The 115,024-nt window shown below is 41.1% G+C and carries 133 protein-coding genes, 2 riboswitches and 1 other annotated feature (1 of these 136 running past the window's edge); of the genes, 114 read left to right on the top strand and 19 right to left on the bottom strand.

Going from position 1 to position 115,024, the window contains the following annotated elements:
- Window positions 1–41: 41 nt before the first annotated feature.
- Complete coding sequence (gene namA, locus NST01_RS10895; protein ID WP_017367553.1) at window positions 42–1,058, bottom strand: NADPH dehydrogenase NamA; 1,017 nt, start codon at window positions 1,056–1,058, stop codon at window positions 42–44.
- A gap of 140 nt (window positions 1,059–1,198) precedes the next feature.
- Here namA and NST01_RS10890 point away from each other — a divergent pair, with 140 nt between their 5' ends.
- Together NST01_RS10890 and NST01_RS10885 are read left to right on the top strand one after the other, a co-directional pair.
- Entirely contained in the window at window positions 1,199–2,812 is a 1,614-nt protein-coding gene (locus NST01_RS10890; RefSeq protein ID WP_341041923.1) for a M20/M25/M40 family metallo-hydrolase, read from the top strand.
- A 114-nt stretch (window positions 2,813–2,926) separates the two neighbouring features.
- On the top strand, window positions 2,927–3,418 hold the full coding sequence (locus tag NST01_RS10885) for a DinB family protein (RefSeq protein WP_035390754.1): 492 nt from the start codon (window positions 2,927–2,929) through the stop codon (window positions 3,416–3,418).
- Between the two features lie 35 nt (window positions 3,419–3,453).
- Here NST01_RS10885 and proC read toward each other — a convergent pair whose 3' ends face one another.
- Window positions 3,454–4,281, bottom strand: coding sequence for a pyrroline-5-carboxylate reductase (proC, locus tag NST01_RS10880; protein WP_008342285.1), 828 nt, complete (start codon window positions 4,279–4,281; stop codon window positions 3,454–3,456).
- A 41-nt stretch (window positions 4,282–4,322) separates the two neighbouring features.
- Window positions 4,323–4,534, bottom strand: a binding site (T-box leader).
- A 168-nt stretch (window positions 4,535–4,702) separates the two neighbouring features.
- Between proC and NST01_RS10875 the strand changes: the two genes are divergently transcribed.
- A complete protein-coding gene (locus NST01_RS10875) occupies window positions 4,703–5,665 on the top strand; it encodes an MBL fold metallo-hydrolase (protein ID WP_076822173.1) in 963 nt (320 codons plus the stop codon).
- A complete protein-coding gene (locus NST01_RS10870) occupies window positions 5,666–6,442 on the top strand; it encodes an SDR family NAD(P)-dependent oxidoreductase (protein WP_058214170.1) in 777 nt (258 codons plus the stop codon). It abuts the gene before it with no gap.
- Window positions 6,443–6,458: 16 nt separating this feature from the next.
- Here the strand turns inward: NST01_RS10870 and NST01_RS10865 are convergent, their stop codons facing one another.
- Together NST01_RS10865 and NST01_RS10860 are read right to left on the bottom strand one after the other, a co-directional pair.
- Window positions 6,459–6,881: a VOC family protein gene (locus NST01_RS10865; protein WP_227820666.1), complete on the bottom strand. Its 423-nt coding sequence runs from the start codon at window positions 6,879–6,881 to the stop codon at window positions 6,459–6,461.
- A gap of 8 nt (window positions 6,882–6,889) precedes the next feature.
- Window positions 6,890–8,218 carry a CoA-disulfide reductase gene (locus NST01_RS10860; RefSeq protein ID WP_035390747.1) on the bottom strand — a complete coding sequence of 443 codons (1,329 nt, stop codon included), beginning with the start codon at window positions 8,216–8,218 and terminating at the stop codon, window positions 6,890–6,892.
- 188 nt (window positions 8,219–8,406) lie between these two features.
- On the opposite strand from NST01_RS10860, the gene coaA reads away from it, so the two are divergent.
- Window positions 8,407–9,366, top strand: a complete 960-nt coding sequence (gene coaA / locus NST01_RS10855; protein ID WP_008342294.1) for a type I pantothenate kinase — start codon at window positions 8,407–8,409, stop codon at window positions 9,364–9,366.
- Window positions 9,367–9,395: 29 nt separating this feature from the next.
- Here the strand turns inward: coaA and NST01_RS10850 are convergent, their stop codons facing one another.
- From NST01_RS10850 to NST01_RS10835, 4 genes are all read right to left on the bottom strand, one after another.
- Window positions 9,396–10,631, bottom strand: coding sequence for an MDR family MFS transporter (locus NST01_RS10850; protein ID WP_008343828.1), 1,236 nt, complete (start codon window positions 10,629–10,631; stop codon window positions 9,396–9,398).
- A 231-nt stretch (window positions 10,632–10,862) separates the two neighbouring features.
- Window positions 10,863–11,207 (bottom strand): YolD-like family protein, encoded by a 345-nt coding sequence (locus NST01_RS10845; protein WP_035390743.1) that lies wholly within the window; start codon window positions 11,205–11,207, stop codon window positions 10,863–10,865.
- 15 nt (window positions 11,208–11,222) lie between these two features.
- Window positions 11,223–12,455, bottom strand: coding sequence for a DNA polymerase IV (locus tag NST01_RS10840; RefSeq protein WP_035390741.1), 1,233 nt, complete (start codon window positions 12,453–12,455; stop codon window positions 11,223–11,225).
- 141 nt (window positions 12,456–12,596) lie between these two features.
- Window positions 12,597–13,046: a YfmQ family protein gene (locus NST01_RS10835; protein WP_024718948.1), complete on the bottom strand. Its 450-nt coding sequence runs from the start codon at window positions 13,044–13,046 to the stop codon at window positions 12,597–12,599.
- 281 nt (window positions 13,047–13,327) lie between these two features.
- Here NST01_RS10835 and NST01_RS10830 point away from each other — a divergent pair, with 281 nt between their 5' ends.
- Window positions 13,328–13,807 carry a GNAT family N-acetyltransferase gene (locus NST01_RS10830; RefSeq protein WP_007501073.1) on the top strand — a complete coding sequence of 160 codons (480 nt, stop codon included), beginning with the start codon at window positions 13,328–13,330 and terminating at the stop codon, window positions 13,805–13,807.
- Window positions 13,804–14,778, top strand: coding sequence for a GNAT family N-acetyltransferase (locus tag NST01_RS10825; RefSeq protein WP_046527212.1), 975 nt, complete (start codon window positions 13,804–13,806; stop codon window positions 14,776–14,778). The genes NST01_RS10830 and NST01_RS10825 overlap by 4 nt, the downstream gene beginning before the upstream one ends.
- A gap of 17 nt (window positions 14,779–14,795) precedes the next feature.
- On the opposite strand, the gene NST01_RS10820 is transcribed toward NST01_RS10825, so the two are convergent.
- On the bottom strand, window positions 14,796–15,503 hold the full coding sequence (locus NST01_RS10820) for an expansin EXLX1 family cellulose-binding protein (RefSeq protein WP_017357929.1): 708 nt from the start codon (window positions 15,501–15,503) through the stop codon (window positions 14,796–14,798).
- A gap of 212 nt (window positions 15,504–15,715) precedes the next feature.
- Between NST01_RS10820 and NST01_RS10815 the strand changes: the two genes are divergently transcribed.
- The 3 genes from NST01_RS10815 (at window position 15,716) to NST01_RS10805 (ending at window position 17,857) form a co-directional block, all read left to right on the top strand.
- Entirely contained in the window at window positions 15,716–16,042 is a 327-nt protein-coding gene (locus NST01_RS10815; protein WP_017367540.1) for an iron-sulfur cluster biosynthesis family protein, read from the top strand.
- 12 nt (window positions 16,043–16,054) lie between these two features.
- Window positions 16,055–16,294 carry a YqkC family protein gene (locus NST01_RS10810; protein WP_008343836.1) on the top strand — a complete coding sequence of 80 codons (240 nt, stop codon included), beginning with the start codon at window positions 16,055–16,057 and terminating at the stop codon, window positions 16,292–16,294.
- A gap of 300 nt (window positions 16,295–16,594) precedes the next feature.
- Entirely contained in the window at window positions 16,595–17,857 is a 1,263-nt protein-coding gene (locus tag NST01_RS10805) for a response regulator aspartate phosphatase (protein ID WP_024718943.1), read from the top strand.
- A 24-nt stretch (window positions 17,858–17,881) separates the two neighbouring features.
- On the opposite strand, the gene NST01_RS10800 is transcribed toward NST01_RS10805, so the two are convergent.
- The gene (locus NST01_RS10800; protein WP_079919587.1) at window positions 17,882–18,811 is read right to left on the bottom strand and encodes an alpha/beta hydrolase; all 930 of its coding nucleotides are present in this window, start codon (window positions 18,809–18,811) and stop codon (window positions 17,882–17,884) included.
- Between the two features lie 119 nt (window positions 18,812–18,930).
- Between NST01_RS10800 and NST01_RS10795 the strand changes: the two genes are divergently transcribed.
- Window positions 18,931–19,155 (top strand): YqkE family protein, encoded by a 225-nt coding sequence (locus NST01_RS10795; protein WP_008343840.1) that lies wholly within the window; start codon window positions 18,931–18,933, stop codon window positions 19,153–19,155.
- A 178-nt stretch (window positions 19,156–19,333) separates the two neighbouring features.
- On the opposite strand, the gene NST01_RS10790 is transcribed toward NST01_RS10795, so the two are convergent.
- A complete protein-coding gene (locus NST01_RS10790; protein WP_046527214.1) occupies window positions 19,334–20,260 on the bottom strand; it encodes an aldo/keto reductase in 927 nt (308 codons plus the stop codon).
- Between the two features lie 168 nt (window positions 20,261–20,428).
- Between NST01_RS10790 and NST01_RS10785 the strand changes: the two genes are divergently transcribed.
- The 23 genes from NST01_RS10785 to lysA all read left to right on the top strand — a co-directional run bounded on the left by NST01_RS10785 (window position 20,429) and on the right by lysA (window position 38,396).
- Window positions 20,429–20,986 carry an NUDIX hydrolase gene (locus NST01_RS10785; RefSeq protein ID WP_024718940.1) on the top strand — a complete coding sequence of 186 codons (558 nt, stop codon included), beginning with the start codon at window positions 20,429–20,431 and terminating at the stop codon, window positions 20,984–20,986.
- Window positions 20,983–22,164, top strand: coding sequence for a TIGR00375 family protein (locus NST01_RS10780; RefSeq protein WP_035390730.1), 1,182 nt, complete (start codon window positions 20,983–20,985; stop codon window positions 22,162–22,164). The genes NST01_RS10785 and NST01_RS10780 overlap by 4 nt, the downstream gene beginning before the upstream one ends.
- Window positions 22,151–22,603, top strand: a complete 453-nt coding sequence (locus tag NST01_RS10775; RefSeq protein WP_046527215.1) for a GNAT family N-acetyltransferase — start codon at window positions 22,151–22,153, stop codon at window positions 22,601–22,603. Before NST01_RS10780 ends, NST01_RS10775 begins: the two co-directional genes overlap by 14 nt.
- Before the next feature lie 68 nt (window positions 22,604–22,671).
- A complete protein-coding gene (locus NST01_RS10770; protein WP_008344413.1) occupies window positions 22,672–22,893 on the top strand; it encodes a hypothetical protein in 222 nt (73 codons plus the stop codon).
- A 111-nt stretch (window positions 22,894–23,004) separates the two neighbouring features.
- Entirely contained in the window at window positions 23,005–24,135 is a 1,131-nt protein-coding gene (locus NST01_RS10765; RefSeq protein ID WP_008344415.1) for a S8 family peptidase, read from the top strand.
- 115 nt (window positions 24,136–24,250) lie between these two features.
- Window positions 24,251–24,895 (top strand): stage II sporulation protein M, encoded by a 645-nt coding sequence (spoIIM, locus tag NST01_RS10760; RefSeq protein ID WP_008344417.1) that lies wholly within the window; start codon window positions 24,251–24,253, stop codon window positions 24,893–24,895.
- A 121-nt stretch (window positions 24,896–25,016) separates the two neighbouring features.
- On the top strand, window positions 25,017–25,469 hold the full coding sequence (gene fur / locus NST01_RS10755) for a ferric iron uptake transcriptional regulator (RefSeq protein ID WP_003215577.1): 453 nt from the start codon (window positions 25,017–25,019) through the stop codon (window positions 25,467–25,469).
- Between the two features lie 117 nt (window positions 25,470–25,586).
- The gene (locus NST01_RS10750; protein ID WP_008344420.1) at window positions 25,587–25,814 is read left to right on the top strand and encodes a YqzK family protein; all 228 of its coding nucleotides are present in this window, start codon (window positions 25,587–25,589) and stop codon (window positions 25,812–25,814) included.
- Window positions 25,815–25,820: 6 nt separating this feature from the next.
- The gene (gene xerD, locus NST01_RS10745; protein ID WP_017357921.1) at window positions 25,821–26,711 is read left to right on the top strand and encodes a site-specific tyrosine recombinase XerD; all 891 of its coding nucleotides are present in this window, start codon (window positions 25,821–25,823) and stop codon (window positions 26,709–26,711) included.
- 160 nt (window positions 26,712–26,871) lie between these two features.
- Window positions 26,872–28,056, top strand: a complete 1,185-nt coding sequence (gene deoB, locus NST01_RS10740) for a phosphopentomutase (protein WP_341041922.1) — start codon at window positions 26,872–26,874, stop codon at window positions 28,054–28,056.
- An 11-nt stretch (window positions 28,057–28,067) separates the two neighbouring features.
- Complete coding sequence (locus tag NST01_RS10735) at window positions 28,068–28,880, top strand: purine-nucleoside phosphorylase (protein ID WP_019743098.1); 813 nt, start codon at window positions 28,068–28,070, stop codon at window positions 28,878–28,880.
- A gap of 159 nt (window positions 28,881–29,039) precedes the next feature.
- Window positions 29,040–30,194 carry a D-alanyl-D-alanine carboxypeptidase family protein gene (locus NST01_RS10730; RefSeq protein ID WP_207209295.1) on the top strand — a complete coding sequence of 385 codons (1,155 nt, stop codon included), beginning with the start codon at window positions 29,040–29,042 and terminating at the stop codon, window positions 30,192–30,194.
- Window positions 30,195–30,350: 156 nt separating this feature from the next.
- A complete protein-coding gene (spoIIAA, locus tag NST01_RS10725) occupies window positions 30,351–30,704 on the top strand; it encodes an anti-sigma F factor antagonist (protein WP_007501053.1) in 354 nt (117 codons plus the stop codon).
- Complete coding sequence (spoIIAB, locus tag NST01_RS10720) at window positions 30,701–31,141, top strand: anti-sigma F factor (RefSeq protein WP_007501052.1); 441 nt, start codon at window positions 30,701–30,703, stop codon at window positions 31,139–31,141. Before spoIIAA ends, spoIIAB begins: the two co-directional genes overlap by 4 nt.
- 12 nt (window positions 31,142–31,153) lie before the next feature.
- Complete coding sequence (gene sigF / locus NST01_RS10715) at window positions 31,154–31,921, top strand: RNA polymerase sporulation sigma factor SigF (protein WP_007501051.1); 768 nt, start codon at window positions 31,154–31,156, stop codon at window positions 31,919–31,921.
- A 114-nt stretch (window positions 31,922–32,035) separates the two neighbouring features.
- Window positions 32,036–32,656: a stage V sporulation protein AA gene (locus tag NST01_RS10710; protein ID WP_024718931.1), complete on the top strand. Its 621-nt coding sequence runs from the start codon at window positions 32,036–32,038 to the stop codon at window positions 32,654–32,656.
- A complete protein-coding gene (locus NST01_RS10705; protein WP_045034337.1) occupies window positions 32,646–33,062 on the top strand; it encodes a stage V sporulation protein AB in 417 nt (138 codons plus the stop codon). The genes NST01_RS10710 and NST01_RS10705 overlap by 11 nt, the downstream gene beginning before the upstream one ends.
- Window positions 33,063–33,082: 20 nt before the next feature.
- Complete coding sequence (gene spoVAC / locus NST01_RS10700) at window positions 33,083–33,535, top strand: stage V sporulation protein AC (RefSeq protein ID WP_024718929.1); 453 nt, start codon at window positions 33,083–33,085, stop codon at window positions 33,533–33,535.
- Window positions 33,536–33,547: 12 nt separating this feature from the next.
- Window positions 33,548–34,564 carry a stage V sporulation protein AD gene (gene spoVAD, locus NST01_RS10695; protein WP_341041921.1) on the top strand — a complete coding sequence of 339 codons (1,017 nt, stop codon included), beginning with the start codon at window positions 33,548–33,550 and terminating at the stop codon, window positions 34,562–34,564.
- Window positions 34,564–34,914 (top strand): stage V sporulation protein AE, encoded by a 351-nt coding sequence (gene spoVAE / locus NST01_RS10690; protein WP_007501045.1) that lies wholly within the window; start codon window positions 34,564–34,566, stop codon window positions 34,912–34,914. Before spoVAD ends, spoVAE begins: the two co-directional genes overlap by 1 nt.
- Window positions 34,915–34,920: 6 nt before the next feature.
- On the top strand, window positions 34,921–35,529 hold the full coding sequence (locus tag NST01_RS10685) for a stage V sporulation protein AE (protein WP_007501044.1): 609 nt from the start codon (window positions 34,921–34,923) through the stop codon (window positions 35,527–35,529).
- Window positions 35,483–36,955: a spore germination protein gene (locus NST01_RS10680; RefSeq protein WP_007501043.1), complete on the top strand. Its 1,473-nt coding sequence runs from the start codon at window positions 35,483–35,485 to the stop codon at window positions 36,953–36,955. The genes NST01_RS10685 and NST01_RS10680 overlap by 47 nt, the downstream gene beginning before the upstream one ends.
- A gap of 115 nt (window positions 36,956–37,070) precedes the next feature.
- The gene (lysA, locus tag NST01_RS10675; protein WP_008344445.1) at window positions 37,071–38,396 is read left to right on the top strand and encodes a diaminopimelate decarboxylase; all 1,326 of its coding nucleotides are present in this window, start codon (window positions 37,071–37,073) and stop codon (window positions 38,394–38,396) included.
- Window positions 38,397–38,436: 40 nt separating this feature from the next.
- Here the strand turns inward: lysA and NST01_RS10670 are convergent, their stop codons facing one another.
- On the bottom strand, window positions 38,437–39,321 hold the full coding sequence (locus NST01_RS10670; RefSeq protein ID WP_017359791.1) for a DUF1002 domain-containing protein: 885 nt from the start codon (window positions 39,319–39,321) through the stop codon (window positions 38,437–38,439).
- A 321-nt stretch (window positions 39,322–39,642) separates the two neighbouring features.
- Between NST01_RS10670 and NST01_RS10665 the strand changes: the two genes are divergently transcribed.
- Entirely contained in the window at window positions 39,643–40,080 is a 438-nt protein-coding gene (locus tag NST01_RS10665) for a peptidylprolyl isomerase (RefSeq protein ID WP_007501040.1), read from the top strand.
- 30 nt (window positions 40,081–40,110) lie between these two features.
- Here the strand turns inward: NST01_RS10665 and NST01_RS10660 are convergent, their stop codons facing one another.
- The gene (locus NST01_RS10660) at window positions 40,111–41,373 is read right to left on the bottom strand and encodes an MFS transporter (protein ID WP_341041919.1); all 1,263 of its coding nucleotides are present in this window, start codon (window positions 41,371–41,373) and stop codon (window positions 40,111–40,113) included.
- A gap of 239 nt (window positions 41,374–41,612) precedes the next feature.
- Between NST01_RS10660 and NST01_RS10655 the strand changes: the two genes are divergently transcribed.
- The 7 genes from NST01_RS10655 (at window position 41,613) to NST01_RS10625 (ending at window position 45,962) form a co-directional block, all read left to right on the top strand.
- Window positions 41,613–42,194 (top strand): TetR/AcrR family transcriptional regulator, encoded by a 582-nt coding sequence (locus NST01_RS10655; RefSeq protein ID WP_050827369.1) that lies wholly within the window; start codon window positions 41,613–41,615, stop codon window positions 42,192–42,194.
- Window positions 42,195–42,394: 200 nt separating this feature from the next.
- The gene (locus NST01_RS10650; RefSeq protein ID WP_017359788.1) at window positions 42,395–42,631 is read left to right on the top strand and encodes a DUF2164 domain-containing protein; all 237 of its coding nucleotides are present in this window, start codon (window positions 42,395–42,397) and stop codon (window positions 42,629–42,631) included.
- A gap of 234 nt (window positions 42,632–42,865) precedes the next feature.
- Window positions 42,866–43,210 (top strand): hypothetical protein, encoded by a 345-nt coding sequence (locus NST01_RS10645; RefSeq protein WP_008344451.1) that lies wholly within the window; start codon window positions 42,866–42,868, stop codon window positions 43,208–43,210.
- A 114-nt stretch (window positions 43,211–43,324) separates the two neighbouring features.
- A riboswitch (FMN riboswitch) is annotated at window positions 43,325–43,466 on the top strand.
- Between the two features lie 252 nt (window positions 43,467–43,718).
- Window positions 43,719–44,369 carry a riboflavin synthase gene (gene ribE, locus NST01_RS10640; protein ID WP_026050106.1) on the top strand — a complete coding sequence of 217 codons (651 nt, stop codon included), beginning with the start codon at window positions 43,719–43,721 and terminating at the stop codon, window positions 44,367–44,369.
- Between the two features lie 11 nt (window positions 44,370–44,380).
- Window positions 44,381–45,004: a 3,4-dihydroxy-2-butanone-4-phosphate synthase gene (gene ribB, locus NST01_RS10635; protein ID WP_017359786.1), complete on the top strand. Its 624-nt coding sequence runs from the start codon at window positions 44,381–44,383 to the stop codon at window positions 45,002–45,004.
- A 26-nt stretch (window positions 45,005–45,030) separates the two neighbouring features.
- Window positions 45,031–45,495 carry a 6,7-dimethyl-8-ribityllumazine synthase gene (gene ribH / locus NST01_RS10630; protein ID WP_007501031.1) on the top strand — a complete coding sequence of 155 codons (465 nt, stop codon included), beginning with the start codon at window positions 45,031–45,033 and terminating at the stop codon, window positions 45,493–45,495.
- A gap of 113 nt (window positions 45,496–45,608) precedes the next feature.
- Entirely contained in the window at window positions 45,609–45,962 is a 354-nt protein-coding gene (locus NST01_RS10625; protein ID WP_008344455.1) for a GNAT family N-acetyltransferase, read from the top strand.
- A 224-nt stretch (window positions 45,963–46,186) separates the two neighbouring features.
- On the opposite strand, the gene NST01_RS10620 is transcribed toward NST01_RS10625, so the two are convergent.
- Together NST01_RS10620 and NST01_RS10615 are read right to left on the bottom strand one after the other, a co-directional pair.
- Window positions 46,187–46,711 carry a DUF309 domain-containing protein gene (locus NST01_RS10620; RefSeq protein ID WP_060781159.1) on the bottom strand — a complete coding sequence of 175 codons (525 nt, stop codon included), beginning with the start codon at window positions 46,709–46,711 and terminating at the stop codon, window positions 46,187–46,189.
- Window positions 46,712–46,799: 88 nt separating this feature from the next.
- Window positions 46,800–46,892: a YjcZ family sporulation protein gene (locus NST01_RS10615; protein WP_008359694.1), complete on the bottom strand. Its 93-nt coding sequence runs from the start codon at window positions 46,890–46,892 to the stop codon at window positions 46,800–46,802.
- Between the two features lie 210 nt (window positions 46,893–47,102).
- Here NST01_RS10615 and NST01_RS10610 point away from each other — a divergent pair, with 210 nt between their 5' ends.
- From NST01_RS10610 to NST01_RS10540, 15 genes are all read left to right on the top strand, one after another.
- Window positions 47,103–47,861, top strand: coding sequence for a segregation/condensation protein A (locus NST01_RS10610; RefSeq protein ID WP_007501021.1), 759 nt, complete (start codon window positions 47,103–47,105; stop codon window positions 47,859–47,861).
- On the top strand, window positions 47,851–48,444 hold the full coding sequence (gene scpB, locus NST01_RS10605) for an SMC-Scp complex subunit ScpB (RefSeq protein WP_008344462.1): 594 nt from the start codon (window positions 47,851–47,853) through the stop codon (window positions 48,442–48,444). The genes NST01_RS10610 and scpB overlap by 11 nt, the downstream gene beginning before the upstream one ends.
- A gap of 113 nt (window positions 48,445–48,557) precedes the next feature.
- Window positions 48,558–49,037, top strand: a complete 480-nt coding sequence (locus NST01_RS10600) for a YpuI family protein (protein ID WP_060781158.1) — start codon at window positions 48,558–48,560, stop codon at window positions 49,035–49,037.
- A gap of 113 nt (window positions 49,038–49,150) precedes the next feature.
- Window positions 49,151–50,302, top strand: coding sequence for a D-alanyl-D-alanine carboxypeptidase family protein (locus tag NST01_RS10595; RefSeq protein WP_060781157.1), 1,152 nt, complete (start codon window positions 49,151–49,153; stop codon window positions 50,300–50,302).
- Window positions 50,290–50,877 carry a nucleoside recognition domain-containing protein gene (locus NST01_RS10590; protein ID WP_007501015.1) on the top strand — a complete coding sequence of 196 codons (588 nt, stop codon included), beginning with the start codon at window positions 50,290–50,292 and terminating at the stop codon, window positions 50,875–50,877. Before NST01_RS10595 ends, NST01_RS10590 begins: the two co-directional genes overlap by 13 nt.
- 4 nt (window positions 50,878–50,881) lie before the next feature.
- A complete protein-coding gene (locus NST01_RS10585) occupies window positions 50,882–51,418 on the top strand; it encodes a spore maturation protein (protein WP_017359781.1) in 537 nt (178 codons plus the stop codon).
- Between the two features lie 134 nt (window positions 51,419–51,552).
- The gene (gene rluB / locus NST01_RS10580; protein WP_007501012.1) at window positions 51,553–52,287 is read left to right on the top strand and encodes a 23S rRNA pseudouridine(2605) synthase RluB; all 735 of its coding nucleotides are present in this window, start codon (window positions 51,553–51,555) and stop codon (window positions 52,285–52,287) included.
- Window positions 52,288–52,377: 90 nt separating this feature from the next.
- The gene (resA, locus tag NST01_RS10575) at window positions 52,378–52,908 is read left to right on the top strand and encodes a thiol-disulfide oxidoreductase ResA (protein WP_017359780.1); all 531 of its coding nucleotides are present in this window, start codon (window positions 52,378–52,380) and stop codon (window positions 52,906–52,908) included.
- A gap of 1 nt (window position 52,909) precedes the next feature.
- Complete coding sequence (resB, locus tag NST01_RS10570; RefSeq protein WP_100325358.1) at window positions 52,910–54,589, top strand: cytochrome c biogenesis protein ResB; 1,680 nt, start codon at window positions 52,910–52,912, stop codon at window positions 54,587–54,589.
- Window positions 54,573–55,751 carry a c-type cytochrome biogenesis protein CcsB gene (ccsB, locus tag NST01_RS10565; RefSeq protein ID WP_017359778.1) on the top strand — a complete coding sequence of 393 codons (1,179 nt, stop codon included), beginning with the start codon at window positions 54,573–54,575 and terminating at the stop codon, window positions 55,749–55,751. Before resB ends, ccsB begins: the two co-directional genes overlap by 17 nt.
- An 86-nt stretch (window positions 55,752–55,837) precedes the next feature.
- Entirely contained in the window at window positions 55,838–56,560 is a 723-nt protein-coding gene (locus NST01_RS10560) for a response regulator transcription factor (protein ID WP_003215596.1), read from the top strand.
- The gene (locus NST01_RS10555) at window positions 56,557–58,338 is read left to right on the top strand and encodes an ATP-binding protein (RefSeq protein WP_272511677.1); all 1,782 of its coding nucleotides are present in this window, start codon (window positions 56,557–56,559) and stop codon (window positions 58,336–58,338) included. Before NST01_RS10560 ends, NST01_RS10555 begins: the two co-directional genes overlap by 4 nt.
- A gap of 202 nt (window positions 58,339–58,540) precedes the next feature.
- Window positions 58,541–59,101 carry an RNA polymerase sigma factor SigX gene (gene sigX / locus NST01_RS10550; protein WP_007501006.1) on the top strand — a complete coding sequence of 187 codons (561 nt, stop codon included), beginning with the start codon at window positions 58,541–58,543 and terminating at the stop codon, window positions 59,099–59,101.
- The gene (locus NST01_RS10545; RefSeq protein WP_079920138.1) at window positions 59,061–60,167 is read left to right on the top strand and encodes a sigma X negative regulator; all 1,107 of its coding nucleotides are present in this window, start codon (window positions 59,061–59,063) and stop codon (window positions 60,165–60,167) included. Before sigX ends, NST01_RS10545 begins: the two co-directional genes overlap by 41 nt.
- A 297-nt stretch (window positions 60,168–60,464) precedes the next feature.
- The gene (locus NST01_RS10540; RefSeq protein ID WP_241511247.1) at window positions 60,465–61,112 is read left to right on the top strand and encodes a M23 family metallopeptidase; all 648 of its coding nucleotides are present in this window, start codon (window positions 60,465–60,467) and stop codon (window positions 61,110–61,112) included.
- Window positions 61,113–61,145: 33 nt separating this feature from the next.
- Here the strand turns inward: NST01_RS10540 and serA are convergent, their stop codons facing one another.
- Window positions 61,146–62,720, bottom strand: coding sequence for a phosphoglycerate dehydrogenase (gene serA / locus NST01_RS10535; RefSeq protein ID WP_008344488.1), 1,575 nt, complete (start codon window positions 62,718–62,720; stop codon window positions 61,146–61,148).
- Between the two features lie 287 nt (window positions 62,721–63,007).
- Window positions 63,008–63,140, top strand: a riboswitch (FMN riboswitch).
- A 149-nt stretch (window positions 63,141–63,289) separates the two neighbouring features.
- Between serA and NST01_RS10530 the strand changes: the two genes are divergently transcribed.
- On the top strand, window positions 63,290–63,871 hold the full coding sequence (locus NST01_RS10530) for an ECF transporter S component (protein WP_008344490.1): 582 nt from the start codon (window positions 63,290–63,292) through the stop codon (window positions 63,869–63,871).
- A 34-nt stretch (window positions 63,872–63,905) separates the two neighbouring features.
- Here the strand turns inward: NST01_RS10530 and NST01_RS10525 are convergent, their stop codons facing one another.
- Window positions 63,906–64,154 carry a ferredoxin gene (locus tag NST01_RS10525; protein ID WP_008361239.1) on the bottom strand — a complete coding sequence of 83 codons (249 nt, stop codon included), beginning with the start codon at window positions 64,152–64,154 and terminating at the stop codon, window positions 63,906–63,908.
- Window positions 64,155–64,422: 268 nt separating this feature from the next.
- On the opposite strand from NST01_RS10525, the gene NST01_RS10520 reads away from it, so the two are divergent.
- From NST01_RS10520 to fni, 17 genes are all read left to right on the top strand, one after another.
- On the top strand, window positions 64,423–65,475 hold the full coding sequence (locus NST01_RS10520) for a helix-turn-helix domain-containing protein (RefSeq protein ID WP_025207558.1): 1,053 nt from the start codon (window positions 64,423–64,425) through the stop codon (window positions 65,473–65,475).
- Entirely contained in the window at window positions 65,468–66,976 is a 1,509-nt protein-coding gene (locus NST01_RS10515; RefSeq protein ID WP_025207557.1) for a RecQ family ATP-dependent DNA helicase, read from the top strand. Before NST01_RS10520 ends, NST01_RS10515 begins: the two co-directional genes overlap by 8 nt.
- Entirely contained in the window at window positions 66,973–67,614 is a 642-nt protein-coding gene (locus tag NST01_RS10510; protein ID WP_017359770.1) for a CPBP family intramembrane glutamic endopeptidase, read from the top strand. Before NST01_RS10515 ends, NST01_RS10510 begins: the two co-directional genes overlap by 4 nt.
- Window positions 67,559–68,323 (top strand): LysM peptidoglycan-binding domain-containing protein, encoded by a 765-nt coding sequence (locus NST01_RS10505; RefSeq protein ID WP_072368261.1) that lies wholly within the window; start codon window positions 67,559–67,561, stop codon window positions 68,321–68,323. The genes NST01_RS10510 and NST01_RS10505 overlap by 56 nt, the downstream gene beginning before the upstream one ends.
- Window positions 68,324–68,387: 64 nt before the next feature.
- The gene (locus NST01_RS10500; protein ID WP_007500988.1) at window positions 68,388–68,840 is read left to right on the top strand and encodes a DUF2663 family protein; all 453 of its coding nucleotides are present in this window, start codon (window positions 68,388–68,390) and stop codon (window positions 68,838–68,840) included.
- Between the two features lie 87 nt (window positions 68,841–68,927).
- Window positions 68,928–69,716, top strand: a complete 789-nt coding sequence (locus NST01_RS10495; RefSeq protein WP_017367513.1) for a metallophosphoesterase — start codon at window positions 68,928–68,930, stop codon at window positions 69,714–69,716.
- A gap of 164 nt (window positions 69,717–69,880) precedes the next feature.
- The gene (locus tag NST01_RS10490) at window positions 69,881–70,459 is read left to right on the top strand and encodes a genetic competence negative regulator (RefSeq protein ID WP_007500984.1); all 579 of its coding nucleotides are present in this window, start codon (window positions 69,881–69,883) and stop codon (window positions 70,457–70,459) included.
- 196 nt (window positions 70,460–70,655) lie between these two features.
- Window positions 70,656–71,930, top strand: a complete 1,275-nt coding sequence (locus NST01_RS10485) for a Glu/Leu/Phe/Val family dehydrogenase (RefSeq protein ID WP_007500982.1) — start codon at window positions 70,656–70,658, stop codon at window positions 71,928–71,930.
- A gap of 124 nt (window positions 71,931–72,054) precedes the next feature.
- A complete protein-coding gene (locus NST01_RS10480) occupies window positions 72,055–73,026 on the top strand; it encodes a YpdA family putative bacillithiol disulfide reductase (RefSeq protein WP_017367512.1) in 972 nt (323 codons plus the stop codon).
- Between the two features lie 155 nt (window positions 73,027–73,181).
- The gene (gene prsW / locus NST01_RS10475) at window positions 73,182–73,838 is read left to right on the top strand and encodes a glutamic-type intramembrane protease PrsW (RefSeq protein WP_008344507.1); all 657 of its coding nucleotides are present in this window, start codon (window positions 73,182–73,184) and stop codon (window positions 73,836–73,838) included.
- Window positions 73,839–73,970: 132 nt separating this feature from the next.
- Window positions 73,971–74,882, top strand: a complete 912-nt coding sequence (sleB, locus tag NST01_RS10470; protein ID WP_341041914.1) for a spore cortex-lytic enzyme — start codon at window positions 73,971–73,973, stop codon at window positions 74,880–74,882.
- 16 nt (window positions 74,883–74,898) lie between these two features.
- The gene (ypeB, locus tag NST01_RS10465) at window positions 74,899–76,248 is read left to right on the top strand and encodes a germination protein YpeB (RefSeq protein ID WP_213406835.1); all 1,350 of its coding nucleotides are present in this window, start codon (window positions 74,899–74,901) and stop codon (window positions 76,246–76,248) included.
- Between the two features lie 102 nt (window positions 76,249–76,350).
- The gene (locus NST01_RS10460) at window positions 76,351–76,998 is read left to right on the top strand and encodes a flagellar brake protein (RefSeq protein WP_046343862.1); all 648 of its coding nucleotides are present in this window, start codon (window positions 76,351–76,353) and stop codon (window positions 76,996–76,998) included.
- Between the two features lie 63 nt (window positions 76,999–77,061).
- Complete coding sequence (locus tag NST01_RS10455; protein WP_008344514.1) at window positions 77,062–77,244, top strand: YpfB family protein; 183 nt, start codon at window positions 77,062–77,064, stop codon at window positions 77,242–77,244.
- A gap of 71 nt (window positions 77,245–77,315) precedes the next feature.
- Window positions 77,316–77,993 carry a (d)CMP kinase gene (gene cmk, locus NST01_RS10450; RefSeq protein WP_017359766.1) on the top strand — a complete coding sequence of 226 codons (678 nt, stop codon included), beginning with the start codon at window positions 77,316–77,318 and terminating at the stop codon, window positions 77,991–77,993.
- A gap of 223 nt (window positions 77,994–78,216) precedes the next feature.
- Complete coding sequence (gene rpsA, locus NST01_RS10445) at window positions 78,217–79,368, top strand: 30S ribosomal protein S1 (RefSeq protein WP_008344519.1); 1,152 nt, start codon at window positions 78,217–78,219, stop codon at window positions 79,366–79,368.
- Between the two features lie 14 nt (window positions 79,369–79,382).
- On the top strand, window positions 79,383–80,450 hold the full coding sequence (fni, locus tag NST01_RS10440) for a type 2 isopentenyl-diphosphate Delta-isomerase (RefSeq protein ID WP_050827353.1): 1,068 nt from the start codon (window positions 79,383–79,385) through the stop codon (window positions 80,448–80,450).
- A 174-nt stretch (window positions 80,451–80,624) separates the two neighbouring features.
- Here the strand turns inward: fni and NST01_RS10435 are convergent, their stop codons facing one another.
- Window positions 80,625–80,756, bottom strand: coding sequence for a YpzI family protein (locus NST01_RS10435; RefSeq protein ID WP_008344525.1), 132 nt, complete (start codon window positions 80,754–80,756; stop codon window positions 80,625–80,627).
- 118 nt (window positions 80,757–80,874) lie between these two features.
- Here NST01_RS10435 and NST01_RS10430 point away from each other — a divergent pair, with 118 nt between their 5' ends.
- The 36 genes from NST01_RS10430 to ypjB all read left to right on the top strand — a co-directional run bounded on the left by NST01_RS10430 (window position 80,875) and on the right by ypjB (window position 112,633).
- Complete coding sequence (locus tag NST01_RS10430; RefSeq protein ID WP_432414178.1) at window positions 80,875–81,477, top strand: YphA family membrane protein; 603 nt, start codon at window positions 80,875–80,877, stop codon at window positions 81,475–81,477.
- Window positions 81,474–82,358, top strand: a complete 885-nt coding sequence (locus NST01_RS10425) for a YIEGIA family protein (protein WP_007500964.1) — start codon at window positions 81,474–81,476, stop codon at window positions 82,356–82,358. The genes NST01_RS10430 and NST01_RS10425 overlap by 4 nt, the downstream gene beginning before the upstream one ends.
- A gap of 6 nt (window positions 82,359–82,364) precedes the next feature.
- On the top strand, window positions 82,365–82,559 hold the full coding sequence (locus tag NST01_RS10420) for a capping complex subunit for YIEGIA (protein WP_008344527.1): 195 nt from the start codon (window positions 82,365–82,367) through the stop codon (window positions 82,557–82,559).
- A gap of 159 nt (window positions 82,560–82,718) precedes the next feature.
- The gene (gene der / locus NST01_RS10415; RefSeq protein WP_144740008.1) at window positions 82,719–84,029 is read left to right on the top strand and encodes a ribosome biogenesis GTPase Der; all 1,311 of its coding nucleotides are present in this window, start codon (window positions 82,719–82,721) and stop codon (window positions 84,027–84,029) included.
- A 14-nt stretch (window positions 84,030–84,043) separates the two neighbouring features.
- A complete protein-coding gene (locus NST01_RS10410; RefSeq protein WP_008344529.1) occupies window positions 84,044–85,081 on the top strand; it encodes an NAD(P)H-dependent glycerol-3-phosphate dehydrogenase in 1,038 nt (345 codons plus the stop codon).
- Window positions 85,082–85,347: 266 nt separating this feature from the next.
- The gene (locus tag NST01_RS10405) at window positions 85,348–85,551 is read left to right on the top strand and encodes a DUF2768 domain-containing protein (RefSeq protein WP_017367508.1); all 204 of its coding nucleotides are present in this window, start codon (window positions 85,348–85,350) and stop codon (window positions 85,549–85,551) included.
- 18 nt (window positions 85,552–85,569) lie between these two features.
- The gene (locus tag NST01_RS10400) at window positions 85,570–86,295 is read left to right on the top strand and encodes a hypothetical protein (RefSeq protein ID WP_007500961.1); all 726 of its coding nucleotides are present in this window, start codon (window positions 85,570–85,572) and stop codon (window positions 86,293–86,295) included.
- 205 nt (window positions 86,296–86,500) lie between these two features.
- Window positions 86,501–87,979: a stage IV sporulation protein A gene (gene spoIVA / locus NST01_RS10395; protein ID WP_008344534.1), complete on the top strand. Its 1,479-nt coding sequence runs from the start codon at window positions 86,501–86,503 to the stop codon at window positions 87,977–87,979.
- A 374-nt stretch (window positions 87,980–88,353) separates the two neighbouring features.
- The gene (hbs, locus tag NST01_RS10390; protein WP_003215863.1) at window positions 88,354–88,632 is read left to right on the top strand and encodes a non-specific DNA-binding protein Hbs; all 279 of its coding nucleotides are present in this window, start codon (window positions 88,354–88,356) and stop codon (window positions 88,630–88,632) included.
- 190 nt (window positions 88,633–88,822) lie between these two features.
- Window positions 88,823–89,392 carry a GTP cyclohydrolase I FolE gene (gene folE / locus NST01_RS10385; RefSeq protein ID WP_203085341.1) on the top strand — a complete coding sequence of 190 codons (570 nt, stop codon included), beginning with the start codon at window positions 88,823–88,825 and terminating at the stop codon, window positions 89,390–89,392.
- Window positions 89,393–89,415: 23 nt separating this feature from the next.
- Window positions 89,416–89,646 carry a trp RNA-binding attenuation protein MtrB gene (gene mtrB, locus NST01_RS10380; protein ID WP_008344541.1) on the top strand — a complete coding sequence of 77 codons (231 nt, stop codon included), beginning with the start codon at window positions 89,416–89,418 and terminating at the stop codon, window positions 89,644–89,646.
- A gap of 115 nt (window positions 89,647–89,761) precedes the next feature.
- Window positions 89,762–90,529 carry a heptaprenyl diphosphate synthase component 1 gene (locus NST01_RS10375; RefSeq protein ID WP_007500958.1) on the top strand — a complete coding sequence of 256 codons (768 nt, stop codon included), beginning with the start codon at window positions 89,762–89,764 and terminating at the stop codon, window positions 90,527–90,529.
- Window positions 90,530–90,532: 3 nt separating this feature from the next.
- Window positions 90,533–91,237: a demethylmenaquinone methyltransferase gene (locus NST01_RS10370; protein ID WP_007500957.1), complete on the top strand. Its 705-nt coding sequence runs from the start codon at window positions 90,533–90,535 to the stop codon at window positions 91,235–91,237.
- Window positions 91,238–91,261: 24 nt separating this feature from the next.
- Window positions 91,262–92,224, top strand: coding sequence for a heptaprenyl diphosphate synthase component II (hepT, locus tag NST01_RS10365; protein WP_203085342.1), 963 nt, complete (start codon window positions 91,262–91,264; stop codon window positions 92,222–92,224).
- A 129-nt stretch (window positions 92,225–92,353) separates the two neighbouring features.
- Window positions 92,354–92,800: a nucleoside-diphosphate kinase gene (ndk, locus tag NST01_RS10360; RefSeq protein ID WP_003216015.1), complete on the top strand. Its 447-nt coding sequence runs from the start codon at window positions 92,354–92,356 to the stop codon at window positions 92,798–92,800.
- Window positions 92,801–92,944: 144 nt separating this feature from the next.
- On the top strand, window positions 92,945–93,721 hold the full coding sequence (locus NST01_RS10355) for a CheR family methyltransferase (protein ID WP_008344547.1): 777 nt from the start codon (window positions 92,945–92,947) through the stop codon (window positions 93,719–93,721).
- 76 nt (window positions 93,722–93,797) lie between these two features.
- Window positions 93,798–94,970 carry a chorismate synthase gene (gene aroC, locus NST01_RS10350; RefSeq protein ID WP_008344548.1) on the top strand — a complete coding sequence of 391 codons (1,173 nt, stop codon included), beginning with the start codon at window positions 93,798–93,800 and terminating at the stop codon, window positions 94,968–94,970.
- Window positions 94,970–96,061: a 3-dehydroquinate synthase gene (gene aroB, locus NST01_RS10345; RefSeq protein WP_007500945.1), complete on the top strand. Its 1,092-nt coding sequence runs from the start codon at window positions 94,970–94,972 to the stop codon at window positions 96,059–96,061. The genes aroC and aroB overlap by 1 nt, the downstream gene beginning before the upstream one ends.
- Window positions 96,058–96,441 (top strand): chorismate mutase, encoded by a 384-nt coding sequence (aroH, locus tag NST01_RS10340; protein WP_017367506.1) that lies wholly within the window; start codon window positions 96,058–96,060, stop codon window positions 96,439–96,441. The genes aroB and aroH overlap by 4 nt, the downstream gene beginning before the upstream one ends.
- Before the next feature lie 232 nt (window positions 96,442–96,673).
- Complete coding sequence (gene trpE, locus NST01_RS10335; protein ID WP_065460638.1) at window positions 96,674–98,221, top strand: anthranilate synthase component I; 1,548 nt, start codon at window positions 96,674–96,676, stop codon at window positions 98,219–98,221.
- Window positions 98,193–99,215, top strand: coding sequence for an anthranilate phosphoribosyltransferase (gene trpD, locus NST01_RS10330; protein ID WP_039963973.1), 1,023 nt, complete (start codon window positions 98,193–98,195; stop codon window positions 99,213–99,215). The genes trpE and trpD overlap by 29 nt, the downstream gene beginning before the upstream one ends.
- Window positions 99,208–99,960: an indole-3-glycerol phosphate synthase TrpC gene (trpC, locus tag NST01_RS10325; RefSeq protein ID WP_341041910.1), complete on the top strand. Its 753-nt coding sequence runs from the start codon at window positions 99,208–99,210 to the stop codon at window positions 99,958–99,960. The genes trpD and trpC overlap by 8 nt, the downstream gene beginning before the upstream one ends.
- The gene (locus NST01_RS10320; protein ID WP_341041909.1) at window positions 99,957–100,625 is read left to right on the top strand and encodes a phosphoribosylanthranilate isomerase; all 669 of its coding nucleotides are present in this window, start codon (window positions 99,957–99,959) and stop codon (window positions 100,623–100,625) included. The genes trpC and NST01_RS10320 overlap by 4 nt, the downstream gene beginning before the upstream one ends.
- Window positions 100,606–101,805, top strand: coding sequence for a tryptophan synthase subunit beta (gene trpB / locus NST01_RS10315; RefSeq protein WP_007500937.1), 1,200 nt, complete (start codon window positions 100,606–100,608; stop codon window positions 101,803–101,805). The genes NST01_RS10320 and trpB overlap by 20 nt, the downstream gene beginning before the upstream one ends.
- Entirely contained in the window at window positions 101,802–102,605 is an 804-nt protein-coding gene (gene trpA, locus NST01_RS10310) for a tryptophan synthase subunit alpha (RefSeq protein WP_017359752.1), read from the top strand. Before trpB ends, trpA begins: the two co-directional genes overlap by 4 nt.
- A gap of 11 nt (window positions 102,606–102,616) precedes the next feature.
- The gene (gene hisC, locus NST01_RS10305) at window positions 102,617–103,714 is read left to right on the top strand and encodes a histidinol-phosphate transaminase (protein WP_136944843.1); all 1,098 of its coding nucleotides are present in this window, start codon (window positions 102,617–102,619) and stop codon (window positions 103,712–103,714) included.
- Window positions 103,715–103,831: 117 nt separating this feature from the next.
- Entirely contained in the window at window positions 103,832–104,947 is a 1,116-nt protein-coding gene (locus NST01_RS10300) for a prephenate dehydrogenase (RefSeq protein WP_136944844.1), read from the top strand.
- A 10-nt stretch (window positions 104,948–104,957) separates the two neighbouring features.
- Window positions 104,958–106,244 carry a 3-phosphoshikimate 1-carboxyvinyltransferase gene (gene aroA / locus NST01_RS10295; protein ID WP_017359749.1) on the top strand — a complete coding sequence of 429 codons (1,287 nt, stop codon included), beginning with the start codon at window positions 104,958–104,960 and terminating at the stop codon, window positions 106,242–106,244.
- Window positions 106,245–106,533: 289 nt separating this feature from the next.
- The gene (locus tag NST01_RS10290) at window positions 106,534–107,805 is read left to right on the top strand and encodes a tetratricopeptide repeat protein (protein WP_035702924.1); all 1,272 of its coding nucleotides are present in this window, start codon (window positions 106,534–106,536) and stop codon (window positions 107,803–107,805) included.
- 75 nt (window positions 107,806–107,880) lie between these two features.
- Entirely contained in the window at window positions 107,881–108,420 is a 540-nt protein-coding gene (locus NST01_RS10285) for a ReoY family proteolytic degradation factor (RefSeq protein WP_008344562.1), read from the top strand.
- 61 nt (window positions 108,421–108,481) lie between these two features.
- The gene (locus NST01_RS10280) at window positions 108,482–108,928 is read left to right on the top strand and encodes a YpiF family protein (protein WP_007500913.1); all 447 of its coding nucleotides are present in this window, start codon (window positions 108,482–108,484) and stop codon (window positions 108,926–108,928) included.
- A gap of 144 nt (window positions 108,929–109,072) precedes the next feature.
- Window positions 109,073–109,579 (top strand): ubiquinol-cytochrome c reductase iron-sulfur subunit, encoded by a 507-nt coding sequence (locus NST01_RS10275; protein ID WP_007500911.1) that lies wholly within the window; start codon window positions 109,073–109,075, stop codon window positions 109,577–109,579.
- A 2-nt stretch (window positions 109,580–109,581) separates the two neighbouring features.
- Complete coding sequence (gene qcrB / locus NST01_RS10270; protein WP_003215804.1) at window positions 109,582–110,256, top strand: menaquinol-cytochrome c reductase cytochrome b subunit; 675 nt, start codon at window positions 109,582–109,584, stop codon at window positions 110,254–110,256.
- A 41-nt stretch (window positions 110,257–110,297) separates the two neighbouring features.
- Entirely contained in the window at window positions 110,298–111,065 is a 768-nt protein-coding gene (locus NST01_RS10265; RefSeq protein ID WP_008344567.1) for a menaquinol-cytochrome c reductase cytochrome b/c subunit, read from the top strand.
- Between the two features lie 102 nt (window positions 111,066–111,167).
- The gene (locus tag NST01_RS10260) at window positions 111,168–111,761 is read left to right on the top strand and encodes a DUF1405 domain-containing protein (protein ID WP_007500909.1); all 594 of its coding nucleotides are present in this window, start codon (window positions 111,168–111,170) and stop codon (window positions 111,759–111,761) included.
- Between the two features lie 65 nt (window positions 111,762–111,826).
- Window positions 111,827–112,633, top strand: coding sequence for a sporulation protein YpjB (gene ypjB / locus NST01_RS10255; protein ID WP_008344572.1), 807 nt, complete (start codon window positions 111,827–111,829; stop codon window positions 112,631–112,633).
- Between the two features lie 31 nt (window positions 112,634–112,664).
- On the opposite strand, the gene NST01_RS10250 is transcribed toward ypjB, so the two are convergent.
- Window positions 112,665–113,537 (bottom strand): YitT family protein, encoded by an 873-nt coding sequence (locus NST01_RS10250; protein WP_003215598.1) that lies wholly within the window; start codon window positions 113,535–113,537, stop codon window positions 112,665–112,667.
- Between the two features lie 137 nt (window positions 113,538–113,674).
- Here NST01_RS10250 and NST01_RS10245 point away from each other — a divergent pair, with 137 nt between their 5' ends.
- The 3 genes in view from NST01_RS10245 to mgsA are tightly spaced (at most 17 nt apart) and all read left to right on the top strand, a layout consistent with a single transcriptional unit that may run on beyond the window.
- Complete coding sequence (locus tag NST01_RS10245) at window positions 113,675–114,010, top strand: nucleotide pyrophosphohydrolase (RefSeq protein WP_008344575.1); 336 nt, start codon at window positions 113,675–113,677, stop codon at window positions 114,008–114,010.
- Between the two features lie 5 nt (window positions 114,011–114,015).
- Window positions 114,016–114,819, top strand: coding sequence for a 4-hydroxy-tetrahydrodipicolinate reductase (dapB, locus tag NST01_RS10240; RefSeq protein ID WP_008344578.1), 804 nt, complete (start codon window positions 114,016–114,018; stop codon window positions 114,817–114,819).
- A 17-nt stretch (window positions 114,820–114,836) separates the two neighbouring features.
- A protein-coding gene (gene mgsA / locus NST01_RS10235) for a methylglyoxal synthase (protein WP_008344580.1) crosses the window boundary here: on the top strand, window positions 114,837–115,024 show its start. 232 nt of this gene lie beyond the right edge of the window; 188 of the gene's 420 nt are visible here — the first part of the coding sequence; the start codon lies at window positions 114,837–114,839; the stop codon falls past the right edge of the window.

Raw genomic sequence — 115,024 nt, 5'->3', positions numbered from 1 at the left:
ATGCCTATTTCAAAAAATAGACACCTTTTTGCTTAGAGATGTTACCAAGCACGATCGTATTGGCGCGGGCTTTCGATGGATGTACGAAGCTCTTTAGCGGCTGTTTTTGGGAAATACGGATCCCGTAAAAATTCTCTGCCGATAAAGATCAAGTCAGCACGCTGATTTTGTAAAATTTCTTCGGCCTGTATACCAGATGTGATCATACCGACAGCGGCTGTTTGGATGCCGGCACCTTCTCTTATTTTCTCAGCAAAGGTGACTTGGTAGCCGGGGAATGTGTTAATGCTGGCTTGCACCACAGCGCCTGAGCTCACATCAATTAGATCGACTCCTTGCTCTTTCAGCCATGCGGCAATGCCAATATAATCTGCAATATCTAGTCCCTTTGTTGTGTAATCAGAAGCGGATACACGGACAAATAATGGTCCATCCCACACTTCATTGACTGCATCAACCACTTCTCTCAAGAAGCGATAACGATTTTCTGGTGAACCGCCATATTCATCTGTCCGGTGATTGGCAAGCGGTGAGAGAAATTCGTTAATCAAATAGCCATGCGCACCATGAATCTCAATGATGTCAAATCCAGCTTTCTTGGCGCGGACAGCGGCATCTTGAAACGCCTGAACTGTGTCTTTTATTTGATCGATAGACATCTCAAGAGGTGTTTTAGATTGCTCGTCAAATGGAATGCTGGATGGAGCAAGAATGTCACCATCTAGCTCAGCCTTGCGTCCTGCATGGGCTAGCTGGATGGCCGTTTTTGTTCCGTACGCTTTGATTTGTTCGTTTAATGAGGCAAATCCTTCAATGTGCTCATCACTCCAAATTCCGAGGTCCTGATCACTAATTCTTCCCTCAGGTGAAACAGCACTTGCCTCGACCATAATTAATCCGGCCTGACCTTGCGCACGGGAAATATAATGTGCAAAGTGGAAAGGCTGTAATTTTCCATCACGGTCATAGGATGAATACATACACATCGGGGACATGACGATGCGGTTTTTGAGTGTGACACCTTTTAATGTCCAAGGTGAAAAAAGCTTTGTTTCCAATTACCTTCGCCTCCTCATAGAATGGTATAGCCGATTATAACAGCCATTCAAACATTCGTCATAAAAGGTGCTCAAACCATATAGCTTTTGTACATGATTTTGTATAATGAAAGATATGGACATCAAAGGGGGATAAACGGATGAAATGGCAAACGGAAAGTGAACTAAAGGAGCTACTCACAGCTCTTATGCAGTATGAAAGCATATCTGGTACAACGGGAGAAGTCGCATTAGCGGAATATTTATATTACTTGCTGAGGGAGCGGCCGTATTTTGAACAGCATCCTGATCACTTGGCTTTGCATCCAATGAAAGATGGCCGGTATTTTTTAACGGCACTTGTCAAACGAAGTACGTTGCCACGTACTGTTTTACTCCTCAGCCATTTTGATGTCGTGGATACAGAGGATTACGGAGAATTTCAAAATATGGCGTGTAAGCCCGAAGAGTTAATGGCGTCCTTTTCTCAAAAAAGTGCACTTCTTCCAAAAAGGGCAAGAGAGGATTTAGCTTCAGGTGACTGGCTGTTTGGACGAGGGTCCATGGATATGAAAGCAGGCCTGACTGTCCAGCTTTCCATGCTAGAAAGAGCCATGGCGGGGAGGTTTGAAGGAAATATTCTGCTCGTCACAGTGCCAGATGAAGAAGTGAATTCACAGGGGATGCTGGAGGCTGTTCCGAAACTAAAGGAGCTCAAGCAGAAGTATGACCTTGATTATACCGCGTGTTTAAACAGTGAGCCGATGTTTGAAAAGTATCCCGGGGATGCGCACCAATACATCTATACAGGTAGTATAGGGAAGGTACTTGCGGGATTTTTCTGCAAAGGAATTGAAACACATGTAGGTGAGCCCTTCTCAGGATTAAATGCAAATTTTATGGTATCTGAATTAAACAGGCTGTTAGAACTGAATAGTGATTATTGTGAGGAAGTAGATGGTGAAGTGACACCACCTCCGACCAATTTGATGCAAAAGGATTTGAAAGAAGCTTACTCTGTTCAAACGCCTCACACGGCTGTTTCTTTATTTAATGTGCTGATGATGAACCGCTCTAGTGAAGAGCTTCACGGGCTCCTCTATGAAACTGCGAAACAAGCAGCAGCCCAAATCGAAGCCAATCTCAAACAGAAAACCGCTGCATTTCAACGCTTTAAACATTTTACACCCATCGATACAAACATCACGGTGTTAACGTATCATGAGCTGTACGAAAAAGCTGCTGAACGATCCGGCAAGCAGGAGGTCGAGCGAATTGTCAACTACGCCTTTGCCAACCGGGGTGAGCTAGGGGATCGTGATTTTTCAACCAAAATTGTATCAGAACTGACGACCCTTTGTAAGGAAGATGGAGCACTGATTGTGTTGTTTTATAGTCCGCCATTTTACCCATCTGTTTCTTCAACAGATAATCTGCATATTCAAACGACCTTAAAGAAGATTCAAAGAGAAGCAAAAGAGATCTATGGAATCGAAGTAGAAGAAGTCAAATATTTTCCTGGTTTATCTGATTTAAGCTACTTACAGCTTGAAAATCAAGATATAGAGGATTATACAGCCAACATGCCGCTATACCAAAAAGGTTACTCGTTACCACAAGGAGAAAAAGAAGCTCTTAACGTTCCTGTCATCAACGTTGGTCCATTAGGAAAGGATGCGCACAAATGGACAGAACGGCTGCATGTCCCATTCTCTTTTGGCGTTTTGCCGTCGCTCTTACAATCAACAATTCATGCTTTATTAGAAAAGAATTAAGTGAAAGCTCTATCGTCATGATAGGGCTTTTCTTGATATCAATCACCTTCTGTCTAAAGAAATAGAGTATGATATAGAATAATACTTACATATATTTGAAGGGGGATTGTGAGAGTGAAAACAGGAGTACTAACAAAAACAGAGATCATGAGATCACTTCATGAGAGTTTGCGTAAGCTTGAGGAGTTAGTATGGACATGTGATGAGGCTACATTAGATGAATCTTTTGGGGAAGGCAAGTGGTCGATTAAACAAATTGTTGGACATTTGTATGATACAGAAGAAGTCTGGTCAGAGCGGATAGAGCAGGCAATATCAAATGAGCACACGCTTTTCGCATCATATGATCCAGAGATATATGTGAAGGGAAGAGCTTATGAAATGTATACCGCACAAGAGGTCAGTGCATTGATTGAACGCCTAAAAGAAAGCAGAAACAAAACACTGCAGCTATTAGAAAAGGATACATGGGATTTTTCAGGCCTCCATCCTGAAGAAGGGATGATGACAGTCCAAATTTTAGCTGAAACCATTGCTTTACATGAAATTCATCACCTCGATCAAATCAAAGCCATCATGTCCATGAGAGCATCGAGTGATAGATGAAAAGCACCTGTCATCAAGGCAGGTGCTTTTCTCACTTACTTATACGTACTCGCTGAAAACATGTCGTTTAATTCTGCTGCGCGTTTTGTCGCTGTTTTCACACAATCGACAATCGCTTCTTCAAATTGATAGGAAGCAAGGGTATTAAGTCCTGCTTCTGTCGTTCCACCTTCGCTCGTAATTTCTTTGCGCAATTCAGCAGGTTCCTTACCGCTATCCTGAAGCATATTTGCAGCGCCTGCAATCATTTGACAAATGAGCAATTTCGCTGTTTCTTGGTCCATCCCAAGTTCCGATGCACCTCGCTCCATTCCTTCAATCAAATGATAAATAAAGGCAGGACCGCTGCCTGCAATCGCTGTGACCGCATTCAGTTGTGATTCATCTAAAACCGTCACATGACCGATCGTTTCAAACAGCTGAACTGCTTTTTCCTTTTGCGCCTCTGTGACTTCATCACTGACAGCAATGCCAGTAGCTGATTGTTGTATGGCCGCTGATGTATTTGGCATGGCACGAACCACCGCCGTTTTTGCGCCAGCATAATGCTGAATGGTTTCAATAGAAATGCCCGCTAAAATAGAAATAATCAGCTGTCCATTTAAATGGGGCCTTACTTCAGAAATGCCACTTTCCGCATCTTTTGGTTTTAAAGCAAACACCAGCATATCGGCTTCTTCATAAATAAAGGAACGAGCGAAATCTGTTTTGACTCCATAACGTGCATGTAATTCTTCTAATCGTTTTTCATTTGTTTTATTTGTGACAATGATATCTTCATTTGACATAATGCCGCTCTTTAAAAGACCTTTAATCATAGACTCGGCCATTGAGCCTGCACCAATAAATCCAATTTTACTCATAAGCTGCTCCTCCTTGTAGAAAATAAAAAAACCTCTCGTCTGCAAAGGACGAAAGGTTTTTCGCGGTACCACCCTCAATTAGCATGCAATCATACATACTCAGCTCTAGTCCCTTAACGCGGGAAACGTTTAGGTTTGCCTAACAGCTCAAAGGGCAGGTTCAGCAAATAAGAGGATGGTGAAGTCTTACAGCCGGCGGACCTCACTCTCTTGCATCGTTATTTTGCTTACTAATCCTTGTCATCGCGCATCTTATATTTGTTGTTCATTATGCAACGATGGACAAGTTTGTGTCAATAGGGAAAGATAAAAAAATGACCATCTAAACCGCATGACAGTCTGCCCTTTGCAAGATACAATGAATAAAGAAGAGGAAGTTCAGATGATCTATGAGTCAAAAATCAGGAGATGACGTATAAAAGTGAAAGAAGAAATGATTCAATTATCCATCCCTACACCGTTTGCGGTGGGGGATGTCCATGCATATGTATTAAAAGGCGATGCCGTGACCTTAGTTGATTCCGGACCGATGACACAAGAGGCGCAGCATGCCTTTGTCACGCAATTAAAGGAACATCATTTATCAATAGATGATATTGATCAAGTGGTTTTGACACATCATCATGCAGATCATGTCGGTCTTTTAGATCTGATGAAACCCCATGTCCGTGTCATCGGACACGAGTTGAATGAGCCCTATATTAGTCAGGATGCAGCGTTTAAACAGCGTCAAATCCATTTTATGAATGATTTTTTTCAGCAGTTAGGTGTCCCACTTCGTCAAGGTGAGTGTGAAAGAATGGTGAGGCAGTCCTATACATATTCATGTACGGCACATGTCGATGACGTCATAAAAGAAGGTGATCGTTTGAAGGGACATGAGCATTTCCAAGTGCTGGAGACCCCAGGACATGCACAATCTCATCTTTCTTTTTTAGATGAAACAACAGGGAATTTCATCGGCGGTGATCTGCTGCTTACGACCATTTCTTCCAATCCGTTAATGGAAGCGCCGGTGAAAGGAACAGAACGTCAAAAATCGCTGCTTCAATATAAAGCATCACTCAAGCGTTTATTGCATTTGCCCATTCAGGCGATTTATCCAGGGCATGGCCAGCTCATTACCTCTCATCACGAATTGATCGAAGAAAGATTTAAAAAACAGGAAAAACGGGCAAATACGATGTATCAGCTGCTTCAACTAAAGGAAATGACCGCCTTTCATCTTTGCCGCACCTTATTTCCGGGCCTGTATGAAGAAGCATTATTTCTGACAATGTCTGAGACAGTCGGGCAGCTTGATGTGCTTTTAGCGGCTGGACAAATTGAAGAAGTGCAAAAAGACGGAACCCTCTATTATCGAGCAAATGAAGGAGTGAAATAAATGGGGCGACTAACAGGAAAGAGAATATGGATTACAGGTGCTTCAGGCGGTATTGGTGAAAAGATGGCGTACTTGGCAGCAGCTGAAGGAGCAGAAATCATTGTGTCAGCAAGACGAATTGAAAAGCTCACAGGTGTAAAAGAAAAGATTATAAGTGCTGGCGGCGTATGTCACATCGTTCAGCTTGATGTCAGTCGGCTTGAGGACATTGATCAAGCCTATCAACAAGTGGGAGCTGTTGATATTTTGGTGAACAATGCCGGCTTTGGTGTGTTCGATCTCGTCGAGGACGCATCCATTGAGGAAATGGTGTCGATGTTTGAGGTCAATGTCTTTGGTTTAATTGCCTGCACAAAAAAGGTCCTTCCTGAGATGAAACAAAGAGGGAAGGGACATATTATCAATATTGCGTCACAGGCAGGCAAAATTGCCACCCCTAAATCCGCCATCTATTCCGCATCAAAGCATGCGGTTCTCGGATTTTCAAACAGCCTCAGAATGGAGCTGGCAGACAGCGGAATTCATGTCACAACCGTCAATCCAGGACCGATTGCCACAGACTTCTTTACCATTGCAGACCGCAGTGGTGAATATGTGAAAAATGTTGATTTTATGATGCTCAGTGCTGACAAGGTAGCAGGGAAGATCGTATCCGCCATGATGACGAAAAAAAGAGAGATTAATTTACCAGGATGGATGAATGCTGGTAGTAAATTGTATCAATTATTCCCGTTTTTATTTGAAAAAGCAGCACGGAAAGCGATGATGAAAAAATAACAAAAAAAGAAACCGGTCACAGGCTGGTTTCTTTTTTTGTTTGATGGGGCTTAATATTGGTGACGCCAAAGACATTGCCATTAACATCTTCGAAGCTAAAACCGCCTAAGTCTGGGTCAGCTAATATTTGAATATCCGATACGGTGACGTTATGCTCGCTTAAATACTGGTGAAAGTTTTTTAAATCCTTCACAAATAAATCAATCATACTATGCCGAACTCCTGTAAAAGAGTTCATAAAGTAGATTCGTTTCTCGTGTTTTGTTTTGACGAGATAAAAAGAAGGTCCCTCGCCATGAGTAAAAGTGAGCATGGCGGCTTCTTCTGATTGATGTAGAACGATCATCTCTAAAATCTGTTCATACCAAGAGACAGCCCGGGGGATATCAGTCACAGGAATTTCAATAGTAGCAATTTGTTGAATGGTCAATGGCTTCACTCCTTTTTCTATATTCGTCTTGCCGCTTGCTGAAGTGGGTCCCATACACTGTTAAAAGGAGGGGCATAGCTAATATCTAAATCTTCAAGGTCTGTCACAGTCAGCCCTTGATAAAGAGCCGTTGCCATGACATCAATTCGTTTATCAACACCTTCTTTACCGATGATTTGTGCGCCAAGCAAGGTGTGATCATCGCTTCTGTAAATCAGTTTCACTTTCATTTTCTCTGCATCTGGGTAATATCCAGCGTGGTCAGTGCTGTCGATGGTGATGGTGGAGAAAGGAAGGCCCGCGTCTTTTGCTTCTTTCTCTGATAAACCCGTTCGCCCTGCTGTCACGTCCATAAATTTCATCACCGCTGTGCCGGTGACGCCTTGAAACGCGCGGTTTGTTCCTGTCATATGAAAGCCTGCGATTCTTCCTTGTTTATTTGCTGTCGTGCCGAGCGGAATATAGTCCAGTTCTTTTTTGATACGGTGATAGGTCGCTGCGCAGTCCCCCGCCGCATAGATATCTTGTACATTCGTCTGCATGTATTCATTCACAACGACTGCACCATTTTGAAGTCGCTGAATTCCTGTGCTGTCTAAAAAGGATGTTTGCGGAGTGACGCCAACGGCAATGATGACCATATCTGTTTCAATGGTCTGTTTGTCTGTTTGAACAGCTGTTACATGTGTCTTGCCCTTTAATTTTTGCACTGTTTCACCAAGTACCACGTGAATGCTTTGATTGTCCGCTTCTTCTTTCAGATATTTTGCCATATCGGGATCAAAGCCTGGCCCAAGTGTTGCACCCCGCTGAATGATATGAACGTCTTTGCCTAGCGCTTTTAAATTTTCTGCCATTTCTAAACCGATATATCCTCCGCCGATGATCGTGATATGTGTGACGTCTTTTTTGAGATTGTCTAAAATAGACAGCGCATGCGGGATTGTTTTTAATACGTGGACACCTTCTAATGAATGACTGTCTAGATCAAGTGTGACGGGGCTTGCTCCTGTCGCAATTAACAGACGGTCATACGTTTCTGTAAAGGGCTCTTTTGTTTTAGAATGAATACCCGATACTGTTTTTTGCTCTGGATCAATTGAGGTCACTTCGTGTAAGCATCTGGCATCAATTCCGTATTTGTCACGAAAGGTGTCAGCGCTGCGTGCGATGAGTTTTCTGTGATGATCAATGAGACCGCCGATCAAGTAGGGGAGTCCGCACTGTCCATATGAGAAAATCTCTCCTTTTTCAAAAGCTACAATTTGCGCGTCTGGATCCTCCCTATATATTTGCATAGCGCAGCTCATTCCTGCTGCATCTCCGCCAATCATCACATATTTCATTTGGTATGCTCCCTTCTATCTATCAAACTGAATACTCTTATTTACCCTCATTTTCCTTTATTTAATGCTTTTTTTTCGCAAAAGAAGCAAACTTTCGTTGAAAAATAAAGACAGCGCCTTCATTTTAAGCTACAATCGGATTATCGTCTTTTTGGTTATGAGTTTAGTTTAGATTGGTGGGAAAGACTTTGGGTGACGAACGACTAGATTTTAATACATTATATACACGCCATACGAGAGAGGCATGGGCGGCTCTTGGAGAATATATGCCGGTATCTGTTTCAGAAGAAGAAGTGAGAGCACTTCAAGGATTAAACGACTACTTATCGCTAGAAGAAGTTCGAGATATTTACATACCGCTTATTCGTTTTCTGACATTACACGTTTTTGCAGAAAAACAAAAAAATCAGCATGTAAATGCTTTTTTAAACTACCCGCATCATGCGAAAATCCCCTTTTTAATCGGGATTGCAGGAAGTGTGGCCGTCGGAAAAAGCACGACAGCACGTATCATTGAAACACTTTTATCAAGGCTTGGAGATGGACTGAAGGTGAGTCTCGTGACAACGGACGGCTTTTTGTATCCACAAAAAGAATTAAAAGATCGAGGGCTGATGGAAAAGAAAGGCTTCCCGGAAAGCTATGATGTTAAAGCGCTACTTTCGTTTTTAAATGAATTGAAATCAGGGAAACAAACTGTGCATGCACCTGTATATTCACATCTGACCTATGACCGTCTTGAAGGGGTGTATGAGACAGTAGAAGATGCAGATATTGTGATCATTGAAGGGATCAATGTGTTGCAATCACCGGCACTGGATGATCTGAAGGATGAGCCGCGCGTGTTTGTATCAGATTACTTCGATTTTTCGATTTATGTAGATGCCGCTGAGACGCAAATTCAATGCTGGTATAAAGAACGGTTCCGTTTGCTGCGGGAAACAGCCTTCCAAGACCCTGAATCTTTCTTTCATCAATACAAAGATTTGACGGATGAAGAAGCAGATCAGATGGCAAGCACGATTTGGAATACAGTGAACCGGCCAAATTTATATGAAAATATTTTGCCGACAAAATATAGAGCCGATTTGATTTTAAAAAAAGGCGATCAGCATAAGGTGGAAGAGATCGCCATCCGCAGGGTATAAAGAAAACCGCTCAATTGAGAGCGGTTTTTTTAATGACCTCCACTTACTTTCACAGCCACGGCAGCCGCCGTTCGTTTTTTTAGGCGGTAGTATCCGATAAGTAAAAACGGAACGCCTGCAGCGGTGACAATCGCCAAGACTGAAAAAATAGAAAGGGGATGGGCTGCGCCAAATAAGTCAATACACAATCCTCCGACAAACGGTCCGACGACGCTGCCGAGCTGAGAAAACCCCATTGCGCCGAAGTATGATCCTTTCACTTCAGGTTTTGCAATATTGTCTACAAACAGATCCATCATTGCAAAGAGCAGCACTTCACCAATCGTAAACACGACAATAATAAAAGCAAGCGTACCGAGACTTTGTGAAAAAGCAATGGCAAACAAACTGCCTGCTAGAAGCACGTTTCCAGTCGTTAACGACAAAATCGTTGAATAGCGCTTAGCGATCATAATCAGCGGGTACTGAACGACAATGACAACCACTGCGTTTAAGGATAAAAGATACCCAAACAGTTTAGGGCCATCCTCAATCATAGGGGATGCCGATAAATATTGAGGCAGTGTTGAGCTTAGGTGTGAATAGCCAAATGAACATAAAGTAACGCCAATGAGGATGATGCTAAAGACCGTATCTTTCTGAATAATGGAAAGAGCTTTTTTGACACCGATTTGTTTGGTGCTTTCTGGAGCAGCCACTGGATGCTTTTGAAATTGCCATGCCAGCGTTAACCCATACAACAAGTAAATGAGGGCAGCGACGAGAAATGGAAAAGTCGTTTTTGATGACCCGAGATATAAGCCAAGCAGCGGGCCGAAAATGACACCAATGTTAATGGCCGTATACCGTAAGTTAAAGACAAACAACCGAATGCTCGATGGGGTGACATCGGATAAGAGTGCTTTAGACGTTGGTTCAAACAGCGCCCGGCACAGTCCATTTAAAGCATTCATAAAAAAGAAGACCCAAATGGCATCTGCAAATGCGAAGCCAACAAAGACAAGTGTCCAGCCAAAGATGGATAAAAGCATGACCTTTTTTCTGCCGATTCGGTCGGAAACATAGCCGCCGTAAAAACTCGCAACAATCCCAATAAGAGAGCTGACGGCAATGATCAATCCAGCTGAAGAGGCTGAGGCGCCTTTGACTTGTGTCAAATAAACGGCTAAAAAGGGAATGCTCATGGATGTCGCCATTCGGCCAAATATCGTGCCGATGATGATCGTCCAACTAAGTGGATGTAAAGTGCGTAAGTTATTTTTCATGCTGTGTCTCCCCTGAGTTTGTAAGATGTTCCAATCATACATGAAAAATTGTGCAAATTAAATACACAATTTGATGGAGGAGTCATCCGTCAAATGACAGAGAAGCTTGAACCGTTCCGTTCATTCGAAGAGCATATGCCTCGTTTTCAAGGTTTTAAGCCTTGATGGATCATAATTTTTTCAGAAAAACGAAGCGTGTTTTTCAATGATCATGTTTTCGTTTTGCGAAAATCAATTGAGGTCGATGGCGATAATTTGATGTAAGGAAAGGTCTAGCACATCTTCGTCATTCACGATTTTCATTCGGCGTGTTTCATAATGAATGGCTTTCACCCAGCCCCAAAACTGTGCTTTCATGCCTGATGAGACATATGTCACGCAAATCGCTTGATCCTCGGTAATCGACTGTGTGATCAAAACATTCATTTCCTCTAGCTGATCGGAGCTGAGCGGTAGAGGTGTATATTCTTTTTTCTTTCGTTTTTGAGCAAGTAGTTGCTCTCGGTGCTCTGGTAGCATCATTCGGCTTGATTCCCACATGATGTTGTATCCAGGTGTTAATTTATTGGGATTCATGCTTGTTCGCCTCCGTTATTTGTAATGCCCGCCAATTTTCTCGGCGCGGTGATATGCCTGCCCTGCGCTTGTCAGTGACGAAGCATGCAATAATGCCGCAGGTCCATATTTCAGATGGATTTCATCAAATACTTTGCTGAGTTGATCTTTCTTCAAATGATGATCAAATAAAGTCAGCTGATAGTGGCTGTCAGGCTGCAGCTGTGAGAGGGTAATGCCTACACTGCGAATGGGCTGACCATCCCAGTGCTGCTGGCATAGCTGAATCGCTGCCTCTGCAATATCTGAGCCATACTGTGTCGGTGAATGAAGCTTCATTTGTCGATGAAAGCCTGTTGGATGTGAAAAATCAGCCCCTCTTACACCAACAGACACTGTTTGACCGAGATAATGCTTAAAACGTGCCCGCCGAGCGACTTCCTCACTCAATTCAAGAAGAGCGACTTTGATCTCCTCAAGAGATGCGTAATCACGGGGAAGGGTCATATGATGCCCAACGGCTTTTTGTTGATCATGTGTGTGAATAGTGACTGGAGAGGGATCGTGTCCTAAAGCTGTTCGCTGCAGAAGCTCCCCATTGATTCCCCAGCGTTTTTTTAATCGGTCTAACGGATAAGTAGCAAGTGTGCCAATAGTACTGATGCCCATTCGTTTCAAATGATGCTCCATTCGTTTGCCGACGCCAAATAATTTCCCAATGGGAAGCGGCCATAAATCAGTGGCAACCCGGTCGGCACTCAGTTCATAGATGCCGGATCTGTTTTTTTTGGCAAAATGGTCACAGGCCATTTTAGCGAGCACTTTATTAGGGCCTATGCCCACACGTGCGTAAATGCCAGTCTGGTTCATAATCGTTGTTTGTATATGTTGAGCGATCTCATGTGGAGAGCCGAATAGTGTAAGACTGCCTGTAATATCAAGAAACTGTTCATCAATGGAATATGGCTCGACAAGGTCTGTGTATTGTTCAAGCAGTTCTGTAATCATGACAGAGACATCGAGATAGCGCTGCATACGTGGACGTACGACCACTGCTTCAGGACATTTCTCCTGTGCTTCCCATAACCTTGATGCATTTTGTACGCCACGTTTCTTCGCGAGAGGGCAGGCTGCCAGGACGACTCCGCTTCTTCGTTCTGGATCTCCAGAGACAATGAGCGGCACATTCTCCAAATGAGGCGCCTCCACCTTCTCAACTGATGCATAAAATGACTGCATATCCACAAGCAGAATGGCTCGTTCATTCATTGTACTTCACCTCTTAGAACGTATGTTCTGTATCTATTGTAAACAACATGAGGTGAAATTCATACTGGTAAATCATTCAAAAGCTGTCCATACAAAAAAGACGAAGTGATGAACACTTCGTCTCGTCTGCTGCAACGATTGTTAGGCATGTGCCATGTTGTGGAATGTTTGGAGCGGTTCAGAACGCAGACGATAAGCCATCAGCTTTTTCTTTGGCTTATGTGTAAACTGCCGAACCACATCCACATGGTCATCATAATGGAATAGATAAAGGGTGACATCATGTTTCCCATGCTTTGTTTGCATAGTAAGCGGCGCTGGCCCTTCATTCGGATGAAGAAAGCGCTCTTCATCACCAGGGTAAATATAATAGCGTTCAATAAAGATCGCATCATTAAAATGTTGAATGATTTCAGATGCTCGCTGCTCATCAAGCGAACGACCTTGAAAAGTAATATTTGTTTGCTCACTTGTTACTTTAGCATGTACGGCGTAGCGGCTAAAAAGGCGCTCAACAACACCAGAAGGCAAAGAGGTGACAAGCAGCTTTAAAAGACTAAACACAACAAGCGAAATAACAACCCAAACCAATCTCATCATCTCCAATAAACATTTGTACCATTTCCTATATGAACCATCTTAACATAACAAATGAATGAAACTTTCGCACAAAAAGTGAACTTTTTGAAATAAGTGTGAAGATTTAAAAGGAGATGACGGCTGAAAGACGAAGAACCAACAAGTGAACATGAAAAAGACGGGCATACTGTCTTTACAACCATTTGATCAGACAGTAGACTATTGAAACAATCGCATTTTTGAGAAAAAACGAATCAAAGGAAAGCCAAAATGGAAAAAGGGGCGAGGCCATCATGATACGTCAAGTGAAACCGTCAGATTTTTACGCAGTCACATCCGTCATTCAAAGCTGGTGGGGAGGCAGAGATTTGCGTGCAAAATTGCCAAAGCTCTTTTTTGAACATTTCCAGCAAACAAGTTTTGTTGTCGTTGAAAAGGGAGAGCTGATCGGCTTTTTGGTTGGCTTTTTATCGCAATCTCATTCGGATGAAGCCTATATTCACTTTGTTGGCGTCCACCCAGATCACCGTAAATTAAAGATAGGCAAAATCCTCTATCAAGCTTTTTATGAAGCGGCTGAAAAGGAAGGAAGAACAACCATTAAAGCTGTCACAGCTCCTATCAATAAAGTCTCCATTGCTTATCATACAAAACTCGGGTTTCAGATAGAAAAGGGAGATAAAACAGTAGATGGCATCTCAGTCTTTTCAGATTACGATGGCATTCATGAAGACCGTGTGTTATTTGTGAAGAAGCTGGAGGCAATGAAATGATTGTTCATTTAGATCACACAATAAGTGATGTAGCAAAGCAGATCTTACATATTCAACTAGCTGCATACCAACAAGAAGCTGAACAAATTGGCTATGCTGATCTTCCGCCATTAAAAGAGAATATTCAAGATGTCATGAGAGCAAAAGAGCAATTTATTGGTTTTCAGCAAGATGATCTCTTATTAGGTGTAGTCTCCTATGAAGAGCTGAAAGATTGTTTGATCATTAGTCGATTGGCTGTGCATCCAAAAGCGCTAAAGCAGGGGATTGGAACAAGACTTATGTCGACAATTATGGAGAAGAATGTCCCGATAGAACTGACCACAGGGCAAGAAAACACCCCTGCAAAAAGGCTATATGAAAAATTGGGGTTTTTTGAAACAAATGTGATTCATGTGGCAAAAGAGCTCACCCTATCAAAAATGAAATGGACACCGCGACGCAAGGTTGAGGTTGTCGAATTCAAAAAAGAATGGCATGAAGAATTCCGTCAAGAAAAGCAGCGACTCAAGCAAATCATTCAAAAGAGCTGGATAGAAGGATACCATATTGGCAGCACGTCAGTTACAGGACTTGTTGCCAAACCAATTATAGATATATTAATAGAAGTAAGCGATATAGAAGAGATTGATAGGAAAAAAGAGAGATTTGAACACCTTGGATACGAAGTGCTTGGTGAAAATGGTATAAAAGGGAGACGTTTTTTTCAAAAGGGTGGCTTGAATCGTACGCATCATGTCCATGTTTATGAAAGAAATCATCCTGATGTGAAAAGACATTTATTGTTTCGAGATTACTTAAGAGTCCACCCAGAACGAGCTGTAGCGTATGCGTCTGTCAAGGAACAATTAGCAAATCAGTATCCGGAAGATATACAAAGCTATATGGCAGGAAAGAATGAAATCATAAAAGAAATAGAAAATGAGGCATATCGCTGGGATAGAGAAGGAAGAGAGGAAGCTCTTAAATAAGCTGCCTCTTCTCCTCGTTAATTAGGAAGCTGAACATTGCCTTTTACAATATAGGCCTGTGAAGCAGCAGTAGACGGAAGAGCGGGTAATTGATCCTTTACTATGACCCCGCGGATATCTGTGATTCGAACAGGAAGAGATGTAGACCCCATATGAAAGCCAAGGAAATGGTTGTAGTCTGTCTTTTCCATGTTCACCCATTTTCCATCTTTGTAATATTCCATTTTCATAATCGGATATTTATGATTGCGTACTTGAATCGCAGCCCACCACTCACTGCTACCTTCTTTTATTCTGTAAGCTACATTTCCGCTAATCGGTGCTTTTATAATTTTCCAACTAATTGGGATTTTCCCATCTGCCATATTTCCGATTTTGGCAAAGGCATTAGGTGAAAGATCAAGAGCTCCTTTTGCTCCTTCTGGATATTTATCGGTTACATACACAACGGTTTTTCCTTTTGGTCCCGTTACTTCAAGGTAAGCCCCTGCAAGTGCCGCATTTACCCCTTTATAGTTATAGTCATGGGGATTTAAAGCCGTAATTTTCATGTCAGATGGAATAGGATCTAATAAAGCGGCGCCCCCTGAGTAACCAGATCCCGTATAAGTCGCATAGCTTTCTCGTACTTCATCAAGGATAGATGCCGCTTTCATGTTTGGCATAGTGAAACTCAACATCAATATCAGCGCCCCGATGAAGCAGAGAGATAATCTTTTTTTCACGATCTAAAACCTCCTGTTTCTTCTTTTAAAATTGATAGCGTCATCAGTATAATTCTAAAAAACAGGATGCAGAAAGAGCCAATAGATAGATATAATCCTAGTGAGAAGAGCGTGTATTTCAAAGAGTATGACTTTCGGATTTAGTCGTGTGTCATGTTTTATGGTGTTTTATGTGTTACAATGTAAGCATCAATTTAAAAAGGATGTTCGCCATGTATATTCACATCACAGAACTGGCTAAAACATATATAGAAAAACAGCAAACAGGAAACGAAACGAAAGAATTACTGCTTCGCTACGATTCAGAAGGTTGTGGCTGTGCAGTGAGTGGCGTACCAATGCTTTGGTTAACAAGTGAAAGAACAGGTGAATGGGAACCACTTAATAATAGCCAAGATTTAAAACTATATATACACACAGCACAAAAGGTGTTTTTTGACGAGGAAATGACGATTGATTTTAATGAAAAAGCCAATACACTTATGTTGAAAAGTCCTCAACAAATACTCAGCCCGAGAATGGGTATACTTGTAAAGTAAGGTGGAAACGTAGTGGATCAAAAGCTGAAAGTGATACAAAATACGGCACAAAATAAAACGTGGGTGTCGTTTTTAAATAATAATCATCCATATAGCCTTTTGCACTGGTCAATCGGTGGAATGGATTCAGTAAAAAAGGACGTCTGGCTTCTCCAAGATGAAGTCACATTTGAAACGGAAGAATTTCCAACGCTTGAATTAGCAGTCAGTTGGATAAAAGAGAATATGGAACACGTAACAGATGTGTTATAAGCCCTTTGCTGAAGAGGGCTTTTTTTGTGCCATCATCATCTCATCAAACAGAAGAACTGTCTAATTTGAAAAATGAGATTTTTCAACGATAAAAAGTCATTTTTAACAAACATTTCGACAAAATGAGAAAAGTAGAAAGAGAAAAATAGAGACTGTTAATGCCGAAAAATCGGCAATGGAAGCGGTTATTGCGGGATACCGAAAACTTTACGAAAAACGACATTTCATATTTCTTCCATTCGAGGAAATATGATAGAATACAACATGTATCGTACATGAGGAGGGAGGTGCTAAGGTGAATTGAAGCTCAAGCTGTCATCGCCTCAGGTTGGAATCAAAATAAACGAATGGTATAGGCAGATTTGCGGATTTCATGTCATGAAAGCAGAGAAGCTAAAGGCCGAGATCGAGCAGGAAATCCTTGAGATGGAGCAAGATCAGAACTTGCTGCTTTTTTACCAGCTAATGGATTTTCGACATAAGGTCATGCTTGAATATTTTGAACCGGCAAAAAAAGCCTCAAATGATGAGGAGATTAAGAAGCTTCTAGAAACAATTGAACATTCGCAGACCAAATTAACAGATATGCTTGAATACTATGTTCATTTTTTTACAGGAATGTTTGAATTTGAACAGAGAAACTATTTGAGCGCCATTGCTTATTACCGTTCCGCAGAAAAAAAGCTCAATCTCATATCAGATGATATAGAAAGAGCAGAATTTTATTTTAAATTAGCAGAAATATACTACCACATGAAACAAACCCACTTTTCGATGCACTATGCTTTGCAAGCGTTAGATACGTACTCTGCCTACAGAACGTACACGCTGAGAATCATCCACTGTGAATTTGTCATCGGTGCAAACTATGATGATTTGAAATGCTATGAACATGCATTGCCCTACTTTAAAAATGCTCTAAAGCGAGCACGCTCAATTGGAAACCCTCGAGTCATAGGTTCGGCCCTTTTCAACTTAGGTAACTGCTATTACCAAATGAACGATCTTGCTACAGCAAGTCGCTATCTCAAAGACTCTCTTGAAGTGTTTGAAAAGGAGAATTTAACCCATCTGAATCGCTCTCTAGACCCACTATTTATGCTGACCCAAATCCTGTTTAAACAAAAACAAATAGAAGAGTCGTTAACCCTCTATCAACAAGGTATTATGAAAGCCTGTGAATTAGAAGATGAAATTTACATCTGCAAGTTTCAGTTTTTAAAAGCATTATACGTTGATGCAGAAATAAAAATCATAGACGATACATTAGATTTGTTGGAGGACAAGCGTTTATACCCAGATATTGAGGAACTGGCACTTGATGCAGCTCATTATTATAATGAGCTTGGATTATTTGAAGTTTCTACCCGGTATTACGAAAGGAAAATTCAAGCCATATCAAAAATTCAAAATGGAGGTCATTTATATGAAAATGAGTTTGATAGTTCTTTTATTGGCAGCAACTGCAGGGTTATCGGTCATGAGTCAGCAGCAATCGGAAGAGAGCCATATGGAGCTGGCGGGCAGACACCATACAACAGTGGTGACTATCGTATAAGTTAGCAAAAAGAGGAGACGAACGGCTGTTCATTCTCCTCTTTCATTTTGATTGAATTGAAATGCTTCCAGAAATGCTTCGACCTCTTGTTCATAGACTTCCTTATTGTCACTATAAGACATCGCATGCGCACCATGTGGCGCAATAAATAGCCGTTTATCACCTTTTTTGCGTGCGTATAACTGCTCGCTTTGCTCACAAGGGATATAGTCATCATGGAGACTATGAATAAAAAGGATAGGTTCTTTCACCTGATCGATTACATCAAGTGGAGAAACTTGTCGAATGCTGTATCCGTCCCGCCATTTCAACACTTGATCACTTAGTGGAAGAATCCACTGTCCTGAAAGACGAAAATCCGTTTTTAATCGATACAGAAGCTGATCCTCAAAAGAAGCAAAAGGACAATCAGCGATGTAAAAATTGGCGTTTGCATCCGGTTTAGCAGCATATAATAAAGTTGTGACTGCGCCCATCGATTCTCCGTGTATCCCAATGATTGCTTTTTCCCCAAGCTTTTTTCTCAGCCACTTGACGACTTGAGCCAAATCTTCTTTTTCATAATATCCATAGCTCGTTGTTTTTCCGCCGCTCATCCCATGTCTTCTATGATCATAAAGCAGCACATTCCATCCAAGCTTTTGGAATAATTTCATATACTTCACGGAATTGATCAAACTGACGGTAACCCCGTGACAAAGAACGATGGTGCGTGTTGTATGAGGGAGCGGTACAAAATAGCCATGAAGATCGTAACCAAATGCTGAAGGAATACAAACTTTCTCTTTTTGCAGCTGTTGAAACTCCTCGTGATGATAGTGCCCTTCATCTGATTCTCGTTTGATGAGCTCTTCATCCGTTAATTTTCGTATATACATCATTTTATTGGTAAAAAAAATGCCGATTGCAGCGAGTGGAAATAATACTAAGGCGAGTATAGCGAGCCATTTCTTCTTCAAGCTGATTCTTCCTTTCCGAAGGGTTTCTATGAAGATCATACCACATGTTGGGAGTTTGGCGTGACTCTTGCTGAGCAAATAAAACGGATGATACACTAAAGCAAAAGGAGAGAGGCAAAGTGAAAAAGACCAATCAAGATCAAGCAAAGCTAAAGGACGGCATAAAGGATGATGTGAAACAGCAGCTCCTTCAAATGAAGCAGAACCTGGCCGCTGAGACAGAAAAAAGAGAAGAACAAAAACGACAAGACCTCCTTCGGCAACAGAAAGAAAAAGAAAAAAATAAAAGCTTCTCAGAGCTGCTAGATGAAAGTCATTTAGACTGGAGAAAGTATAAAAGTTAAAAAAGGGAGCTACGATGCTCCCTTTTTTATGTTATATCATTGAGATGAATACATACTACATGAGCCTGAGAGAAAACACGTCTAACTCCCTCGTATCACTTCATTTCAGAATCGCACCATCAATAGGGTTGTACATTAAAACAAAACATAAGTGGCAAGCTGTTCTTCCATTTGTCTTCTATTGATTCAAACGATGCGTCTCATACACAGACTGTTTTGTGAAATATGACAAAGCTTTTACTTCTTGGTCGCTTAATGAACGTGCATTTGCCGCTGCCACATTTTCTTTTAACTGTTTCACCGAGCTTGCGCCAAAAACAACAGAGCTGACTGCAGAATGCTTGAGCAAGTATTGAATGGACAGCTCTGTAAGTGATAGGTCATAAGCGACATTCTTTAACGAAGGAATGACCTGCTGGAGCTCTTCAAATGAATATTCAAGATACCCATTCTTTTGAATCGCAGCACTTGCTTGCGAAAGGGGTTTTTCAGTTAATAATCCTTTTGCTAAAGGACCTCTTGCCACGACACTAATGCTTTGTTCTTCAAGAAGAGAAAACCATTCTTCTGGGCGGCGATCGAGTAAACTATATTGCATCATCACACTCACGATGTTTGATTTTTTGGCGTATTCTTTAATGACATTTGGACGGATCGACGATATGCCGTAATAGCGAATGACACCTTCTTCAACCAATTCTTCAAATGCCTCGATGGTTTCGTCAATTGGATCGTCAATTGTGCCGCCATGCAATTGATATAAATCAATATAATCTGTTTGAAGTCGTTTCAGGCTTTGTTTCACTGCCTCTTTTATGTATGCTTTTGAAGGATCCCAGTCCCATCCAGATTTCCCTTTTTCAAAGCGGTTGCCACCTTTTGTGGCCAAAATCAGATCTTGGCGTCTGTTCTTAATGGCTTCCCCGACGATTTCCTCATTTGTTCCAAAATCATATAAATCAGCTGTATCCAAATAGTTAATCCCAAGATCAATGGCTTCATCTAATAAAGAGAGCGCTTTTTCTTTTTCAGTCCCAAGGGACATACATCCTAGTGCCGCCTCACTAACCAAGAGATCAGAGGTGCCAATTCGTCTTTTTTTCAATTCAATCACACTCCTATCCTTTCACATTAAGTGAAACAATTCTGGAATTCAAGCTAGGTGATTTCAAAAGGCGCATTGAAGCAGGCATCCGCATTTTGGCTTCTCCTAAAACATCTATGTTAAAATGAATGAAGTAAAAAGTGAAAGTAGAACGAGGAGCTGACAAAATTGAAAGACTTTGAAGAAAAAACATTATCGTCAAAAACATTATATAACGGAAAAATCATTGACTTGGTTCTTGAAGATGTAGAATTGCCGAACGGAAAACCAGGCAAACGCGAAATCATTAAACATCCAGGTGCAGTAGCAGTCATTGCACGTACAGACGAAAATAAAATCATTTTGGTCAAGCAATACCGTAAAGCACTGGAGAGAGCCATCGTTGAGATTCCGGCTGGAAAATTAGAAAAAGGAGAAGAGCCGGCACATACAGCACTGAGAGAATTAGAAGAAGAAACAGGTTATACAACTCAGGCGCTCCAAAAGCTGACCGCCTTTTATACATCACCAGGGTTTGCGGATGAAATTGTTCATATCTACCTTGCCGATCAGCTCGTCCCACTTGAAGAGAAACGAGAGCTGGATGAGGATGAATTTGTCGAAGTGATGGAAGTTTCACTAGAAGAAGCACTGCACCTCATCGAAAAACAACATATTTATGATGCGAAAACAGCCTATGCCATTCAATACTTACAATTGCAAGAGGTACTTAAGTCTACAAAATGAGGGAATTCTTTGCAGATATCCATATTCATATTGGTCGAACAAGAACAGGCAGGGCTGTCAAAATTACAGGTGCAAGGTCACTGACCATTGACCAAATTCTCATTGAAGCGTCTCAAAGTAAAGGGATGGGGATGATTGGTGTGATTGATGCACAATCTCCTGAAGTCCTAGAAGAATTGATAGAAGGTGTAGAGGAAGGCACGTACACTGAACTAAGCGATGGCGGTTTATCATTTGGAAAGACCGTTTTGCTTTTAGGCAGTGAGCTAGAAATCAATGATGACCAATCAAAAGGTCCGATTCATGTGCTTGCCTTTATGCCCACGCTTCGTAAAATGTCTGAGTTTTCCGCATGGCTTTCTCTTCATATGAAAAATGTGCATTTGAGTTCACAGCGGTTATATGTGGATGGGAGAACGCTTCAGCATAAGGTGAAGGAACTAGGGGGATTATTTATTCCTGCCCATATTTTTACGCCGCATAAAAGTTTATACGGTAAAGGGGTCAATACGTCTTTAACCGAAGTATTCGATCCAGAACTCATTGATGCTGTTGAGCTTGGCCTTAGCTGTGATACATCTATGGCCTCCCAGCTAAGTGAGCTAAACCGTTATCCTTTTTTAACAAATTCAGATGCCCATTCTTTAGGGAAAATTGCGCGGGAATATACGAAGATCCGAATGGATCATGCCTCCTTTGCTGAATTCGAGCTAGCGCTTCAAGGAAAAGATGGCAGAAACATCACTGGAAATTATGGGCTCGCTCCGCGGCTCGGAAAGTATTATCATACGACCTGTGAGAAATGCGGGGTAAGACCTGACAGTCAGGAGCAAGAAAAGTGCCAAGCATGCGGCCATACCCGAATGACAAAAGGGGTGAGTGAGCGGTTAAAGGAGCTTGCTGACCAAGAAAGTGACAAAGGAATAAGGCCTCCTTATGTTCACCAGCTTCCCCTTCATTTTATTCCGGGTGTTGGAGCCAAAACGTTAGAAAAGTTAAAAGCTGTCTTTCATACAGAGATGAATATTCTTCATCAAGCAACAGAACAAGAATTAAAAGCGGTCCTGCCTGAGAAAACAGCCGATTACATCATCAAAGCAAGAAGAGGTGAAGTTGGACTGATCGCTGGCGGAGGCGGAGTCTACGGTAAGGTGGATATCAATCATGAATCAACTTAAATGGACATGTCACACATTTGAACAACTGTCTAAAGAGGACCTTTACCTGATTTTAATGGAAAGAGTGAATGTGTTTGTTGTAGAACAAACATGTCCTTATCCTGAAATTGATCATCGTGATCAAGAGGCGCTGCATGTCATCGCCAAAGAGAACGGCACGATTGTCGCTTATTGCCGCATTTTCCAAAGCGGGATCATGTACAAAGAGGCGTCCATTGGTCGTGTCCTTGTGACGAAGGCCGGCCGGAAAAAAGGTTACGGGAAGATCCTGCTCGATCAGGCGATAAAAAAGCTCAGTGTATTAGGCGAAACAAAGATTAAAATCCAAGCACAGGCTTATTTGAAATCGTTCTACGAATCGTTTGGCTTCGAAGCTGTCTCAGATTGTTATGATGAGGATGGAATTCCGCATCTTGATATGGTGAGAAAAGAAAGATAGGCGTGTATACGTCTATCTTTTTTAGATGCGTTCATGTATCATAACGACAACGAAAGGGGTTTTGCGAAATGGGAAAAAGCAAAGCAAAGAAAAAGAGAGAACACCTTCAAAGGCAGCACAGCCGAAATCCAGAACAATCGAGAGGAAATATGCCGCATTTTAGTACACACGAAAGAAAGACAAAAACAAAACAAGAAGCCTTGCAGCATATGATGAAAAAACATAAAGGTAGGAATGCTTATGATCGCTATGAACAGGATCATAAGCATTTTTATTTTGCTTTTTTGTGACAAGTAGATCAAATAATTGGAAAAATTTTAAAAAATAGGACAAACGGTCGTTTCTTTTTGTCTAAAAATGTAGTTAAATGACAAAAAGAAATGAAAGGGAGAGTGGGTATCGTGAAGGTCAAATCATTTGGAGCAGGGCTTTGTATGGCAAGTATGCTACTGGCATCGATGACATTCGGCGCATCAGATGTATCTGCAAAGGATCAAGCAAAAAAAGAGTATATGATCGGTTTTTCTTCTTCCGTTCAAGACAAAACACAAAAACAGCTTGTTGAAAAAGCCGGCGGTCATGTGAAAGAATCAATAGAGAAAATAGATATGATGAAAGTTTCGTTGAACGAAGCATCAAAAGAAAAACTACATCAAGCAAAAGAAGTTACTTTTATTGAGGAAGACCAAAAAGCAAAAACAAGCGGTCAAAGCGTTCCTTATGGCATCAAAAGCATCAAAGCACAAAAGGTACATAAACGAGGATATGCCGGACAGAATGTCAAAGTAGCTGTTCTTGACAGTGGAATCGACGGCAAGCATGAAGATTTACATGTAACTGGTGGTGTCAGCTTTGTTCCAACAGAGTCCGATCCGCTCGTTGACCCGCATGAACACGGAACTCACGTTGCAGGCACGATCGCAGCATTAGATAATAAAGTAGGCGTCGTTGGTGTGGCACCAAAAGCTTCGATCTATGCGGTGAAAGTGGCAGATGAAAATGGTGACGGCTACTATAGCTGGATCATTAAAGGCATTGAATGGGCGATTGAGAATGAGATGGATGTTATCAATATTAGTATGGGGGGAGCAAGTGAATCGGAGGCGCTGAAAGAAGCGGTAGATCGAGCTTATGACAACGGGATTCTCATTGTCGCATCTGCAGGAAATGCTGGGAGCTACGGGTCACTTAATACGATAGATTACCCGGCCAAATACAGCTCTGTCATGGCAGTCGCATCTGTGGATCAACGAAAGCAAAGAGCCTTTGATTCCTCTGTTGGGGAAGAAGTGGAAGTATCAGCACCAGGTGTTTCAACATTAAGTACCATTCCTCATAACGAATATGGATATAAGAGTGGAACGTCTATGGCATCACCTCATGTAGCTGGTGCTGCGGCAGTCATTCTATCAAAACATCCGAATCTGACAAATGATGAATTGCGTGAAAGGCTGACAAAAACGGCAACAAAACTTGGCGAACCTTTTTATTATGGCGCTGGGCTTGTGAACGTACAAAAAGCTGCACGATAAAGGAAACGAGAGAGCGGTGTACAGCTGCTTTCTCGTTTTTCTTTTTATAAAACTGTCATGTTTCGTCTGCTCTCTCATAGAATCTAGTAACCTTTACTATTTGGGAGGAAGGCGCATGCGGAAAAAGTCTTGGAAAGAACATCTTCTTCAGCACGTGAAAGATCATGTATCGATTTATTTGTTTGTTTCTGTACTATTTTTAATGGGCGTCATTTTTGGAGCCATTATCGTCAATAGTATGACAATGAGTCAGAAAGAGGATTTATTCTACTATTTAAATCAATTTTTTGGTCAACTGACGAATGAGAAAGCAGCAGAATCAAAAGAAATGTTTTTGCAAAGCTTTTTACATCATATGAAATATTTGGGCCTCATGTGGATACTCGGAATTTCCATCATTGGCCTGCCGCTTATTTTTCTTATGATTTTTTTAAAAGGGATTGTAGTTGGGTTTACTGTCGGTTTTTTGGTCAATCAAATGGGGCTTAGCGGTTTTTTTCTATCTTTTGTCTCGGTGCTTCCTCAAAATATCTTGCTCATTCCAGCGTATTTAGTGATCGGAACTTGTGCGATTGCGTTCTCCATTCGTTTAATTGGTCAGCTTTTTATGAAAAAAACCATCAGTCAAGCGCCAATCCATTGGTTTGGCCGGTATGCTTCTGTTCTACTGATGATTTTAACCCTCGCTGCTCTTTCGTCCTTTTTTGAATCATACTTATCATTCATGCTGATGAAAAAGCTGGCAGGTGTTCTGTTTTGATGATTTTATAATCGTTATTAAATAATAATCAATTTATTTATCAATTTAAAATGATTATAGTTGGCTCTCTGCACATCATTTGATATAATGATCAAGTAATGTGGCGTAGGAGGGAAAGTCAATGGAAAATCGGATTGATCGAATTAAGAAACAGCTTCATTCTTCCAGCTATAAGCTCACGCCACAGCGTGAAGCAACAGTAAGAGTACTGCTTGAGAATGAAGAAGACCATTTAAGTGCAGAAGATGTATACCTCCTCGTAAAAGAGAAGTCTCCTGAAATTGGTCTTGCTACTGTTTATCGGACGTTAGAATTGCTTACTGAACTGAAAGTTGTTGATAAAATTAACTTTGGAGACGGCGTTTCGCGATATGATCTTCGCAAAGAAGGAGCCGCTCACTTCCATCACCATCTTGTCTGCATGGAATGCGGTACAGTCGATGAGATAGAAGATGATTTATTAGAAGATGTTGAAGAGATTATTGAACGCGACTGGAAATTTAAAATTAAGGATCATAGATTGACATTCCATGGTATTTGCCACCGGTGTCATGATGATGAATCCGGCAAATAATCCGAATTGGAACCTTTTCATTCAAAATGAAAAGGTTTTTTGCATGTTCGCTGTATATTCCTTGTCCCACCTGGCATATGCTGAAGTAATGAGAACGCGAGAAAGGACATGAAGAACATGCGAAAATGGCTCAAAACAACAGGTGAAGTAATGAAAGTATTTATCTTGTTCACTGGTTTTACCGTCCTGTTCTATTATGCTATGATATGGATAAATTCAGAATATGAAAGCTATCATCGTTATGATAAACCAGAAGGTGCAGCGATAAAAGTGATGGAAATGGATCAGCCGAAACAAGACAGCTGGCAGGATCGATTGATTTATTTTTATCAAAACGGGGAGTAGAAACCATTGAAGGATCAATTATCCGACTTTATTCATTTTATGACAGTAGAGAGAGGACTCTCTGAAAATACCATTGTCTCTTATAAAAGAGATTTACAGAGCTATTTGTCTTTTTTAATGACGCATGAACAATTGACAGATGTAAAAGACGTCACACGCCTTCATATTATTCATTATTTAAAACAGTTAAAAGACGAGGGGAAATCGAGTAAAACGTCCGTCCGTCATCTATCATCGATACGCTCCTTTCATCAATTTTTGCTCCGTGAAAAAGTGACAACAGATGACCCGTCATGGAACATTGAATCACAAAAAACAGAGCGGAAATTACCGAAAGTTCTATCATTAGATGAGGTAGAAAAGCTGCTCGATACACCTAAGCAGCAAACACCATTTGACTACCGTGACAAAGCCATGCTCGAACTTTTATATGCAACAGGTATTCGCGTAAGTGAAATGCTTGATCTGACTCTTGCGGATGTGCATCTGACCATGGGGTTTATACGCTGTTTTGGAAAAGGAAGAAAAGAGCGGATCGTGCCTATTGGTGAAGCTGCTACAAGTGCGATTGAAGTGTATATAGAAAAAGGCAGAAACAAGCTGCTCAAAAAACAGCCGGCCGATGCCTTATTTCTGAATCATCACGGAAAAAAAATGTCGCGGCAGGGCTTTTGGAAGAACTTAAAGAAACGAGCCATAGAAGCAGGTATTCAAAAAGAATTGACGCCTCATACGCTCAGACATTCATTTGCGACACATTTGCTTGAAAACGGTGCGGATCTTAGAGCCGTACAGGAAATGCTCGGACATGCCGATATTTCTACTACACAAATTTACACACATGTCACAAAAACAAGATTAAAAGACGTGTATCACAAATTCCATCCAAGGGCATAAGTAAAGCATGGCACGGTGAACGTGTATCATGCTTTTTTATGTTTGGACCGTTTATGGTTGTCAATTGACTTGAAAACGGTTTATACTTGAGATGTCTGACCTCTCCAGTTGTGAAAGGTGAAAGGTGAAAGGACAAGAATATTGAAGGAGGCGCTTTTTTATGCCTGATTATCAGTATAAACGTATTTTCCTCATTGTGATGGATTCAGTAGGAATCGGGGAAGCACCTGATGCTGCTGATTTTAATGATGTAGGTGCAGATACACTTGGACATATTGCTGAAAAAATGAACGGGCTTCATATGCCGAATATGGCGAAGCTTGGGCTAAGTCATATTAAAGAAATTAAAGGAATTCCAGCGGACGAAAAACCGCTTGCGTATTATGGAAAAATGCAAGAAGCATCCAACGGGAAAGACACAATGACAGGGCATTGGGAAATCATGGGTCTTTACATCGACACACCATTTAAAGTCTTTCCAGACGGCTTTCCAGATGAACTGTTAAATGAATTAAAAGAAAAAACAGGGCGTGGCATCATTGGAAATAAACCAGCGTCTGGTACAGAAATTCTGGATGAGCTTGGCGAAGAGCATATGAAAACAGGCGATTTAATCGTTTATACTTCAGCAGATTCTGTGCTGCAAATTGCTGCACACGAAGAAGTTGTGCCATTAGACGAACTTTACCGCATTTGCGAAATCGCACGTGAACTGACTTTAGATGAAAAATATATGGTAGGGCGCATCATCGCTCGTCCATTTGTCGGGGAGCCGGGGGCATTTGTTAGAACACCAAATCGTCATGACTATGCATTAAAACCATTCGACCGTACCGTCATGAATGAATTGAAAGATGATGGACTTGATGTCATTGCGATCGGAAAAATCTCTGATATTTATGATGGTGAAGGAATCACCTCTTCACTCAGAACGAAATCCAACATGGATGGAATGGACAAGCTAGTGGAGACGCTGAAAACAGACTTTACTGGGCTGAGCTTCTTAAATCTTGTCGACTTTGATGCGCTTTATGGACATAGAAGAGATCCAGAAGGCTACGGTAAGGCACTAGAGGAATTTGACGCACGTCTACCTGAAGTGTTTGATCTATTAAAAGAGAATGATCTGCTTGTGATCACAGCAGATCACGGAAATGACCCGGTTCATCACGGAACAGATCATACAAGAGAATACGTTCCGCTTATTGCTTACAGCAAAAAGCATCAAGAAGCGAATGAGCTGCCAACAGCGAAAACATTTGCTGATCTTGGGGCAACGGTCGCAGACAATTTCAAGACAACGATGCCAAAATACGGCACAAGCTTTTTATCTAAACTCAAATAGGGGGAAATCACGTGGGAGCACAGTTTTCAGAAGCGGCGGCATATATTAAACAAGCATCGACATATGTACCAACAGTTGGATTGATTTTAGGTTCAGGTCTTGGCATTTTAGCCGATGAGATTGAAAATCCAATCAAATTGAAATATGAAGATATTCCTGGATTCCCTGTTTCAACAGTAGAAGGGCATGCAGGCCAGCTCGTCATTGGAACGCTGAAAGGCACGGTCGTTTGTGCCATGCAAGGACGTTTCCATTACTATGAAGGGTATGATATGAAGCAGGTGACATTTCCTGTCCGTGTGATGAAAGAAATCGGCATTGAGACATGTATTGTGACAAATGCAGCGGGCGGTGTGAATACATCCTTCCATCCTGGCGATCTCATGCTGATTACAGATCATATCAATATGATGGGAACCAATCCTTTAATTGGACCAAACGACAGTCAAGGGGTTCGTTTCCCTGATATGTCTGCACCGTATGATAAAGATTTGCTGGCACTTGCAGAGAAAACGGCTAAACATTTAGGTATATCTGTGCAGCAAGGGGTTTATGCAGGAATGACAGGCCCTTCATATGAAACGCCGGCAGAGGTTCGTTTCCTCAGAACGCTTGGCGCTGATGCAGTCGGTATGTCGACTGTGCCAGAAGTGATTGTAGCACGTCATGCAGGCATAAAAGTACTTGGTATTTCATGCATCTCTAATGCGGCTTCAGGTATTTTAGATCAGCCGCTTTCTCATGATGAAGTGATCGAAGTGACGGAAAAAGTGAAAGCAAGTTTCCTTGATTTAGTGAAAGAAGTTGTCAAACAACTCTCATAGATCGTGTGAAAAAGCCTTCTGTTCATGAAACAGAGGGCTTTTTTTTATGGCAATCAAACGATCTCTGAATAAAACAGCCTTTATGAGGAAAAAATAGAAAGGATTACGATAATGGAGGTCTGCCACTTGAAACGTCATATATGTGCATTGTTTACTTTAATGATCCTTATTTCAATGGTTTCACCATCAGCGATGGCAAAAGAAAAGATTGAAAAGCCAGGAGAAAAACAAACATCAGAATTGGCGCATGAAGCCAAATCAGCCATTTTAATGGAACGTGACACGGGAAAAGTGCTTTACAACAAAAACAGTGATGAAAAGCTTGCCCCTGCAAGTATGACCAAAATCATGACGATGCTTCTCATCATGGAAGCGATGGATCAAGGGAAATTAAAAATGACTGATAAAGTAAGAACGAGCGATCATGCAGCATCTATGGGAGGCTCACAAATTTTCCTTGAACCGGGAGAAGAAATGACGGTTAAAGACATGCTAAAAGGCATTGCGATTGCGTCAGGAAACGATGCTTCAGTTGCCATGGCAGAACATATTGCTGGATCTGAAGAACAGTTTGTTGAGCAAATGAACAAAAAGGCAAAAGAGCTTGGGCTCACCTCGACAGTCTTTCAAAATCCAACAGGACTTCCTGAAAAAGATCATTACAGCACGGCTCATGATATGGCAAAAATGGCGAAAGAGCTGTTGAAATATGAAGAAATCACCAAGTTCACAGGTGTATACGAAGACTATCTTCGTCAGAACACGGATAAAAAATTCTGGCTTGTGAATACAAACCGTCTCATTAAATTTTATCCAGGTGTGGATGGGGTGAAAACAGGGTTTACAGGCGAGGCAAAATACTGTCTAACGGCATCCGCTAAAAAAGGGAACATGCGCGTCATTGCTGTTGTATTCGGCGCAAGCACACCAAAAGACAGAAATGCTCAAGTTGTCAAAATGCTGGATTACGCTTTTAGTCAATATACAACGCATCCTCTGTACAAGCGTGGTCAAGACGTAGCAGAGATCAAAGTGAGCAAAGGGAAAAAGAAAAAAATTAAGCTTGTCACGTCTGAACCGATTTCTCTTCTAACGAAAAAAGGCGAAAATGTCGATCAGATCAAAAAAGAAATTAAATTAACTCAAGATGTCACAGCCCCATTTTCAAAAGGAACGAAACTTGGCACCATCATCTTGAAAAAAGATGGAAAAGTGCTTCATGAAAGTCCTGTTGAAGCGAAAGAAGATATGGAAAAAGCCGGTGTTTGGACGTTCTTCAAACGGGCGATGGCCGAATTTGTTAAATGGAAGTAAAAGGTGAAGACTGCTGCAACTGGCAGTCTTTTTTGCTATGAACGAAAAGAACATCTAAATGTGACGAATGATCACTAGTTTTGTCATGGTGAAGGATTTGCATGTGAAGAAAGAGAAACATTCTTTATCCGAAAATAGAGCAAGGAGGAAGAAAAGATGAGCCTTGGTATTGATTTTCAAATAAAAGAGAGCGTACTTTGCATTCGGTTGACAGGGGAGCTTGATCATCACTCCGCAGAGGCATTGAGACAAAAGGTGACGAATTATTTGGAAACAGAGGACATTCGCCACATCGTGCTGAATTTAGCTGATTTATCGTTTATGGACAGCTCTGGCCTCGGAGTGATTTTAGGAAGATACAAAGAAATTAAACAGCTTGGCGGTGAAATGGTCGTCTGTGCGATCTCGCCAGCAGTGAACCGTTTATTTGATATGTCCGGCTTGTTTAAAATTATTCGTATGGAGCCTTCAGAGCAAACTGCGCTGCAAACATTGGGGGTGGCATCATGACAAATGAAATGAATCTGACTTTTTCTGCTTTAAGTCAAAACGAATCCTTTGCGAGAGTAACGGTGGCAGCATTCATCGCTCAGCTTGATCCAACATTAGATGAGCTAACAGAAATCAAAACCGTTGTATCAGAGGCGGTCACGAACTCGATCATTCATGGGTATGATGGGAATCCAGACGGTAAGGTGCACATTAGCGTCACGCTGGATGACCATATTGTGTATCTGACGATTCGAGACGAAGGCATGGGCATTTCAGATCTTGAGGAAGCAAGGCAGCCGCTTTTTACGACGAAACCAGACTTAGAGCGTTCCGGGATGGGTTTTACGATCATGGAGAACTTTATGGATGATGTCATGGTGGACTCATCTCCAGAAATGGGCACAACGATCCGCTTAACAAAGCATCTATCAAAAAGCAAAGCGCTTTGTAATTAAGGAGCTGCTCATATGGATGTGGAGGTAAAAAAGCAAGCAAAAAAAGCACAGCTGTCTAATGATGAAGTGAAACAGCTCATCAAAAAAAGCCAAGACGGAGATCAACAAGCAAGAGACCTCCTCGTAGAAAAAAACATGCGTCTTGTTTGGTCCGTTGTTCAGCGCTTTTTAAATAGAGGATATGAACCAGATGATCTATTCCAAATAGGCTGTATTGGCCTGCTGAAATCTGTTGATAAATTTGATTTGTCTTATGATGTGAAGTTTTCGACGTATGCCGTTCCAATGATCATTGGTGAAATTCAGCGTTTCATTCGTGATGATGGAACCGTCAAAGTCAGCAGGTCTTTAAAGGAACTTGGAAATAAAATCAGGCGGGCAAGGGACGAATTGTCTAAATCTCATGGTAGAATGCCGACTGTTCAGGAAATCGCTGAATATCTGGACATCACACCTGAGGATGTTGTCCTTGCTCAAGAAGCGGTCCGCTCACCATCATCTATTCATGAAACCGTGTATGAAAATGACGGCGATCCGATTACGTTACTCGATCAAATTGCCGATCATTCCGAAGAAAGATGGTTTGATAAAATTGCGCTAAAAGAGGCGATTAAAGAATTAGAAGAGCGTGAGAAACTGATTGTCTATTTAAGGTATTATAAAGACCAAACACAATCAGAAGTAGCAGAAAGACTCGGAATTTCCCAAGTGCAAGTCTCACGGCTTGAAAAGAAGATTTTAAAACAAATCCAAATGCAAATGGATCAAAAAGACAGCTAGCCAATTCGGCTGGCTTTTTTTGTGTGGTAATTACCGGTAAATCAAGTTCTTTCAGTATGAGAACCATTTTTCACCACATACTATTTTTAACCCATCGTATAGGAAGTGACTTGGATGGACGGACAAATCTTTATTCGGCTGCGCCATCGGATTAAGACTGGTAATGATCAGCTTATTTATTTAGAGGATATCGCCCAAATCACTGGAGATGACAGTGCTGTGCAAAAGCTGAGCAAAATGCCGATATACCATGTCAGCAAAAAGGATCGTCACATCGTTGTGTTAGATATCATGCATGTGGTCAAAACGATCAAAAAAACATGGCCTGACATCGACATTCAAACGGTCGGAGGCTCAGAAGCCATTGTTGAAATAGACACAGGTAAACGCCAACTGTCCCCCGTATTATTCGTGTTTGTATGGCTCCTCTTATTTGTCGGAGCGGCCCTTGCCATCATGAATTTCCATGAGGATGTTAGTATGCGGCTTGTTCATATCCGCCTTTACGAGATGATTACTGGAAACACGGTTGAGCATCCGTATTTATTACAAATTCCATATAGCTTTGGACTCGGTTTTGGCATGATTTTATTTTTCAATCATGTGTTTAAAAAGCGTTTAAACGAAGAGCCAAGCCCGCTTGAAGTGGAAATGTTTAAATATCAGCTCGATCTTGATCATTATGTCGCACTCAATGAAAACAAAGAAACATTGAAAGATATCCATGATCGGTAAATGGCTTTTTGTGGTGCTTGTTGGGCTCGGCGGCGGTTTAACGGTAGGGGCAGGATTTGTGGCGTTTCTCACAGTGCTTGGTATTATCCCTCGATTAATGCAATTAACGAAAACGCAGCGTTTTATTCAAGGATATGAGGCTGCCGTGATAAGTGGAGCGATCGTTGGCGGCTGGGCTACTTTAAGTCAAGTCCATATGCATTTATCCAAATGGCTGGCGCTACCGATCGGTCTTTTATCTGGCATTTTTGTTGGCATGCTTGCTGCCGCACTCACTGAAGTGTTAAATGTACTTCCTATCTTAACGAAAAGAATTGGAATGGACGGGAAAATTGTGCTGCTGCTCATGGCCATCGTCTTAGGAAAGGTGTTTGGCTCGCTATTTCATTGGCTTATTTATATTTAAAAATGTGGAGGGAACAACACGTGTCAAGTTTAAAAGAGAACTATCCATCTAAAGTGAAAACGTATCAGCCGAAACCTCCTTATGTACTGAACTGCATCAAGGCTTTTCTTGTCGGCGGTTTGATTTGTGCGATAGGCGAGGGATTGCAAAATTTCTATATTACTTTTTTTGATTTTAATGAGAAGACAGCAGGGAATCCAACGGTGGCGACCCTTATTTTAATTTCTTCTATTTTAACTGGTATTGGTATTTACGATAAAATCGGCCAGTTTGCTGGAGCGGGATCAGCTGTCCCGGTGACAGGATTTGCAAATAGCATGACAAGTGCGGCTCTTGAGCATAAAAGTGAAGGGCTTGTGTTAGGTGTAGCGACCAACATGTTTAAACTGGCTGGGAACGTCATTGTGTTTGGTGTCGTCTCGGCATATGTCGTAGGGATTATTCGATACGTCTTGGAAAAGATGTTTTCGTAGGAGGAATAAAACGTGAAACTAACAGGTAAGCAATCTTGGGTATTTGAACACAAGCTTTATGTGAATGCGGAAGGAACAGCTGCAGGACCGAAAGAAAAAGAAGGCCCAATCGGTCATCTCATTGATAAAACCTATGATGAAATGCACTGTTATCAAAAGAACTGGGAAATGGCTGAAAGGCAGCTCATGGATGATGCCATATCAATGGCCTTATCAAAAGCGAATTTGCAAAAAAGTGATATTGACCTTTTGCTGGCAGGAGATTTACTAAACCAAAACGTGACAGCCAACTATGTGGCAAGAGAACTCAAAATCCCGTTTCTTTGTTTATTTGGTGCCTGCTCCACATCAATGGAATCAGTCGCCATTGCCTCAGCGTTAATAGATGGTGGGTTTGCCAATAAAGCACTTGCTGCGACAAGCAGTCACAATGCGACGGCGGAGCGGCAATTCCGTAATCCAACAGAATATGGCGGGCAAAAACCAGATACAGCCACAAGTACAGTGACAGGGAGCGGTGCTGTCGTCATCAGCCAAGAACCTTCCCAAATTCAAATTACAAGTGCCACCGTCGGACGGGTGATGGATCTTGGGATTACAGATCCATTCGATATGGGTTCGGCTATGGCGCCTGCAGCGGCAGACACAATCAAACAACATTTAGAAGACTTAGGAAGAACAGTAGATGATTATGATCTCATCCTAACAGGAGATCTATCTGGAATTGGATCGCCTATTTTAAAGGATCTTCTGAAAGAAGATGGCATTCAGCTTGGACGGAAGCATGATGATTGCGGATTAATCATATACACACCTGATCAAAATGTATTCGCTGGAGGCAGCGGCTGTGCCTGTTCAGCTGTCGTGACATTCAGTCACATCTTTCAAGAAATGAAAGCAGGGAATTTGCAAAGAGTATTGGTTGTAGCAACCGGGGCGCTTCTCAGCCCAATGATGGTTCAGCAAAAAGAGACCATTCCAACCATTGCGCACGGAGTTGTATTTGAGCGTGCAGGAGGAGAAAGCTAATGGATTATTTGATTGCTTTTGTTGCAGGCGGACTGATTTGCGTGATCGGCCAGCTTTTACTTGATGTACTGAAGCTCACACCGGCACATGTCATGACGACCTTTGTTGTGGCGGGGACGATTTTAGACGGGTTTGGTATTTATGATAAATTTATTGAATTTGCAGGAGCGGGTGCTACCGTCCCTATCGTAAGCTTTGGTCATAGCTTGCTTCATGGGGCGATGCATCAGGCTGATGTCCACGGATTTATTGGAATCGGAATTGGGATTTTTGAGTTAACCTCTGCTGGAATATCAGCTGCAATTTTATTTTCATTTATCATTGCACTTATCTTTAAACCGAAAGGATAACCTAATATGGGGCAAAGACGCAAAGTCATTTTAGTGACAGACGGAGATATATATGCTGCCAAAACGATTGAGCTTGTCGCCAAGAAAGTCGGCGGAAGATGTATTTCCAGCTCAAAAGGGAATCCGAGCAAACGAACAGGACCAGAACTGGTCCAGATGATTTTAAAAACGCCGTATGACCCAGTGTTTGTCATGTTTGATGATTCTGGCTTAACAGGTGAAGGAACAGGGGAGACGGCTATGAAGCACGTAGCACGTCACCCTGAAATTGAAGTGATTGGCGCCATTGCAGTGGCATCTAAAACCCATCAAGCGGAATGGACAAAGGTACATGTCTCCATTGACCGGGAAGGTGAACTGACAGAATATGGCGTTGACAAACATGGACTTCCAGAAATGGAACCACACAAAATGAGTGGAGATACAGTGTATTGTCTCGATTCACTACAGCTTCCGATTGTTGTCGGCATTGGAGATATTGGCAAGATGGGACGGAAAGATGATCTAAGCAAAGGGTCCCCCATCACAATGAAGGCAGTCGAATTAATTTTAGAAAGGAGCGGTTTCCATGAAGAAAGACAAGGTGCACGTGTACCGAGATCCGAAGAAAAATGAAGATTTTTTCAAAGACAATGTCGGGATGGGTCTCAGCTTTGACCTTGGCGTTCGGAAAATTTATGTCCATGATCAGGAAATCCAGCTTTACTATGTAAATGGATTATGTGATACACAATATGTGATCTATTTATTAAAAGAATTGATTGAAATCAATGACAACGAACCTGAATCAGATGATCTTGCACGTGTGGTAGAAAACCGTCTTGTCAATCAGCAAGTCTCAAAAGTTGAAACGCTTGATGAAGCAGTGGATCAAGTGTTGTCTGGACTTGTGGCAGTCGTTGTCGAAGGTGAAAATTACGCATTTATTATTGATGTCAGGAGCTACCCTGGCAGAATGCCGGAGGAACCGGATACAGAAAAGGTTGTCAGAGGTGCAAGAGACGGCTTTGTTGAAAACATCATTGTGAACACAGCACTCATTCGCAGAAGAGTGCGGGATGAAAAACTGCGATACAAAATGCTTAAAGTAGGCGAGCGTTCTAAAGCGGACGTCTGTGTTTGTTATATTGAAGACATAGCTGACCCTGATCTTGTTGATATTATCGAAAAAGAAGTGTCTGGGATTAAAGTTGACGGACTGACGATGTCTGATAAAACAATAGAAGAATTTATCATTAAGCAAGGATATAATCCCTTCCCGCTTGTGCGATACACCGAGCGCCCAGATGTAGCCGCTAACCATATATTAGAAGGGCATGTCATCATCATTACGGATACATCCCCTAGTGTCATCATTACACCAACCACTATTTTTCATCACGTTCAACATGCTGAAGAATACCGCCAGGCGCCAGCAGTTGGGACTTTTTTAAGATGGGTGCGTTTTTTAGGCATTTTATGTTCTACTTTTCTTTTGCCGATCTGGTTTCTTTTTATTCTAGAACCGAATCTTCTGCCAGACAATCTAAGCTATATTGGATTTAACAAACCCTCCCATATTCCTGTCATTCTCCAAGTATTCCTTGCTGATTTTGGGGTGGAATTTTTACGAATGGCGGCGATCCATACGCCGACCGCCTTGTCGACTGCCATGGGCTTGATTGCGGCCGTTTTAATTGGACAAATCGCGATTGATGTCGGTTTATTTACACCAGAGGTCATATTATACGTCTCGCTAGCAGCTATCGGCACATTCACCACTCCAAGTTATGAACTGAGTGTCGCTAATAAAATTATCCGACTGATCATATTAGCACTAGTAGCGATCTTTAAGCTGAATGGACTGATCATCGGTTTTACGCTGTTACTTATTTATTTAACATCCATTCGTTCCTTACAGACACCTTATATGTGGCCGTTCATTCCTTTTAATGGAAAGGCTTTGTGGCAAGTGCTCATTCGGACGTCTGTACCTGGCTCAAAAGTAAGGCCAAGCATCGTTCACCCTCAGAACAGATCAAAAATTCCGCCAAATTCTTAACGCTCGTTGAAAGTGGCTGAAGATTGTGATATTGTATTTTTAACTTTGAGAAACGGCAAAAGGCAGCTTGTGCAGCTGTCTTTTTTCAGCCGAGGCGGAGAAAGAGGGAATGACATTGTATTTACACGGCACTTGCAGACAAAATGAACTCGGACATTTAGAAATTGGTGGTGTTGATGCCGTTTCTTTAGCTGAAACGTATGGGACACCACTTTATGTATATGATGTGGCTTTAATACGGGAGCGTGCAAAAAGCTTTCAGAAAGCATTTATTGAAGAAGAACTAAAAGCTCAGGTGGCATATGCGAGTAAGGCGTTTTCTTCTATTGCCATGTTCCAGCTGGCAAAAGAAGAAGGCTTATCACTTGATGTCGTTTCAGGCGGGGAGCTGCACACAGCCATTTGTGCCGGTTTTCCAGTAGAAAAAATTCATTTCCATGGTAACAACAAAAGCAGAGAAGAATTAAAGATGGCACTAGAGCACGGAATTGGCTGTATTGTCGTTGATAATTTCTATGAAATGACGCTCATTGAACAGCTTGGTCAAGAGCTGTCAAAACAGGTGAAAGTACTACTCCGCATCACGCCGGGTGTCGAAGCACATACGCATGACTACATTACAACAGGTCAAGAAGATTCAAAATTCGGTTTTGACCTTCATAATGGACAAGCAGACGAAGCGGTGAAACAAGTGCTTAAATCAGAAGTGATCGAGCTCTTAGGTGTTCATTGTCATATCGGCTCACAAATTTTTGATACGGCTGGTTTTGTCCTTGCGGCAGATAAGATTTTCTTGAAGCTAGATGAATGGAGAGAATCATTTGGCTTTATTTCCACAGTGCTGAACTTAGGCGGAGGTTTTGGCATCCGTTATACAGAAGAGGATGAGCCACTGCCTGCGACTGAATATGTGGAGAAAATTATTCAAGCGGTGAAAGAAAATGTAGCCCGCTATGAATTTGAGATGCCTGAAATTTGGATTGAGCCAGGCCGTTCACTTGTTGGAGATGCAGGAACCACTCTTTATACGATCGGCTCATCCAAACATGTACCTGGCATTCGCGATTATGTAGCCATTGACGGCGGAATGAGTGATAACATTCGACCTGCTTTATATCAAGCGAAATATGAAGCAGCGAGCGCCAATAAAATGAGCCAAACGCATGATCAAACGGTGTCCATTGCAGGGAAATGCTGCGAGAGTGGAGATATGCTCATTTGGGATATTGATCTGCCAGAGTTATCACAGGGAGACTTATTAGCTGTCTTTTGTACAGGAGCTTATGGCTACAGCATGTCAAACAACTATAACCGTATCCCGCGCCCGGCTGTAGTATTTGTAGAAGATGGGGAAGCGCAGCTTGTCGTTGAGCGTGAGACATATGAGGACATTGTCAAATTGGATTTACCTTATCAATCAAAAGTGAAATCATCGACTTAAAAAAAGCTGCCTGATCATCAGGCAGCTTTTTCTATGACATTTATTTTCCACCAGTAAATACAGAGACGATCGCGTTCCAAATGGAGACAAAGAAATCCCAAATTTTCTGTAGAAGGTTTTTCCCTTCATCTGATTCTATGAATTTTGTAATCTTGTCTTTTGCTTTATCAATTTGAGATCCGACTTGTTTCCAATCGATATTGATATTTTTCATTTTATCGAAGAGAGAGACAAGTTGATCTTTTTGGTCCTGCGTCAGATTTAAGTTCAAATCAGAAGCGGCTTGATCTACTTTTTCTTCCACTTCTTTTGTTGTTTTAGGAACTCCATTTTTGGCAATGTCATCTTTGATTTTTGCAATTAGAGCAGAAGCATTGTCTTTTCCAATAGAGTCACCCAATTTAGATGTTGTTACAAGCTCTTCGTTAGCCACCTGTTTCACATCTTCGGGAATGGCTTTGTCGCTTGACACCTCATAGGCTTTTAATAAACCTGTCAGTGCTGCTGTGCCAGATACTTCAAACGGCGCCGTCACGACAACCTTTGCATCTTTCACGCCTGCGGTCATTAAAGCATTTAAATACATCTCATCTGTAATGGTCTTAATGTTATGTGTATCCACAGTCAGACCCGTACCTGATTTTTCAATAGTAATAGATGAAGATGATAATGCTCGAGTCCCGATTTGAGAGCGAGGGATATACTTTCCTAAATATTCGTGCTCTTCTTTATTGGTTACTTCAATTTTTGTCGCATTTTCAGGTGGATTCAACTCGTCAAGCACCTTCTGGCGATCAGCCGGTGTTAAGTCTTGCCCGAGTGTGACGATGACATCGCCGACAGCTGCATCCGCTAAGCTGACTTTTGGCGCACCAATCAGTAAAAGGAGCGCTGCCATCATACCAAGCATTGTTTTTTTAAACATGTTGACCTCCTTCAAGTCGAAAGCGTTTCTCGATGGTGAGAAACTCATCTTTTGAGTACATGATTTGAATCGTACTCCATCATATAGACGTAACAAATCAGTCTGACGTTTCAATTATCTTTTAAAGATGTTTGAAACCTCCAATATGATGAAGTGTTTTGCTCAGTCTGTGATCATTTCCTTAGGAGAAAAGGATCAAGCTCTTTTATTTTATCAATGTTGGCAAAAGAGGTAAATCACATTAGGTAAGCAGGGGATGTTTAACATGACCAAAAATGTGCTATAATGAGCGTTGTTTAACCTGAAAGGAGAATGTGAAAAATGGCGAAAAAAGGATACATACAATTAACGAATGGAAAGAAAATTGAGTTTGAACTTTACCCAGAGGCTGCTCCAGGTACAGTAGCAAACTTTGAAAAATTAGCGAATGAAGGCTTCTACGATGGATTGAAATTCCACCGCGTGATCCCAGGGTTCGTAAGCCAAGGCGGCGATCCAAACGGTAATGGAACTGGAGGACCTGGTTACACAATTAAATGTGAAACAGAAGGAAACCCTCATCAGCACGAGAGAGGTTCATTATCAATGGCACACGCTGGTAAAGACACTGGCGGCAGCCAATTCTTTATCGTACATGACCCACAGCCGCACTTAAACGGTGTTCACACTGTTTTTGGCAAAGTAACATCTGGTATCGAAGCTGTTCTTGATATGGAACAAGGACAAGGCATGGAAAAAGTCGAAGTGATCGATGCTTAATCCAAAACACCGCTTAATAGCGGTGTTTTTTTATTTTAAATCTGATGTTCCTGTGATCTGTGCCGTGAAGCGGTAGGTGATCATCCAATAAAAAAGGGCTAAGGCGCTGATAGAGGCTCCAAATAGACATACCCCATTCCAGCCAGCGTTGGCGTATATGTTAGTTGATACAATAGAACCGAGCGCACTGCCGAGGGAATAAAAAATCATATAAGCAGCAGTCAGCCGGCTTCTCGCCTCAGGCTGGACCATGAAAATCATACTTTGATTGGTCACGTGAACGGCCTGCACAGATAGGTCAAGAATGACGATACCAACGATTAATAAAATGAGGGAATATTCAGTGAAAAAAATAAAACACCATGAAAAGAGTAATAGGACAAGGGCGATGCACGTTGTTAACTGTCCTAAGCCTCGATCAGCAAGGCTTCCAGCCCGAGCGGCACCTAATGCTCCGGCAACTCCAGCAAGGCCAAATGCTCCAATCGCCGTATGTGACAGATTGTATGGCGTAGTGCTGAGAGGCAGCACAAGTGAAGTCCACAGCGTGCCAAACACAACAAAGATCAGAAAACCCAGTACGCCACGAATACGTAGAATTCGTTCTTGTCTGAACAATATAAACATTGAAGCGAGCAAGTTCACATAGGATATGGAGACTCTCTTGTTGTCAGCACGCGGAAGATACCGGTACAACACGCCAGTGATGATCAGCATCATCACGCCGGAAACGAGATAGACTGATCTCCAGCCGGCGAGATCGGTTAGTACACCAGCAAACGTTCGTGCGAGAAGAATACCAATCACAATTCCACTTTGAACCAAGCCCACTATGCGGCCACGTTCTTCAGGAGCGGCCCATGTCGCTGCGAATGCTACGAGTACCTGAGTGACTACAGCAAGCAGTCCCACCGCAGCTAGTCCTATGAACAGGACGGTGGCGGTAGGGGCGATACCGACTAGAATGAGAGATAACACGGATACTAGCATTTGAGCTACGATGAGTCGCCGTTGGTTGAACAGATCACCAAGTGGTACGATCAGTAGCAGTCCTAGCCCATAACAAAGCTGAGTAATCGTAATGACCATACCAATGGATGAATAGCTGATACCAAACTCGGATGCGAGGGAGTCTAATAATGGCTGTGCAAAATATATGTTTGCTACTGCCATCCCTGAGGCTGTCGAAAACAGTAGAGCCATATTGCGAGTCATCGTTGATCGGGTGGTTATTTGTAAATGAGTCGTTTCCAGATCAGAATGTTCAACGGCATTCATCTTTTCTTTTTTCATGCATGTCATCCGCTCCTTTTGTACTGAAAAGTATAATATACTGATCGATATAGAATGATTCCTGTTAAGGATAACCATAGAAACGTTTTAAAGTCAAGATGATATAGTGAAGATCGTAGTCGGTTTGACAATGATATGTCAATAAAATAAAATGATAATGTACCGATGAGTAAAAACGTTATAAGAAATAGATGATTGATTTAGTGAAGAGAGTTTTATGATAGAAATGAGGGTTGATAATGGTTCGACAACGGGAATTTGATGAGGAAAAAGCGTTAGATGAGGCCTTGTTGCTTTTTTGGGAGAAGGGGTACAGAGCGACTACATTAAGCGACTTAACTGCAAAAATGGGAATACAGCGGCCAAGCTTATACTCAGCGTTCGGTGATAAAGAGGAATTGTTTGAAGCAGCATTACGCAAATATACAACTCAGCATGCAGCACATATTCGATCAAAACTGCAAAACAATCTGTCTGCAAAGGAAGCATTTCGTACATTATTTACTGAATTAGTAGAAGAGGAATATGGAGATGGGCCGAGTAAAGGGTGCTTCTGCATCAATACAATAGTCGAACTTGCCCCCCACGAAGAGAAATTTGAAATTCTCACAAGAGAGCATCAAATGTATCTTTCGGTCATTTTTGAAGAAAAAATTGTACAAGGTATTCGCTCGGGTGAGCTCGAAAGCAGTCTGAATGCCAAAGCCTTAGCACAGGCGCTGGTCGTTTCTTTTATTGGACTTACAGTCCTCATGAAATCTCGCCCAGAGCGTTCATTTGTAGATCATTCTATAGCGACGATACTATCCATATTGAAATAAATAGTCTATATAAAAAAAGCGTATTTTGATCAATGGATTAAAACACGCTTTTTCTTTTAGGGTGTGATGGACACGTTTTTGTGATATGATAAGAGAACAAACATTCGTATTCGTGAGTGTCACCATATGTAGCTCTAAAAATAAGTGAAAGTGCACATCTAAAAAGCGTGTGATCATGCTGAAAGAAAGCAGGAGATACTTTGAAACCATTAACAAAAGAAGAAAAAAATCAGATGATGATTGCTATTCAGCGTTACTTTGCCGAAGAACGAGAAGAGGAGATTGGTGAATTAGCAGCCATCAATATATTAGAATTTATCACAAAACATCTTGGAAGCTACTATTATAATCAAGGGGTTCGTGACAGCCGAAATATCGCTGTTCAAAGATCTCAATTGTTAGAGGAAGATCTATTCGCACTAGAGAAAAGAATATAATCAAAAAGCTCGTCTATCTTATTCACCCTGCTAACAGATAAAGAGGAAAAAAGACCCCCTTAATAAAGAACGCATATTCGTATCATATGTAATGATGAAAAGGTGGAACCAAAAGTCCATTTGAATCGTTATATAAGTAACCATTAATGAAAATCAGCTTTTTTGGTTTTATTTCATCAAAATAAGGAATAGAACATACAAATAGGCGAAGTGCAGATGATGGAGGTTCTAAATATGGGGAAAATCAAATTAAAAATCGCAATCTTATTTGTTTTACTGCTTTGTTTAGGCGCAGGTTATTTATACATGAATGGTATGAAAATTGAAGATGTGCCAACAGCCATCGGCGAAAGCTTAACGAATAATGACAAAGATTACACAATCTATGAATATACCATTACAAAAATTGATGGTGATGAGTATTACGGTCAAGCCAAAAATGGCACGAAAATCATTTTTAATGGAAAGAAATTTGAAGATGATGTGGCCGATCTGAAAAAAGGCGATCGTATTAAAGCATACTTTAGTAATGAAAAAAGAATAGACGGTCTTATAAAAGTAGTAAAAGTCGTCAATTAACAAGTCTCCTTTCCTATAAGGAGGCTTTTTTTATGAACAGGTGAATAAATCTTGATTGTTGCATTTGACAACAAGGATCGCTATAATAGCCCCTAAGGACAGCTAAATATCGATTGTATCCTTCGGGGCAGGGTGAAAATCCCGACCGACGGTAATAAAGCAAATGCTTTACAGCCCGTGACCCGTTAATTTATTAACGGTTGATTCAGTGAGAAGCTGAAGCCGACAGTGAAAGTCTGGATGGGAGAAGGATAACGAAAGCTATGTATGAACAAAAAATAAGTGTTGATCATAGTTTTATTTCTAATGCAAAAAAACCACAGCCCCGGAATTTTTCCGGGGCTTTCTGTATGTCAATATAGTCATCGCATGCAGTGTTTATTAGGTGATCCCTCATTTACCTTGTATGGACCATAAAAAGCGACGAAGGTGTTCAATCGATCACATGTCCCAAACATCGCTTTTTCATAAAGTGAGAAATACAAAAGAAAGAGAAAGGGAGGATCACATGTTTACGGGGATTATTGAAGAAGTGGGTACAGTCCAGTCATTGAGCAAAAGATCCGCAGATGCCATGGAAATCATCATCAAGTGCAGTCGTGTACTAGAAGATGTTCACCTAGGCGATAGTATCGCCATCAATGGCGTTTGTCTCACTGTCACAAGCTTCACAAAAGAACAGTTTGCGGCAGATGTGATGCCTGAGACGGTCAAAGCGACATCACTTGATCAGCTTGCGCCAGGTAGCCAAGTGAATTTAGAGCGAGCGATGTCATCAAATGGACGATTCGGCGGTCATTTTGTTTCAGGCCATGTCGATGGAACGGCTGTGATTACCCGTGTAGAAAAGAAGAGTAATGCCATTTACTATGATTTGAAAATGGACAAGACCCTCACAGATATGCTCACAAAAAAGGGATCGATCGCAATAGACGGCGTCAGCTTGACTATTTTCGATTTGCGAGATGCTCATGTGACAGTTTCTATCATTCCACATACGCTTGAAGGAACTATTTTCCCGACTAAATCTATGGGGGATGTAGTAAATATTGAATGTGACATGATCGGTAAATACATTTATCGCTTTTTAACAAAAGAGCAAAATGAAAAGCAGCCATCACGATTAACCCCATCATTTTTAAAAGAGCACGGATTCTAGGAGGCGATTGTATGTATCATTCAGTTGATGAGGCAGTAAATGCCCTGAAACGAGGAGAAATCATTATCGTAGTAGATGATGAAGACAGAGAAAATGAAGGAGACTTTGTGGCACTTGCTGAGCATGCAACGCCGGAAGTCATTAACTTCATGGCTTTACATGGAAGAGGTCTTATTTGCACACCAGTTCATGCCTCGATTGCGAAACACTTGGATCTGCATCCCATGGTCGAGCGAAATACGGATGCACATCATACAGCATTTACAGTGAGCATCGACCATACGTCAACGACAACTGGTATAAGTGCTTTTGAGCGCTCAACGACCATTTTGGCCATGTTAAATAAAGAGTCAAAACCAGAAGATTTTGCCCGCCCAGGTCATGTTTTCCCTCTTATTGCGAAAGAGGGAGGCGTAGTAGAAAGACCAGGTCATACAGAAGCGGCTGTTGATCTTGCTAAACTTGCGGGTTCAGTGCCAGCGGGTGTCATATGTGAAATTATGAATGCAGATGGAACCATGGCCCGCGTACCCGAACTACAAAAAATTCAAAAAGAACACGATTTAAAGATGCTGACGATTGAAGCATTGCAGGCATATATAAACAAGCAAACAACGACAATGAAAACAAAATAAAAATCACAAAAAAGGATGATGAACATATGAATACAATACAAGGGAATGTAGTAGCAGAAGGATTAAAGTTTGGAATCGTCGTCGCTAGATTTAATGATTTTATTACAAGTAAATTGCTAGATGGAGCAGAAGATACATTGCTTAGACACGGAGCAAACGGTGACGATATTGATGTCGTGTGGGTGCCGGGGGCTTTTGAAATTCCGTATATGGCAAAAAAACTAGCAGAAACAAAAAAATATGATGCAGTCATTACACTTGGAACCGTGATTCGCGGGGCAACATCACATTACGATTATGTTTGTAATGAAGCGGCTAAAGGAATCGCACAAAGTGCCATCTCAACAGGGGTGCCGATTATCTTTGGTGTACTGACAACAGAATCTATTGAACAAGCCATTGAAAGAGCCGGTACAAAGGCTGGAAATAAAGGCAGTGAATCGGCTGCAGCTGCTATTGAAATGGCCAACCTAAATCGAACGTTTCGTTAATTTGATGAAAAAGAGTTTAAAAACAACCTAAAAGTGTTTATAATGTGTGATGAGCAAGTGATTCATAAGACATTTGCTGGAAAATAGGATAATTTTAATATTGAGGGGTATATATGTTAATTCGTTACAAGAGGTCTTTTGAAAAAATTGCCATGGGACTCCTGTCCTTTATGCCGGGTGAGAAAGACGTCAAACAGCTTCAGCAGACGATAAAGTCGTATGAAATGGATGAAGATCGGCAGCTGTTCCTTTGGAAAGATGGTGAGGATATCGTCGGTGCGATTGGTGTGCTGAAAACAGACGACCAAGTACAAATCGAACATATTAGTGTCAATCCGTCCCATCGTGACCAAGGCATCGGCAAGGAAATGGTATTAGCCGTGGAAGAAGTATTCAAAACGAAAACACTCATTCCAAATGAATTAACGCAAGGCTTCTTTCATAAGTGTCACAGTGAAACAAACTAAATATCACACATGTAAAAGCAGAGGTTATATGCCTCTGCTTTAGATTGTTGACAAATGGCTAAAATGAACTTGATTTTAGCCATTTGTCTTCTTTTCAGCGTGATAGAAAACCTTTGCAGTCTAGGAAGGACGAGTACTGGAGCGGAGCGAATTCGATATTCGTGAGCACCGGCACGCAGGACTGACACCGAATGCGAGGGTTTGTCTACACGCTGAAGCAGAGGTTATATGCCTCTGCTTTTTTTACGTTCCATCTGCTTTTCACGTTCAAGCAATACGTCCGTTCGATCACGCAGTCTATGCTTTTCAATTAAGAATGTATGGGATAAGTTGCTCTCCTGTCCGAAGGTTAAGCCTTCTTTTTGGGCCATCTCTTGGCATAAAGAAAGAAGCGTTTCATCTCGGATTGGCAGCATCACACTTTCGTAGGGCATGTCTTCATCGATTTTCTTTTTCAGTGTTCTCAGCAGCAAAAGAAATGCCTCTTCATCAAGACCTAATTCTGTTAGTATGTTCCGGTCCGAATCTAATATATGAAGGCTGTTTGAAATCAGCCGTTTTGCTCCTTTTCCATTCCCTCGTCTTTGATGATACAAAGCAACAGCAAGCTGAATGAGACCCACCCAGTACTTTTTGCGCTGATGAGGAGGATCTTCTTTCCAAAGTTCTTCAAGAATTTCATGACACTCAAAATAATCTCTTGTCGTATGAAATTCATGTAAAAAAGCCACGTACGCTTTAGGATACACAGCGGTCAACTCCTTTTCCACTATCAGTCTAACATACCGAAAAGAAAAGAAGAAAGAGCGCCCCTTTATGAAAGGACGCTCTGTTTCTTTAATAAACCCAAGCCGCGCCAACGATGATCAGCAAGATGAACAGCACAACAATAAGCGCAAATCCTCCGCCGAAGTAATAACCATCTCCCATAATGTTACGGCCTCCTTTTTCATCAGTTCTGATTACAATGGTATTCTATGTATAAATGCCCTCATTGGTATGGGCGAATCCACTGTTTTTCTTTTTTTGCCTGCTGCCTCATGGTCGAAATTATATTGGACGAGAGCTTTATCGTGTCTTATACTAAAGGTTAGCCGATGAAAACGGTACTTAGAAGACAGTAGAAATGGTGAGAAAAGAATGCTGGAATATCAGGTGAAAATAGATTCGTTTGAGGGTCCTTTGGACTTGCTTTTACATTTAATTAACCGTTTGGAAATTGATATTTATGATATTCCCGTCGCTAAAATTACGGAGCAGTATTTATTATATGTCCACACGATGAGGGAGCTTGAACTGGATGTTGCAAGTGAGTATTTGGTGATGGCTGCAACTCTCCTCAGCATTAAAAGCAGAATGCTTCTCCCAAAACAAGAGGAAGAGCTGTTTGATGAAGACCTGATGGAAGAAGAAGAGGACCCTCGTGATGAGCTGATTGGCAAATTAATTGAATACCGCAAGTATAAAAATGCAGCGCAAGAACTGAAGGAACGTGAAGAAGAGCGGCAAAACGCCTTCACAAAACCACCAAGTGATTTAAGTGAATTTGCAAAAGAAGCAGAAGCGAAGGACACAAACTTACACGTCACGGTGTATGATATGTTAGGTGCGTTCCAAAAGGTATTGAACCGCAAAAAAATAACAAAACCAGCACCATCAAAGATTACAAGACAAGAAATCCCAATTGAAGACAAAATGAATGAGATTATGAACCATTTAAGAAAAACAAAAAAGCGGACCAATTTCATGACTTTATTTCAACATGATCAAAAGGAACACCTTGTCGTGACGTTTCTTGCTGTTCTCGAATTGATGAAAAGCCATCAAATCATGCTGGAGCAGGAAGGAAACTTTGAAGATATTTATATCATAGGGAGTGAAACGATTCATGACGCTTGATATCGTGAATTGGAAAGCCATCTTAGAAGCGCTGCTATATGCAGCAGGTGACGAAGGCTTAACAAGAAAACAGCTCATGTCTGTTCTTGAAGTTGATGAGGCAGCGTTGCTTGATATTATGTCTGCCGTAAAGGAAGAATATCAAAAACAAGAACGAGGGATTGAGCTTATTGAATATGCAGATTCATATATGCTGCTGACGAAAAAAGAATACAGCGTATATTTAAAAAAATTAGTAGAGACACCATCGAAAGGTTTGTCACAGGCAGCGCTAGAAGTGCTCGCCATTGTCTCGTATAAACAACCGATTACACGCAGCGAAGTCGAGGAGATCAGAGGCGTTAAATCAGAACGAGTGCTGCATAGTTTAGTGGCCAAAGCACTGCTCTGTGAAGTAGGACGTGCCGATGGACCGGGACGAGCGATCCTTTATGGGACAACACCTACCTTTTTAGAGCAATTTGGTTTAAAAGCCTTAGATGAATTACCGCCACTTCCAGAGAATGTGGAAGCAGATGGGGTGCAAGAAGAGGCTGATCTCTTTTTTGAAAACTTCAATCAAACATTTGAAGAGATAAAATAGTTCAAAATAAGGAAAAATGTATGATAAAATATAAAAAAGATTTTAGGTCTAAAATCTTTATTTGAAAGATAAAATGGTGACAAAGCCATGAGGGGAAGGTAAACACGAAACAAATGGCACATATGAATGTAAAGGCTCAAGTTGATCAAGCAGGCGTTTTTTTATCAAAGGTTGCAGTTGAAGTGAATGATTTTCTGAACGAAGCTACCTTATCAAGCTTGAAACGATTAAACCCGGAAGCGGAAGCCTATTATTGTGACATATTAAGTACATTGCGGAAGCTTGCAGTTTATAGCGAGGATGCCGCGGCGGTTTGTAGGAAAATCAGGCAGCAACAGACATTCCCGCAGCAAGCCGCACAGCAGACGCTTCATCGTATTTATCATCAATGTATTGAAGAATTTTTTACACCAAAAAAGGATACATGGTATGAAGATAGCCGTTCAGCCTACACAGGAAAAAGCTGCATTGTTTTCCATCATGAAGTATCGGCTGAGGTCAAACGTTTGTTTTCTTCATTAGAAAAAGAGTTTTTAACGATGAGAGAAGAGCTGGAATATACAACATCTCATCAGCAAATGAAAATGGTATAAAGAAGAATGAAAAGCGACTCTAATCATCGAGTCGCTTTTTTTTATGGACGAGGCATCATAACTTTTTCAGCCGCGCATACACTTGTACAAAACGGACAAGGACGTGAATGAACATGCCCTATTTAAAAATTGGAACAGCAGTCCTTCTTCTATTGACACTCTTACTGCCTTTTTCCTCACACGCTCAAGCAGACATTTCATTATCGGTGAGTGCGAGAAGCGCCATTTTAATAGATGGACAGTCAGGCAGAGTCCTATTTGGAAAGGACGAGCACGAAAAAAGAAGAATCGCCAGTATCACAAAAATTATGACGGCTGTATTAGCCATTGAATCAGGAAAAATGAACGACATGGTCAAAGTGTCAAAACGTGCGATTCAAGCGGAAGGTTCTTCGATTTATTTAAAGGAAGGACAGAAGGTGAGTTTAGAAGACTTGACATACGGGCTCATGCTGCGCTCTGGAAATGATGCAGCTGTTGCCATTGCAGAACATGTTGGCGGCAGCTTAGAAGGCTTTATTTTTATGATGAACCAAAAGGCCTCTGAACTAGGCATGGAGAATACGAATTTTCAAAATCCGCATGGACTCGATGATCATAAAAACCATTATTCATCAGCTTATGATATGGCGATCTTAACGAAGTACGCCATGAAGCATCAGCAATATCAAAAAATTGCCGGTACCACCTTTTATAAAGCAAAAACAATCGAGGGTTATTGGAAAAATAAAAACAAGCTGCTCACGGGTTTGTATCAATATTCGACTGGAGGGAAGACAGGATATACAAAACTTGCAAAACGCACACTTGTCTCCACAGCTGCAAAAGGAGATGCTGCGCTCATTGCTGTGACGATTAATGCACCGGATGATTGGAAGGATCATATCTCAATGTTTGAGTATGCATTTGATCACTATAAAACGTATGTGCTTGCTGAAAAAGGCAGGCTCGCTTCGTTAAAAGGGACTTTTTACGAAAAAAAAGCGTTTATTAAGCGGGATGTGGACTATTTACTAAATGAGGATGAGAAAAAACTAGTGGAAATCGAAACGGAAATGCTGACGCCTGAAAAGAAATGGGAGAAAAACAAAGAAGCGATCCCAGATGTAGTAGGGAAAATGACGTTCTTACTCGATGGTCAAGTGATTGAGCAAGTCCCCATTTTTTATGAAAACAAACGCAACCGAATGCCTCAAAAAAGCTTTCAAGAAATGTTCAAGTCTGTCTTTCAGACATCGATAGGCGGATCTTCATGGTCAATCTGATCTGGGTATTCCTCACGGTCATCGGTCTTGTCTATGCAATGTTTAACGGAACGATGCATGAAGTGAATGAAGCGGTCTTTAAAGGATCAAAAGAAGCGGTCACCATTTCAATTGGGTTGATTAGTGTTCTTGTATTCTGGCTAGGATTGATGAAGATCGCAGAAGAAGCGGGGTTGTTACATTTCTTTAGTAAATTATGCCGGCCCTTTATCTCAAAACTATTTCCTGAGATTCCTGCGAATCATCCAGCGATGGGGTATATTCTGTCCAATCTCATGGCAAATTTCTTTGGCCTTGGCAATGCCGCCACTCCACTTGGGATTAAGGCGATGGAGCAGATGAAAGCATTAAATGGCGGAAAAAATGAGGCGAGCCGGTCTATGATCACTTTTTTAGCAGTCAATACATCTTCTATCACACTTGTGCCAACGACTGTCATTGCAATTCGTATGACCTATGGTGCAGATCAGCCAACAGATATTGTAGGTCCAACCATTTTGGCGACACTTATTTCAGGTATCGGTGCGATTATGATTGATCGCTATTTCCACTATCGCAGAAGCAGGCGGGGGTGATCTTGTGGCATTTATTAACTGGCTGTCACTTGCTTTGATTCCACTGATCATCGCAGGAATATTGATTGCAGGGACGATTAAAAAAGTACCGACGTACGAAACATTTGTAGAAGGCGGGAAAGAAGGCATTCAAATTGCCTTTTCAATCATTCCGTATTTAGTCGGTATGCTTGTCGCCATTACGATTTTCCGAGCATCAGGTGCCCTTGACTTTGTCATGGAATTATTGAAACCTGTGTTTACAGCGATTGGTGTTCCTACAGAAGTGGTGCCGCTTGCTTTGATACGCCCTATATCAGGAACAGCGGCGCTTGGTATGACATCAGACTTAATCGCGACTTATGGTCCAGATTCTTTTATCGGCAAGCTTGCCGCCGTTATGCAAGGGTCAACAGATACGACCCTTTATATTTTAACCGTCTATTTTGGAGCAGTTGGTATTAAAAAAATGGGAGATGCACTGAAAGTGGGGCTGCTTGCAGACCTGATTGGGATCATTGCATCGATTATTATCGTCAGTTTGTTATTTAGCGGCGCCTAATCAGGTGCTTTTTTTATTTCGTGGATGGAAAATAGCTTTTTTGTTGAAATTAGACAGATGAAACGCTTATTTTTCCACGAATGCTTGTTTGTTTCAAGCCAAGCAAGTAAGATAGTACATGAGGTGAAAGACAAATGGAACGTTTACAGAAAGTAATTGCCCATGCCGGCGTCGCTTCTAGACGAAAGGCTGAAGAATTAATTAAAGAAGGACGAGTTACCGTTAATGGTGAAACAGTGACAGAGCTCGGAGTAAAGGTGGGCTCTTCAGATAAAATTGAAGTCAATGGCTTAAAGCTTGAAAGAGAAGAACCGGTTTACTTTATGCTTTATAAACCGCGCGGCGTCATTTCAGCTGCCGAGGATGATAAAGGACGCAAAGTCGTGACAGACTTCTTTGATGATGTTCCGCAGCGTCTGTATCCAATCGGCCGGTTGGATTATGATACGAGCGGTTTAATTTTGATTACAAATGATGGCGAATTTGCCCATAAGCTCATGCATCCGAAATATGAAATTGATAAAACGTATGCAGCGAAACTAAAAGGCATCCCTTCAAAAGAATTGCTTAGAAAGCTAGAAAAGGGAATCATGTTAGACCATAAAAAAACAGCACCTGCCCGTGCCAAAATGCTCTCGATTGATAAACGAAAGCAAACATGTATTGTGCAATTAACCATTCATGAAGGCAGAAATAGACAGGTTCGCCGCATGTTTGAAGCAATCGGTCACGACGTTTTAAAACTCAAAAGAGAGCAATATGCTTTCCTTCATATTGAAGGCATGAGACCAGGAGATCGCAGAGAATTGACGCCGCATGAAGTAAAACGTCTAAGAGCGATTGCGGATCATGGGAAAAGCGCTTTTTAATTTTCACATAAACTTCAAAAAATGAAGAAGCATCAAAAGAAGGAGAATGCTATAATTTACCTGAATGTCTATGGGGAAGGGGTACTTCAGATGAAGAAAAGACGATTTTTCATACGGACGGGCATTCTCCTCGTGATGCTTGCTGCACTGTGTTATACGATGTATAACTCAGTATTTGCCAAACAGGATCAAATCAAAGAAGGATCTATTGCGCCGAACTTTGTCCTTCAATCGGTAGATGGGGAACGGATTGAATTAAAGGACTTAAAAGGCAAAGGCGTCTTTCTCAATTTTTGGGGTACATGGTGCGGTCCATGTAAGCAGGAATTCCCTTATATGGCAAATCAGTATGAAGTGTTCAAGGATCGCGGTGTCGAAATTGTTGCCGTGAATGTGGGGGAATCCAATATTGCTGTGAAGAATTTTATGGATGCTTATGGCGTGAATTTTCCTGTTGCCATGGACAAAGATCGTCAAGTGACAGAGGCATATGATATTACGCCGCTGCCAACCACATTTTTAATTAATCCTGAAGGCAAAGTAATCAAAGTCATAAAGGGGACGATGACAGAACGTAATGTCTATGAATATATGAATTTGATTAAACCAAAGGGGTCATAGAATGAAAGAGGTAAAGTGCGAGTGTGGACATATTAATCCAATCGGTACTGTTCTATGTGAATCATGCGGGAATCCCATTGCAGCAAAAGAGAAAAATTCATCAAAGCTGCTTGATATGAGATATGACGGCAGTGCAAGACGCTCGCAAACATACAACAAAACGATTGTTGATAAAGTATGGAACTTTTTTTCTTCCGTAAAAGTGGGTGTGTGGCTCATTGTCATCACACTGTTAGCTTCTTCGCTAGGAACTATTTTTCCGCAGGAGCGGTTTATTCCGCCAGGTGCATCAGCTTCCACTTATTATGAGGAGCAATATGGGTCGTTTGGCAAGTTATATTACATCCTTGGATTCCATGATCTTTATAATTCTTGGTGGTTTTTAGCCCTTGTCGCATCTATCGGAATTTCCCTTGTGATTTGCAGCCTTGATCGAGTGATTCCACTTTATCGTGCACTCAAAAATCAAGGGGTTGTCAAAAAAGAAGGCTTTATGAGAAGGCAGCGTCTTTTCAGCGAAACAAACCAAACATTAGATCAACATACATATGAAGGCATCGTTAGTAAAATGAAACAAAAGCGTTACCGCGTAAGAGAAGAAGATGGACATATTTTAGCTGAAAAAGGCCGCTTTTCCCGCTGGGGACCTTACGTCAATCATATTGGATTAATTATATTTCTCATTGGATCCATGCTCCGGTTTGTCCCAGGAATGTACGTGGATGAAACATTATGGGTAAGAGAAGGCGAAACGGCACCAATCCCAGGGACGGGAGGCCAATACTTCTTAAAGAATAATGCGTTTTCAATTGATCGCTATGAATCTGAAAAAGAAAAAGAAGTCTTTGAAAATGCGATTGAAAAGGCTGGCGATGGTCAAGTCGTCAAAAGTTATAAAACCGATGCCGTTTTATATAAACGTGAAGGGGAAGTTGTTTTTGGTGAAAAGCCAAAACTGAAGCAGGTAACAGAACACGATATTAAAGTGAATGAACCGCTTAAGTTTGACAATTTCTCATTATATCAAGTGGATTTTAAACAAAATGAACTCGATCAAATGGTCTTTCAGCTGATTCGAAAAGATACTGAGAAATCTTTCGGAACAGTGAAGATTAATCTGCTGGAGCCTAAGTCAGAATATGATCTTGGTAGCGGTTACAAAGTCAAGGTGATGAGTTATTTGCCTGATTTTTATTTTGACGAAGATGGCACACCTAGTACGAAAACGAGGAATCCGAATAATCCTGCGTTCGTATTTGAAATGATCTCTCCTGAAAAACCAAAAGGTGAAAAAAGTTTTGTCGCGATTCAAGAGACAGTAGAGGGTTCTGATAACAATCTTTATAAAATGAAATTTGACCGGGTTGAAACAAAAAACGTGACAGGTTTAACGGTTCGAAAAGACTTAACACTCTGGGTACTTATTGTTGGTGGAATGATCTTTATGATTGGTGTCGTACAAGGGATGTACTGGCAGCATAGAAGAATCTGGCTGTCGGTAAAGGATGGAAAAGTGTTTGTGGCAGGACATACAAACAAAAACTGGTTCGGCTTAAAGTCTGATCTCAAGGTGTTACTGCACGGCAGTGGCATCAAACAGCCAGTGGATCAAAAAGAACTGCCTGATACAACAAGTATCAGCAAAAGCAAGGGGGAAGGATTAGATGGCGGCAGTCAGTGAAAACCTGTTATTTGCAGCTTTTCTATTGTATTTAGCGGCAGTTCCTTTTTTTGGAGGGGCCATTAAAGGAAAAAAGAAAGAAGAGGGTCCGCGCAAAAACAAGGCGGCACTTATCGGCATAACGCTCACCATCATCGGTTTTTTGAGTCAATTTGGCTATTTTATTTCAAGGTGGATCGCGTCTGGTCACGCACCAGTCAGTAATCTGTTTGAATTCACCACAGCCTTTGGCATGATGCTGGTGCTCGCATTTATTATTTTATATTTTGTCTATCAAGTGTCTGTGCTAGGTTTATTCACACTTCCAATCGCTTTATTAATCATTGCTTATGCAAGCATGTTTCCATCGGATATTTCACCGCTGATTCCTTCACTTCAAAGTAATTGGCTATATATTCACGTCACGACAGCAGCGCTTGGTCAAGCCATTTTGGCGATCAGTTTTGTGGCAGGTGTGATTTTTCTTTTGAAGCATGTCGATCAAACAAAACCGGGGAAGAAAACCTTTGGCTTAGAGCTGGTCATGTTTATGATTGTGGTCACCCTTGCATTTATCGCTGTCACGTCCATTTTTAGAATGACAGGGTATGAAGCGAAATTTAATTGGGTAGATAAAAATAAAGAAGAGAGCGTCATGGTCTATGAGCTGCCTGCCTTAGTAGGACCTCATAAAGGAGAACTTATCACAAAAGATCGTTTAGAGCCTGTGGTTGATCTGCCGCCTGTTTTTTCAGGTAGAAAGGTGAATACAGTGCTATGGTCATTTGGCGTTGGGCTGATCATTTATGGACTGCTAAGATTGATCATTCGCAAACGACTAAGTGCGCTGCTTCAGCCGCTCGTAAGACAGGTGAATCTTGATTTAGTCGATGAAATTGGATACAGGGCTGTTTCCATAGGATTCCCTGTATTTGCGTTAGGCGGTCTTATTTTTGCGATGATCTGGGCACAAATTGCATGGACGAGATTCTGGGGATGGGACCCGAAGGAAGTATGGGCTTTAATTACATTTTTATTTTACGCCGCCTATCTCCACCTTCGGTTATCACGAGGCTGGCATGGTGAAAAGTCCGCTTGGCTTGCTGTGATCGGATTTGCGATCATTATGTTTAACCTCATCTTTGTCAACCTAGTGATTGCGGGGCTTCATTCTTACGCGTAATCGCATGAAAAAGGCCAACTTTTATGATTCGATTCGGCTTTTTGTTAAAATGTATGTAACAACGGAGAAAGCAGGAGGATTGTCTAATGGAACACACAACTCAAACGAAAATATTAGTCGTCGATGATGAGGCAAGAATTCGCCGCCTTTTAAAAATGTATTTAGAACGGGAAAATTATGAAATTGATGAAGCGGAAAATGGGGATGAGGCCATTCAAAAAGGACTTCAAACCGATTATGACCTCATTTTGCTTGATTTAATGATGCCTGGGACAGATGGGATCGAAGTGTGTAATCAAATTCGAGATAAAAAAGCCACACCAATTATTATGCTGACAGCAAAAGGTGAGGAAGCCAACCGTGTGCAAGGTTTTGAGGCAGGAACGGATGATTATATCGTCAAACCTTTCAGTCCGCGTGAAGTGGTTCTTCGTGTGAAAGCACTGTTAAGAAGATCGTCTCAAACGTCATATCTCAATACTGGAACAACCACAAAAGATGTTCTTGTGTTTTCTCATCTATCCATTGATCATGATGCACACCGGGTCACAGCAGATGGAAAAGAAGTCAGCCTCACGCCGAAGGAATACGAACTTTTGTACTTCTTAGCAAAAACGCCGGATAAGGTCTATGACAGGGAAAAGCTTCTCAAAGAAGTGTGGCAGTATGAATTCTTTGGGGATCTGAGAACAGTGGATACCCACGTCAAAAGGCTTCGCGAAAAACTAAATAAAGTGTCACCAGAAGCAGCGAAAAAAATCGTGACAGTATGGGGTGTCGGGTACAAATTTGAGGTCGGCGCTGAATGAAGCTGTGGAAAAGTGTCGTAGGAAAGCTATGGTTAACCATTCTTTTCCTCGTGCTCATTGTTTTATCGATTTTAACTGTGCTTCTTTTAGAATTCATTGAGAACTACCATGTCGAAGAAGCAAAGTCTGATTTAACACAAATGGCCAACAAAGTAGCAGTCATTTTAGAAAGCCATGAGGATCAATCACTTGCAAGATCGATTACATCAGAACTAGCTGATAAATTGACAAGTATCGCGATTGTTCAAGAGGATGGACTAGAATGGTATTCGTCTGAAAAAGGCGGGAAGCTTCCTGCGATCACAAAAGAACAAATTGAAGCAGACAAAGATTTGAACAAAGCACTGACAGAACGAAAAAAAATCAGTAAACGAGCTGAATCTCATACAGGCAATCAGAAAGATGAACGCATTGTAGTAGGTGTTCCTTACGAGGCGAACGGAAAGAAAGGGATGGTCTTTCTTTCTCAATCCCTCCTTGCTGTAGAGCAGACAACAAAACATACGACGCGTTATATCTTCCTCGCAGCCGGAATTGCGATTGTGCTGACGACAATTTTCGCTTTCTTCTTATCCACTCGTGTCACCTATCCTCTCAGAAAGATGAGAGAGGGAGCACAAGATTTGGCGAAAGGAAAATTTGATACAAAGATTCCTATTTTAACGCAAGACGAAATTGGGGAACTGGCGATCGCCTTTAATCAAATGGGCAAGCAGCTTAAATTTCATATAACCGCTTTAAATCAAGAAAAAGAACATTTGTCCAACATTCTCAGCAGTATGGCAGATGGTGTCATCACGATCAATATTGATGGAACGATCCTCATGACAAACCCTCCTGCAGAAAGATTCTTGCAGGCTTGGTATTACGAGCAAAATATGAAGATCAAAGATGGGGATGAACTGCCGCCAGAAGCGCGTGAATTGTTTCATACTGCCGTCAGTACGGAAAAAGAGCAAATGATCGAAGTCACGCTTCAAGGGCGTACTTGGGTTCTTCTTATGTCTCCGCTTTATAACCAGCAAGATGTCAGAGGGGCGGTTGCGGTGCTTCGCGATATGACAGAAGAGAGAAGACTGGATAAGCTAAGAAAAGACTTCATTGCAAATGTCAGTCATGAACTCCGTACACCTATTGCTATGCTGCAGGGCTATAGTGAAGCGATTGTCGATGACATTGCCGGATCAGAAGAGGAAAAGAAAGAGATTGCCCAAATTATCTATGATGAATCACTTCGAATGGGGCGTCTTGTGAATGATCTTCTCGATCTCGCACGTATGGAAGCTGGTCATATTACACTGAATCTTGAATCAACTGATACAGAAGAGCTGACTGAAAAAATCTACCGTAAATTCCTTGGAATTGCAAAAGAAAAACAAATCAACCTGACGTATGAAATTCAAGTAGAAGAACCGTATTTTGTATTTGACCCAGATAAAATAGAACAGGTTTTTACAAATCTCATCGACAATGCCATTCGCCATACACCAGAAGGCGGAGAAGTTCACTTCTCAGTTCAATCGGTGGAAAATGGGCTCAAGATGGATGTGAAAGATTCGGGAAGCGGCATTCCTGAAGAGGATCTCCCATTTATTTTTGAACGGTTCTATAAAGCAGATAAAGCAAGAACAAGAGGACGTTCCGGTACGGGGCTGGGCCTTGCGATTGTGAAGAACATCGTAGAAGCGCATCAAGGCTCCATTCATGCACATAGTAAAGCTGGAACAGGTACTCACTTCACTTTCTATATTCCGAAAAAAAAGCAGGAACTCGTCTAATCTTGACGAAGAATCTTGTTACATGAGAAACACTTCTTTTCGAAAGAAAATGAAGTGTTTTTTCTATTTTTATATTTTTAAGGAGAAGTTAAACAAAAAGCCCTTTCCAAATTGTCGATCTTGTAATATATTTGTCATAAAGTTGTAATGTAACGTTTTGTGAGAGTCACTCGACAAAAATAAGTGAACGGAGGGGTTTCCTATGCATGAAACCTTTCAAAAAATATATGATTCGTACCATCAAGATTTGTACCAATTTTTATTTTATATGGTAAAAGATAAAAATCAGGCAGAGGATCTCGTGCAGGAGGTTTACATTCGGGTACTTCACTCATATAAAACTTTTGAAGGAAGAAGCAGCGAGAAAACATGGCTGTTTTCAATTGCAAGGCATGTAGCAATTGACTGGTTTCGCAAACAGCAAACCATCAGACAACGGGTGCTCGGCACGTTTGATTGGGATAAACAGGATGTAAAAGATCCAGACCTGCTCCCAGATGAATTGGCTGTACAGGATGAAAATATTAAAGAAATTTATGCCGCACTTGATCATTGCACCATTGATCAACGAGCCGTCATCATTTTAAGGTTTATCCAAGGCTACTCAATCATGGAGACGGCCAAGGCGCTAAAGTTCTCGGAAAGCAAAGTCAAAACAACGCAGCACCGAGGCCTGAAAGTGCTCCGAAAACATATGGAGCTTTTGAAGGAGGAGCTAGTGAATGAAAACGAACAGGTCCAATTGGAGCGAAGAACGAATTAAAGTATTACTCAGTCAGCTTCCAAAGGTGGAGGACAACCGTTCATCTAAGCAGATTTACCAGCAAATGCTGATGGCAAGCGGGAAGAAAAAGAAAAGTGCCAGATGGATCGGTCCAGCGGTCGCAACCGTTGTGGTCTTATTTATGGCGTTTTTGATTTCTCCTCATTTATTTCAGCCGGCTGCTCAAGATATAAAGAAAGTGAAAATGGACTCGAGTGCTGAAAAAGGACAGGTGAATGCTACATTAGAGGCGGTAAAAAACACAAATGATCCTTCACATGTTGCTTATGCATCTGACAAAGAAAAGTATATGACGATTTCATACATAGATGAATCGACTTCTCAAGTTGTCCCAATCAGTATTCAAAAAGAAAATAAGCATGACGATGTGCAGGCGCTTCTTGATACATACGAAAAACTGGAGCTGCCTGAAATGACAAAACCTCTTCAAGCCTATATGGATATGGTGGATGTGAGTGAAAAAGGGGACACACTGATTTTTCAGCTGAAAAATGATTTGTCTCTTGATACATTAAAAGAAGCCAACCGTTTTAAAGACATGGTCAAAGAAACGTTAAAATGGAGCCAATATAAACAAGTACAGGTCAAGTCTGTCAATGGCTCGCACCTTCAATTAGGGACGAATGGCCGTCTTGGTACCATTTCAATTAATAAACAAACAAAGCACGCTTACTACGTTTTAGAAAATAAGAGCGGGACATTTTTGGTGCCGTCAAAAGATGATTATCCTTCTTATAAAGATGCGGTAGAGGCGATGAAGCGGGCGAATGATGCAGGACTCGATCCACTCATTAAAGAAGAGCCTGTTCAAAAGGTGACAACAAAAGGAAAACATGCAACCATCACGTTTGGAGCATCAGTACAATTAACGGACTCAATTGATCATATTTTACTTATTGAAGGACTGCTGCTCACAGCGAAAGATTTCGGTTTTACAGATGTCACGATACAAAATGCAGGAACAGATCAAGTAGGCCCATATGAATTAAAAGAACCGCTAGAGGTACCGGCACTGCCAAACCCAGTTGTTATCAAAGAACGCTAAAGGACGCAACTTATTGCGTTCTCAGCGTGTAGACAAACCCTCGCATTCTTTGTCAGTCCTGCGCTCCGGTACTCACGAATGTCAAATTCGCTCTGCTCCGGTGCTCGTCCTTCCTAGACTGCAAAGGTTTTCTATCACGCTGAAAAGAAGACAAAGGGCTAAAATCAAGTTCATTTTAGCCCTTTGTCAACAATCTGAGGACGCCACTTATTGCGTTCTTTTTTCATGTATAGAAAAGGGCTTCCTTGAGGTATACTAAGCTGTCATGAAAAGAACTTCAAAGAAGGGAAGTCACTGATGAAAAGGTATTGCTACATATGTGCTAGCTGTTTCTTGTTCTTGACCTTATCACCGTTTGCCCATGCAGAGAAAACAACCGAGTGGGTGGAACCAATCAAAGGTGAAGTCACTGATTTGTTTGGGACAAGAGGTGGTTCGCATAAGGGGTTAGACATTGCTGCACCAGAAGGAGAATCCATTTTTGCTGCAAGCGAAGGTGTGGTTACTCGTTCCTATGTATCTGCTACTTATGGAGAAGTTGTATTTATTCGGCATCCAAATGGATATGAAACCGTCTATGCGCATTTAAATGCGCGTTTTGTAAAGAATGGTGACCATGTACAAACAGGGCAGCCGATCGGCATCATAGGCAACACAGGCGCTTCTAGGGGCACTCATTTGCATTTTGAGGTGCACAGGGGTAATTGGTCAGTTAATAAAGAAGATGCAGTAGATCCGCTCACAATCATTGCAAGAGATCGTTTCCAAGAGCCAGCCCTTCATGTAGATGGATATGAGAAACATACATATGTCATACAACGAGGGGACACGCTCTGGTCCATTGCTAAAGCACATCAAATGACCGTTGATCAATTGAAGAAAATCAATGCACTGACAACGCATCTCATACGGACAGGTGAACGTTTAATCGTTTCAACAAAATAAACCTCATGCTTTTGCATGAGGTTTACCATTTTTTTATAGGTCAATCAGACGTACAGAAAGAATATCGCTCACTTTAGTTAACGTTTGGACAATTTCATCTTCAAGGTGCTTATCAAAAGAAAGCATCATGATGGCTTCGCCGCCTTTTTCTTTACGGCCTACTTGCATTGTCGCAATGTTCACATCGTGGTCGCCTAAAATCTTTCCAACTTGACCGATCACACCAGGTGCGTCAGTGTGCTGAATATAGACAAGGTGTCCATCTGGGTAAAAGTCAATATTGAAACCATTAATAGAAACGACACGTTCACCTAGATGCGGGATATACGTTGCTTTTAATGTAAAGGTGGAAAGGTCACCTTTGACTTCAATGGAAATGCTGTTCTCATAGCCAGATTCGCTTGAAGAAATTTTCTCGCTAAAGCTAATGCCGCGTTCTTTTGCCACCATACCAGCATTGACTTCATTTACAGTCGAATCGACACGCTCTTTCAAAAAGCCAGAAAGCAGACTTTTTGTAATAAATGATGTTTCGAGTTTTGCGATAGATCCTTCATATGAAATGCTGACTTCTTTTACAGGTTCTCTCATCGATTGAGAAACAAGACGTCCAAGTTTTCCTGCAAATTGATGATAAGGCTGGATTTTCTTGAACTCGTCTTTTGTCATCGCTGGTAGATTAATAGATGACATGACCGGGAGTCCTTTTGCAAATTGAAGAACTTCTTCAGAGACTTGTGCCGCTACATTTAATTGTGCTTCTTTTGTAGATGCACCAAGATGCGGAGTGGCAATGACGTTTGGATGATCCACAAGTGGATTCTCAGTAGGTGGTTCTACTTCAAATACATCGAGAGCAGCCCCTGCGACATGACCATTTTCAAGTGCTTCAAGAAGGTCGCGTTCGTCAATGATACCGCCGCGTGCACAGTTCACTAGACGAACACCTTTTTTCGTTTTTGCGATTGTTTCTTTATTGAGAAGTCCTCTAGTTTCTTTTGTTAAAGGTGTATGTACCGTAATAATATCTGATACTTCAAGCACTTCATCAAGTGATTTTGCATTGACACCAATTTTTTCGGCACGTTCTTTTGTGAGGAAAGGGTCAAATACGTTGACGGTCATGCCAAATGCTCTTGCACGCTGGGCGATTTCACTTCCAATTCTGCCTAAGCCAACAATCCCAAGAGATTTTCCGTAAAGCTCAGCACCGACATATGCGCCTCTGTTCCATTCTTTTGATTTAACAGAAATATTGGCTTGAGGAATATGACGCATGAGAGATGAGATCATCGCAAACGTATGCTCTGCCGTTGAAATCGTATTCCCATTTGGCGCATTGATGACAATCACACCATGTTTTGTTGCTTCATCAATGTCAATGTTGTCGACTCCCACACCGGCACGACCAACAATTTTTAATGAAGTCATTTTTTCATAAAGTTCTTTTGTTACTTTTGTGGCACTTCTGACAAGTAAGGCATCAAACGTGTGTAATTCATCTTCTGCTTCTGTTACATTTTTTTGAACAATTTCAACAAAATCTGATTCTAATAGTGGTAAAAGACCATCATTGCTCATCTTATCTGAGACTAATACTCGAAACATCGTAAGATTTCCTCCTAAAATAAACGTCATAAATATCTGATAATTTACCATATTCCTTTTCACTGTGTCAATCAAATTAAAGCAGTAAAGCGAAAAAGAAAACACGAACATTTTTTAGTGTCTTGATCGAGAATGGACACCTTTAAACAAAAGATACCCAATTTTTACGCATTTGTCATTATAAATTTTAGGTTTTTTACGACTTCTTAAAACTGATGAATTTGCTCAGGATTTTTATCTGTACAAATGCTCATATATCATATATAATGATGTCGAATTGAATAATGATCAATCTTCGGGGCAGGGTGTAATTCCCTACCGGCGGTGATGAGGCATAGTCTCTAAGCCCGCGAGCCTTTTTTGGCAGGATTCGGTGTGATTCCGAAGCCGACAGTATAGTCTGGATGGGAGAAGATGGAGGTTCGTAAACGTTGAAAACATGTCTGTTTATACGTTTATTTGTGTAGCCTAAATTTCCCGCTCCTGTGTATGTATTCAGAGCGGTTTTTTTGTGGCTAAAATTGAACAATCCTCTTTTCGAAAGATTTGATCGAAAAGGAGAGAGAATATTGAATCAAAGTAAAGTAAAACGTTTAGTTGTCATCAGCATGCTTAGCAGTATCGCATTTGTATTAATGTTATTGAATTTCCCTTTCCCTGGGCTTCCTGGGTATTTAAAAATTGATTTTAGTGATATTCCTGCGATTATTGCGATTTTAATTTATGGGCCAGGTGCTGGGATTGCTGTTGAAGCTTTAAAGAATTTACTGCACTACCTCATTCATGGTAGCATGTCCGGTGTGCCTGTGGATCAAGTAGCGAATTTTACAGCAGGTGTACTATTCATCTTACCTGTGGCTTTTATTTTTAAAAAGATTAAATCAGCAAGAGGGTTAGCATGGTCCATGATCCTCGGAACATTACTCATGACAGTCATGATGAGCATCTTAAACTATTTCTTGTTCCTTCCTGCTTATACATGGTTTTTGAATGCACCCGTCCTGTCAGATCATGTGCTAAAGGCAACCATTACAGCAGGGATCTTGCCTTTTAACCTGATTAAAGGAATCATCATTACCATCGTCTTTAGTTTCATTTTTGTCAAAATGCGTCCATGGTTTGAAAATAAACGCCGACTTCAAAATAGTTAATATAAAAAAAGCCCCTTTAAAAGGGGCTTTTATCCTATTCATGCTTAAGTGGATCACCATCGAAAGATTCGTCCGCAACTTTGATTGAGTCAGTTGGGCAACCTTCAAATGCATCAAGCATATCTTCTTCAAGTACTTCTGGAACTTCTACAGTCCCCTGATTGTCATCAAGCGTGACAAATGCAATGCCTTCATCATCATAATCATAAATGTCTGGAGCAGCTGCACCGCATGCGCCGCAAGCAATACATGTGTCTTTGTCTACAATTGTATATTTTGCCATGTTAAAAAAATACCTCCCAGATTGTTCGATGGAACAAATGGTTTAACCTTTTTAGTTTCACCGATAAAAAACCAATTTCCTCAAACCTTATTGTAATGATTTTAAATTCACATTTCAACTGTAAAGTGATTGAGAATGCTTATCACATAAGGGTTTGTTCATAACTTTCCCCCATTAATTGAGTTTAAACATTTCTTCTTCAATGAAATCTGTTAAAATAAAGGGAGAAAATATTCGAATTTTGTCAGGAAGACAGGTGCTTTGGTCAATGACGATTCATTACTTGGATGTCATGTTGATGGACAGCGTACATAAATTGAACGGCGAACGCTCCATTAGTGCTGTCTACCATCTTTTTAAAGGAAAAAAATCTTCACAAACGATACAGGATGCAAGTTTGTTTCAGCTTTCTAGCTACTTCGGCTGCTATCCAGCTTTTACGAGGGATCAGTTGAACCGCTCTGTACAAAGGCTAAAAGAGCAGCACTTCATCAGAAAGACAGGGGATACATTCATCGCCACAGATGCAGGAATAAGTATGCTCAGGCAGTGTTTCACTGAAAAACCGATGCCAGTTTATTTTAATGGTGCCAAGTATCATGATAAAGCAAAGGCGTTATGGATGAGACTGTCTTTACTTGTGCAGGTCCTTTCACATCATGCAGCGGGGTCACAACACTATGTGCCGATTCAAAGAGATATATCGGTTCAAAACTGGACAAAATCCTTCTTCTCGCAATATCACCAGAAGAAAAAGCTTTCTGAAGATATCCATCATGAGCTTGAAACACTTCTTGCTCATTTAACTGATCAAGAGGCACTGCTTTTTGTTTATTCATTGACTTCCAATGAAAGAATCGGACGGACATACCAGCAAATGGCGGAATGGATGAAAGAAGATGTATGGTATGTTTACTTGCTTTTTTGGAATGTGCTCCATTATTTTATTCAATGTGCGCAAAAAGGTGAGGCGCCGATCATCCAGCGAATGATAGACGATCTTCAATTCAAACGTGTGCTGACCACCTCTACCCATAAAACGCTTGAGCTTGTACAAAAAGGATTCAGTATTGATCAAATTGCTCATATTCGTTCATTAAAAAAAGCGACAATTGAAGATCATATTGTGGAGCTCTCGATACATGAGCCGAGCTTCTCGATCGAACCATATGTCAGCAGTGAAGCTCAAAAGGCGATACATGAGGTAGCCGGTCAGCTCCAAACCAACAAGATGAAGCTGATCAAAGAAAGTCTCGAGCATTCATTTACTTATTTTCAAATACGATTGGCATTGACAAGGATGGTGAAAGCAAGTGGATAAGCTTCATCAGACGCTGATGGGATACTTTGGTTATGATGCCTTCAAAACAGGTCAGGAGGACATTATTCGAAGTGTACTTCAACAAAAAGATACGGTTGCCATGCTTCCTACTGGTGGCGGGAAGTCACTTTGTTATCAAATTCCGGGCTATTTGACAGACGGGTTAGTGCTGATCATTTCACCTCTTTTATCACTCATGGAAGATCAAGTAGAACGCATGAAAATGCGCGGTGAAAAGCGAGTGGCTGCGCTTAACAGTACACTGTCCTTTCAGGAAAGAAGACATATTATTCGGCATTTGCCATCATATAAATTTTTATTTGTCGCACCTGAGGCGCTTATGTCAGAGGTATTGGTAGAGCAGCTCAAAGCGATGCATGTGGGTCTATTCGTTGTAGATGAAGCTCACTGTATATCGGAATGGGGACATGATTTCCGCCCGGAATACTCCAAGCTTGGGGAATGGAGGGAAGCGCTCGGCAATCCTGTCGCCTTAGCACTAACGGCAACTGCAACGAAACAAACCTTAAAAGATACTGTGCAAACATTGCGGCTAGAGCATCCAGATGTTCATATTCATTCAGTCAACCGGCCGAATATTGCACTATTAAAAGAGGCACATGAAACGAAAGAAGCAAAAGAGAAACGAGCACTGGAGCTTGTGGAAACCCTTCAAGGGCCTGGGCTGATTTATTGTCCGACCCGGCAAATGACAGAAGATATTTCACGTTTGGTGAAACAAAAAACGAATCAACGTGTAGAGTTTTATCATGGTGGAATGGAGTCAGGAGACCGCATGCTGATCCAGCAGCAATTTATCAGTGGTCAAATTGATCTCATTTGCTGTACAAGTGCTTTTGGAATGGGAATTGATAAAGCAAATATACGCTTTGTGATTCATATGAGTCCGCCTCAGTCAATTGAAGCATTTATGCAGGAAATTGGAAGAGCTGGACGGGACGGGAAAAATAGTGTGAGCGTTCTTTTATATACAGAAGAGGATGCGGATATTCAAAGTCATTTGATTCAAGCAGAAGGTTTTGATGATCCAGAAATTGATTTTTTCTTAGCCCGATTATCACACATGCCGATAAATGATGAAAAGAAATTACGTGAACAATTGATGGAAGCAGGGCTTCAGGAGACGCGCGCGCGAATGCTCTCGCATTATTACACGATGTACCAAACTGAACAGCCCCGTTTGCTCATGAAGAAGCTGAAAGAAAAGCTGCAGGATAGACAAACAGAAAAGCTAAAAAAAGTGTGGCAGTTTAAAGAGCATATCACTGGCCATCGCTGCTTTAGGCAATCTCTGTTATCATACTTTGATGAGCAGCTTGATCTAACGGAGGACGCTTCCTTTGGGAACTGCTGCTCTTCATGCGGACTTGACCTGTCTGATTACGAAAAAAAAGATCAACCATTGGAGCTGAATGAAATGAAACACTGGAAGACCGAGCTGGATCGTCTGTTTCACCTGACAAAAGAGGCGCAGCATTGATTGAACAACATCGCCGTATTATTGAAAAATTAACCGATCGACAAGTAGTAGAACAGTTGTATTTCACACAGCTGCTCATGCTGATTGTCTCTTTTTTACTAGGGATGTTTATGTTTGATCATTGGACTGATTTTACAGCCTTATGGCAGATCCGAGATATGCGTATCCTGACTTACGGAATTGGCGGCGCTTTGCTTGTGATTATTGTCGACGCTATTGTCATGAAGGTGTTTCCGGCTCATATGTATGATGATGGCGGATTAAATGAAAAAATGTTCAAAAACCGCAGCATTCTGCATATTGTTTGGTTAACGCTGCTCATTGCCTTTTCAGAAGAAATTTTATTTCGCGGGATCGTTCAGCAGCAATTTGGACTGGAGATTGCAAGCATTGTGTTTGCACTTCTTCACTTTCGCTATTTGTCAAAAATACTCTTGTTTATCCTTGTGGTTTCTATTAGTATTTTTTTAGGACTTTTATACGAGTGGACAGGGAATTTATTCGTTCCTGTCATGACACACTTTGTCATTGACCTAGTCTTTGCATGTCAAATTCGTTTTAAATATTGGGGGAGGGATGAACATGGAAGAAATGTCGAGAATGAAGAGAAAAAAGCAGCAGCTGACAAACATCCATGATGATGATGTAGAGAAAAATCTTGAAGAAGAAAAAGTGCATCCTTCAGATGACTCTCACTTTCCTACACGAGAAGATTTTCATGAATATAAAAAGCAGCGAACCAAAAAGGTGCGTAATCCATTGTTTACGACACTGGCTATTATCTTTCCTATTATTGTCGTCACGGTTTTCTTCCTGTTGATTTATTACACATCAAAGGAAATTAACGATAACAACAATCAAGGTGTTTATATTGATAAAACATCGAGTGCTGACACAGATCCAGTCCCGTCAGCACTTGTTGAAACAAAAAATGATTCAAGCGCTGACAAAGCGGATGCGTCTGATGATGAGAAGAAAAAGAAAGATGCTGATAAAGAAAAGCAGCGTTCAAAAGAAAAAGCAGAGCAAAAGAAAAAAGAACAAGCCGCTAAAGAGAAGGCTGAGCGTGAAAAGGCCGAAGCTGCAAAAAAGCGTGAGCAGCAACAGCTCGCTCTTCAAAAACAGCAGGAAGAGAAAAAGCGAAAAGAAGCAGAAGAGAAGAAGAAGCAGGAAGAAAAACCTGTTCGTGTCGTGCAGCATACTGTTGGACCAGAGGAAAACTTGTATCGAATTTCCATGAAGTATTATCAAAACCGATCAGGGGAAGAGAAAATTCGAGCTTACAATCATTTAAAAGGAAATAGCGTGTACAGCGGACAAGTATTGAATATCCCATTAGAAAATTAATATTTGACATGAATGAATCGAAAAGCACATACATATGTAGAAAAAAGGGACAAGGGTGTATGTGATGACATTGCACGCAATCAGCCGCTATATGGATCAGCCGACACAGAAAATGATTGAAACATTGATCAAAAGGAAGCGCAAATACGAGGGGTTTGCAAAACAATGCAAAAGGTGGCAATGGACAGCCCTTTTATCACTTGCGATTCTTCTGTTTTATTTTGTGATAACAGCTAATAGCGGGGGCTCCCTGCAGCCGGAAGCGATGATTGCCACATTGCTTGGCCATGAGGTGTTTCTGTTTTGGATCATGGCTGAAGTGTTTGCTTTTTACGCATCGTATTATTATAAGAAAAAAGAAGAAAAGGCTGAGGATGAATATCATAAGCTCAGATGTGAAATTATACAGAAAAGCACAGATTTATGGCCTCAATCAAATCAATGGAAAGAGCGCGAGGCCGTTTTCCACTTCATGCAGACGCAATATGATATCAATCTCTATTATGAAAGTAAATAAATGAGCAAAAGACGTTTAAACAGTTGAAACGTCTTTTTTCATTCAAGCGTCTTATAAAAGAAAGCTGATACAAGGGAGTCATTCATAATGAAATATGCCATCGGATTTACTGCTGCCATAGCGGCTGTGACAACAGGTGTGTGTGTAACAGCGAAAATGGTGAAAACGGCAAAACAAAACAACATCAAAAAGCATTACTTTACAATAGAAGGACTTCAGTCAGATCGACCTGCAGTCATTTTTTTTATTTCTGATACCCATCGCCGTCTAATTAGTGATACTTTATTAGCGGAAGTAAAAGAGCAGCAGCCTGATGTCATTATGATCGGCGGGGACTTAGCTGAAAAGGGAGTCCCTTATGCTAGAGTTGAAGAAAATGTGAAACGTTTAGCAAGGATTGCCCCGGTGTATTTTGTGTGGGGGAATAACGACCATGAGCTGCATCAGCAAAAACTCAAAGACATCCTCCATACCTATCAGGTGACGACATTGCAAAATGAGACGGCTGTGTGGAATTTTGAAGGACAGCCCATTAAAATAGGCGGAATCGATGATATCCGGCTTGAAAAAGCAGATTATGAAGCGATACGGCCGGAGTTTGTCAAAGAAGACGTGAATATCCTTTTATCACACAACCCAGATGTGCATCATTTGATGAGTGAAGAAGAGGGAATTGATCTTGTTTTGAGCGGTCATACCCATGGGGGTCAAATTCGTATTGGGAAATTTGGTCCGTATGAAAAAGGAAGAACAGGCCAAGTCAAAGGTGCTTTCTTTCTGATTAGTAATGGTTACGGAACAACAAAGATTCCGATGCGTCTTGGAGCAGAACCAGAAACCCATCTGATCTATTTAATGCCGCTAAAAACGCGCTAAGTTGATGCCCCATCAATATTTTCCATAAAAGTCACCGTAAGCATAGCTTCATGCTTGTCTTCCGTCTTGACACAGTGTAAACTGAATACAAAATTAAGAACCTATGACTCATCATCTCATATACTACAGTATGATGTGTGTTAGAAGAGGCAGGAGGGAACGTTATGCGGCTAGAGCGTCTGAATTATAATAAAATCAAAATTTTTCTCACACTAGATGATCTGACAGACCGAGGTCTTACGAAAGAAGACCTTTGGAAAGATTCGTTCAAAGTTCATCAGCTGTTTAAAGACATGATGAACGAAGCGAATCAGGAGCTCGGTTTTGAAGCGAATGGACCGATTGCTGTTGAAGTATTTTCTCTTCAGGCGCAGGGGATGGTCGTCATTGTGACAAAGAGTCAGCAGGAAGATGCTGATGATGAGTTTGATGAAGATTACATTGAGATGCAAGTCAAGCTCGACGAGAGCAAGCATGTGCTCTATCAATTTGCCTCGTTTGAAGATGTGATTCAACTGTCCCATAGTTTAAGTCGTATTGGACTTTTAGGGGGTACAGTTTACCACTATGAAGGTCAATATTTTCTCAGCCTAGATGATTTCGAAGAACTGTCTGCAGATACAGTCATTTCTATTTTAGCGGAGTTCGGTTCTCCGACGACATTAACCATTCACCGGTTAAAAGAATACGGAAAAGTGATCATGCAGGAAGATGCAGTGAAAACGATTCAACTGTATTTTTAATCACTTTTTTCTATTATATTTAATACTGTTGTGATGAAACAACAGTATTTTTTTATATCCATTTTTATATTTATAAACGCTGATATTTTATTTTGATAAAAAACGCTTTTTACCTTTGCTTTACCAGTACGAAGGTGTATACTATTGCTTGAAAGGGAGCAGTAGATCATGAAAGATTTCTAGGGGGTTTATTTTAATGGCAGCCGATCAAAACGCCGCTCATAACGCAGAAGATAAGCTAGATGTTTTAAAGTCAACTCAAACCGTCATACATAAAGCGCTTGATAAATTGGGCTATCCGCAAGAAGTGTATGAATTGCTGAAGGAGCCAATTCGCCTATTAACGGTCAAAATTCCAGTACGTATGGATGATGGATCGGTGAAAATTTTCACTGGTTATCGTGCGCAGCATAATGATGCTGTCGGTCCAACAAAAGGCGGAATTCGATTCCACCCGAACGTTACTGAAAAAGAAGTAAAAGCGCTTTCAATTTGGATGAGTTTAAAATGTGGTATTGTGGATCTTCCTTATGGCGGAGGAAAAGGCGGTATTATCTGTGATCCAAGAGAAATGTCATTTAGGGAGCTTGAAAAACTAAGCCGCGGCTATGTTCGCGCAATTAGCCAAATCGTTGGACCAACAAAAGATGTTCCAGCACCAGATGTGTTTACAAACTCTCAAATCATGGCATGGATGATGGATGAGTATTCTAGAATTGATGAATTTAACTCGCCAGGATTTATTACAGGAAAACCAATTGTTCTTGGAGGCTCACATGGACGTGATACTGCAACGGCAAAAGGTGTAACGATCTGTATCAAAGAAGCGGCGAAGAAAAAAGGAATTGACATCAATGGGGCTCGTGTTGTCGTTCAGGGATTCGGAAATGCAGGAAGTTACTTGGCTAAATTTATGTATGATGCCGGAGCGAAAATCGTAGGAATTTCAGATGCTTACGGCGGTTTGTATGATGAAGATGGTCTCGATATTGACTACTTGCTTGACCGACGTGACAGCTTTGGAACCGTCACTAAATTATTTAATGATACAATTACAAACCAAGAGCTGCTTGAGCTAGATTGTGATATCTTAGTACCTGCAGCCATTGAAAATCAAATTACAGAAGATAATGCGGCGAACATTAAAGCCAAAATTGTCGTAGAAGCAGCAAATGGACCAACGACATTGGAAGGGACAAAAATTCTTTCAGATCGTGGTGTACTGCTTGTTCCGGACGTACTTGCAAGTGCGGGTGGAGTGACTGTTTCTTACTTTGAATGGGTTCAGAATAACCAAGGGTTCTACTGGACAGAAGAAGAAGTAGAAACTCGTTTAGAAGATATGATGGTGAAATCATTTAATAATATTTATGAAATGGCGCAAAACCGCCGTATTGATATGCGACTAGCAGCATATATGGTCGGTGTACGTAAAATGGCTGAAGCTTCTCGATTCAGAGGCTGGATTTAAGCGACTTATTTGCATCGCGCCTTAAAATCTCCTATCCTTAAATAGGAGATTTTTTTATGGAATCATGCAAAGAATCAAACAGCCCAGCAATTGTTATTGCAGTGAAACGACAGGAGTGGAACAAATGAAACAAGAAAAAGCGATCATAATAGGAGGAGGCCCGTGCGGTCTATCAGCTGCCATTGCATTCAAGCAAATTGGGATTGATGCACTTGTGATTGAAAAGGGCAATGTGGTCAACAGTATTTATCATTACCCTACACACCAAACCTTCTTCAGTACAAGTGAAAAGCTTGAGATCGGTGACGTCGCTTTTATCACTGAAAATCGGAAACCCGTTCGTATTCAGGCGCTTTCCTATTACCGAGAGGTGGTCAGACGAAAAAGCCTTCGTGTGAATGCTTTTGAAAAGGTAAACGCTGTGACGAAAAAAGATGGCCGTTTTACGGTAAATACATCAAAAGACGACTATACATGTGACTATGTTGTGATTGCGACTGGCTACTATGATCATCCTAACTATATGAATGTAAAAGGGGAAGACCTTCCTCATGTGTATCATTATTTTAAAGAAGGACACCCCTACTTTGATAAAGATGTGACGGTGATCGGCGGGAAGAACTCTAGTGTTGATGCTGCCCTAGAACTTGTGAAATGCGGAAGCAGGGTGACGGTTTTATATAGAGGAACTGAATATTCATCCAGCATCAAACCTTGGATTTTACCAGAGTTTGAAGCGCTTGTTCGAAATGGCACCATTCGAATGGAGTTTGGTGCAGAGGTGAAGGAAATCACAGAACAGGATGTTGTCTTTACAAACCAGCAGGGCCAAACGGATCGAGTGAAAAGTGATTATGTGTTTGCGATGACAGGTTATCATCCTGATCATTCATTTTTAGAAAAAATGGGTGTAACAATCGATCCAGAATCAGGCCGCCCAGCATTTGATGAACAAACAATGGAAACAAATGTAGAAGGTATTTTCATTGCAGGGGTTATTGCAGCTGGTAACAACGCCAACGAAATTTTCATTGAAAATGGAAGATTTCATGGCGGGTTGATTGCAGAAGAAATCAACAAAAGAATCAACGGGTAAAAAAAGAACTGGGTCCTTCTAAGGGATTCAGTTCTTTTTTATGTAAATTGGGATTATATAGAAGATTATTTTTGGGAAAATGGGCTCGAGTCATATAAAAAAGGGGTGATTCGTGGTACGATAATAAAGGATAATGTAGGGAAAGAGGTCTGATTATGATCGCAATCATTTCAGCAGGTTTAGCTCCCGGCATCGCACTTTTAAGTTATTTTTATTTGAAAGATCAATACGACAATGAGCCGGTTCATATGGTCATCAGATCTTTTATGCTAGGTGTCATACTTGTGTTTCCAACCATGTTTATTCAGTATGTCCTCCAAGAGGAAAATATCGCCACGAATCCTATCGTGATTTCATTTGTGACATCGGGTTTTTTAGAAGAATCATTAAAGTGGTTTATTTTAATGGTCAGTGTCTATGCGCACGTACAGTTTGATGAACACTATGACGGGATTGTCTATGGAACAAGTGTCTCGCTTGGATTTGCGACACTTGAAAATATTCTGTACTTAGTTGGTCATGGGGTAGAGTACGCGTTTACACGTGCCTTGCTGCCTGTATCAAGCCACGCTTTATTTGGTGTGGTGATGGGGTTTTATATAGGTAAAGCTCGCTTCTCTGATAAAAAAGAGCAGCGAAAATGGCTGATTCTCTCTTTAATACTTCCTATCCTTTTTCATGGCTTATATGATTTCATTCTTCTTGGCATGAAAAATTGGGGATATATTATGTTACCGTTCATGATTTTTTTATGGTGGTTTGGTCTGCGGAAAGCCAAAAAAGCCCGTGCGGTGAAGATGGTACAAATTTAAATTGGAAAACGTCCTATACGTCTTTAGGGCGTTTTTTGTCTTTTCCATCCAATTCCCTCCTGTGATGAATGTATAAAAATAGGGATCGGAAGAAACATATATTCAAACATCAAAAGTACAGGAGGATCAAATATGGACAAAGCTCGTTTCATGAAACAAATCGTCCTTATCTTCTCAATTGTTCTGCTCGCGTCTTCATTGATGACAGCTGAAAAAAGTGATGCTTTCACAAATCAAGTGATTCAGCGGGGAGCTACAGGAGAAGATGTCGTCGAGCTCCAGGCAAGGCTCCAATACAATGGTTTTTACAATGGAAAAATAGACGGGGTGTATGGCTGGGGAACTTACTGGGCCGTGCGCAATTTTCAAAGCCAGTTTGGTGTAAAGAAAGTCGATGGACTCGTAGGGGAAAAAACAAAAAGCCTATTAGTTCAAAAGACGAAATACTATAAAGAGTTTGTGCAACAGCAGTTGCAAAAAGGGAATCAGTTTACGCACTATGGCGGGAAACCTCTTGATCAGCAAACAAAGGCTCCTGCGCAAAGAAACACGCAAAAAAAGACAGCACAAGGTGCAAAAGAGAATCAAAAAAGTCAAAGCGGAGGAAACAGCTCGTCTGGAAACCAGTCAGGAAATGGTCAAGCAAATCAAACGCCGAAACAAACAGCAGCCAACATGCCAGGTGGTTTTTCAAGCAATGACATTCAGCTCCTTTCACAAGCTGTTTATAGTGAAGCGAGAGGTGAACCTTATGAAGGACAGGTAGCGATCGCAGCCGTCATCTTAAACCGTTTAAACAACCCGACCTTTCCAAACACGATCGCTGGTGTCATTTTTGAACCGCTTGCGTTTACTGCTGTAGCAGATGGACAATTTTATATGGCGCCAAACGAAACCGCTAAAAAGGCAGTATTTGATGCCATTAATGGCTGGGACCCATCTGAAAGCGCCGTTTATTACTTTAATCCTGATACAGCGACAAGCCCATGGATTTGGGGAAGGCCACAAATTAAACGAATCGGGAAACATATTTTCTGTGAATAAAAAGAGGTGTAAATAAATGATCAGAGGAATATTGATTGCTATTTTAGGAATTGCTGTCATCTCAACAGGATACTGGGGCTATAAGGAGCATCAAGAAAAAGATGCAGTGCTGCTTCATGCAGAGAACAACTATCAAAGAGCCTTCCATGATCTAACGTATCAAGTCGATCAGTTGCACGATAAACTTGGCGCAACACTTGCGATGAACAGCCAAACATCTATATCTCCAGCACTTGCAGATGTATGGAGAATGTCATCAGAAGCGCATAACAATGTCAGCCAGCTTCCGCTCACATTGATGCCTTTTAACAAAACAGAAGAGTTTCTAGCGAATGTCGGTGACTTTAGCTATAAATCGTCACTTAAATCTTTATCAGATGAATCATTAAACAAAGATACACACAAAACCATTACCACTTTATATGATCAAGCGGCAGATATTCAAAACGAACTTAGACAAGTGCAGCATCTCGTACTCAACAAAAATTTAAAATGGATGGATGTTGAAATGGCACTGGCTGATGGAGATCGAAAAAACGACAACACCATCATTGACGGATTAAAAACCGTTGAGAGAAATGCTGATGCGTTTGCAGATGTTGATCTTGGTCCTACAAATGTGTCAACTGAATCAGAAACGCAAGGCTACAATCACTTAAAAGGGCAAAAGATTTCAAAAAAAGAAGCGATCCGTATCGCCCAGCAATTTGCGCCTGACCATAACAAAGATTTCAAGGTGAGAAAAAGTGGGAGTAAAACGAACCGTGATGTCTACAGCCTGTCAATGTCAGACCCAGATAGCCGAGCAAACTTTTATTTAGACTTGACTGAAAAAGGCGGCCATCCTGTCTATCTTCTTCAGAACCGTGAAGTGAAAAAACAAAAAATCAGTTTAAATGATGCCTCAGAAAAAGCACTAAGTTTCTTAAAGAAGCATGGATTCGATACTGAATCATTTCATTTAGATGAGAGTGCGCAATTTGATAATATCGGCGTATTTACCTATGTCCCTTTACAGAATAACGTATTGCTTTATCCAGATAGCATTCGAATGAAAGTCGCTTTAGATGATGGAGAGGTTGTGGGATTCTCAGCGAAAGACTATTTAATGAATCACAGAAAACGTGACATAAAAGCACCAAAGATTTCTCAAAAAGAAGCTGAAAAGACCTTAAATAAACATGTGAAGATTGAGGATACACATGTAGCTCTTGTTCAAAATGATATGTCAGAGGAAGTTCTCTGCTATGAGTTTTTAGGAACCATTAAAAACGACACATACCGAATGTTTATTAATGCAGATACTGGAAAAGAAGAAAGAGTAGATAAGCTAAAAAATGCAGAACCTATATATAAAGACCTGTAGAAAAGGAAGCGAGGAAAAGGCGAATAAGCCTTTTCCTTTTGTTTTATACATGGTTTAATATAAGAGAGGATACGATTTCACAGATGAAAAGAGTGATGAGGAATGTTACAAATAGGGGATGCAATCACAATTGAGTATGTCAATGAGAACAAAGAAGTGAAAACTGCAAAATCGAAAGTTTTGGAAAATAATAACGATGATATTTGCATTAATTATCCAGCTGATAAAGAAACGGGGCGCACGATCTATTTAAATCAAGAAACAGAAATCACCGTCTTCTTTTTCGATGAAAATCAAATTCCATACAAATGTACAAGCAAAGTCATTGGGAAAAGAAAAGAAGATATCCCTATGATTGTCGTTTCGATTCCGCCAAAAGAAGAAATGATTCGGCTTCAGCGAAGAGAATATCTTCGAGTGGATACGATGGTGAAAGCGTCCATAACGCAAAATGGTGAAGAAACCTTCGACACATTTATTGTCAATATGAGTGCTGGCGGTGTAGCAATTGCTGTTCCAGAAGGTGTCTCACTAAAAGAATATGGCGAGGTCGTCACAGAGTTTGAACTTTCACTTAAAGAACCAGTGAAAATTAAAGCGATTGCAGAAATGAATCGTGTTTATCAAGATGATCAGACCGGGAAAACAAGAGCGATCATGGAATTTACTGAAATCACAAACGACCACCAGCAACACATTATGAAGTACTGCTTCCAGCAGCAGCTTCTAACACGTGTGAAAAAAGTATAAGAATAAAGGTTGTCAAAAGCTTCCATACTAGAGAGAAAGAATCTAGCGTTGGAGGCTTTTTGTATGAAAACAATGGAAAGATGGCTATTCAAAGCAGTGCTCATTCAGCTCATTCTGCTTTTGGCGGTTCAGGTCACCCTTCACTTGACGAAAGGAGAACTATTTTTGTCAAAAGTCGTACAATACGAGGGTGTGAATAACATGAGCATTGAAGATTGGATTGAGACATTTAAGCAAAAGGATTGATAGAAAATTCCCCCGTTTGAGCGGTGATCGTGTTACAATTCATAAGGGAGATTCAATCAAGGAGAGGTATTATGAAAAAGAAATTATCTATCGCAATTGACGGTCCTGCTGCAGCAGGAAAAAGCACTGTGGCAAAAATTGTCGCAGCGAAAAAATCATATATTTATATCGATACAGGTGCGATGTACCGCGCAATTACACTTGCAGCACTCAATCAAGGCGTAGACCTTGAAGACGAACAGGCACTTGATGCGTTATTGAAAAACACAGTCATTGAACTTGTGTCAACTGACGAAGGTCAAAAAGTACATTTAGACACGATTGATGTCACAGAAGACATCAGAACAGACCGTGTGAGCAATCAAGTCTCTGTTGTTGCAAAGCATCGAGCTGTTAGGGAAGAAATGGTCCGCAGGCAGCAAGAGCTGGGGAACCGAGGCGGTGTCGTCATGGATGGAAGAGACATCGGCACGCATGTTCTTCCAGATGCAGAAGTGAAAATTTTCTTGCTTGCGTCAGTAGAGGAAAGAGCAAAACGCCGTTTTGAAGAAAATCAGAAAAAAGGCTACGATGTCAATTACGATCAACTGATCGAAGAAATTGCAAGACGTGACAAGCTTGATTCTGAGCGGGAGGTATCACCGCTGAAGAAAGCAGATGATGCCATTGAAATTGACACGACTTCCCTTTCTATTCAAGAGGTTGCAGGTAAAATTTTAGATGCAGCAGAGCGTGTAGAAAAACAGTAAGAAATTTTAGAAAACTTTTATAAGTTAGAGGTTTATCTCTTGACAAACAAGGTCTTTTATTAGAAGTTTATACTAATACTATTTTTATTGATCATTCAAGCAATTCTGTTGATTTGAATGTTTCTATAATACATATTCGGCTGGCAATCATCATGCTAAGGACACATATTCACCCAGTCGTTTTAACTAAGCTGTGTAGGTTTGGACCAAGGAGGTTATCGAAATGACAGAGGAAATGAATCAAATCGATGTTCAGGTACCAGAGGTTGGAGATGTAGTAAAAGGGATTGTTTCTAAAGTTGAGGACAAGCATGTCAATGTAGATATCGTCAATGTGAAACAACCTGGGATCATCCCAATCAGTGAATTATCAAGTCTTCACGTTGAAAAAGCATCAGATGTCGTGAAAGATGGCGACGAGTTAGAGCTTAAAGTAACAAAGGTCGAAGACGATGCTTTGATTTTATCGAAACGTGCTGTTGATGCAGACCGCGCTTGGGAAGACCTAGAGAAAAAGTTTGAAACAAAAGAAGTATTTGAAGCAGAAGTAAAAGACGTTGTCAAAGGTGGTCTAGTGGTCGACATTGGTGTTCGCGGATTTATTCCTGCGTCTCTTGTTGAGGCACACTATGTAGAAGACTTCACTGACTACAAAGGAAAAACACTCTCGCTTGTTGTGGTAGAGCTTGACCGCGAAAAAAACCGCGTGATTCTATCGCATCGTGCAGTCGTTGAGCAAGAACAATTAGACAAGAAGCAAGACTTCCTGCAAAAGCTTGCAGTAGGCAGTGTGATTGATGGAAAAGTGCAGCGCCTGACTGACTTTGGTGCATTTGTTGACATTGGCGGCATTGATGGATTAGTTCACATTTCTCAACTATCCCATGCTCATGTCGAAAAGCCATCTGACGTTGTTGAAGAAGGACAGGAAGTGAAAGTCAAAGTTCTTGCTGTTGACCGCGATAACGAACGTATCTCACTATCTATTAAAGAAACATTACCAGGACCTTGGAGCCAAATTGGTGAAAAGGTAAAACAAGGTGATGTTCTTGAAGGAACCGTTCAACGTCTTGTGAGCTTTGGTGCATTTGTTGAAATTCTGCCAGGTGTAGAAGGACTTGTGCATATTTCCCAAATTTCACACAAACATATTGGTACTCCTCAAGAAGTCCTTGAAGAAGGGCAGACTGTGAAAGTGAAAGTGCTTGATGTCAATGAAGATGAAGAGCGCATTTCACTTAGCATTCGTGAATTAGAAGAGAATCCTGAAAAACAAATCGAAGAGGATTACCGTCAATATCAGGCGAAAGAAGAAAATACAAGCGGATTCCAGCTTGGTGACCTGATTGGTGATAAACTCAATAAACTAAAATAATTTGGTGATCAAAATTGACGCGAGCAGAAAGAAAGAAACAGCATATTGAGCATGCTTTGTCGACTGGCCAGCATGCAGCAACAGGTTTACAAGATGTTTCCTTCGTTCACGCCAGTTTACCAGATCTTGCGACATCACAAATTGATACACATACGACAATTGGCGGACTGACTTTCGGTTCGCCAATTTTTATCAATGCAATGACTGGTGGAGGCGGAGAATCGACCTATGAGATTAATCGCTCTTTATCTATCGCAGCGAAGGAAACCAATATTCCAGTAGCAGTCGGATCACAAATGGCTGCACTGAAAGATGCAGACGAACGTCGTACGTATGAAGTGGTTCGACAGGTGAATCCGGATGGACTCGTTTTTGCCAATTTGGGCAGTGAGGCGACAATTCAGCAAGCACGGGATGCCGTTGACATGCTGGAGGCAAACATGCTCCAAATTCACTTAAACGTGATTCAAGAGATCGTCATGCCTGAAGGAGATCGTGATTTCAGAGGTGCTGTTGAGCGGATCGCAGCCATCACTGAATCAATTGAGGTACCTGTTGTCGTCAAAGAAGTTGGATTTGGGATGAGTAAGGAAACAGCAAAGAAATTATTTGATGCTGGAGTTGCTGCTGTTGATGTAGGTGGATTTGGGGGAACAAATTTTTCTAAAATCGAGAACCTGCGCCGTCAAAAAGCACTTCGCTATTTTGACCAGTGGGGAATTCCAACTGCAGCGAGTTTGGCTGAAGTACATACAGCCTTTCCAGATCAAACCGTCCTAGCTTCTGGAGGCATTCAAGATGCACTTGATGTGACAAAATCAATTGCTCTTGGTGCGTCTGCCGCTGGATTAGCCGGCTTTTTCTTAAAATCCCTGACGAGTGGAGGAGAAAAGGGCCTCATCTCTGATATCATTGATCTACAAGATGATGTGAAGATGTTGATGACAGTACTTGGCATGAAGACAATTGAGGAGCTACGGCAAGCTCCAATTGTGCTTACAGGGGAAACAAGTCATTGGCTGAAAGAAAGAGACGTGGATACTACGTACTATAGTTTAAGAAATAAGAAGACAAAGGACTAAATGAAATTTAGCCCTTTGTCTTCTTTTCAGCGTGAAAGAAAACTTTTTTGTCTATGAAAGACAGCTACTTTTTGCGGAGCGAATTTGACATTCGTGAGCACCAATGCGCAGGACTGACATTGAATGCGAGGGTTTGTCTACACGCTGAGACATGTGATGATCACATGTCTTTTTTTATTGATTTCTTTTGCGAGCGTCTTCCGGGCCTTCTAAAGTTGTTGCCCCTTTGTGATGAATGGATTGATCGCGGTCAGATTCAACTCTTCTTGACGCCTTTAGGCGTTTTTCCTGTCTATCCTTACCCATTATACATCCCTCCTCAACTATTAGGGTGTCACCTCTTGTTTATTTCATACAAATCCCGCACCTTCTCATACGTTTAAAAACTGGAGATTTTCCCATAATGTAATTGAGGTGATGAGGGTTGGAGGCATTGTACTATTATTGGTCAATATGGTTCGTTTGGATTATGGTGACATTTATCATGGAGAAAAGCACGTGGCGCAATGTGCTAGGCGTATGTGTTCTCATACATATTATATGCAGTCATGTCATGGTTTCTATTTTAGACATTAGGATCAATGCAGGATTTTTGATGACCTTTTTATATGCTTGCATGTCATTCGTGATCGTTCGGCCTGCTCATCGAATCATGCGAATCATGCAATTAGGTTCTATGGTCAGTGCGTATGCCTTTTTTATGATTTTTGCATTATATGATCCAGTTTGGTTCACGATAATAAAGGTGGACTGGGTTGTATTTGCCTTGCTGATCTTGATGTGTTTAACATATGGGCATCGGTTAACAGAACGGATCACTTTATGGATGATGGCTATATGTCTGGGGGAAGCCCTTTATGCGCTTACGATTCATCGCCTCACATCTTCCATTGTCATAGGAGATCTCTCGTTTCTTTCCATGGCTGTTCAAGGAGTTGTCTTTCTATTAGGTGTAGGTCAGCTTGAAAAACTCTTGAACACCCGTTCATCTAGAAAACCAGTAAAAGGGGCTGCAAAATCAACATGACGGATTACACGTTTCCTGTGATTATTGGTGTCATCTTTGGGATGGCGGCTAGGCTTTATATGCTAAGAACTGATTATCGGCAATATCCCACATATATTCATGGACAAGTGATTCACATTGCGCTAGGTTTTATCGCATCAGGCCTTGGTGCTATTATTATGCCTGCGCTGATACAGGAAGAATTCACTGCAATTACCTTCCTGACGCTTGCAGCCACGCAATTTCGTGATGTGCGTAATATGGAAAGAAATACATTGACCCAAATGGATTCGTATGAGCTTGTCTCACGAGGCAGTACATATATCGAAGGCATTGCGATCGCCTTTGAAAGTCGAAATTATATTGCCATTCTTACTGCCCTTATTACAACGACCGCCTGTATTTTCTTTTCGCTCGTTGTTGGGACCGTGGTCGGTATTCTTTGTTTTTTCATGGCAAAACTATTAATGTCAGGGAGCCAATTAAAGGATATCGTGAATATTCAAAAAGGGGAACTTCGTTTTGACGGCGCAGGACTTTACGTAAATGATATTTACATTATGAATATCGGGCTGCCTGAAAAGCAAAAATTGATTTTAGAGCATGGAATGGGGTTCATCTTGACTCCGAAGAATTTTAACTCGGCCACAACCATCGCAAACCTTGGGCAGCGGCAAGCCATCTTATTTGATTTATCCAACGTGCTTGGTGTATACCGAGATTCTGGTGAACCATCGCTTTGTCCGCTTGCAAAACGTGATCTGAATAATGGCACACTTGGCGTATTCATTTTACCGCAATGGCAGCGTGAAGATTTGGCTGTCCGTGTATTAGAAGAGGTGCCTATTTTAGAAAATGCCATTAGAATGCCGACAGATTTCATTAAAAAGAAAGTGAGGTAATAGGGCATGGCGAACACCATTGAACAATTTATATTGGCTGTGGCGACAACAAATAAAGAGCGGGTCATTGGCGGAACAGCCGTTTTTTTCTGTGAAAATAAAGAAGAGCTCGACATGTATGCCATGAATTTAGAGGCCATTTTAGATGGAATTGCACACGGCATTGGAGAAGATCTTTACTTGATCGTCAAACATTTTTAAGTTATTCATTGTGGTCTGATTAAAAATTGATATAATATATAAGTTGAACCCTTCATGTTTGAAGGGTTTATTTCATAAAACTGAATGAAAATTATAAATCCCGGTTGAAACATGATGATGAACATATTGAATCGCGGCTGGATTGAAAGGAAGGGTACTATGGGTAAACCTGTCGTAGCCATTGTTGGAAGGCCCAACGTTGGAAAATCTACAATTTTTAATCGAATCGCAGGCGAAAGAATATCGATTGTAGAAGACACACCTGGTGTAACAAGAGATCGAATCTATAGCTCTGCTGAATGGTTAAATTATGACTTTAATTTAATAGATACTGGTGGAATTGATATTGGAGATGAGCCGTTTTTGGCGCAAATTCGCCATCAGGCTGAAATCGCAATGGATGAAGCGGATGTTATTATCTTTATGGTCAATGGAAGAGATGGCGTCACATCTGCGGATGAAGAAGTCGCAAAAATTTTATATCGCACGAAAAAACCTGTCGTACTTGCTGTCAATAAATTGGACAACCCTGAAATGAGAAGCGACGTGTATGACTTTTATGCACTTGGATTTGGCGAACCGTATCCGATTTCTGGAACGCACGGACTCGGTCTAGGTGATCTGCTTGATGCTGTCGCAGAGCATTTCAAAAACTTATCAGATACACAGTATGATGAAGAAGTGGTACAGTTCTGCTTAATCGGCCGCCCAAATGTAGGGAAATCCTCTTTGGTGAATGCGATGCTCGGTGAAGAACGTGTCATTGTCAGCAACATCGCTGGTACGACAAGAGATGCTGTAGATACAATGTTTACGTACAACCAACGTGACTTTGTCATTGTTGACACAGCCGGTATGAGGAAAAAAGGGAAAGTATATGAAACAACAGAGAAATACAGTGTACTCCGTGCGTTGAAAGCTATTGATCGATCGGATGTTGTCGCTGTTGTTCTTGATGGTGAAGAAGGCATTATTGAACAGGATAAACGTATTGCCGGCTACGCACACGAAGCGGGTAAAGCCGTTGTGATCATTGTGAACAAGTGGGATGCTGTTGAAAAAGACGAGCGTACAATGAAGGAATTTGAGCAAAACATTCGTGAGCATTTTCAATTCCTTGATTATGCACCTGTCTTATTCATGTCTGCTCTTACGAAAAAGAGAATTCACACGTTAATGCCAACAATCATTACCGCTAGTGAAAATCATGCGATGCGCGTTCAAACGAACATTCTAAACGATATTATCATGGATGCTGTAGCGATGAACCCAACGCCGACCCATAACGGACAGCGTCTGAAAATTTACTATGCAACACAAGTGGCGATCAAACCGCCGTCCTTTGTTGTGTTTGTAAATGATCCAGAACTTATGCACTTTTCTTATGAGCGTTTCCTAGAAAACCGAATTCGAGATGCATTTGGTTTTGAAGGAACACCAATTAAAATATTTGCGAGAGCGAGAAAATAAAAAGGGTGAGCAGGATGAAGAAAATTTCAGTACTTGGAGCAGGGAGCTGGGGAACAGCTCTTGCGCTTGTATTAGCTGATAATCATCATGATGTACACATGTGGGGACATAGACAAGAATTAATTGATCAAATCAATGAGAAACATGAAAATCATGATTACTTGCCTAATGTTGCATTGCCAGCATCTATTCAAGCGACAACAGATATGAAACAGGCACTAGAAGGGACAGATGCGATTATTGTCGCTGTGCCAACAAAGGCCATTCGAGAAGTATTGAAACAGGCAAATGAGTTCATTACGTCAAAGGTGCCATTTGTTCATGTCAGTAAAGGAATTGAACCAGATACACTTCTTAGAATTTCTCAAATGATTGAACAAGAAGTCCCAGAAGCAAAAAGAGAAGCAGTTGTTGTCCTGTCAGGACCAAGTCACGCTGAAGAAGTTGGCTTGCGTCATCCGACAACTGTTACAGTTTCATCAGAACATATTGAAGCGGCTCAATTTGTTCAAGATTTGTTTATGAACAACAACTTCAGAGTGTACACAAACCCTGATGTGATTGGGGTGGAAATTGGCGGGGCGCTGAAAAACATCATCGCTCTTGCGGCAGGGATCACAGACGGACTCGGATATGGCGATAATGCGAAAGCAGCGCTCATCACAAGGGGTCTTGCTGAAATCGCCCGCCTCGGCACAAAAATGGGAGGAAACCCTCTTACGTTTGCCGGGTTAACAGGTGTTGGAGATTTGATTGTCACATGTACAAGTGTTCATTCACGTAACTGGCGCTGCGGGAATTTACTCGGTAAAGGATATAAGCTCGAAGAAGTGCTTGAAAAAATGGGGATGGTTGTCGAAGGCGTCCGCACAACAAAAGGCGCTTATCAGCTCTCCAAAGAATACAAGGTCAGCATGCCGATTACAGAGGCTCTTTACGGCGTCCTATTTGAAGGGAAAAAGGTAGACGATGCTGTAGAATCCTTAATGGCACGTGTGAAAACACATGAGATGGAAGACCTTGTGAACATGTTCGAAAACCAAACAAAGTAATTGGAAGACTGAACTTAGGCGTGTAGAGGATGCAAGAAGGGGCAGACTTGCATAACATAACAATGAAGTTTGAATAGAGCTTTGCCTCTACAGAATGAGGAAAAATAGTCGACCTAATGACTGAAGCAGAGTCCCCCTCTTTGCTTCAGTTTTTTTATGCACTTTTTTCTGAATGATTGGAAAAATGATTGATATTTGACTTAATTTTGGTTTAGAATGAAATATAAACGCTTACAATTCGTTTGTATTAAAGGGGGACAGGCACGATGAGTTTTGCTTTAATCAAGATGTGGTTTGCGCTTGGTTCAATGGGGCTCATGTTTTTAGCCGTTGTAACCATTTATCTGAGTAGATTTAAGCTGAAGAGCCGGTTTCTGAAAATAACAGCCTCAACTGTCGCGTACAGCTTAATGCTCATATCAGGTGTCATTGTGTTTTTAGTTGTATTTAGCGGGCCGGTCAATGAATAATGAAAAAGGAAGAATGTGATGATCAAAGCAAAAATCAGTGTCATGCTGTTAACACTTATTTTACTTACGGGGTGCCTCTATCCAGAGAATCGCAAAGCTGAAAACCGCGTGCCATATAAAGAGCAGCTGCAAAGTGTGCAGACAGCGATTGAAGACTTTCAAAAAGCGACAAATGGCCTTTTACCGATTGAAACAAAAGAAGGCGACACACCTATTTATCAGAAGTATGTCATTGACTTTAAGCGTCTGTCACCAAGATATTTACACGATGTACCGTCGACATCTTTTGAAGGCGGGGGCGAATATATCTATGTCCTCACAGACGTCGAACAAAATCCAACGGTGAAACTGCTTGATGTCAAAATGACACAAACGATCAGTGAATTACGTCTGAGGATCAAAATATATCAAGATGAACATACATATCCGCCATATGGCAAAGTAGTATCCAAAGATTTATATACGTTAAATGAAAAAAAACTAGGGTTAAAAGCACCGCCTACAGTGACGAGCCCTGTCACGGGGGAATCACTTCCATTACTGATTTCCTCAAATGGCGAAATCTATGTTGACTATCGCAGTGATTTTGCCCAGATTTTGAAAAATACGAAACAAAAGCTGAAACCAGGTGAAAATATTCAAGATGTCTATTGGCAGGAAACCCCGTTTGTACCAGCGTTTTCTGTTCCATATACGATCAACAAAAAAGGTGAGCCGGCTTTTTTAGAAAAAAAGACGTCATAAACAAGAATGAACCTTTCTCCTCTGCATATAAATGAGGAGAAAGGTTTTTTTATGGCTAAACATACTCTCAAAACAAAAAAGGTGTCATATTCAAATAGGACAACGTCATACACATATATTGTCCTGACACCTTTCAAGCACCGTTTGATTGAAGTATAGAGTATTTTATTTGAAAACGAGGATAGCAAGTCCGGGAGGGGATCACTTGGAAAAAGTCGATATTTTCAAGGATATCGCTGAACGAACAGGAGGCGATATATATTTAGGAGTCGTTGGAGCTGTTCGTACAGGGAAATCTACGTTTATTAAAAAGTTTATGGAGCTCGTGGTGCTCCCGAATATCAATAATGAGGCAGACCGTGCAAGAGCACAGGATGAATTGCCGCAAAGCGCAGCAGGAAAAACCATTATGACCACAGAACCAAAATTTGTGCCAAATCAAGCGGCATCCATTCACGTGAGCGACGGCCTGGATGTCAACATTAGGCTTGTCGATTGTGTAGGCTACACCGTGCCTGGTGCACGCGGGTATGAAGATGAAAATGGTCCGAGAATGATTAATACGCCGTGGTATGAAGAACCAATCCCGTTTCATGAAGCAGCGGAAATTGGTACACGCAAGGTCATTCAAGAGCATTCAACCATTGGTGTTGTGATTACAACAGATGGATCAATTGGGGAAATCCCAAGACATGACTATATTGAATCAGAAGAACGTGTCATTGACGAACTCAAAGAAGTTGGAAAGCCGTTTATTATGGTGATCAACTCTGTGAGACCTTATCACCCTGAAACAGAAGCACTGCGGCAGGAACTTAGTCAAAAATATGATATTCCTGTACTCGCGATGAGTGTCGAAAGTATGAGAGAACAAGACGTTCTCAGTGTACTTCGTGAAGCATTATATGAATTCCCAGTGCTTGAGGTGAATGTGAACCTGCCAAGCTGGGTCATGGTACTAAAAGAAGATCATTGGCTAAGAGAGAGTTATCAGGATTCAGTGAAAGAAACCGTCAAGGATATTAAGAGATTAAGAGATGTTGACCGAGTGGTAGGTCAGTTCAGTGAATTCGATTTTATCGAAAGAGCGGGCTTAGCAGGCATTGAAATGGGTCAGGGGATCGCAGAAATTGATCTGTATGCGCCGGATGATCTATATGATCATATCCTAAAAGAAGTGGTTGGTGTGGAAATTAGGGGCAAAGATCACCTTCTTGAGCTCATGCAAGATTTTGCACATGCGAAAACGGAGTATGATCAAGTGTCTGACGCTTTAAAAATGGTGAAGCAGACTGGTTATGGAATTGCGGCACCAGCTTTGTCAGATATGAGTTTAGATGAGCCGGAAATCATTAGGCAAGGATCAAGATTCGGCGTCAGATTAAAAGCAGTCGCGCCATCTATTCATATGATTAAGGTAGATGTAGAAAGTGAGTTTGCGCCGATTATCGGAACAGAAAAACAAAGTGAAGAGCTCGTCCGATACTTAATGCAAGACTTTGAAGATGATCCGCTTTCGATCTGGAATTCCGATATATTTGGACGCTCACTCAGCTCGCTTGTCAGAGAAGGCATTCAAGCAAAACTCTCGCTGATGCCGGAAAATGCAAGGTATAAACTAAAGGAAACGCTTGAACGAATTATTAACGAAGGATCAGGCGGTCTGATCGCGATTATTCTATAGGATGTGAGACCTCTCATTGATGGGGGTCTTTTTTTGCGTGCGGGTGAAGTCATAAAAAGACAATTGTATAAAGATTAGTCAGATTCAGGCTGAAATTAGGAATATTCGTTCGCAAAAGTGCCCTTAATCCTTGACGAATAAGGATTCTTCCCTTTAAAATGCTTGATATGGTATTTCATATGTGTTAATCTACTTACAGAAAATCTTCACTTTGTTGGACAAACATTCCTTCAAAGAGAAGTTTTCTAATGAAAAGCCATGTATGACGCTTTCTAGACGCTCTTTTTTTCAAAAAAAGTGTATAGAAAGAAGATGAATTGTGAAGAAATGATAACAATCTATTGAATGCATATTTTTGGGAGGAGGTGAAAGGCATGAACAAGACAGAACTTATTAACGCGGTTGCTGAAGCAAGCGAGTTATCTAAAAAAGATGCGACAAAAGCAGTTGATTCTGTTTTTGATACAATTTTAGATGCACTTAAAAATGGTGACAAAATCCAACTTATTGGTTTTGGTAACTTTGAAGTACGTGAGCGTTCAGCTCGTAAAGGACGTAACCCACAAACTGGTGCAGAGATCGAAATCCCTGCAAGCAAAGTACCTGCTTTCAAACCAGGTAAAGCACTTAAAGACGCGGTGGCAGGTAAATAATCGTTATGTGTAATGATCCTATTGAAGGAGTTATACATATACAGTTTCACACTGGTCTAGAAAAGCCCCTTTGATAAGGGGCTTTTCCTTTTGAATCAAATGGTTTGTTTAGAACGCTCTCCTTTGCTTTTAGGATCTGAAGTGTGCTAGAATCTGAATGAAATGTAATCGCCTTTGGAGGATATAATACATGAGTGAAATAAATAAAGAATTAATCGAACACGCGGTACGCGATATATTAAAAGCGATTGGAGAAGATCCAGATCGTGAAGGACTTCTTGATACCCCAAAACGAGTAGCAAAAATGTATGAAGAAGTGTTCTCGGGATTAAATGAAGATCCAAAAGAACATTTTAAAACCATTTTTGGTGAAGAACATGAAGAACTCGTTCTTGTCAAAGATATTGCTTTTCATTCAATGTGTGAACACCATCTTGTGCCATTCTATGGCAAAGCCCATGTCGCTTATATTCCGCGCGGCGGAAAAGTAACGGGACTCAGCAAGCTGGCAAGAGCAGTAGAAGCCGTGGCAAAGCGCCCGCAGCTTCAGGAGCGCATTACATCAACGATTGCAGATAGTATGGTGGAAACTTTAAATCCACATGGTGTGATGATTGTCGTTGAAGCAGAGCATATGTGTATGACGATGCGCGGAGTGAAGAAGCCTGGCGCTAAAACAGTCACTTCAGCCGTACGCGGTACATTTGCAAATGATGCGGCAGCAAGAGCAGAAGTGCTTTCATTTATTAAAAACGACTAATCCATAGATGGAAGGTGAACAGATTGAGTGAAAATAAAGCATCTGATTTTGTGGTGATTAAAGCCATTGATAATGGTGTCAACGTGATCGGCTTAACTAGAGGTTCCGATACAAGATTTCACCATTCCGAAAAGCTCGATAAAGGTGAAGTCATTATCGCACAATTTACTGAGCACACATCAGCCATCAAAGTGCGGGGCGATGCTGTCATTCAAACAAGCTTCGGTGAAATTCAAAGCGAAGCAAAGAAATAACGCACGACTATGCACTTGATAGCATGAAAGTCAGGCCTGATATGGTATAATAAATCTCTATACAATGTAGAGAGCTACATATGAAACTGTAATTTTTGGGACAAGGGTGATATCTTTGCAAGACATCTACGGAATTTTATCTAATCTGAATATAAAATTAAACAAAAAGCTTTCTCATCCTTATTTGGCGAAGCATTTGCGTGCGCCGCTCATCGATGAAGATAAGCTCCTTCTTTTTCATGCAATGTTTGATGAAGCTCAAATCGATGCTGAGAAAAAAGAAAATTATATTTTAACGGCGATGCTTGTGCAAATTGCCCTTGATACCCATGACGAAGTCACAACTGCTGCAGCCATCAAACAAGACGAATTCAAAAATCGTCAGTTGACCATCCTAGCAGGAGACTATTTCAGCGGTCTCTATTACTCTCTTCTCTCTGACATGAAAGATATTTACATGATCCGTACTCTCGCCACGGCGATCAAAGAGATTAATGAACATAAAATTAGACTATATGATCGATCCATTCAAGATGCAGCCCACTTTTATAAAAGTGTTGCTACAGTAGAATCTGCGCTATTCCAAAGAATTTCTGAGCACTTTCAATTGACGCATTGGAATGAAATTGCAAGTCGCTTCCTTGTTTATAAACGTTTTATGAAACAAGCAGAAGACGACAAACATTTAAAACTTTTTTTGAACGATAGCTATACGGACGCCTATACATGTTTTGACAACTTTGAGAATGAAGGCTATGAAAAGGCCAAACGATCAATCAAGGAGCATCTAGTTTCATCTCCGATCGTTCAAAAAGAGCTATTAAATCGCTTGGATCATATGAAAAATGAACCTGCGTACCATCAGAAAGTGGAAGAAGGGTAAGTCATGCAGCAATCAAAAGAACAGCGAGTACACGGTGTATTTGAAAAAATTTATAAAAACTATGACCAAATGAACTCTGTCATTAGCTTTAAACAGCATAAAAAATGGCGCGATAAAACAATGAAGCTCATGAATGTTCAAAAAGGAGCCAAAGCACTAGATGTATGCTGCGGAACTGCCGATTGGACGATTGCGCTTGCAGACGCTGTTGGAGAAACAGGCGAGGTCAAAGGCCTTGACTTCAGTAAAAATATGCTGAGTGTTGGCGAAACGAAGGTGAAAACAGGCGGCTACAATCAAATTGAGCTGCTCCACGGCAACGCAATGGAGCTTCCTTTTGAGGACAACTCATTTGATTATGTCACAATCGGTTTTGGTCTTCGAAATGTCCCTGATTACTTAACAGTGCTAAAGGAAATGACACGAGTGGTAAAACCCGGTGGAATGGTTGTCTGCCTTGAAACATCACAGCCTGAGATGATTGGGTTTAAACAAGGGTATTATGTCTATTTCAAATACATCATGCCGCTCTTTGGTAAGCTGTTTGCCAAAAGCTATCAGGAGTATTCATGGCTTCAAGAATCAGCCAAAACATTCCCTGGCATGAAAGAACTGGCGTCTCTTTTTGAAGAGGCTGGTCTGTCTGATGTCTCGTATCATCCATTTACAGGCGGTGTAGCAGCAACACATATCGGAAAGAAGCTTTGAATAAACGATATTTGGGTGAAAATAATGAAACTAAAAGCAATGATTTCTTTTCTAAATCATGATATCGATATAATTGAAAAAGAGCTTGAACTAACCGTTCGCTCTGATTATGCATTATTAAGTGAAGCCGGTCTTCATTTGCTGCAAGCGGGCGGAAAACGGATCCGCCCCGTTTTTGTTCTCCTTTCAGGCATGTTTGGTGACTATGATATTAATAAAATTAAATATGTAGCCGTAGCGCTTGAATTAATTCATATGGCATCACTTGTCCATGACGATGTCATTGATGATGCAGAACTGAGAAGAGGAAAACCGACGATTAAAGCAAAATGGGACAACAGAATTGCGATGTACACGGGGGATTACTTATTTGCAAGGTCACTCGAGTACATGACGAAAATCAATCACCCAATGGCACATGAAATTTTGTCAAAAATGGTCGTCGAGCTCTGTCTTGGGGAAATAGAACAAGTCAAAGATAAATACAACATGGACCAAAACCTTCGTACATATTTAAGAAGAATTAAACGAAAAACAGCCTTGCTTATTGCAGGCAGCTGCCAATTAGGTGCGATTGCAGCTGGAACAGATGAAAAAACACATAAAGCCCTTTACTGGTTTGGGTACTATGTTGGTATGTCGTACCAAATCATTGATGATGTCCTTGATTTTACATCAACTGAAGAAGAATTAGGCAAACCTGTTGGCGGGGACCTTTTACAAGGAAATGTCACTCTTCCCGTTTTATATGCGCTTCAGAACCCGACGTTAGAAGGTCAGTTGAAGCTGATCAATAGTGAAACGACGGAAAAGCAGCTGAAACCTGTGATTGAACATCTCAAACAAACAGATGCGATCGACCGTTCCATTCGAGTGAGTGAAATGTATTTGAAAAAAGCATTTGAACAGCTCGATCAACTTCCGCGTGGGCGGGCTAAATCTTCATTAGCGTCGATTGCAAAATATATTGGTAAACGAAAATTCTGATCAACGTTTCGTTGATTGGTTTTTTTGTGAAATTTTTTGTCAAAAATTGATTATTATAAAAAAAAATGATACGATCACTTTGTAACAATGTAAGCCTATACATACATAACGACGGGGTGGAAAACGTATATGGACAAAACATTTCTTATGGTCAAACCTGATGGTGTGGAAAGACAATTAATCGGTGAAATTGTGTCAAGATTCGAAAAAAAGGGGCTTCAGCTTGTTGGAGCAAAGCTCATGAGCATTCCAAAAGAAGTAGCAGAAACACATTACGGAGAGCATAAAGAAAAACCATTTTTCGGTGAATTGGTTGACTTTATTACGTCAGGACCTGTATTTGCGATGGTATGGCAAGGTGAACAAGTCGTAGACGTAACAAGGCAGATAATTGGAAAGACAAATCCGAAGGAAGCGCTTCCGGGAACAATAAGAGGCGACTATGGATTAACTGTTGGCAAAAACATTATCCATGGCTCAGACTCACCAGAAAGTGCCGAAAGAGAAATCAACCTGTTCTTCAAACAAGAAGAACTGACAAACTGGGATCAAACGATCTCAAGCTGGATTTATTAATGTTCAAGCCAAAGTGTTCATCAAATGATCACTTTGGCTTTTTTATATTGAGATTTCTATACGAATTTTCGCATGAGATGATACAAATTTATGATAAAAACAGCTATACTAGGACAAAGATAGATGAGACAGGAGAGGACATTGATGGATCAGTATCAAGTATTTGTTGGAAAATGGAAAAAACTAACTGGGGTAGATCTGAACTTATATAAAGAAGCACAAATGAAACGAAGATTAACATCCCTTTATGATAAAAAAGGATATAAAGATTTTGAGGCATTTGCGTCTGCTCTTGAAAAGGACAAAGCGCTATTAGATGAAACGATGGATCGAATGACGATCAATGTGTCAGAATTTTACCGAAACTATCAGCGCTGGGAAGTACTTGATCAAAAAATCCTGCCGCTGCTTTCAAAAAACAGTGGCACTCTAAAAATATGGAGTGCAGCTTGCTCTACTGGAGAAGAGCCGTATACACTCTCAATGCTGCTATCAAGCCATCCGCTTGTGAAAGACTTCCAAATTATTGCAACGGATATTGATGATAAAGTCCTGCAATCTGCGCAAAAAGGAAGATATCATGAACGATCTTTGCAAGAGGTGCCAGATCAAATCAAGCAAAAATATTTCACCAAAGAAGATTCTTCATTTTACACGGTGAAGGATGAGATTCGAAAGCACATTCAATTTAAGAAACACAACCTTTTAGCGGATCCATATGAAAAACAGCTGGATCTCATCGTGTGCCGAAATGTCCTCATCTACTTTACAGAAGAGGCGAAAGAAGAAATTTACTTAAAAATGAGCAGCAGTTTAAAGCAAAACGGCGTATTATTTGTTGGTTCTACAGAACAAATTTTTCACCCAGAAAAGTTTGGATTAACCTCTGCTGATACTTTCTTTTATCAAAAGAAGGGGTAGTAGCTGACTTTTTAGTAGGAAGTGTGTTATCATAGTTTTACTTAAAAGCGTTAATGCGATGAAGGGAGAATAAGTCATGAGGTACTTAACAGCAGGTGAATCACATGGTCCACAACTGACCACAATTATTGAAGGAGTTCCAGCGGGACTTTACATAGAGCAGGATGACATCAATTATGAACTGGCTAGAAGACAAAAAGGTCATGGCCGCGGAAGAAGAATGCAGATTGAAAAAGACCAAGCGAAAGTGTTAAGTGGTGTCCGCCACGGGAAAACATTAGGTTCTCCTATTGCACTTGTTGTTGAAAATAATGATTGGAAGCACTGGACAAAGGTCATGGGTGCAGAGCCGATTACTGAAGAAGAAGAGAGTGAAATGAAGCGTCAAATCTCTCGTCCAAGACCAGGGCATGCGGATTTAAATGGTGCGATTAAATATGGTCACCGTGATATGAGAAACGTATTAGAGCGCTCATCAGCACGCGAGACAACGGTTCGTGTAGCAGCAGGTGCAGTAGCGAAACAAATTTTGGCTCACCTTGGAATCAAAGTGGCTGGTCACGTCCTTGAAATTGGTGGAGTAAAAGCTTCCCATACCGCTTATGAATCTATTGAAGATTTGCAAAAAGTAACAGAAGAATCACCTGTTCGCTGCTATGACAGTGAAGCTGGTCAAAAAATGATGGATGCCATTGACGAAGCGAAGCAAAACGGCGATTCAATTGGTGGTATTGTCGAAGTCATCGTTGAAGGGATGCCAGTTGGGGTCGGCAGCTATGTGCACTATGACCGCAAACTGGATAGCAAGCTTGCAGGCGCAGTACTGAGTATCAACGCTTTTAAAGGGGTTGAATTCGGTATTGGCTTTGAGGCGGCTTCTAAAAATGGCAGTGAAGTTCATGATGAAATCATCTGGGATGAAGAAAAAGGCTATACGAGAAAAACAAACCGTTTAGGTGGTCTTGAAGGCGGAATGTCAACTGGCATGCCAATCGTCGTAAGAGGGGTTATGAAACCAATCCCAACCTTATACAAACCATTGCAAAGCGTGGATATTGAGACAAAAGAACCTTTCTCTGCAAGTATTGAGCGTTCTGACAGCTGTGCTGTTCCTGCCGCAAGTGTTGTGGCAGAAGCAGTCGTTGCATGGGAAATCGCCAATGCAGTGGTTGAGCAGTTTGGTCTTGATCAAATTGACCGCATTAAAGAAAATGTGGACAAAATGCGACAGCTTCAGAGGGAGTTTTAATGAAAACACTGGAAGTGAAGACGTCTTCAGCCACTTATCCTGTATATATCGGTGATGGGATTAGACAAAATATCGTAGACTTGATTACTTCCACTGGGCGATCCTACACGAAGCTCTTTATCGTGACAGATTCAGCCGTCGATGCCCTTTATGGAGATGAAATGGTTCAATTACTGAAACAGAAATGGTCTGTACAAAAAGTAGTGGTGCCAAACGGAGAACAATCAAAATCTTTTGCGCAGTTTGAGCAGATTCATACGAAAGCCATCCAATTTCAACTCGACCGCTCCTCATGTATCATTGCATTAGGCGGCGGGGTGATTGGAGACTTGGCTGGCTTTGCTGCTGCCACTTATATGAGAGGCATTGATTTTATTCAAGTACCGACCACGCTGCTTGCACATGATAGTGCAGTCGGCGGAAAAACCGGAATCAATCATCCGCTCGGCAAAAATTTAATTGGTGCGTTTCATCAACCGGCTGCTGTCATCTATGATACAAGTATGCTAGAGACACTCTCACCAATAGAGCTGAGATCAGGCTTTGCAGAAGTGATAAAACATGCACTGATTTCAAGTGAAGTCTTTTTATCAGAACTGATGTCCATTCGTTCGTTGACAGAATTATCAAAGGATGAACTGGCACATATGCTTTATCAAGGGATTCAAGTGAAAGCATCCATTGTTCAAGAAGATGAAAAAGAACAAGGTGTGCGGGCATACTTGAATTTAGGTCATACACTAGGGCATGCCATTGAAGCGGAGTATGGATACGGTGCGATCACGCATGGAGACGCCATTGCAATTGGCATGCAGTTTGCTTTATATGTCAGTGAAAAAGAGCAAGGACTCAGCCTAGATCGTGAGAAACTTAAAGTGTGGATGAAAGAACTAGGGTTCCCAGTACAAGTCACACAAACGATTTCAACCAAAACATTTGTCGATCGCATGATTGGTGATAAGAAGGCAAGAGGCGGGAGTGTTCAGTTTGTTTTGCTAAAACAAGTTGGAGACGTCACCCTGCAATCTTTCACAAAAGATGAGCTGTATCACTGGCTCGAAGAATGGAAACGGGAGGAGGGCTGTCTATGATGTTTCGCGGGATACGCGGGGCTACAACTGTGACAGAAGATACAGAAACAGAAGTGATAACCAAAACGAAGCAGCTGCTAGAAGCGATCATTTCAAAAAATCAAGTAGATCCAGAGCGTGTCGTGCAGATCTTGATTTCAGCTACACAAGATATTCACTCTGTTTTTCCAGCAAAAGCACTCAGGCAGTTTGAAGGATGGACCTATGTGCCTGTCACTTGTATGCAAGAGCTTGACATTGATGGAGGTCTAAAGAAGTGTATTCGCGTTTTAATGACCGTTCAGACAGATGTCAAGCAGGAAGACATCCAGCACGTATACTTGGAAGAGGCTGTCACGCTTCGGCCTGATTTACAGTTGACAAAAAACAAGGAATTATAATACGATATGAACAGCCGAAGTTTACACACAGGTGTGAACGGCATTGCAAGCTTAGAGAAGATGAGAATGAGACTAGGGTAGTTGAGATGAGTAGAGTTGAGCAGAGATACGATACTTCTATTTAATCATACTGCCTAAAAGAGCGAAGCCTCTTTTAGGCTTATTTCGTATACTCAAACAAATCCTCAAGATGTCCCCTCATTCTCCTTAAATCCATTTAAGGAGTGTGCTTATGAAATCCCAATCAAATCTTACCCAATTTTTAAGAGATAGTCAGTTTTACAAAACCATCCCGATTGTTGAAACCATTACAGTTGATACGCTCTCACCCATTCAAATTGTTGAGAAACTGAAACAGGATATTGTGTATTTGCTAGAAAGCAAAGACGAATCTTCTAGCTGGTCGAGATATTCCTTTATCGGATTACATCCTTTTTTAACATTACATGACGAGCAAGACCATTATATTGCTCGTGACGCTGCAGGACAGTCAGTGATGCAAAAAGCGGAGCTGAAAGAGTTGCTTGACTGGATGAAAGAGCAATATCAAATCAAGACACCTGGAATTGATATCCCATTTACTGGCGGAGCCGTAGGGTACTTAAGTTACGACCTCATTCCCAACATTGAGCCGTCTGTTAAGCCGCATCCGAATGCATCAACAACAGATAATTGCACATTATTTGTTTGCCAAACAATGATCGCATTTGATCATGAAACAAACCAAGTTCATTTTATTCAGTACACGCAGCTGAACGGTCATGAAACAGACGAAGAAAAAATTCTGGTTTATCGAGAAAATCAAAAGCAACTTGAACTGATGGTACAGCAGCTTCATACAAAAATTGATATGAAAGAACTGATTATCTCAGGGAATATGAATGAACCCCCTTCGTTTGAACAGGTGACGTCTACCTATGAAAAAGCAAAATTTTTAAAGGATGTCGAAAAAATCAAGGAGTATATTCGAGCGGGTGATATCTTCCAGGGTGTACTTTCTCAGCGTTTTGACATTCCAGTGACAGTGAGCTCATTTGAATTGTATCGTGTGCTTCGGATTGTCAATCCATCACCGTATATGTATTTTATGAAATTAAAAGATCGAGACTTAGTGGGAAGCTCGCCAGAACGATTAATCCATGCGAAAAACGGACACTTAGAAATCCATCCAATTGCTGGTACAAGAAAACGAGGAATGACAAAAGAAGAAGATGATGCACTAGCAAGAGAGTTGCTCGATGATGAAAAAGAAAAAGCAGAACATTACATGCTAGTGGATCTGGCTCGAAATGATGTGGGGCGTGTAGCAGAATACGGCAGTGTGTCTGTCCCAACTTTTACAAAAGTCGTGAACTTTTCGCACGTCATGCACATTATTTCTATTGTGACAGGGAAGCTGAAGCAGGATACACATCCAGTAGACGCGCTTATGTCCGCTTTTCCAGCAGGCACATTGACAGGCGCCCCAAAAATTAGGGCGATGCAATTATTAAACGAAATGGAGCCTGAGCCAAGAGAGACGTATGGCGGCTGTATTGCCTATATTGGTTTCGACGGCAATATCGATTCCTGTATTACCATTCGCACAATGAGCGTCAAACATCAGACTGCTTCTATACAAGCAGGTGCCGGCATTGTCGCTGATTCCGTTCCAGAAAACGAATGGGAAGAGACGTGCAATAAGGCAGGAGCACTTCTAAAAGCCATTCAGCTTGCTGAACATATTTTCTCAGAAAAGGAGAGTGTGCCAAATGAATCAACGACTATCAGCTCTTGTTAATGGAGGAAAACTATCAGAAAAAGAAGCGAATGGCCTGATGCATGATATGATGAGCGGCTCGTTAACAGATGCTGAAGTCGCTGCTAGTCTATCTATTTTAGCGCATCGAGGAGAAACCGCTGAAGAAATGACAGGCTTCGTGAAAGCCATGAGGCAGCATGCAGCACCAGTAGAAAGGTCACTTGATGTCGTTGATACGTGCGGGACAGGAGGCGACGGTTTATCAACATTTAATATATCAACAGCCGCTGCCATCGTTGCTTCGGCTGCTGGGGCGAAAATCGCCAAGCACGGAAATCGTTCCGTCTCCTCTAAAAGCGGGAGTGCTGACGTGCTAGAATGTCTTGGTATTCAAATTCAATCCACACCTGAAGAAACAAGACGGCAAATACAGCAGAAAAACATGGGCTTTTTATTTGCACCGCTCTATCATTCTTCTATGAAACAAGTAGCCGCCGTACGCAAGCAGCTCGGATTTCGGACGGTATTTAACTTATTAGGACCGCTTTGCCATCCGATGCAGGCCAAAAAGCAAATCATCGGTGTGTATGCAAAGGAAAAGGCAAAGCTCATGGCGAAAGCTCTTGCTCCTTTAGAGCCAGAACATGTCCTGTTTGTTTGCGGAGATGATGGGCTGGATGAATTAACCATTACAGCAAATTCATACATCATTGAACTCAAAAAAGGTGTCATGACAGAATATACGTTAAACCCAGAAGACTTTGGACTTGAAAAAGGGCATTTATCAGACATTCAGGTCCAATCACCAGAAGAAAGCGCCAAATTGATTCAGAATATATTGAATTATCAAGCGGATGGAGCACCGCTTCATATTACAGCGCTTAATGCTGGGGCTGCATTATATGTGGCAGGAAAAGCAGAGAGTCTGATGGCAGGGACAATGAAAGCATTAGAAACGATCAAAAACGGATCAGCTAAAGAACAATTAGCCCGTCTAAAACAAAAAACGAAAGAGGAAGAGATCTATGCTTAATCAAATTATCGCCCGTAAAAAAGAACATGTGCAAACCTTGCAATTACCTGAGGATGGACATTATGAAAGACGATCATTTAAAGAAGCCCTTATAAATCCTCACCGCTCGATTGGACTGATTGCTGAGGTGAAAAAAGCGTCTCCTTCCAAAGGAATCATTCAGCCTCACTTTGATCCTTTACAGACAGCAAAAGCATACGAAGCATCAAATGCAGATTGTTTATCTGTCTTAACGGATGAACCGTTTTTCCAAGGGAAAAACGAATATTTGTCTCTTATTAAAGAACACATCACACGTCCGATTTTAAGAAAAGATTTCATTATTGACTCTATACAAGTAGAAGAATCGAAACGGATAGGGGCAGATGCCATTTTATTAATTGGAGAGGTGCTTGAGCCGCAAAAGCTGTATGAGCTCTATACAGAAGCGAAAGAAAAAGGAATGGATGTCCTCGTTGAAGTACATGCAGCACATACACTAGAAAAGATCTTACACCTATTCACTCCTGAGATCATCGGTGTGAACAACCGGAATCTCAATACGTTTACAACAACTGTTGAACAAACAAAAGAGATCGCGCCACTTGTTCCAAAAGACGTATTACTAGTAAGTGAAAGTGGCATAAAGACATTTGATGATCTGACCTTTGTGAAACAGCACGGAGCAAATGCCGTTCTTGTTGGTGAATCTTTAATGAGGGAACAATCACAGGAGAAAGCCGTTCAGGCATTGTTCGGAGAATGAAGGAAAGTAAGCCTTACTTAAAATATTGCGGTGCTGTCTCACAAGAGGATGTCGCATGCATCTCGCAATCTCAAGCGGATGCCATCGGTTTTATTTTTGCGCCGAGTAAAAGACGGGTTGATCCAGATCAAGTGAAACACTGGCTGTCACAAGTAAAATGTAAAAAAGAGATCGTGGGGGTATTTGTGAATGAAAAAACACCAAAAGTGTGCGAGATTACAAACAACCTCCCCTTAGATATTGTGCAGCTTCATGGTGATGAGACGCCAGAAGATGCAAGCGACATCAAACAACAAACGAAGGCGCTCGTTTGGAAAGTGTTCCATCACGAACCCGATGTAAACGACACACTTGAACATATGACGGCATTCGCTCCAAGTGTCGACGGTTTTCTCATTGATGCGAAAGTGAAAGGAATGAGAGGCGGTTCTGGAACAGCTTTTGCATGGGAGGCGGTGCCTTCATATGTTCAGCATGCAAAACAACTGGGAAAAACTTGCGCCATTGCTGGCGGGATCACGCCAGACACCATAATAGATCTGCTTGCTTTTGGTCCAGACGTCATAGACCTTTCAAGCGGTATAGAAGAAAACGGGAAGAAAAGCAGTACAAAGATGAAAGCGCTCGAAGAAAGGATGTTGAACCATGTACGCATATCCAAATGAGATTGGCAGATATGGAGAATTTGGAGGGAAATTCGTTCCTGAAACGCTCATGCAGCCACTAGAAGAGATCGAACAAGCTTTTCGTGAATTAAAAGAAGACCCTGCTTTTCAAAAGGAATATATATCGCTTTTGAAAAACTATTCAGGCAGACCAACCGCACTCACATATGCTGATCAATTATCGGCATATCTCGGCGGTGCTAAAATCTATTTAAAAAGAGAAGATTTAAACCATACAGGCGCTCATAAAATTAACAATGCGCTTGGGCAGGCACTGCTAGCGAAAAAAATGGGGAAATCAAATATTATCGCCGAAACAGGAGCAGGTCAGCACGGTGTAGCTGCTGCAACAGTGGCGGCAAAATTCGGTTTATCCTGCACTGTATTTATGGGAAAAGAAGATGTGGAAAGACAATCACTCAATGTGTTCCGAATGAAACTACTCGGCGCTGAAGTCATACCTGTTACTAGCGGGAACGGAACATTAAAGGATGCAACCAATGAAGCCATCCGCTATTGGGTCCAGCATTGCAGTGACCACTTTTATATGATTGGCTCAGTCGTTGGACCTCATCCGTATCCTCAAATCGTCAGTGAATTTCAGCGGATGATCGGAGATGAGGCAAAAGCACAGATACTTGAAAAGGAAGGGCAGCTTCCTCATAAAGTCGTTGCCTGTGTTGGCGGCGGAAGCAATGCGATAGGAATGTACCGGGCGTTCTTAGATGAAGAGGTCGATATCATTGGTGTAGAAGCTGCTGGGAAAGGAATCGACACTCCGCTTCATGCAGCAACCATCACGAAAGGGACAAAAGGTGTCATACATGGATCTTTGACATACTTGATCCAAGACGAATTTGGTCAAATTATTGAGCCTTATTCGATTTCAGCTGGATTAGACTATCCGGGGATTGGGCCAGAGCATGCGTATTTGCATGCGAGCGGCCGGGTTCAATATGTGAGTGCGACAGATCAAGAAGCACTAGATGCGTTAAAGCTGCTCACAGAAAAAGAAGGAATCCTGCCAGCGATCGAATCTGCACATGCTTTAGCAAAAGCGTTTGAAATGAGCCAGAACATGAGTGAAGACGACATTGTTCTTGTCTGTTTGTCAGGCAGAGGAGATAAGGACGTGCATACATTAATGAATGTGCTTGAAAGTGAGGGTGAAACAAAATGATCACATTTCAATTAGAGCAAGGTCAGAAATTATTTATTCCATTTATTACAGCGGGTGATCCATCAGAAGAGATCACCATTGATTTAGCCCTCGCGCTTCAAGCAGCAGGGGCACATGCGATTGAACTAGGTGTGCCGTATTCCGATCCGTTAGCGGACGGCCCCGTCATTCAAAGAGCTTCTAAAAGAGCACTTCATCATGGTATGAATATCGTAAAAGCGATAGAATTAGCAGGAAAGATGAAAAAAAACGGCGTAAAAATTCCTGTAATTCTATTTACGTATTATAATCCTGTGTTACAATTAGACACAGAATACTTTTTCGCTTTACTGCGCAAAAATCATATTTCGGGACTCTTAACACCCGACTTGCCTTTTGAAGAGAGCAGCGAGCTACAGAAGAACTGTCAAGCACACGACATTTCATATATATCACTCGTTGCACCAACAAGCAAGGAACGATTAGAAAAAATTGTAGAGCAGGCAGAAGGTTTTGTGTATTGTGTTTCATCTCTCGGCGTCACAGGTGTCAGACAATCTTTCGACGCATCGATTACAGATTTTATTCAACAAGTGAAACAGTTGAGTCAAATACCAGTTGCTGTAGGTTTTGGTATTTCAACAAGAGAACAAGTAGACTCAATGAATAAAATGAGTGATGGTGTCGTTGTCGGCAGTGCGCTTGTCAAAAAAATTGAAGAGCTTCAAGAACAATTAGTAGCAAGTGATACACGCCAAGAGGCTTTAAGAGAATTTGAAACATATGCAAAAACATTTAGTCCCCTCTATTCATTCAAATGAGGTGAAACATTTTGCAAATCAAAGATCAATTAAAACAGCTAAAACCGTATCAACCTGGGAAACCAATTGAAGAGGTCAAAAAAGAATATCAATTAGACAAAATTGTGAAATTGGCTTCAAATGAAAACCCTTTTGGATGTTCCACACATGCAAGAGAGGCCATACAAGCTGAACTTGAACATTTAGCGATTTATCCAGACGGATACAGCGCAAGTTTAAGAACGGAACTGGCTGAGTTTCTTCAAGTAAATGAAAAACAATTAATATTCGGGAATGGCTCAGATGAACTTGTGCAAATTATTGCTAGGGCATTCCTTGATCAACATACAAATACGGTGATCCCATCTCCGTCATTCCCGCAATACCGTCACAATGCAGTGATTGAGCATGCAGAGATTAGAGAAGTACCACTTCTAAATGGTGGAGCTCATGATCTAAAGGGAATGCTGGATGCGATGGATGACAACACAAAAGTCGTTTGGGTGTGTAACCCGAACAATCCGACAGGAAATCATTTGTCAGAATCTGAGCTCGTATCGTTTTTAGATCAAGTGCCTGCTCACGTGCTTGTCGTTCTAGATGAAGCATATTTTGAATATGTTCGCGCGGAAGACTTTCCGAACAGTTTATCTCTATTAAAAGCCTATCAAAATGTCATTGTACTGCGCACATTCTCTAAAGCATATGGACTTGCGGCACTTCGAGTAGGTTATGGGGTTGCTTCAGAGGAATTGATTACCGCCATTGAACCTGCGAGAGAGCCATTTAATACAAGTCGTATCGCTCAAGCAGCTGCACGTGCAGCCATAAAAGATCAAGACTTCATTCAATCGTGCAGGGAAAAAAATGAAGCAGGTCTCAAGCAGTATCAAGAATTTGCAGACCGCTTTGGATTATTTATCTATCCGTCTCAAACAAACTTTGTGCTAATTGATTTTAAAAGAGATGCTGATGAGCTGTTCAACGCACTTTTGAAAAAGGGCTATATCGTTCGATCTGGTCAAGCTCTTGGATTCCCAACTTCTTTACGTATTACTGTTGGAACAAAGGAGCAAAATGAAGAAATCCTAACTACACTTGCCGATTTATTACAAGGCATTCGTGCGTAGCATAACAATGAAGTCATATCCTGTTTATGGGATATGGCTTTCGTTGTAACTCATCCAATATACATATAAGCTATTGAAACAGCTTGTTTAATTTTCGCGAAAAATCAGGTGATGAACATGAATGAAGCAAACGAAACCATATTAATCGCTGGGCTCGGTTTAATTGGTGGTTCTATTGCACTGTCGATTAAAAAAGAATTTCCACATAAAAAAATTGTAGGCTATGATGTCTCTAAAGAACAAATGATTGCTGCAATAAAACTAGGGATCATCGACGCGACTGCCGAGTCCTTTATGGAAGGCTTAAATGAAGCAGCAACGATTATTTTGGCAACGCCAGTACAACAAACCGTCAAAATGTTAAGTGATATTGCAGCATCTGGAATTGAAAGAGAGCTCACGATTACGGATGTAGGGAGCACAAAGCAAAAGGTCGTTCACTTTGCTGAAAAAACGTTGCCTGATCATTACCAATTTATTGGCGGGCATCCGATGGCAGGGTCTCATAAATCAGGTGTCATTGCAGCGAAAGACTTTTTATTTGAAAATGCATTCTACATTTTAACGCCAGCAAAGGTAACAAGTCGTCAGGCTGTTGACCGTTTGAAGGATCTGCTGAAGGGAACCAATGCTCATTTCATTGAAATGACACCCGAAGAACATGATGCTGTGACAAGTGTGATTAGTCACTTTCCACATATCGTCGCTGCCAGTCTTGTGCATCAAGCGCATCATTTTGAAGAAGAATTTCCTCTTGTAAAACGGTTTGCTGCTGGAGGCTTTCGAGATATTACCCGTATTGCATCAAGTAATCCTGCAATGTGGCGCGATATCCTTTTGCACAATAAAAACAAGATTTTAGACCGATTTCATGAATGGAAAAAAGAGATTGACCGCATTGAATCCTTTGTGCAACAAGAAGATGCTGAGGGGTTATTCTCTTATTTCCAAGAGGCCAAGGAATATCGCGACGGCCTGCCTCTGAGGAAAAAAGGAGCTATCCCTGCTTTTTATGATCTTTATGTCGATGTGCCGGATCATCCTGGTGTTATTTCGGAAATTACAGGATATCTAGCAAATGAAAACATCAGTATTACAAATATCCGTATTATTGAAACGCGAGAAGACATTAACGGGATTTTACGCATTAGTTTTCAAACAGATGACGATCGAAAGCGGGCAGAACTCTGTATAAAAAATAGAGCAAATTACGATACATTTTATGCTGATTGAGGTGAGGAACATGAAAATTCATAAAAGTGCTCCTATGAATGGAGAAATTCATATTCCAGGAGATAAATCCATTTCTCATAGATCTGTGATGTTTGGCGCTATTGCTGACGGTACTACAGTAGTAAAAAACTTTCTTCCTGGCGCTGATTGTTTAAGCACGATTGATTGTTTTAGAAAAATGGGTGTCGACATCGAACAAAAAGGTACAGATGTTGTCATTCATGGTAAGGGACTAAAAGGACTTAAAGAGCCGAGTGATATTCTCGATGTCGGTAACTCTGGCACGACTATTCGTTTAATGATGGGAATCTTGGCTGGCTGTGAGTTCCACAGTACGCTGATCGGAGACGAAAGTATTGCCAAAAGACCGATGAAACGGGTAACAGGTCCGCTAAGACAATTAGGAGCCAAGATAGATGGCAGAGCAAGTGGCGAGTATACACCGCTTTCTATACGTGGGGGCAATTTAAAAGCTATCTCTTATGAGTCTCCGGTTGCAAGTGCGCAAATTAAATCGGCTGTCCTTTTAGCTGGACTGCAGGCAGAAGGAACAACGACGTTAACTGAACCGCATAAATCAAGAGACCATACCGAAAGAATGTTATCAATGTTTGGTGTCTCGCTACATGAAGATGCACAAAGTGTTTCAATTGAAGGTGGACAAACGTTAAAAGCAACAGATGTATTTGTCCCTGGAGATATTTCTTCAGCTGCATTTTTCTTAGTGGCTGGATCTATCGTTCCAAACAGCCGGATTGTATTGAGAAATGTCGGCTTGAACAAAACGAGAACTGGTATTATAGATGTGCTAAAACAAATGGGTGCAGACCTCGACATTCAAGAAGTGGATGCTAAAGGCGGAGAACCGTACGGTGATTTAACGATCTCTACCTCTTCATTAAAAGGGATCGACATTTCAGGTGATATGATCTCTAGACTGATCGACGAAATTCCTATTATTGCGCTCCTAGCTACTCAAGCAGAAGGAACAACGATCATTAAAGATGCCGCTGAATTAAAAGTGAAAGAAACCAATCGTATTGATACAGTCGTTTCAGAACTTAAAAAACTAGGTGCTCATATTGAAGCAACAGATGATGGAATGAAGATTCATGGTAAAACGAGCCTTAAAGGCGGCGCAGTCGTCTCAAGCTACGGAGATCATCGAATTGGTATGATGTTAGGAATTGCGGCATGTATAACAGAGCAAGCAATCGAGATTGAAGATACAGATGCAGTACGTGTATCTTACCCAAATTTCTTTGAACACATTGAATACTTAACGCAAACAGTCTGAGGATTTCCTCAGGCTTTTTCTTTCCTTTTGCATATTTGAAAGAACTATAGCATAGCTTGTCTCAAGGTGAAACCTTGAAAAAGAGCATTTTGCTGATTCAAAAACAATTTTTTAGTGTATTCGGTTTACAAATCGTCAGTTTAGTAAAGTATTGATTGAAAAAGAGTCTTCAAAACACAAAAATGGCTTCATGTTAAAAGAGCAACATATTTGCTGGATATGCAGCTGTCGATTATGATATGAAGTAACAACAGTTTAGGTTTTTGGAAACAGAAAGGAACGGTTTGATTTGAATAGTTCATTACAAGAAGCCATAAAATTAGTTGAGGCGGGTGAGACTGAAAAGGGACTCCAAACACTTGCTCAAGCAGAGAAGCATCTTCATGATGAAGAAAAAGCGCAGGCAGCTCAGTTATATTATGACTGGGGAGATATTGATAAAGCGCGGAATCTCATTAGTGATTTACATGATTTATATCCAGAAGAAACAGGATTAACCTGTTTTTATGCAGAGTTGTTAATAGACTCTGATGAAGAAGAGAAGGCAATAGCAGTTCTTGAAACGATTCCTGAAGATGACGATGCGTATCCAGAGAGTTTATTGTTAATGGCAGATTTGTATCAAATGCAAGGACTATTTGAAGTCAGTGAACAAAAGCTTTTAAAAGCGAAAGAGTTACTACCTCATGAAGCCGTCATTGATTTTGCTTTAGGGGAATTGTATTTTTCTCAAGGCCTTTCAAAGAAAGCAGCCGACTATTTCTACAAAGTGGCCGATCAACAAAATGAAATTGGCGGTGTCAATGTATATCAGCGGCTCGCTGAATCATTAAGCACAGCTGGAGAATTTGAAGATGCCCTTGAATGGTATGAAAAGGCTGTAAAGGATCAAGTGGATCCAAATACACTTTTTGGCTACGGATTTACAGCGATGAGGGCTGGCAGAACGAAAACGGCTATTCAGCAGCTTTCTGAACTAAAAGATATTGATCCTTCGTATTCGTCACTTTATATGCCTTTAGCTAAAAGCTATGAGGAAGAAGGACTATATCATGAAGCTTTAGAGATAGTAAAAGAAGGAATTAAAGTGGATGAGTATAACAAAGAGTTATATTTATATGGGGCAAAGATTGATTTGAAAAATGGCCATTCGGAAGATGCGAAAAAATTGCTTCAAGAAGCACTTGCTCTTGATCCAGGATATATTGAAGCGGTTCAAACGCTGCTTGCGATCTATTTAAATGAAGAGCTGTTTGATGAAATTCTGGATGTGATTAAAGAGGTTAAAAGTTTTGGGGAAGAAGATCCAAAATGGAATTGGTATGCTGCTTCTGCTTCTGTCGGACGAGAAGAATATGATGAAGCCGCTGAGTATTTCAAACTTGCTCTGCCTGATTTTGATGAGGAACGTGACTTTTTATATGAATATGCTTCGTTCCTTTTAGAAGAAGGCAGACAAAAAGAAGCCTTGCCGTTATTACGAAAAGTTCTTCAGAAAGATGGCACGAATGAAGAAATTGAAGAAACGATTTTAAGAATTGAAGACGAAATTTCCTTATAGTTTGCAGGAATGAAGAACTGGTTTGTTGAATAATTCATGTATAGCAATTTAATTTACGATAGAGGAGGGAATAACATGCAGACCCCTGTTTCTGTCAATGAAAAGAAGGAATTTATCCGGTGGTTCTTAAACCATTATCAGTTAAAGCGAAGAGAGTGTGTTTGGATATTAAATTATTTAATGAGTCACGACTCTTTGATGGAAAAGGTTCATTTTGTAGAGCAAGCAGAATTTTGCCCAAGGGGAATTATTATGTCAACACACTGTGTGGATGAAGTTCCCTTTAGATTTTATAAAGAAAATATCATGACGACAGATGCAGAAAAATCATTTCATGATATTCGTTTGAATAAACAGCAAGATTTGTTTATTCAATTGAATTTCCGATCTGCATATCGTTCGCCGGAATATGCCGCTGTACTTGAAACAAATCCTCATATTCCTAAAGATCTTTATGAAAATGAAAAAGATAAAGATCTTGCTGAGAAAGTGCTAGAGCATTCTATTGCTACTTTCCAAAAAGAACGGCTGATGAAAGAAATCGATGAAGCGCTTGACCGTCATGATCAAGAAACATTTAATAAGTTAGCAAAAGAATTAAGCCTATTATCATAAACCAAGCCAATAAGCCTTGCCCTATACAGGCAGGGCTTATGTGATGAAAGAGGGGAACTAGATGAAGTTTCAGGCGGAGGACGCGGATCTCTTTTTACAATCTAAAGATTACATTGATACCGCTATCATTCCATTAGTTGGGATAGATGCAAGCCATATCAAACAAACCGTGTCTTTAGGTGAGTTTACAATGCTTGTGGCAGAGGATCTTGAAAGGCAACTGAAAGGCAGAGTGTTTCTTTTTCCTCCACATACATATTTAGAAGTAAATCATCGTAAGCAAGAAGACATACTTGCAGTAAAACAATCATTGCAAGAACATTTTCAGCATGTTGTGTTTATCACATCTGATAACAAATGGAAAGAACAGCTAGAAGTGAGTGAATCGGCATTTATATTGCAGTCTGTTCCGCTTGAGCATTTAAAGGTCAATTTAAAGCAAAAAGTCATTCAAGACAGTGTAGAACAAATTTTGAACTTTTTGTTACAAAAATGGAACCCTTCATAAAAACCCTTACATTTGCATTGTACATAGCTTTTTAGGCTGTTGACCTTGTGAATAGATTGATATATTATGAGGGTGTCCTAGTTTTATGAAATTTTTTCTAATTCAGTTATAAAGTAGCTGACGACCTGAGGGGGGGAGAAAAAAATGAGCGAGAAGAGACATGGAGTGTCCAGGCGTCAATTTTTGAATTACACGTTGACCGGCGTGGGGGGATTTATGGCCGCTGGAATGCTCATGCCTATGGTTCGCTTTGCGCTTGACCCTGTGCTAAAAGGAACAGAGGATCAGGATATGGTTCAAGTTGTCAGTGTAGATGAACTGACAAAAGAACCGAAGCGCTTTGACTTTAAAATTGATCAAGTAGATGCATGGTATGAGTCAAAGGAATCTAGGTCTGCATGGGTGTACAAAGAAGGGGATGAAATTGTCGCTTTATCGCCAATCTGTAAACATTTGGGATGTACAGTGAACTGGAACAGTGATCCGAAAAATCCAAACAAATTTTTCTGCCCATGCCATTATGGGCTGTACGACAAGGATGGTACAAACGTACCCGGAACTCCACCGCTTGCACCGCTTGATCATTATAAGCAGCAAGTGAAGGACGGATACCTCTATCTTGGAAAAGCTGTGCCGAAAGGGGAAGGGTAACGATGCTTAACAAGATTTACGATTGGGTAGATGAGCGGCTGGACATCACACCGATATGGAGAGACATTGCGGATCATGAAGTGCCTGAGCACGTCAATCCAGCACATCATTTCTCTGCTTTTGTGTATTGTTTTGGCGGTTTAACGTTTTTTGTGACGGTCATTCAAGTCCTTTCGGGCATGTTTTTAACGATGTATTATGTACCGGATATTAAAAACGCATGGGAATCTGTCTATTATTTGCAAAATGAAGTGGCATTCGGACAGATTGTTAGAGGGATGCACCACTGGGGTGCGAGTCTAGTCATTGTGATGATGTTTTTACATACGCTGAGGGTCTTTTTCCAAGGGGCGTATAAAAAGCCTAGAGAGCTAAACTGGATTGTCGGTGTGCTCATTTTCTTTGTGATGCTTGGACTTGGTTTTACAGGATATCTTTTACCGTGGGATATGAAGGCGCTATTTGCGACGAAGGTTGGTCTTCAAATTGCAGAGGCGACACCTTTCATTGGGAAAGAGATTAAAACGCTGCTTGCAGGTCATCCTGACATTGTAGGTGCACAAACGCTGACGAGATTTTTCGCTATCCATGTCTTTTTCTTGCCAGCGGCATTATTTGGGCTGATGGCTGCCCACTTTATTATGATTCGTAAGCAAGGAATTTCTGGACCGCTGTAAAATTTTGCGTTTGATGAATGTTCAATGAGGAGGGGATGACTTTGCATAGGGGAAAAGGGATGAAGTTTGTCGGAGATTCCAGAATACCGGCAGAAAGAAAACCTAACATACCTAAAGACTATTCCGAATATCCGGGAAAAACCGAAGCCTTTTGGCCGAACTTTCTTTTAAAGGAATGGCTTGTAGGTGCTGTTTTTTTAATTGGATTTCTTGTCCTAACTGTTGTTCATGCACCTCCGCTTGAGCGGATGGCTGATCCGACAGATACGGGCTATATTCCGCTGCCAGACTGGTATTTCCTATTTTTATACCAGTTGTTAAAATATGAGTTTGCTGCAGGGAGCTATACGGTGGTTGGCGCAATGATTATGCCTGGAATTGCGTTTGGTGCTCTTTTACTCGCACCATTTCTTGATTCTGGTCCTGAACGTAGGCCATATCGAAGACCAATTGCAGTTGGAATGATGATTCTTGCAGTTGGTGCAGCAACCTATTTAACATGGGAGTCTGTTGCTACTCATGACTGGGAAGCAGCAGCGAAGCAAGGTGAAATCAAGAAAGAAGCAGAGATTGATACCTCAGCTGAAGAGTATAAAATTTATCAAGAGCAGACATGTATCTCCTGTCACGGAGATAATATGCAAGGCGGGGCAGCTGGACCGTCACTTGTTGACAATGGTTTAGCACCAGAGGAAATTGCGAAAATCGCTGTAGAAGGAAAAGGCAACATGCCTAAGGGCATTTTTAAAGGCAGCGATGAAGAACTTGAAAAGCTCTCGAAATATTTATCTGAGGTCAAATCTAAATAATTCAGTTGTTTAAATGCAAGTACAAGGATATACTCAAAAGGAGAAAAAAGCTGGCGCTGTCAGCTTTTTTCTGATTTTAACAGATCGTGAGTGAAGAGAAATATGAGATGGATTCAATATCTGCTAGCTACACGCTACATGCTTGTGCTCGTGCTCATTGTCAACTTTCTTGGCACTGCGTACGGCTATTACTGGTATATTCCGCAGCTCGTAGAGACGCCGGCTGTCTTTTTACCTTTTGTTCCAGACAGTCCGACGGCAAGCTTTTTCTTTTTATTTGTATTACTAGCCTTTCTAATGAAACGCCATGCTCCTTATTTTGAAGCACTGGCCCTTGTCACCTTGATCAAATATGGATTATGGGCTGTAGGGATGAATCTTTTCGTGCTCGTTTCTGTTGATGATTTTCCGTGGGAAGGATATATGCTAATTGGTTCGCACTTTGCGATGGCGGTACAGGCTGTGTTATTTGCGCCGTATTATCGTTTTCACATGCGTCATTTGGTTGTAGCAGGCATATGGATTTTACATAATGATGTGATTGATTATGTATTTGGAATGATGCCGCGTTATTCTATGCTTTCTGCCTATTCAAATGAGATCGGCTACGTGACGTTTTGGTTAAGCATTGCCGTTCTTCTTGTTTCGTATTATCTGGTCCTCTCGAAAAAATCGGTCAAGCTTGAACTCCCTTAACAATGTTGGTCTAACCTTGTCCTTTTCTTCATACGCTGTATGGAGAAAGGCTAGGAGGGACTTGCATGAAACGAAAGTCAATCGCGATGATTCTATTATTATTTCTCGTCTTGCATCCAGCTGCTGCAAAAGGTGAGGAAACAACAGCTGCTAAAGCGCTGCAAGAATTAACGGAACTATCAGATTCAATCTTTCAATTAACGAGACAAGCTAAATATGATGAGGCATTACAAGTCGCATTGTATGCTGAAAAGACATTTAAAGCTGAGAATTGGCGCGGAACTTTGACGAATACGCAGGTTCGGCAAATTACACTTGGCTATCAAGATATCATTAAAGGACTCCCGCAGGAAGACTTAAATGAGCGCGAAAAACTTCGGTATGCCTCTCAGTTTAGAATGCTTCTCGATGCGATACAATCAAATTCAGAACCTCTTTGGGGATCTCTCGAGAAGCCGATTATGGGGTCTTTTCCGACATTAAAGAAAGAAGTAAAAGATCCAGAATCGACGACGTTTTATGAAACTTGGAATGAGCTGGTTTCATTGTATGATATGATTTATCCGAGTTTAACCATTGATATCTCGCCTGAAAAGCTGCAAACGATTAAGCAGCACATGGAAGTAATTGAACAAGGTGAATTTTTAAAAGCATCGAGTGGGACAAAGCTTGAGCGTCTCACGAAACTCGAAGAAGATTTATCAAGTGTGTTTGCGAACGTTGATCAAGATGAAGCGGATCCATCGCTTTTATGGGTCATTTTAACAACAGGAAGTATGATTTTACTCACTTTAACGTATGTTGGGTTTAGGAAATACCGTGCTGAAAAAGAAAAAAAGCAAAAGCGACAAGCAGATTATCCAAAGTCATAAAAAAAGAAGCACCGTTATCGGGCTTCTTTTTTTAGTGGGGATTGAGCGGCTTTTTATGTTCATCTAATGTGAAGCCTTCACCAAGTACGTCATGCACATCACTCACTGATACAAAGGCATGAGGATCGACGGAAGTTACGACACTCTTGAGGTGGACAAGCTCATTTTTTGGAACGACGCAGTAAAGGACGTTGCGTTCCTGTTTCGTATAGGAGCCGACTCCCTTTAAAATGGTCACTCCGCGCTCCATTTCCTCTGTGATTTTTTTTTGAATGATGTCATCCTTTTCAGAAATAATCATCGCTCCTTTGGCAGCGTAAGCGCCTTCTTGCATGAAGTCGATGACTTTTGCAGCAACAAATACGGCAACAAGTGTATACATGGCTTCTTTGTAATTTAAATAGGTGAGAGAGATGGTAATGACGCACGCGTCGAAGATAAACATCGTTCTTCCCATTGCGACTTGATAATGTTTGTTGATCAGTCTTGCAATAATGTCCACGCCGCCTGTTGTCCCGCCGAATTTAAAGATGATTCCGAGGCCTGTTCCGATAAACACACCTGCAAAAAGTGCGGCTAAGGCTAAATCGTGCTGAAGAGGCATATGTATTTGAAAGCGCTGGAAGATGGCTAGAAAGACAGAAAGACTGACGGTTCCGACAATTGTATATGTAAACATGGTTCTGCCAAGCATTTTCCAGCCGATAAAAAAGATCGGAATGTTTAACACAAGGTTTGAAATAGATGGGTCAATGTGAAATAGAAAATATAAAAGCAGTGTGATACCTGTAAATCCGCCTTCCGCCAAGTTGTTCTGCATATTAAAATGAACAAGGCCGAAAGAAAAAATCGCAGATCCTATTAAAATAAATACGATATTTTTAAGACGAATTTCTTTTAGCAAAAGATCACTCCTTTTTTTGCTTAGACAGCGATAATATTATATGGTATGGAAGAGAAACAAGCAAACTGAGTTTTAAACATTTGTCAAATATTTATGATTTCGCTAACATGTAAGAGATGGATAGGAGGATGAGCTTCATGACGAATGAAAAAACGCTGCGTCACGTGCAGCAAGAAGTCGATGATTACATAGGACAATTTAAAGAAGGCTATTTCAGCCCGCTTGCCATGATGGCCCGTCTGACAGAAGAATTAGGTGAACTGGCAAGAGAGGTTAACCATTACTATGGAGAAAAGCCGAAAAAAACAACTGAAACAGAAAAAAGCATGGAAGAAGAAATTGGCGATGTGCTGTTTGTGTTAACATGCCTTGCCAATTCACTCAATATATCACTTGAAGAAGCCCATGATCGTGTGATGCATAAATTCAATACAAGAGACAAAGACCGCTGGACGAAAAAAGAAGGGAAGTAGAGAAGATGACGAATCAAACCATCAAAGTTGTAATCGCTGGAGCAAGAGGAAGAATGGGGATAGAGGCTGTCAAGCTGGCAGAAGAAACAAGCCACTTCGAACTAGTAGCAGCACTTGATCACACACATGAGGGGAAAAAGCTATCAGATGTGCTTCATACAACATCTGATGCGCCCATTTATACGGATATTGACGTGTGTCTTTCAGAAACAGCACCGGATGTATTAATTGATTTGACGACCCCAGAAATCGGGAAAGTACATACAAGAAAAGCCCTTGAACATGGCGTACGTCCAGTCGTAGGCACAACAGGTTTTTCAGAAGACGACCTAAAAGAACTTCAGCAATTAACAGAAGAAAAAGGGATAGGCTGTATTATTGCCCCTAACTTTGCTGTTGGTGCTGTTTTAATGATGAAGTTTGCCAAAATGGCAGCAAATTATTTTCCTGATGTTGAAATCATTGAGCTTCATCATGATAAAAAATTGGACGCTCCGAGCGGTACAGGACTAAAAACAGCTGAAATGATCGCAGAAGTAAGAGAAAGCAAAAAGCAGGGGCACCCTGAAGAAAAAGAACTAATCGAAGGTGCACGAGGAGCAGATTATGATGGCATCCGCCTTCACAGCGTAAGACTTCCAGGCATGATTGCACATCAAGAAGTGCTGTTTGGAATGGACGGACAGACGCTCACGATCCGTCATGATTCTTATAACCGTGCATCCTTTATGTCAGGTGTGAAGCTTTCTGTTGAACAGGTGATGCATATTGATCAACTCGTTTATGGCTTAGAAAATATTATCGACTAATAAGGAGTGGATCCCTGATGAACATTGCTTTAATCGCTCACGATAAGAAAAAAAGTGACATGATTCAATTCGCCATTGCGTATCGAGATCTTTTGGCAGATCATACACTTTATGCAACAGGAACCACAGGTTTAAGAGTGAAAGAAGCGACTGGGCTTCCCGTTCATCGTTTCCAATCAGGACCACTTGGAGGGGATCAGCAGAT

Source organism: Bacillus sp. FSL R7-0166 (assembly GCF_038008935.1).
GTDB classification, from domain to species: domain Bacteria; phylum Bacillota; class Bacilli; order Bacillales; family Bacillaceae; genus Bacillus; species Bacillus altitudinis.
The sequence above is the reverse complement of the archived record's forward strand: the minus strand, read 5'-3'. Positions and strand labels throughout refer to the sequence as shown.

Bases quoted from the DNA above. Each gene is read 5' to 3' on its own strand.
- NST01_RS10480 (WP_017367512.1), top strand. From the start codon at position 72,055: ATGAAACAAGAAAAAGCGATCATAATAGGAGGAGGCCCGTGCGGTCTA.
- NST01_RS10285 (WP_008344562.1), top strand. From the start codon at position 107,881: ATGCAGACCCCTGTTTCTGTCAATGAAAAGAAGGAATTTATCCGGTGG.
- NST01_RS10730 (WP_207209295.1), top strand. From the start codon at position 29,040: ATGATCCTTATTTCAATGGTTTCACCATCAGCGATGGCAAAAGAAAAG.
- NST01_RS10260 (WP_007500909.1), top strand. From the start codon at position 111,168: ATGAGATGGATTCAATATCTGCTAGCTACACGCTACATGCTTGTGCTC.
- der (WP_144740008.1), top strand. From the start codon at position 82,719: ATGGGTAAACCTGTCGTAGCCATTGTTGGAAGGCCCAACGTTGGAAAA.
- NST01_RS10870 (WP_058214170.1), top strand. From the start codon at position 5,666: ATGGGGCGACTAACAGGAAAGAGAATATGGATTACAGGTGCTTCAGGC.
- NST01_RS10545 (WP_079920138.1), top strand. From the start codon at position 59,061: ATGAAAACGAACAGGTCCAATTGGAGCGAAGAACGAATTAAAGTATTA.
- aroA (WP_017359749.1), top strand. From the start codon at position 104,958: ATGAAAATTCATAAAAGTGCTCCTATGAATGGAGAAATTCATATTCCA.
- fur (WP_003215577.1), top strand. From the start codon at position 25,017: ATGGAAAATCGGATTGATCGAATTAAGAAACAGCTTCATTCTTCCAGC.
- ypeB (WP_213406835.1), top strand. From the start codon at position 74,899: ATGATCAGAGGAATATTGATTGCTATTTTAGGAATTGCTGTCATCTCA.
- deoB (WP_341041922.1), top strand. From the start codon at position 26,872: ATGCCTGATTATCAGTATAAACGTATTTTCCTCATTGTGATGGATTCA.
- NST01_RS10600 (WP_060781158.1), top strand. From the start codon at position 48,558: ATGGCACATATGAATGTAAAGGCTCAAGTTGATCAAGCAGGCGTTTTT.
- NST01_RS10615 (WP_008359694.1), bottom strand. From the start codon at position 46,892: ATGGGAGATGGTTATTACTTCGGCGGAGGATTTGCGCTTATTGTTGTG.
- NST01_RS10280 (WP_007500913.1), top strand. From the start codon at position 108,482: ATGAAGTTTCAGGCGGAGGACGCGGATCTCTTTTTACAATCTAAAGAT.
- NST01_RS10520 (WP_025207558.1), top strand. From the start codon at position 64,423: ATGACGATTCATTACTTGGATGTCATGTTGATGGACAGCGTACATAAA.
- NST01_RS10750 (WP_008344420.1), top strand. From the start codon at position 25,587: ATGCGAAAATGGCTCAAAACAACAGGTGAAGTAATGAAAGTATTTATC.
- NST01_RS10485 (WP_007500982.1), top strand. From the start codon at position 70,656: ATGGCAGCCGATCAAAACGCCGCTCATAACGCAGAAGATAAGCTAGAT.
- ccsB (WP_017359778.1), top strand. From the start codon at position 54,573: ATGGCGGCAGTCAGTGAAAACCTGTTATTTGCAGCTTTTCTATTGTAT.
- NST01_RS10425 (WP_007500964.1), top strand. From the start codon at position 81,474: ATGACGGATTACACGTTTCCTGTGATTATTGGTGTCATCTTTGGGATG.
- NST01_RS10815 (WP_017367540.1), top strand. From the start codon at position 15,716: ATGTATATTCACATCACAGAACTGGCTAAAACATATATAGAAAAACAG.
- proC (WP_008342285.1), bottom strand. From the start codon at position 4,281: ATGAGTAAAATTGGATTTATTGGTGCAGGCTCAATGGCCGAGTCTATG.
- NST01_RS10775 (WP_046527215.1), top strand. From the start codon at position 22,151: ATGAATCAACTTAAATGGACATGTCACACATTTGAACAACTGTCTAAA.
- NST01_RS10275 (WP_007500911.1), top strand. From the start codon at position 109,073: ATGAGCGAGAAGAGACATGGAGTGTCCAGGCGTCAATTTTTGAATTAC.
- NST01_RS10525 (WP_008361239.1), bottom strand. From the start codon at position 64,154: ATGGCAAAATATACAATTGTAGACAAAGACACATGTATTGCTTGCGGC.
- NST01_RS10770 (WP_008344413.1), top strand. From the start codon at position 22,672: ATGGGAAAAAGCAAAGCAAAGAAAAAGAGAGAACACCTTCAAAGGCAG.
- NST01_RS10420 (WP_008344527.1), top strand. From the start codon at position 82,365: ATGGCGAACACCATTGAACAATTTATATTGGCTGTGGCGACAACAAAT.
- aroC (WP_008344548.1), top strand. From the start codon at position 93,798: ATGAGGTACTTAACAGCAGGTGAATCACATGGTCCACAACTGACCACA.
- hbs (WP_003215863.1), top strand. From the start codon at position 88,354: ATGAACAAGACAGAACTTATTAACGCGGTTGCTGAAGCAAGCGAGTTA.
- spoIIAB (WP_007501052.1), top strand. From the start codon at position 30,701: ATGACAAATGAAATGAATCTGACTTTTTCTGCTTTAAGTCAAAACGAA.
- rluB (WP_007501012.1), top strand. From the start codon at position 51,553: ATGGAACGTTTACAGAAAGTAATTGCCCATGCCGGCGTCGCTTCTAGA.
- NST01_RS10320 (WP_341041909.1), top strand. From the start codon at position 99,957: ATGAAGGAAAGTAAGCCTTACTTAAAATATTGCGGTGCTGTCTCACAA.
- trpD (WP_039963973.1), top strand. From the start codon at position 98,193: ATGAATCAACGACTATCAGCTCTTGTTAATGGAGGAAAACTATCAGAA.
- hepT (WP_203085342.1), top strand. From the start codon at position 91,262: ATGAAACTAAAAGCAATGATTTCTTTTCTAAATCATGATATCGATATA.
- NST01_RS10540 (WP_241511247.1), top strand. From the start codon at position 60,465: ATGAAAAGGTATTGCTACATATGTGCTAGCTGTTTCTTGTTCTTGACC.
- sigX (WP_007501006.1), top strand. From the start codon at position 58,541: ATGCATGAAACCTTTCAAAAAATATATGATTCGTACCATCAAGATTTG.
- NST01_RS10840 (WP_035390741.1), bottom strand. From the start codon at position 12,455: ATGAATGAACGAGCCATTCTGCTTGTGGATATGCAGTCATTTTATGCA.
- NST01_RS10595 (WP_060781157.1), top strand. From the start codon at position 49,151: ATGCCCTATTTAAAAATTGGAACAGCAGTCCTTCTTCTATTGACACTC.
- spoIIM (WP_008344417.1), top strand. From the start codon at position 24,251: ATGCGGAAAAAGTCTTGGAAAGAACATCTTCTTCAGCACGTGAAAGAT.
- rpsA (WP_008344519.1), top strand. From the start codon at position 78,217: ATGACAGAGGAAATGAATCAAATCGATGTTCAGGTACCAGAGGTTGGA.
- NST01_RS10405 (WP_017367508.1), top strand. From the start codon at position 85,348: ATGAGTTTTGCTTTAATCAAGATGTGGTTTGCGCTTGGTTCAATGGGG.
- dapB (WP_008344578.1), top strand. From the start codon at position 114,016: ATGACGAATCAAACCATCAAAGTTGTAATCGCTGGAGCAAGAGGAAGA.
- trpA (WP_017359752.1), top strand. From the start codon at position 101,802: ATGATCACATTTCAATTAGAGCAAGGTCAGAAATTATTTATTCCATTT.
- NST01_RS10490 (WP_007500984.1), top strand. From the start codon at position 69,881: ATGCGGCTAGAGCGTCTGAATTATAATAAAATCAAAATTTTTCTCACA.
- NST01_RS10300 (WP_136944844.1), top strand. From the start codon at position 103,832: ATGAATGAAGCAAACGAAACCATATTAATCGCTGGGCTCGGTTTAATT.
- trpC (WP_341041910.1), top strand. From the start codon at position 99,208: ATGCTTAATCAAATTATCGCCCGTAAAAAAGAACATGTGCAAACCTTG.
- NST01_RS10670 (WP_017359791.1), bottom strand. From the start codon at position 39,321: ATGTTTAAAAAAACAATGCTTGGTATGATGGCAGCGCTCCTTTTACTG.
- NST01_RS10245 (WP_008344575.1), top strand. From the start codon at position 113,675: ATGACGAATGAAAAAACGCTGCGTCACGTGCAGCAAGAAGTCGATGAT.
- NST01_RS10655 (WP_050827369.1), top strand. From the start codon at position 41,613: ATGGTTCGACAACGGGAATTTGATGAGGAAAAAGCGTTAGATGAGGCC.
- NST01_RS10500 (WP_007500988.1), top strand. From the start codon at position 68,388: ATGACATTGCACGCAATCAGCCGCTATATGGATCAGCCGACACAGAAA.
- sigF (WP_007501051.1), top strand. From the start codon at position 31,154: ATGGATGTGGAGGTAAAAAAGCAAGCAAAAAAAGCACAGCTGTCTAAT.
- resB (WP_100325358.1), top strand. From the start codon at position 52,910: ATGAAAGAGGTAAAGTGCGAGTGTGGACATATTAATCCAATCGGTACT.
- NST01_RS10610 (WP_007501021.1), top strand. From the start codon at position 47,103: ATGCTGGAATATCAGGTGAAAATAGATTCGTTTGAGGGTCCTTTGGAC.
- NST01_RS10660 (WP_341041919.1), bottom strand. From the start codon at position 41,373: ATGAAAAAAGAAAAGATGAATGCCGTTGAACATTCTGATCTGGAAACG.
- NST01_RS10435 (WP_008344525.1), bottom strand. From the start codon at position 80,756: ATGGGTAAGGATAGACAGGAAAAACGCCTAAAGGCGTCAAGAAGAGTT.
- NST01_RS10710 (WP_024718931.1), top strand. From the start codon at position 32,036: ATGGACGGACAAATCTTTATTCGGCTGCGCCATCGGATTAAGACTGGT.
- NST01_RS10400 (WP_007500961.1), top strand. From the start codon at position 85,570: ATGATCAAAGCAAAAATCAGTGTCATGCTGTTAACACTTATTTTACTT.
- ypjB (WP_008344572.1), top strand. From the start codon at position 111,827: ATGAAACGAAAGTCAATCGCGATGATTCTATTATTATTTCTCGTCTTG.
- NST01_RS10460 (WP_046343862.1), top strand. From the start codon at position 76,351: ATGTTACAAATAGGGGATGCAATCACAATTGAGTATGTCAATGAGAAC.
- ribH (WP_007501031.1), top strand. From the start codon at position 45,031: ATGAATACAATACAAGGGAATGTAGTAGCAGAAGGATTAAAGTTTGGA.
- NST01_RS10410 (WP_008344529.1), top strand. From the start codon at position 84,044: ATGAAGAAAATTTCAGTACTTGGAGCAGGGAGCTGGGGAACAGCTCTT.
- serA (WP_008344488.1), bottom strand. From the start codon at position 62,720: ATGTTTCGAGTATTAGTCTCAGATAAGATGAGCAATGATGGTCTTTTA.
- NST01_RS10825 (WP_046527212.1), top strand. From the start codon at position 13,804: ATGATTGTTCATTTAGATCACACAATAAGTGATGTAGCAAAGCAGATC.
- NST01_RS10685 (WP_007501044.1), top strand. From the start codon at position 34,921: ATGGGGCAAAGACGCAAAGTCATTTTAGTGACAGACGGAGATATATAT.
- sleB (WP_341041914.1), top strand. From the start codon at position 73,971: ATGGACAAAGCTCGTTTCATGAAACAAATCGTCCTTATCTTCTCAATT.
- folE (WP_203085341.1), top strand. From the start codon at position 88,823: ATGAGTGAAATAAATAAAGAATTAATCGAACACGCGGTACGCGATATA.
- NST01_RS10625 (WP_008344455.1), top strand. From the start codon at position 45,609: ATGTTAATTCGTTACAAGAGGTCTTTTGAAAAAATTGCCATGGGACTC.
- ribB (WP_017359786.1), top strand. From the start codon at position 44,381: ATGTATCATTCAGTTGATGAGGCAGTAAATGCCCTGAAACGAGGAGAA.
- NST01_RS10850 (WP_008343828.1), bottom strand. From the start codon at position 10,631: ATGAAAAATAACTTACGCACTTTACATCCACTTAGTTGGACGATCATC.
- NST01_RS10705 (WP_045034337.1), top strand. From the start codon at position 32,646: ATGATCGGTAAATGGCTTTTTGTGGTGCTTGTTGGGCTCGGCGGCGGT.
- NST01_RS10355 (WP_008344547.1), top strand. From the start codon at position 92,945: ATGGATCAGTATCAAGTATTTGTTGGAAAATGGAAAAAACTAACTGGG.
- NST01_RS10780 (WP_035390730.1), top strand. From the start codon at position 20,983: ATGAGGGAATTCTTTGCAGATATCCATATTCATATTGGTCGAACAAGA.
- NST01_RS10680 (WP_007501043.1), top strand. From the start codon at position 35,483: ATGAAGAAAGACAAGGTGCACGTGTACCGAGATCCGAAGAAAAATGAA.
- scpB (WP_008344462.1), top strand. From the start codon at position 47,851: ATGACGCTTGATATCGTGAATTGGAAAGCCATCTTAGAAGCGCTGCTA.
- resA (WP_017359780.1), top strand. From the start codon at position 52,378: ATGAAGAAAAGACGATTTTTCATACGGACGGGCATTCTCCTCGTGATG.
- NST01_RS10860 (WP_035390747.1), bottom strand. From the start codon at position 8,218: ATGAAATATGTGATGATTGGCGGAGATGCAGCAGGAATGAGCTGCGCT.
- NST01_RS10590 (WP_007501015.1), top strand. From the start codon at position 50,290: ATGGTCAATCTGATCTGGGTATTCCTCACGGTCATCGGTCTTGTCTAT.
- trpE (WP_065460638.1), top strand. From the start codon at position 96,674: ATGAAATCCCAATCAAATCTTACCCAATTTTTAAGAGATAGTCAGTTT.
- cmk (WP_017359766.1), top strand. From the start codon at position 77,316: ATGAAAAAGAAATTATCTATCGCAATTGACGGTCCTGCTGCAGCAGGA.
- NST01_RS10555 (WP_272511677.1), top strand. From the start codon at position 56,557: ATGAAGCTGTGGAAAAGTGTCGTAGGAAAGCTATGGTTAACCATTCTT.
- NST01_RS10560 (WP_003215596.1), top strand. From the start codon at position 55,838: ATGGAACACACAACTCAAACGAAAATATTAGTCGTCGATGATGAGGCA.
- NST01_RS10505 (WP_072368261.1), top strand. From the start codon at position 67,559: ATGGAAGAAATGTCGAGAATGAAGAGAAAAAAGCAGCAGCTGACAAAC.
- trpB (WP_007500937.1), top strand. From the start codon at position 100,606: ATGTACGCATATCCAAATGAGATTGGCAGATATGGAGAATTTGGAGGG.
- NST01_RS10645 (WP_008344451.1), top strand. From the start codon at position 42,866: ATGGGGAAAATCAAATTAAAAATCGCAATCTTATTTGTTTTACTGCTT.
- qcrB (WP_003215804.1), top strand. From the start codon at position 109,582: ATGCTTAACAAGATTTACGATTGGGTAGATGAGCGGCTGGACATCACA.
- NST01_RS10370 (WP_007500957.1), top strand. From the start codon at position 90,533: ATGCAGCAATCAAAAGAACAGCGAGTACACGGTGTATTTGAAAAAATT.
- spoIIAA (WP_007501053.1), top strand. From the start codon at position 30,351: ATGAGCCTTGGTATTGATTTTCAAATAAAAGAGAGCGTACTTTGCATT.
- NST01_RS10455 (WP_008344514.1), top strand. From the start codon at position 77,062: ATGAAAACAATGGAAAGATGGCTATTCAAAGCAGTGCTCATTCAGCTC.
- aroH (WP_017367506.1), top strand. From the start codon at position 96,058: ATGATGTTTCGCGGGATACGCGGGGCTACAACTGTGACAGAAGATACA.
- ribE (WP_026050106.1), top strand. From the start codon at position 43,719: ATGTTTACGGGGATTATTGAAGAAGTGGGTACAGTCCAGTCATTGAGC.
- NST01_RS10890 (WP_341041923.1), top strand. From the start codon at position 1,199: ATGAAATGGCAAACGGAAAGTGAACTAAAGGAGCTACTCACAGCTCTT.
- NST01_RS10665 (WP_007501040.1), top strand. From the start codon at position 39,643: ATGGCGAAAAAAGGATACATACAATTAACGAATGGAAAGAAAATTGAG.
- NST01_RS10495 (WP_017367513.1), top strand. From the start codon at position 68,928: ATGAAATATGCCATCGGATTTACTGCTGCCATAGCGGCTGTGACAACA.
- spoVAE (WP_007501045.1), top strand. From the start codon at position 34,564: ATGGATTATTTGATTGCTTTTGTTGCAGGCGGACTGATTTGCGTGATC.
- aroB (WP_007500945.1), top strand. From the start codon at position 94,970: ATGAAAACACTGGAAGTGAAGACGTCTTCAGCCACTTATCCTGTATAT.
- NST01_RS10845 (WP_035390743.1), bottom strand. From the start codon at position 11,207: ATGAATCCCAATAAATTAACACCTGGATACAACATCATGTGGGAATCA.
- ndk (WP_003216015.1), top strand. From the start codon at position 92,354: ATGGACAAAACATTTCTTATGGTCAAACCTGATGGTGTGGAAAGACAA.
- NST01_RS10830 (WP_007501073.1), top strand. From the start codon at position 13,328: ATGATACGTCAAGTGAAACCGTCAGATTTTTACGCAGTCACATCCGTC.
- prsW (WP_008344507.1), top strand. From the start codon at position 73,182: ATGATCGCAATCATTTCAGCAGGTTTAGCTCCCGGCATCGCACTTTTA.